Genomic DNA, 110,296 nt, shown 5'->3' on the forward strand with positions numbered 1-110,296 from the left:
CGGAGGCGAACTCCGAGACCCAGAGCGCGAACCGCCGGGCGTACTCGTCCAGCCCTTCTCCTTCCCCGTCATCCGCCACGAGCCCGAAGTTCTGCTCCAGCCAGGCCAGATACCGCTCCCGCGCGGGGGCGACACGATCACGGTCCTCGGGATCGTCCGCCTCGGCGGCGAGCACCTGGAAGAGCTCGCGCAGATTCCGGGCCTCGACCCAGAGATCGCCCTCGTCCCCGAAGCCGATGACGGGCAGATCGGCGAGGTCGGCCCGGTCGTCACAGCGCCACAGGGCGTAGTACGAGCCGGAGGCCGTCGCGTAGGCGAAGGGGATGAGCCGGTCCAGATACGCGTCGGGTGCGTCACCGCAGAACCAGTCCAGATCGTCGTTGTACTTAAACAACTCGAATCCGGGCGCGAAGAACCGCCCTCCGAGGCTGTCCTCGAACTCCTTGAGCAGGTTCAGCTCGGGGATGGGGGAGTACGCGTCGCTCATGAGCACAGACCCTAACCGCAGCCTCCGACACCGCCCCGGGTAGGGTGCGAGCGAGGGTGTCGAGGGAATAAGTGGGTCCGATGCGGTTCAGGTCATGGAGCAAAAAGGCCCGCCTCATCTCCGGGGTGTGCGTCGCGGCGGGGATCGCGGCCGCGGTCGCCTCGTATTTCCTCTTCTTTTCGAAGGAATCCGTGGAACCCGGCCCCTTTGCCGATAACCCGAAGTGCTCGGACGTCATTTCCCGCGCACCCGAAACCGTTCTGTCGAAGCACCGCGACGACGTCTCCGGCAAGGGCGTCGCCTCCTGGGGCGACGGCTCGGTGGTCCTGCGCTGCGGCGTCACACCGCTGCGGCCGACGACCAACATGTGCGTGGACGTCAACGACGTCGACTGGGTGCTCGACGAGAAGCGGGCGCAGAAGGACGGCGTGAACGCCCTGGCGACGTACGGCCGCGACCCCGCCGTCGAGGTGACCGTCAAGGGCGACGGATCCAAGGCCGGAGACGCCCTGGTCGACGTGAACCGGGCGGTCCGAAGCATCCCCCAGAAGTCCAAATGCCTCGCCTTGGGCGACACGCTCTGAGCAGATTCAGCGACTGACGAGAAGGCCGTCCACCAAGGCGCGGAGCCCGTCCAGGTAGGTGTCTTCGGCGGTCAAAGCCGCCCAGTCGTCCGCGACCTGCGCCAGGCGGGGAAGCCCGTCCGGATCGAGGTCGGCGAAGACCCGCTCCCGGTAGGTCGCGCGGTCGGCGTCGTCGGCGCCGGCACGCCGCCGGGCCGCTGTCGCGCGGACCACGATCTCTCCGGCGGTGTAGTACCAGATCGCGCGGTAGCCGTGCACGGCCCGCTCGGGGGTCAGGCCGCATTCGGCCAGGCCGTCGACGATCTGCTCCACGAACCACAGCGCGGACGCGGACATCAGGTCGTCGGCGGTCAGCACCTCCACGATCCAGGGGCAGGCGGCGAGCGCCTCGTGGATCGCGGTGGCGGCGACGATGACCCGTTCGCGCGGTTGGGCGGGGGGTTGGTGGCGGCTCAGCGTCCGCGCGGCGTGGTCGTCGAGCAGCAGGAGGAGCAGTTCTTCCTTGTTGCGGACATGGTGGTAGAGCGCCATCGGCGTGCTGCCGATCTCCGTGGCGAGCCGCCGCATGGTCAGCCGGTCCACGCCGTCCTCGTCCACGATCCTGCGGGCTGTCGCGACGACCTCCTCGCGTGAGATACGGGGTGGTCGGCCACGGGTCTTGCGCGGTGCGGACGGCTGCGGCATGGCCCCATCATCCCCCAGGTGTCGACAACGGCGATCCGCTCCCGCTATTTTTCTTACACGTACGAAAATTCATCCCGATCGGAAGGACACCGTCATGACGACGGCCACCACCCCCATCGACCTGTTCGCCTCAGCGCTGCGGTTCCACCCCGACGGCGGTGTCCGGGCCGCCGAGCGGCAGATGACGGGCAGCGACTCCGACGGCGCGTGGCAGGTCGCCACCTTCCACGTCGAGACCGACGCCGACGTCCACGCCGACCACTGGGAGATGCACCCGGAGGCCGACGAGGCGGTGTGCTGCCTGACGGGCGGGGTCCGCCTCGCCTTCCGCCCCACCGCGCCCGGCGGCCCCGAGGACGTGGTCCGGTTGGCGGCGGGCACCGCCGTGGTCGTGCCCCGCGGGCGCTGGCACCGCCTGGAACTCGACGCCCCGAGTGACCTGATGTCGATCACCCTGCGCCAGGGCACCCGCCTGGAGAAGCGCGCCTGATCCTGCCGGTCACACCGCGGAGTCCAGGCGTTCGCGCTGCTCCGCGGTCAGCTCCAGTGACGACCCCGCGACCGCCTCGTCCAGCTGCTCGGCCGTGCTGACGCCGACGATCGGCGTGGCGGCCGGGGTGCCTCCGGTCAGCCACGCCAGCACCACCCGGTTGCGGTTGGTGCCGGTCTCCGCGGCGATCTCGTCGAGCGCGGCGAGGCGGCGGGCGGTGCCGGGGTGGTCGTACTCCGCCGGAAGCGGCCGGTCCGGGCGGGTGTAGCGGCCGTTCAGCAGCGGGGTGTACGCCCACAGGGCGATGTCCGGGTGGTGCTCCAGGTAGTGCAGCACCTCGTCGCTCACCACGCCGAACCGGTGCCGTACGAGGGGCTCGGCCACGGGGCGCGGCTGGAGATACGTGTGGTGCTGCTGCACCGCCGTGAAGCCCGCGACGTCGTGCGCCCGCGCGATCTGCCGGGCCCGTTCCAGCTGCCAGACGGGGTAGTTGGAGCAGCCGAGGCGGCCGACTGTCCCCGCGGAGACCAGTTCGCCGAAGGCGCCGACCGTCTCCTCCAGCGGGGTGGCCGCGTCCGGCTTGTGCGCCCAGTACAGCTCGACGTGGTCCGTACCGAGGCGCCGGAGACTGCCCTCGATCCCGTGCTTGATCACCCCGGCCGAGAGGCCCTCGGCCGTCTCCGGGAAGCGCCCGGCCTCGGTCGGCTCGCAGCCCACCTTGGTGCTGATCTTCACGCGGTCGCGGACCCCCGGGCGGCTCGCCAGCCAGCGCCCGAGCAGCGTCTCGCTCTGCCCGCCGAAGCCGGTCGGGTCCGACCAGAACGCGTAGCAGTTGGCGGTGTCGATCCAGACGCCTCCGGCGTCCACGAAACGGTCCAGGATCTCGAACGACCGGCGCTCGTCCTGAACCGTGCCGAACAGCATGGCGCCCAGCGCCAGATTGGTCATCATGCCGATCACGCTAGGCGGATTCGGATCGGCGCTACGCTCCAATCTTGTGGCGGATTCCCAGACCAATTTCGCGTGGGCGACGCTGCTGGAGCTCGCCGCTCCGGACCCCGGCCGACGCCTGCACGACCGCCTCGCCCGCGCGCTGCGCACCGCGATACGGGACGGCAGGCTGACGGAGGGCGCCGCCGTGCCGCCGAGCCGGGCGCTCGCCGAGGAACTGGGCTGCTCCCGCTGGGTGGTGACGGAGGCGTACGGGCAGCTCATCGCGGAGGGCTACCTCGCCGCCCGGGTGGGTTCCGCCACCCGCGTCTCCTGGTCGCCGGACACCGCGCCGCCGCGGCCCCGCGCGCGGTCCGTACCGGCGGCGCCACCGGTCCGGTACGACCTCGCGCCCGGCCTGCCCGACCTGCGGGCGTTCCCGCGCCGCCGCTGGGCGGAGGCCGTCCGGGCGGTCACCGGCTCGGCCGTCCACTACGACCTCGGGCTGCCCGACCCCGCCGGGCACCCGGTGCTGCGGACGACCGTCGCGCAGTACCTGCGGCGCTCGCGCGGCGCGGACGCGCACGCCGCGGCCGTATCCGTATGCGCGGGGGTCACCGACGGCCTGGTCCGCACCTGCCGGGCGCTGCGCGCCGAGGGGATCGCCGACCTGGCCGTGGAACACCCGGGCTGGGGGCGGCTGCGCGCCGCCGCGACCAGCGCCGGTCTGCGCGTACACCCGGTGCCCGTGGACCACGACGGCCTCCGCGTCGACGCCCTCGCCCGTACGCCCGCCCGGGCCGTCGTCGTCGGCCCGGCACACCAGTTCCCCACCGGCGCGGTGCTGTCCCCGGCCCGCCGGGCACGCCTGGTGCGCTGGGCCCGCGAGGTGGGTGGCTTCGTCATCGAGGACGACTACGACGCCGAGTTCCGCTACGACCACCACCCGGTCGCCGTCATGCAGGGGATGGACCCGAGCCGGGTCTTCCTCCTCGGCTCGGTCAGCAAGACGCTCTCCCCGGCCCTCGGCCTGGGCTGGCTGGTCGCGCCCGCCGCGATGACCCCGGCGCTCCGGGCGGCGAACCCCGTCGCCGCCGCGCCCCCGGTGCTGGACCAGCTCGCCCTCGCCGCCTTCATCGACCGCGGCTGGTACGACGCCCACCTCCGCGCGGCCCGCCGCCGGTTCCGTACCCGCCGCGACCTGCTGATCCGCATGCTGGGCACCCAGATGCCCCAGGCCCGCGTCACCGGCACCGCCGCCGGTCTGCACATCCTGCTCCACCTGCCGGACGACACCGACACCCCCGGCACGGTCCGCGCCGCGGCCACCGCCGGGCTGCGCTTGGCGGACCTGGCCGACTACCGCGTACACGATGCGGCCGACCGCGCGCTCGTCCTCGGCTACGGCAACATCAGCGATACGGAGATCCCCCCGGCCGTCGCGCTCCTGCGCGAAGCGCTGGCGGCGCGTACGCCTGGGGCCTGAGGCGGCGGCATGCGGATACGCCCGGCGGCGGCGCGGTGACCGAGCTGTGCTGGTGGCGATCACGTTCTGTGGCAGGTGGCTATGGTGGGCGACGCCAGGGAACCGTGTGATGCCAGGGCAGCGTCTGCCGGGGAGCGAGCTGCAAGGTGGCGACAGAGTTTTGGGGGCGGAGTGCAGCCGGACGCTGGACCAGGTGTCGGTCCCAGCCCGAGGGAGGCAGCCGCCTTCCTGCTGGACAAGATTCGTCAGGGCAACGGCTACGCCCGCGGCAAGAAAAGGCGGTTCGGTCGAAGTGCCTCCGTCACCAAGGTGGCGACGCTCGTACTGTCCGCTGCCTCCACCGTCATCCTGGGCTTGCAGAATCTCAACGCGTGGGCCGGTCTGGCCTTGGCGTGTGTGGCGCTGGTGACGTTGCTAGGAGCCGTCGAGCCGTTCTTCAATTGGCGCTCCCGGTGGGTTCTGATGGAGGAAGCGCAGTATCGGTTCCAGCGGCTTGCCGATGACCTCGAATACCTCATGGCGTCGACTGCCGCCGACGAACTCACCTTCGATCAGCTCGGCGAGATCTTCGGCCAGTATCAGACGATCTGGGATGACCTGAGCCGCACTTGGCTGGAGCATCGACGGGAACCCGCGCCGTCGACCCATGCCTAGAGTAGGTCTTGGCGACGCTGCACGCTGTTGACCGGAGCGGGGCCGGTGAACAGTGCCCTGCGCGATTGCGGTGCCCGCCTCGATGTAGGCCCGATCGACTCGAAGCCCCCCCGGGGACCGTCCACGACGAGCGATGCCCCCTGCCCACGGTGACTCCTCGAACGTCCGGTGATACCCCGACCTCAGTACCGCTCCCGCCCGCCGGGATAGCGAACCGGCCTCCGGCACTCGGGCGCGTCCGCTCGCGAGGGTTCCGGACCGAGGGCGAAGCAGAGGCCCGCGTGGAGCTGTTCCGACTCGTCCAGCGTCAGCATCAGCGGGGCGAGGGCTACGGGCTTACCCAGCCGGACGACCCGAAGCGTCAGCGCGAGCTGATTCCCCTCACGCCGTACGCGCAGCCCCACCGGAGCGGCCTCGACGCGCCACTCGGACTGAACACGACGCTCCGGGCTCATCCGCATGTCCCTTCCGCTTGAGCCGGTCGAGCGTCCTCATCGGCGAGGGGGAGCCGCTTGCCCCGGCTCTCCGCGACCCGGAGCGCGTCGTACAGCGCCTCGACCAGACGATTCGCGAGAAAGCGAAGTTCCCCGGCCTCCGCCCTGGGGTTGCCGAGCAGCGCGCGGGCATGGCCCAGGAGTTCAGCCCCCATGCGGAGTTGCACCGCTTCCATCTCGTCGGCGAGCCGCGACAGGTACCCCTTGCCGTCCTCACTGGGCACCAGGTAGCACGGCTTGCCGGACTCCCCACTCCACGGCAGCAGACGCGGTTGCGCGCTCACCGGACCACCACCATCCCGTGCGGAGCGCACACCAGCACCACCCGAGGGCGATTCTCTGGCAATGACCGCAGCAGCAACCACCCGGTGTGGTGGATATGGTTTGGCACGTTGACGCTCCTTCGCAGCGTTGACCACGCCCCCGGGCCGTTCGCGCGGTCGCGGGGGTCTTGCGTTTGCCAACTGTGCTGTGGAGTAACGGCACTGCCTTCCCGCCCCGGGCTATCCCCATCATGGGTAGGCTGACCGTCAGGAATGCGTGACAGACTGTCACCAGTAGGCGTAACGGGGCACACGATGACCGCTTACCAACCGCCGACGGCACTACCGCGCGAGGTTCTGAACCACCCGGAGATGCGTACCGCGATCGTGGCTCATGACTTCGGCGCGGTCTTCTCTCTTTCCCGAGACTTAGCCAAGATCAGCTATTCGAGGATCGCCGCCGAGTGTGACCTGAAGCCCGAACGGGTCGGCACCTTGGCACGCGGCCAGGGCCGTATCACTTCGTTCGACAAGATCGCGACGATTGCCGATGCCCTGCGCATCCCCGGACATCTGCTCGGCCTCGCTCCCCGTGACTGGGAAACGGCCGCCTCGGCACGCACGACATCCACGACCCGAGAGGGGAGCGAAACAGTGCGGCGCAGGGAATTCTTCCGAGCCTCAGCAGGGGCAGGGCTGGTCCTCGGCCTGCCCGAGTTGGCCCAGCTCAAAGCAGGCCGTCAGATTGGCCGCGATGTGCCGGACCAATTGCGACAGCGCACGGCGCGACTGCGGCGACTCGATGATGTCCTCGGGGGAGGCGACACCTACCGCGTCTACCTCGGCGAGTATCAGGCGACCAAGACGGCGCTCCGGGAGGGCAGCTACACCGAGGAGACCGGCCGCGCGCTTCTTTCGGTCCTCTCCGAGCAGGCGCAACAAGCCGGTTGGGCAGCATTCGACGCGGGCAAGCACGACGACGCCGCCAGCCTTTACGAGGACAGCCACCAAGCCGCCACCGAAGCCGGAGACACAGCCCTCGCCGGAAACGCGCTCGCCTTTCTCGCCTATCAGAGAGTCAGCCACGATCGCACCGTCGGCATAGATATCGCCGTCCAGTCATGCGGCACCGCGGGCCCCGACGCTCCACCCGGCGTACGCGCGCTGCTTTATGGGCGCCTCGCCTGGGCGTACGCAGCAGCCGGGGAGGCGGACGAGACCGAACGTGCTCTCAGCGCCGCTGAATCCGCGCTCAGCGAGGACGACGGAGCGCCACAGCCCGACTGGGCGGCGTGGGATGGCAATGGTCTGCAGATCATGGCGGGCCGATGCTGGACCGAACTGCGCCGCCCCCTCCGTGCCGTTCCCGTGCTGGAGGACTTTCTCTCCCGCTACGGCGACACCCACGCCCGCGACAAAAGCCTCTACCTGTCGTGGCTGGCGGATTCCTATCTGGCCGCCGGAGAAATCGAGGAGGCCGCATCCGTCACCAGTCGCGCACTGGAACTCTCGGCCGGAGTGGCCTCCGTGCGCCCACGCCAACGCCTCACGCCGATCGTCCAACAGCTCAGGTCCCACCAAGAGCTTCCGGCGGTGGCCGAAGTCCTGGAGAAGGCCAGGGCGTAGCTTTGCGCGGCCGGATGATCTGATGGAGGCACCGCCCTATGACTACCGGCCTCCAGCCAGGCAGTGCCGACCTCAATACCGCTCTCAGCCGTCGGGATAGCGAGCGCCGTCACCTTCCAGCTGGACTTGTCGGCATGCAGTGACCATCACTCGAGTAGCGCCCGCCGACGTGAACTCCGTCCCCCGCGCACCGGCAGACGCCATGCCCGCACCCACTCCCTCTGCTCGCGACGAACCGCGCACCGCTCAGACACGCGGCAGCGCGCAGCAGACATCGTCTGGACGGTACCCACGGCCAGACCACTGGCACGAGATGCCTCCGCTCTGATCTAAGTCGCACGCTGACATCACGATCGGCACCGCAAAGGGGCCGAGATCAGGGGAGAGCCAGGCCCCATGTCTGCAGGGCGTAGGGCCGCCCCTTCTCCTCCCCCTTGATCAGCGGCACATCGAGCAGGCTGAAGCCAGCCTTGGCGGCCACGGCGACGCTGGCGGCGTTCTCGGCCTCCAGCTCCAGAATCACGTGTTCCAGGCCGAGCTGCTCGAAGGCATACGCGGCCATCACCCGCACCGCCCGCGCGGCCAGCCCCTGGCCGCGGTGCGCCGGGCCGACCGCGTAGCCCAGCTCCGAGCCCTCGGGGGCACGCCGCAGCATCACCTCGCCCAGCGGTACGCGGCCGTCAACGGTGATGGCGAGCAGGATGGCCGTGCCCTCCGCCCGCAACTGCCGGGCCCGGTCCAGCCGTGCGCGGGCGGCCGCTTGGTCGAAGGGGGAGACGAGCGGCGTCCAGTACGCGATGTCGGGGTGGTCGAACAAGTCCGGCATCGCGGCGAGGTCCGCTTCCGTCCAGTCACGCAGGACGAGACCTTCCCCCGTGAGCTCGATCCGTTCGGGAAAGGCTGACGTGGCGCTGCTCATGGTGAGGGCCTCCCTGGTGCCTGGGCTCAGGCGTCCAGGCCGTGATACATGACGTGCAGCCCGACGGGCCCCAGCGCGGGATGCCGAAACGCACCTGGCACGGTGCCGATGGTGGCGAATCCGAGGCGCTCGTACAGCTTGAGAGCTGGCGTGTTCGAGTCCGCGACCGCGTTGAACTGCACACCGGCGAAGCCAGCGGTCGAGGCCCACTTGAGCAGATACTCGCCCAGCGCTCGACCGACCCCCTGGCCGCGCGCCTCGGACGCCACCATGAAGTTGCCACTGGCGATGTGAGAACCGGGACCGGGTCGGTTGGCGTACATGTTCGACGTGCCGAGCACGCGCCGGTCCTCTACGGCGACCACGACATGCCCCGGGGGCGGTACCACCCACATGTCGTGCGCCTGTGCCTCCGTCTGGAGGGGGTCGTAGCAGAAGGTGTCTCCCTTACGGACAATCTGCTCGACGATCGGCCAGACGTGCGGCCAGTCACGCTCTTCGAACGCCCGGATTTCCATCCGCCAGACGATAGCGACGACGTTCAGCCCTTTCGACCGATTTTCCTCGTGGCGCACTATTGGACCCGTCCGGTGCGACGCCCGGCTCAAGGCACGCCGGATCGGCTCGACGCTCCTCGTCCGGCGAAACCCCGAGCCGACCTCAGTCCCGCTCCCGCCCGCCGGGATGGCGAACCGGCCTCCGGCACTCGGGCGCGTCTGCTCGTGCGGGCTCCGGGCCGAGCGCGAAGCACAGGCCCGCGTGGAGCTGTTCCGACTCGTCCAGTGTCAGAAGCAGCGGGGCGAGGGCTAAGGGCTTCCCCGACCGGACGACCCGAAGCGTCAGCGCGATCTGGTTTCCCTGGCGGTGTACGCGCAGCCCCGCCGGAGCAGCCTCGATGCGCCACTCGGACTGAGCGCGATGGTCCGGATTCATCCGCATGCTCCCTTCGCCTGAGCCTGTCGGGCGTCCTCGTCCTCATCGAGGAGGGGCAGCCGACTGCCGCGGCTCTCCGCGACCCGGAGCGCGTCGTACAGCGCCTCGACCAGACGATTCGCGAGAAAGCGAAGTTCTCCGTCCTCCGCCCTGGGGTCGCCGAGCAGCGCACGGGCATGGCCCAGGAGTTCAGCACCCATGCGGAGCTGCACCGCTTCCATCTCGTCGGCGAGCCGCGACAGATACCCCTTGCCGTCCTCACTGGGCACCAGGTAACACGGCTTGCCGGACTCTCCGTTCCACGGCAGCAGACGCGGTTGCGTGCTCACCGGACCACCACCATCCCGTGCGGAGCGCACAGCAGCTCCACGCGAGGAAGCCGCGGCGTCGGGGCATCCACGATGCTCACTGGGGGATTTGTCCGGACCACGCGTCGGCGCCCCCCGACTTGGGAGCACTGACCGAAGCAGCCACCACACGGTGTGGTGGATATGGTTTCGCACGTTGACGCTCCTCGGCAGCGTTGACCACGCCCCCCGGGCCGTTCGCTTGGTCGCGGGGCTCTTGCGTTTGCCAACTGTGCTGCGGGTTAGCCGTGCTGCCTTCCCACCGCTGGCTATACCCCTCATAGGGAGACCGGTAGTGCCAGCACTAGCTCGGCTCGGGCCGGTTTCCGGCCGTTGCCGAAATCCGAGGTGGACACCAGCAGGTGAGGGTCAGTCGAACGTCAGCCAGGGCCGAGATTGGAGCCATCCGCCGTTCTCACTTCTTGACGATGCCGACGGAGCGTGCAGACGTCAGCCACAGCGGGAACTCCTGGAGCAATCGATCGTAGAGCTTGGCGTCGGAGAGGGCCTTCGGTGACGGCCCAGCGGCAAAGAAACCGGCGTTGTCGACAACACGCCGATTCGGCACCGGCAGATCGTCGAGCTTGTGCAGGAACCGGAATTCGTCGTTGCCGAACCCGATAAACTGCCAGAATATCGGCAGCTTCGCTGCCGTACACAGCACGTGCTCGGCAGCGGCCTTGGACGTGGGGGAACCGTCGGTCTGGAAGACGACGAATGCCGGTTCTTCGGCTCCGCATGACTGGTAGTGGTCAATGACGGCCTGCATGGCCACGTGGTAATTGGTGCGTCCCATGTGCCCCATGGAGTCGTGCAAGGGATTGATCCGGTCGCGGTACGCATCGAGACGTATCTCGGCGGTTCCGTCGATCTCCGTAGAGAAGAAGACGACCGGCACGACCCCGTCGTCGTCCAGATTGGCCGCGAGGGCGAGAGTCTGCTCTGCCAAGTGCTGTACGGAGCCGTCGCGGTAGTACGGGCGCATACTCCCGGATCGGTCCAGGACGAGGTACACGGCGGCGCGCTGCCCGCCGACCTGGTGCTTGGCCAAGGAGACCGCAGCCGTCTTGTAGAGGCTGACCAACCCCGGAGCCTGGGCAGTGACCTTCTCCAGGCTTATCCCCGGACTGGGGGTCTTGGGGCGCTTGCGGTAGTCGACTTTGGGATGTTTGCGATAATCGATGGTCATACCAGTTGATTGTCCATCAACCGGCTTGTTCGCGTCACCACTTCGGTCCTCGCTGTTCAGTGCCCAGTGGCGAGCGGCGGTCGCGGGCATCCCGCCTGGGTACACTCGGTGCGATCTGGTCAACGCTCAGTAAGATCATGGTGCACTGGGGGTGCTCCCTTGGCCGAGTCCGTCGCGCCCCATGCTCTGCCGGAACGACTGCTCGCCCGCGAGGATGTGCGCGCGGCGCTGCTGCGTCATGACTTCGGCGCGTTCTTCGCCCTCGCCCGAAAATGGTCGGGCATCAGCTACATGAGGATCGCCGACGCATGCGATATGAAGCCGGAGCGCGTTGGGAAGCTCGCGCGTGGCGAAGGCCGCGTGACGAGCGTGGAGAAGATGGAGCAGATCTCTGACGGGCTGCGTGTCCCGGGCGGGTTGATGCGCCTGGCTTCCCGCCCCTGGGAAGGCCGTGAGGCGCGACGAGTGCTCGACGCGACTCGGGTTGAGCATGCCCAGGCCGTACCGTGCTCGGAAGCATCTCCGGACCTGGCCGCGGTGAGGTCGTTTCGGGCCGCGGACCGGCAGCTGGGCGGCGGCCATCTGTACGCCTCAGTTCTCCACTACCTCCATCACAAGGTGGGCCCGCGAATCTTCGGTGGCGAGACCGGCCGTGACTCCGCTCGGACATTCCAAGCGGCCGCCGCGCTTACGGAGATGGCCGGATGGATGGCTCATGACACGGGGCATGACCAGCGGGCAAGCGACCATTTCACCAAGGCCCTCTCGCTGGCGAAGGCAGGAGAGGACTGGGCCTTGAACGCGAACATCATGGCCAGCATGAGTCATCTCGCCTTACAGACAGGGCATCCGGATAAGGCCGTTTCCATGGCGAGAGCGGGACGAGACCATGTAACCGGTGGGTCCTGCGTTCCCGCGCTGATCGCAAGACTTCATGCCATGGAGGCACGAGCGCTCGCTCAGCTAGGGGAAGGCGAGCGGGCCCGCCGCGCACTGGCTGTGGCACAGAAGGAGATCGCCAAGATGCCGGACACCCACCCCTCGTCTTGGCTCAGTTCGTTCGACGCGCCCGCATTGGCGAGTGAGACAGCGCTGTCCCTGCACGACGCTGGCCACTTGCCCGCCGCCGTGGAGGCGGCCGAAGAGGCGATCGCTCTCCGCTCCGGCGACCGCGCGAGAAGCCGCGTATTCAGTCAGATCACCTTGGCGCTGATCCGTACCAGGCAGGGCGAGCTGGAGGCCGCATGTGCGGTCGGCCGTGCGCTACTTGGCGATTGCGGAACGCTGGGATCGTTGCGGGTCACTCAGCAACTCAACCTCTTGGCGGGAGCCTTGGCCCGCCACCACGCGGAACCGATCGTGAAGGACTTCCTGGACTGTCTGGTAGCGACGAAGCGGCAACGGGCGCTCATCCTGGCCGGGCTCGGCGCCCCTCCCACTGAGGGAGGCAGTGCCACATGACTACCGACCCCCGGTCAGGCCCCGCAGAATGGGACGCCTACTTGGCGGAGGGGAATGCCAAGCAGGCACGCAAGCGCGTATCAGCCGACGTTCTCCTCCGCGACGCCGCCGGGCGCCTGTTGGTGGTCAAGCCGACGTACAAGGAAGCGTGGGATCTGCCCGGCGGGATGGCCGAGGCGAACGAGGCACCCTCCGACGCGGCGCGGCGCGAGCTGTCCGAGGAGTTGGGCCTCGCCGTCGAGCTGCGAGGACTTCTGTGTGTCGACTGGGTCCCGCCCCACGGCCCTTGGGACGACCAACTCGCGTTCGTGTTCGACGGGGGTACGCTCACGTCCGGCCAGGCCAGCGGGCTGTACCCGCACGATCACGAACTCTCGGCCTGTGAGTTCTTCCCGCCGGACGACGCCTTTCCCCTGCTCCCGCCCCGCACCCGCCGCCGGGCCGCCCAAGCCCTCCGGGCCCTGACCGAGCAGCGCCCCGCGTATCTGGAGAACGGTGAACGCTCCATTCCGTGATGGCGTTTGGCCTTGGGCGCGGCGTCGTCGTCCGCCGGGCCAGTCGGCGCTCACCGGGACGGGAGGCCGAGCGCGGCGTGTGCGTCGTCCAGGATCTTGCCGATCGCGGACGCGGCGCGTCGGACCTGCTTCGCGTCGCCGGTCTCGGCAGTGTCCTCCCAGTGACAGAACTCTTTCGCAACCTTCGGCTGCCGCTGAATGTGGACATAGACGGCCCACTGGGCGATGAACCGCTGGAGCGGGGAAAGGTCGGAAGCCTGGCGGGACTGGTCGGCGGCCTGATCCAGCTCCCGGGTAAAGGCGGGCAAGGCGGCGGGTGCGATCTGCGCGACGGCCTGGCGGAGGGCCGTGACGGTGGCGGGCGGCTGAGGGATGAGTGGTTGCCCGGTGGCGGAGGTGGTCATTGCTGCTCCCATGGGCGAGATTCTGATCCCTGGAAGCAGCGTATCGAGTGCGAGCCCGATCGCACCGCCCGAACGAGTGACGGCGCGCCCCAGCTCAGGCCATGCACCACGTGCTCGGGGCCGTGATGCTGGGGTTCACCCTCTAAGCGGGAGGCCGTCTCAAGCGGCGCGGTTTGGCAGGTGCTCGATGAGAGTCGGGAGCGGTCAGGGGCACCGGTTCGAGGTGTACGTCTCCCTGAGCGAGATAGTGGTCGAGTTCGGGCGGTCGGTAGGACGCGTCCTCGTCGTGGCGCGTGTGAGCGGTTTCCGAGAGGTATTCGCAACCGTCGGCACGGCCCGACTCGTCCGCAGCCTGTCCGATGGGCCGGTGCCACGGTCGGGCCATGAGGTAGGGGCCGGTGCGTGAGTTGTGGACCGGGCCCATGATGTCGGGCCGCACGGGGAAGCGCATGCCGGTGTTCGGGGTCATGGCGCGCGGCCCGGTCTCGCTGAGGACCTCGGGGTCGAACTCCAGCCCGTGACGGCGAGCCTGGTGGACCATCCACAGCAGGGTGATGTCGGAGAGGGCCGTCTCACCGTAGCCACCGCCGACGTCACTGTGTACTCCGGCGAACCACACCTGCTTCAGTTCCTGGCCCTTGTCGTCGGCGCCGGGTTGCTGGTGCCATAGCGTCGGGATGAACGGTGTGCGCTGCTCGTCGATGGCCAGTGCGTGGAAGGCTCCCTCCACCCAGCTGCTCAGGTCGGTGTCGTGGAACGCCCACCGGCGGTTGACGGAGGCCACGACCGGCTTGAGCCACCGGGGCCCCGGAACCGGGATGCCGAGAGTACCGACCGTGTCCCACACTCCGATGAAGCGGATCCCCGTCTCGTGCGCGTACGTCTGGCGGAACAGGGTGGCGGCCGTGCCGGTCGGCTTCTCGATCCGGTCGCGGTACAGGGCCCACGCCTCCTTGATCCGGTGGGCGTGCTCCCGGCGCAGGATGCCGGAGTTGCGCACCAGGCCGACGAGGCTGCGGGCGGTGAAAGCCCCCCGGCTGAATCCGAACAGGTACAGATGGTCACCGGGCTCGTAGGCGTCGACGAGGAAGCGGTAGGCGTCCAGGACGTTGCTGGACAGCCCCTTGCCGAACGCGCCGCCGCGCAGGCGCTCCCAGCGGCGCGTGCCGACACCGCGGCCGTAGTACACGCGCTGCTCCACGCCGTCCGCCCGCGGGCGGACGGCCAGGGCGACCTTGGTGACGTTCGTCTTGTTGGGCTGGTCGGCGAGGTCCCACGTGCCGTCACAGCAGAGGACCAGATTCTTGGCCATGGCAGGCTCCCTCCGGGGAGGAACAGCGACCGCACATCATCGATGCCAGCGCCCCGGCCCGTCCCGCGCCGCGCGGCGGGACTACCGGCCGACAGGACGCGATTCGATGGTCGCACTACTCCGCGGGCCTCGCCATTTCTCGTTCAGCCGTCCGCCGGGGCCACTCCGATGGGGCAGGAGACGCCCGTGCCGCCGATGCCGCAGTAGCCTGCGGGGTTTTTGTCCAGGTACTGCTGGTGGTACGGCTCGGCCGGGTAGAAGGGGCCCGCGGGGAGGACTTCGGTGGCGATCTCGCCGTAGCCGGAGCCGGTCAGGACGGACTGGTAGGCCGTGCGGGAGGACTCGGCTTCGGACTGCTGCTCGGGGGAGTGGGTGTAGATCGCGGAGCGGTACTGGGTGCCGACGTCGTTGCCCTGGCGGAAGTGCTGGGTGGGGTCGTGGGACTCCCAGAAGAGCTTCAGGAGGGCGCCGTACGAGGTGACCGCGGGGTCGAAGACGACGCGGACGGCCTCGGTGTGGGCGGTGAGGCCGCTGCAGACCTCTTCGTAGGTGGGGTTCTCGGTGTGGCCGCCCTGGTAGCCGACGAGGGTGGTCCAGACGCCGGGGGCCTGCCAGAACACGCGCTCCGCGCCCCAGAAGCAGCCGAGGCCGAAGTCGGCGACGACCAGGCCCTGCGGATACGGGCCGGTGAGCGGGTTGCCGAGGACGGTGTGGCGGCCGGGGACGGTGAAGCCCGGTTCGGGGCGGCCCTTCAGCGCCTCCTCGGGGGTCGGGAGGTGGTTCTCGCGGCGGCTGAACAGCATCGGGAGGGCTCCTCGGAGGGCGGAAGAACGGGGTGGCTATCCCTTACAACGGGTGGGGGCGCGCTCGAATTCCGGGGCGCCGTTCACCTGGGCAGGGGCGCCGGGTAGCCGCGGGGCCGCTCACTTGGGCAGGGTCGCCGGGGAGCCGCGGTGACGCTCACTTGGGCAGGGTCGCCGGGGAGCCGCCGCGGCCCTCCCAGCCCGCCACCGCGAGCGCCCGGTAGACGGCGTACTCGGCGGCCGGGTCGGCCCCGTACGACCAGGGCACCGCGCCCACGTGGCCGTCCACGTGGCGCAGCTGCTCCATGGCGTCCGCGTACCGCTCGGAGCGGACCAGGAACCAGACCAGCAGATGGCGGACGTGGGGGAGGACCGGGTGGTCGGAGGGGGCCTGGCGGACGGCGTACAGGGCGCCCTCGACGGCCTTGGTGACCACGTCGCTCTGGTACAGGCTGCGGACGAGGTTGACCTCGGGCAGGTGCTCGAAGACGCCGAACAGCGGCAGGGCGGGGAGGAGGCTCTTGTCGGGGGCCGACGCGGCGGCGGCGTGGGTGAAGCGGTCGGCGCGGTCCTGGGAGCCGTGCCACTTCTCGCACCAGTAGTGGAGGGCGGCGAGGTGGGCGCCCATGTGGTGCGGGGCGCGGTCGGTGACCTTGGTCCACAGCTCCTCGAAGTCGGCCTGCCGGTAGGGGAGACCGCGGGCGACGCCGAGCTCGATGATGTGCGGGACGGGGTCCTCGGGGGCCAGCCGCGCCGCCTCGTGGCAGACGTCCCGGGCCTCCTCGAGGATCATCCGGAAGTCCTGCGAGGACGGGTCGAGCAGCGCCTGCCGGACCAGGAACTCCGCCTGCACGGCGGCCGCGCCCGGGTCCTCGGGGGCCGCGACGCGCCAGGTGCGCAGCCACATCCCGCCCTTGCCCGGGGCCTGGGCGAGCTCGAAGGCGGCGGCTCCGGCGAGGGTCTGGACGCGCTGCCAGCGCAGTTCGGAGGTCGCGTCGGTGAGCGCGAGCAGCCGGGAGGCGGGCTGCCAGTCCTGGCGGGCCTGAACTTCCTCCAGCGCCTCGATGAGCTGGAGGTCCGGGCCGGGCAGCCGCACGTCCAGCTGTTCGCGCGGGACGAAACCGTACTCACCCGGGTCCGTGGCGCGCATCGCGCCCCGCAGGGTCTCGCGGCCGCCGCGCCTCCGCCGCAGCGCGGGCAGCACGATCAGCCCGCCGATCATGACGACGGCGATGAGGAAGATCAGAAGCTCCATGAGGTGTCCCCGTGTGAAGTCCCGTGACGGCTTGTGGTCCAGCCTATGCGCCAGGGCGGACAATGACCGCCGCCGTTGAATCCTGGACGGTTCGCAGCCGAATCCTGGACGGTTCGCAGGGGAACCCCGGACGGGCCCGCCGCCGGATCCTGGAGGTCCTGGACGCGCCCGCCGCGCGTTACGCTCGGGCTCATGACCGACCAGCACCCCCACAGCTTCGAGACGCTCGCCATCCACGCGGGCCAGGAGGCGGACCCGCTCACCGGCGCCGTCGTTCCGCCGATCTACCAGGTCTCCACCTACAAGCAGGACGGCGTGGGTGGCTTGCGCGGCGGCTATGAGTACAGCCGCTCCGCCAACCCCACCCGGACCGCCCTTGAGGAGAACCTGGCGGCTCTGGAGGGAGGCCGCCGCGGGCTCGCCTTCGCCTCCGGCCTCGCCGCCGAGGACTGCCTGCTGCGCACGCTGCTGGTGCCGGGCGACCACGTGGTCATCCCGAACGACGCGTACGGCGGCACGTTCCGCCTCTTCGCCAAGGTCGTCGAGCGCTGGGGCGTGGAGTGGTCGGTCGCCGACACCTCCGACCCGGCGGCGGTACAGGCCGCGCTGCGCCCCCGTACGAAGGTGATCTGGGTCGAGACGCCGAGCAACCCGCTGCTCGGCATCACCGACATCGCGGCCGTCGCCGACATCGCCCGCACCGCGGGCGCCCGGCTGGTGGTGGACAACACCTTCGCCAGCCCCTATCTGCAGCAGCCGCTGGCGCTCGGCGCGGACGTCGTCGTGCACTCCACCACCAAGTACATGGGCGGCCACTCGGACGTCGTCGGCGGCGCGCTGATCGTCTCCGACCCGGGCCTCGGCGACGAACTCGCCTTCCACCAGAACGCGATGGGCGCCGTCGCCGCCCCCTTCGACTCCTGGCTGGTGCTGCGCGGCATCAAGACACTCGGGGTACGGATGGACCGGCACAGCGCGAACGCCACGCGCGTCGCGGAACTGCTCACCGCCCACCCCAAGGTGACCGAGGTCTTCTACCCGGGGCTGCCCGAGCATGCGGGCCACGAGATCGCCGCCAAGCAGATGCGGGCCTTCGGCGGCATGGTGTCGTTCCGGGTCACCGGCGGCGAGGAGGCGGCGGTCGAGGTCTGCAACCGGGCCCGGCTGTTCACGCTCGGCGAGTCGCTGGGCGGCGTCGAATCGCTGATCGAGCACCCGGGGCGGATGACGCACGCCTCGGCGGCCGGTTCGGCGCTGGAGGTACCGGCGGATCTCGTACGGCTGTCGGTGGGCATCGAGTCCATCGACGACCTGCTGGTGGATCTGACCCAGGCGCTGTCCTGACGGTCCCGTCCCGCTGAGGTCACCACCCCTCCAGCGGAGGGGTGGTGTCGGTGGGCGGCCCCGCCCACGGGTGGACGACGGCCGCCCAGACGGTGAACGCGAGGACCGCGCCGAGCAGCACCGCCCAGGCGATGCTCCGCGCCGCCCGGCGGCGGCGCAGCAGCCGCTCCCCGCGCCCGGCCGCCCGCCCGGCCAGATCCGGCGGCAGCACCGGGTGCGGCCCCTCCAGCATCCGCCGGACCTGGTCCTCCTTGCGGTCCGGGAAGCTCCCCGCGCGGTCCGGGAGGCTCATCGCGCCGCTCCCGCCGGGTGACCGGCGACCGGGGGCGGCCCGGGGGCGCCGGCGGGAGGCGGGGCGGCGCGCATCAACGTCACGGCGCGCGCGCAGATGGCCCGTACGCGCTCGACCGGCAGGCCGAGCGTGGCCGCCGTCTGCTCCTCCGCGGCCCCCTCGTACAGCCGCAGCACCAGCACCAGCCGCTCGCGCGGGGTGAGCCGGTCCAGCACGCCGCCGTGCGGGCGGCGGTAGCGGCGGGCGCGGTGGGCGAAGAGGGCGGCCAGCTCCTGGCGGGTGCGGTCGTACGGATCCTCGCCGCGCAGCCGGTCCCAGCGAGCGTAGGTGCGCGCGAGCGCGGCGGTCAGCAGGTGTTGCGCGGCTTCGGTTTCCCCCGTCGGTTCCCCCGTGAGCAGTGTGGCCGCGTGCAACAACCTGCCACCGGCGCCCGCGACGAATGCCTCGAATTCCCGGGCCCGGCGGCTCTCCCGTGCTGCCCGCCGCTCTCGCACCGCGCCCTCCGCCGTTCGTTCCTCAAGGACACGGCAGGCATGGGCGCCCGGTCAAGAGTCCGGTCAAGGGTCCCGTCGGGAGCGCCGGTGGTTCAGGACGCCGGGGCCGCCGCCTGCGGCACCGTGCCGTGCGCGGCGGACAGGGCGACGTTGAAGCGGGTGAGCAGATCGCAGAACATATCGCGCTCCTCCACCGTCCAGCCGTCCGTCACCTGTGCCATCAGCTCGCGCCGCGAGGAGCGCACCTCCTCCAGGCGGGCCTTGCCGCGCGGGGAGAGCTGGAGGACGACGGCACGGCCGTCCTCGGGGTGCGAGGTGCGCTTGACCAGGCCGGAGTCGACGAGCGGGGCGACCTGCCGGGTCACGGTGGAGGAGTCGATGCCCATGCCTCCGGCGAGTGCCTTGACCCCCATGGGGCCTTCCTGGTCGAGTCGGTTGAGCAGCAGGTAGGCGGCGCGGTCCATCGAGTTGCGGGCCTGTCCGACGCCGCCGAGCCGGGTCTGCTCCGCGCGGCGGGCGAAGACCGCGACCTGGTGCTGGAGTGATTCGAGTACGCCGGTGTCGAGTTGAGTCGTCATGTCCGATTGGGTGGGCATGGCCTAGGGCTCACTTCATGCGGTGGTCTGTGGGATGTGGCACAGAGTACGCGGCCGGGGCCCTGCCCGTACGGGGGCTGCAGAAACCTGCCGACAACCGGCCAACCGTTCCTAGTGACTGAGCGGGGGCGAGTCCTGGTTCCAGGGCTCGTGCTCAGCCGGGTGCTCCGAACGGTTGTGGGCTCCCCCAGCTACCGCTGGGAGGTACCCCCTCTGGTCGCCCGCTTTCGCTCCGCGCCCGGCGCCAGCGGATCGTGTCCGTGGTCCGGGGATGCGGGGGCGGGTTTCCTCACGCCCCGGGGTACCCGATGTGGCCTGGACGGTCCGATGCCCCGCACGATCGCTCTGGTCGTGCGGGGGCGGTGCCGTCCGTCGCCGGATCGGGTGCCCCAGGGCGCGCCTGCCGATCGCCACCGCTGCCGCGTGGTGGCGTGTGGTTTTCCTGTTCTTGCTGGTGAGGGGTTTTTGCCAGTGCTGGGCGCCCCAGCGGCTGGTGTAGGCCGGGTCGACGGCGACGACGGTGATGCCGAGCTCGGCGGCCATCGATACCAGCCGTGCCCGTAGCTTGGCGGTGGGCATGCCGGAGATCAGTTTGCGGAAGCGCTTCCTGCGGCCGTGCTTCTCGCGAGTCTTCTCCGCTGCGAAGTCCAGGTCCTCGATCGCGATCGCCAGCCCGTGGCGTTGGGTCCAGTGCAGGAGGCGGATGAGGGCGTGCCGCACCTGCGCGTCCCGGTGCGGTGCACGTCCGGACAGGTCGTAGTCGAACCTGCGCGGTTCACCGAGCGGGTTGCCGTGGGTGTCCAGGCGCCAGGCCGCCAGGTGATCGGCGTTGGTGTCCACTCCGATCAGCCCTCCGGACCGGGCAGCCTCCAAAGGCACCGTCGTGGCCGGTGGGAGCTGCCATGAGGCGGTCAGGTGCCAGCGGTTCCGGTCCACGTCGTAGTGGATGCGGTACGCCACGGCGCGGTTGGCCGCGATGCGGTCCGCCCACTGCTGACCTCGGTGCCGGAAGCCGACCCGGCACGCCAGCACGTACCGGCCGTGAGGCGCGTTCGCCAGCTCGGCCAGCGGCGCCGGAAGCTTGATGCTCACTTCACCGCCGGGACTGACCCGGATCGTCTCGTTCCCCTGCCGCTTGCCAGACTCGCCGTCGGCCCGGAGGAACCAGCGCCCGGCCTCCCACCGCACCCGCCACCCCGCCTCGGTCAGCCGGGCAGCCTGAATATCGTGCCGGTTACGCAGCAGCTTCGCACCGCCCCGAACCACCCGCACGCGTCCGGCCTCACGATCAGCCCGCTCCCGCTCCAGCCGATCTTGAAGCACGTGCAGGCGCCGGGACTTGGCGAACCACTCCTGCTTCGAGCGGTAACCACCCGGCACGCCCCGGGTCCCCTTGGCTCCGACCGGCAGTGACAGTCGGCGAGCGATCGTACGGACAGCGGCCTCAAGGGACTGGATATGCGCGAGTTGACCGCGCCGGGCCAGTGCCCACTGATCATGCGTGGCCTTGGTGATGCTGCCTGCCCAGCGCGAGGAGCACTGGCCGGTCAACTCCCGCTTACGCTGCGCCCACTGGTCACTGTCATGATCCAGCCCGGCCGCGCAGCGGGCCTTCAGGTCCCGGGAGGCCAGGGAGCCCAGCAGGTCGCCGACCAGGCGCAGAACCTTCTCGTCCTGTCCGGTCAGACCCTTGAGGCCGGCCCGGATGGCCACCCCGGACGGGCCGGGCGCCACGAGCGGCGCCGCCACATCACGCAGCCGCCCATTCCCACCCCTTACGCGGCCTGAAGATCTCCCATCACTGCACCCAACGAGCATCCCTCGCAAAGGTCACACATTCGATACAAGAACTCCCGTTCCCTCCCGAGGCCCGCTGTGCGGTCGCCGATACTCACTCGCGCACACCACTATGCGCCCACGTGCTTTGAAGCGACAGCAGCCCCGAACCCCTGGTCGCCCCGGGCCCGCCGTGCTGGGTGGGAGCTGCGAGACTGGGGCCATGGCTCCACGACCCGGCGGAGCGGACGGGTCCGGCCCGGCCGAGCACCCCGCACGCTCCGTACCGTCCGCCCCGCTCGCGATCACTCTGGACGATGTGCGCGAGGCGCAGAAGACGCTCTCGGGGGTCTCCCGGGTGACCGCGCTGGAGGGCAGCCGCTACCTGACCGGTCTGGTCGGCGCCCCGGTGCAGATGAAGTGCGAGAACCTGCAGCGTACGGGCTCTTTCAAGCTGCGCGGCGCCTATGTGCGGATCGCGCGTCTGACGGCCGAGGAGCGGGCCGCGGGGGTGGTCGCGGCGAGCGCCGGGAACCATGCGCAGGGCGTCGCGCTCGCCGCCTCGCTGCTGGGGGTGCGGTCGACCGTCTTCATGCCCGAGGGCGCTCCGCTGCCGAAGATCGCGGCGACGCGGGACTACGGCGCTGAGGTCCGGCTCGAGGGCCAGATCGTGGACGAGACGATGCGGGCGGCGCAGCGGTACGCGGAGCGGACGGGCGCGGTCTTCATTCATCCGTTCGACCACCCGGACATCATCGCGGGGCAGGGCACGGTGGGGCTGGAGATTCTGGAGCAGTGCCCCGAGGTGCGCACGATCGTGGTGGGCATCGGCGGCGGCGGGCTCGCGGCCGGGCTCGCGGTGGCGGTGAAGGCGCTGCGGCCGGACGTACGGGTGGTGGGGGTGCAGGCGGCGGGCGCCGCGGCGTATCCGCCTTCACTCGCGGCCGGTCGGCCGGTGTCGGTCGAGGCGCCGGTGACGATGGCGGACGGCATCAAGGTGGGGCGGCCGGGCGACGTTCCGTTCGGGATCATCAGCGCGCTCGTCGACGAGGTCCGTACGGTCAGTGAGGACGAGCTGTCCAGCGCGCTGCTGCTGTGCCTGGAGCGGGCGAAGCTGGTGGTGGAACCGGCGGGGGCGAGCCCGGTGGCGGCGGTGCTGTCCGATCCGGAGTCCTTCGAGGGGCCGGTGGTGTCGGTGCTCTCGGGCGGCAACGTGGATCCGCTGCTGATGCAGCGCATCCTGCGGCACGGCATGGCCGCCGCGGGCCGCTATCTGTCGCTGCGGCTGCGGCTCACCGACCGGCCGGGGGCGCTGGCGACGCTGCTGGCGGAGCTGTCGGCGGTGGACGCCAATGTGCTCGACATCAGCCATGTGCGCATCAATCCGCGGCTGGGGCTCAGTGAGGCGGAGGTCGAGCTTCAGCTGGAGACGAAGGGGCCGGAGCACTGCGCCGAGGTCCGGGAGGCGCTGCACGGTGCCGGGTACACCGTGATGGTCTGACGGTTCGCGGCCTGGTCCGACGGCTCGCGTCGGTCCGTGCCGGCGTTGAGTCGCGTTATCGCGATTACGTATGTCGCGATGTATCGCGTCTGCGCTATGATTCTCTCCACTTGCTGTCGCGACGCTGCCCTTGTGGGCGGACATATGCCTTTATTGAGGGGACGCGTCCCCGCGTGGCGAGAAACATTCGCCGCACGTCACGTCAAACGATCTTTCGTGGACCTGACTCAACCCGGGAACACCCAACTCTGGGAGTGCCACATGCCAGGCGCGATCCATGCCGAGGGCCTGGTGAAGACCTTCGGCGAAGTAAGAGCTCTGGACGGTGTCGATCTCGACGTGCCGGAAGGAACCGTGCTCGGACTGCTCGGCCCCAACGGGGCGGGCAAGACCACCGCGGTGCGCGTACTGACCACGCTGCTGCGCCCGGACAGCGGAACGGCGGTGGTCGCCGGGGTGGATGTGCTCAAGCACCCCAACGAGGTCCGCCGGTCGATCGGCCTGTCCGGTCAGTTCGCCGCCGTGGACGAGTATCTGACGGGCCGGGAAAACCTCCGGATGGTCGGGCAGCTCTACCAGATGGGCGCGCGCGAGGCGAAGACCCGCGCGGACGAGCTGCTGGAGCGGTTCCACCTCGCGGACGCGGCCGACCGCACCGCCAAGACGTACTCCGGCGGCATGCGCCGTCGGCTCGACCTCGCCGCCGCCCTGGTCGTCAGCCCGCCCGTGATGTTCATGGACGAGCCGACCACGGGGCTCGATCCGCGCAACCGGCAGGCGCTGTGGGAGGTCATCCAGGAACTGGTGGCCGGTGGTACGACGCTGCTGCTGACCACCCAGTATCTGGAGGAGGCCGACCATCTGGCCCATGACATCTGTGTGATCGACCGCGGCAAGGTCATCGCCCGCGGCACCTCCGACCAGCTCAAGGCCCGCATCGGCGGGGAGCGGGTGGAGGTCGTGGTGCACGAGCGGGAGCACATCGCGATCACGGAGCATGTGCTGCGGGTGCTGGGCAAGGGCGAGACCACGGTGCGGGAGCACACCCGCAAGGTCACCGTGCCGGTGGTCGGCGGGGCCAAGCTGCTCGCCGAGGTCATCCGCGAACTGGACACCCGTGGAGTGGAGATCGACGACATCGGGCTGCGCCGCCCGACGCTGGACGACGTCTTCATCTCGCTCACCGGCCATGCGGCCGAGGGCGATCCCCAGGAGAACGGCGTTCACGAGGGAGGCAAGTGATGGCTGTTGTCGAGGAGTCCGGCGCCACCGTCGCCACCGCCCCCCGGCCGCGCGGCGGACTGCTCGCGGCCGTCCGGGACTCATTGGTGGTCGCCCAGCGCAACTTGATCCGGATGATGCGGATTCCGGAGGTGGTCATTTTTGGCCTTATTCAGCCCATTATGTTCGTGGTGCTGTTCAGCTATGTGTTCGGCGGCGCGATCATGGTGCCGGGGCAGGCCCATGCGAACGCGGATGTCTATCGCGAGTTCCTCATGGGCGGGATCTTCGCGCAGACCGTCACCTTCGCGACGGCGGGCGCGGGCGCCGGGATCGCCGACGACATGCACAAGGGGCTGATCGACCGGTTCCGCTCGCTGCCGATGGCGCGCGGCGCGGTGCTCACCGGCCGTACGCTCGCGGACCTGGTGCAGACGGCGCTGACGCTGGTCGTGCTGGCGATCGTCGCGCTCATCGTGGGCTGGCGGGTGCACGACGGAATCCTGAGCGCGCTGGGCGCGTTCGGCCTGCTGCTTCTGCTCGGCTACGCCTTCTCCTGGATCGGCGCGCTGATCGGGCTGACGGTACGGACCCCCGAGGCCGCGACGTCCGGCGGGCTGATCTGGCTGTTCCCGCTGACCTTCATCTCGAACGCGTTCGTGCCGTCCAGTCAGATGCCCGAGTTCCTGGGGCACATCGCGGACTGGAACCCGTTCAGTGCCACGGTGCAGGCATGCCGGGGGCTGTTCGGCAATCCGGAGGGCGTGGTCTCGGACGCCTGGCCGATGCAGCATCCGGCGCTGGCTTCGGTGCTGTGGTCGATGGTGATCATCCTGGTGTTCCGGACGCTGTCGGTCCGGAAGTACCGCTCGGCGACCGCGTGACGGGCTCCGCCCTCGTCGTACAGTGAGCCCCCGGCCGTTCTGGCCGGGGGCTCGCCGTGCGTCGTGCGGGCGTTCGGTGGGTGCTCAGCCCTGATAGGGCTTGGCGTCCAGGATGCGCACCGATGCCGTACGGCCGTTCGGCAGTTCGTATTCGGCGTCCTGGCCGACCTTCTTGCCGTTCACGCCCGTGCCCAGCGGGGACTGCGGCGAGTAGGTCTCGATGTCCGAGCTCGCGTATTCACGAGAGGCGAGAAGGAAGGTCATGGTGTCGTCCGTGTCGCCGTCGAAGGCGATGGTGACGACCATGCCGGGGGCGACCACGCCGGTGTCCGCGGGTGCCTCTCCGACCTTCGCGTGCTCCAGGAGCTGCGTCAGCTGACGCACCCGGAGCTCCTGCTTGCCCTGTTCCTCCTTGGCGGCGTGGTAACCGCCGTTCTCCCGGAGGTCACCTTCCTCCCGGGCAGCCTCGATCTTCTTCGCGATCTCGATACGTGCCGGACCCGACAGGTACTCCAGCTCGGCCTTGAGCTGGTCGTACGCCTCCTGGGTCAGCCAGGTGACGTTCTCGCTGGTCTGGGTCACAGGTGCTCCTCGTCGGTGCTGGGAATACAAATGAACGCCCTACTCAGAAGGGTGCGCCTTCAAAGCCGGGCGAAACCACGAGCCTAACAATTCCGACAGGAAACGGGGAGGAGGGAACTCGACTCCATGTGCATGAACCGGGGCAAATCGGGCCAGTTTGGATGTGTTCGACGGAAGCCTCCGGCCGCTGTCCAGCCGCTCTCCGGCCGGTGTCCGGGTGGCATCCGGCCGGTGTCCGAGCGGGGTCGGACGGGCGGCGCGGCGCCCGGCTCAGCGATCCGCGGCGGAGTCGCAGCCGACCAGCTCGGCGCTGGTGGCGCGCGAGGTGGTACGCACCGTCACCACCTTGATCATGTCGTCCTGGCGCTGCCCGAAGGTGAAGCTCTTGCGGCCCACCTCGTCGTGGTAGGTGTCCTGCGCGCGCACCGTGCACTCGGCGGTCGCGCCCTTGTCCTTGGTGATCTCCAGCCGGACCTCGACGGTGTCGTCCGCGGTCACCTTGAAACCGGTCAGCTGACCGCTGACGTCCTCGTCGATGACGTACGCGTATCCGAACCAGGCGATCAGCGCGATCAGACCGGCGCCGAGCACCGAACCGATGATCTTCAGCTTGCGGTCGGCCCGCTCATCCGCGGAGCGGCCGTAGCGCCCCTCGGGAAGGCCCTGGCGCACCGCCGACATGATCGCTTCCTCCTGCTCGGAAGACCCGGAATTATTCGGGCCCGCTGTGGGTCACTATAGAAGCCGTCTTCCGCGACGAATCACTGAGGATCGAACTTGACTGAGCAGCTGCGTTTGATGGCCGTGCACGCGCACCCGGATGACGAGTCGAGCAAGGGCGCGGCCACCATGGCCAAGTACGTGTCCGAGGGGGTGGACGTGCTGGTCGCGACCTGCACAGGCGGTGAGCGCGGGTCCATCCTCAACCCCAAGCTCCAGGGGGATCCGTATATCGAGGAGCACATTCACGAGGTACGCGCCAAGGAGATGGACGAGGCGCGCGAGATCCTCGGGGTGAAGCAGGAGTGGCTGGGCTTCGTGGACTCCGGACTGCCCGAGGGCGACCCGCTGCCCCCGCTGCCCGAGGGCTGCTTCGCGCTCCAGGACGTGGACGAGGCGGCGGGCGAGCTCGTCAAGCTGATCCGCGCCTTCAGGCCGCAGGTCATCACGACCTATGACGAGAACGGCGGCTATCCGCACCCCGACCACATCATGACCCACAAGATCACGATGGTGGCCTTCGAGGCGGCCGGGGACCCCGGGAAGTACCCCGAGGCGGGCCCGGCCTGGCAGCCGCAGAAGCTCTACTACAACCAGGGCTTCAACCGGCCGCGCACCGTCGCCCTGCACGAGGGGCTGCTCGCGCGCGGGCTGGAGTCGCCGTACGCGGAGTGGCTGGAGCGCTGGAAGACGTTCTCCCGGCGCGAGCGCACCCTGACCACCTATGTGCCCTGCGCCGACTTCTTCGAGATCCGCGACAAGGCGCTGATCGCGCACCGCACGCAGATCGACCCCGACGGCGGCTGGTTCCGGGTGCCCATGGACATCCAGAAGGAGATCTGGCCGACGGAAGAATACGAGCTCGCGAAGTCACTCGTGGACACTTCCCTCCCCGAGGACGACCTCTTCGCGGGCATCCGCAACAATTGACCCCATGATGAGCGCGACCAGCACCCTCGCCATGACGCATCTCGTCCCGCTCGCCAAGGATCTGGACGAGAACAAGGTGACCCCCGGCCTGCTCGGGTTCGTCGTCTTCGCACTGATCGGCGGCGCGGTGTGGCTCCTGATGAAGTCCATGAACAAGCACATGAACAAGGTGGACTTCGAGGAGGAGCCGCAGTCCGGGGCGGAGCAGCCCGGCGAAGCCCGGGCCACCGCCTCCCCGAAGGGCACCAAGGGGGAGCGCACGGCGTAGCGGCACCTCCTCACCCTGAGCCCGGGCCGGGCTCAGGGCTCACGCGCGGGGCCGGTCCGGCAGCACTGCCATGACCTGGCGGGAGCGGCGGCTCGGCACCATGCCGAGCTGCCAGGCCTGCCACCCCGTTTCCGGCTCCACCCCGCGCTCCAGCACCAGCGCGAACGCCTGCGCGCACTCCTCCAGCCGGGAATCCCCGCCCGCCGCGGCGCTGCCCGACTCCCGCAGCTCCCGCAGCAGCTCCGCCAGCTCCTCCTGCGCCACCGCCGTGCCGATGACCGAGCCGCCCGCCGAGGCGAACGGCAGCAGCGTGCACCGCAGGAACCGGGCCCAGGACCCGCCGCGCCGGTCCCCGTACCCCGCGAACAGCCGGGCCGCCTCGTCCACCAGCTCCAGCGCCTGCGTCGCCCGGCCGTTTCCCGCGTCGATCACCGCCAGCTCGACGCACGACCACGCCTCGCCATGGGCCACTCCCACCCGGTGGAAGTCCTGCCGGGCGTCCTGCAGCAGCTGCCGCGCGAAGCCGCTGTTGCGCAGCGAGCCGGTCTGCGCCGCCCGCAGATCACGGGTGACCCGCGCCGAGTGATGCCGGGCACACGCCAGCCCGTACACATCCCGCATCCGGCTGAACATCGTGCGGGCCCGCTCCAGCTCGCGCACCGCCGCGTCCCGGTCGCCGCGCTCCTCCAGCGCCTGGCCCAGGTAGTACAGCGTCCAGGCCTCACCGCGCGCGTCCTCGTTGTCCCGGTGCCGGGAGAGGGCCTGGCGCAGCCCGTCCACAGCCGCCGACGGCTCCCCGGCCACCAGCCGGGTACGGGCCAGCTGGGTCAGCGCCCAGGCCTCACCGCGCTGGTCGTGGGTGAGGTGGTACGCGCCCAGCGCCTCCTGCAGCTCGGCCTCCGCGCGCGGCAGATCGCCCATCCGCAGCCGCGCCTGACCGAGCTGGAAGTGCGCCCATGCCTGGCCGTGCAGGCTCTCGGACTCCCGGTGCAGCTCCAGTGCCTGCCGCAGCAGATCCAGCGCCTCGGCGAGCTGCCCGCGGTCCCGCTCCACGGCGGCCAGCGCGTGCATCGTCCACCCCCGGTCGCCGCGCAGCGCCTCGGACGTCTGCAGGGCCAGCGCCTCGCGCAGCTTCGCCGTGGCCTCCACCAGATTTCCCTGGTGGTGCAGGGTGATGCCCAGGCTGCACAGCGCCCGGGCCGCGCCCGCCTCGTGCTGGGCCTCGAAATACAGGTCGACCACCGAGGACAGCGTCGTACGGGCCTGGTCCAGCTCGCCGAGCTGGCGGGCGGCGATACCGGTGCGCCACTGCACGGACCGCACCAGCAGCCCCTGGTCGACCGCCTGGGTCAGCTCGCTGATCTCACCCAGCCGGTACAGGTCGCCGCGCAGCAGGCAGTAGTCGCACAGCGCGCCCAGCAGATGCAGCACCGCGGACTGGTCCACGCCCTCCGCATGGCGCAGCGCTGCCGTGATGAAGCTCGACTCGTCGTCCAGCCAGCCCAGCGCCGCGTCCAGCGAGGTGAAGCCGTGGCCGCCCGCCGCGCCCTTGGCGAACATGTCGGCGCGGGTGGACGTCTTGCCGTCGACCAGCCGGATCACCGAGTCGGCCAGCTCGGCATAGCTGCGGATCAGCCGCTCCTGGGCGGCGGTGCGCTGCTCGGGCTCCTCCTCGTCCGCCAGCCGGGCGGCGGCGAACGCGCGCACCACGTCGTGCAGCCGGTACCGGCTGCCGCGCACATGCTGGATCAGCCCGGCGCGGCCCAGCGCGTCCAGATGGCGGGCCGCCTCCTGCTGATCGGCGCCCAGCAGCGCCGCGGCCGCCGCCGCGCCCAGGCTCGCCCGCCCGGCCAGCGCGAGGCGCCGCAGCAGCCGCCGGGCGCCGTCCTGCTGGTCGGTGTAGCGCAGCCACAGGGTGCGCTCGACCGGCCCGACCGGCCCGTACGCCTCCAGGTCGGCGGCGAGGGCGGCGGGGGTGCGCGGGCCGAGGGAGGAGCCCGCGATCCGCAGCGCCAGCGGCAGCCGCCCGCACAGCTCGGCGATCCGCTCCACGGACTGGCCGTCGTACGGACCGGGCCCGGCCGGGTTCTCGGCGGAGACCCGCAGCAGCTCCTCGGCGCCCGACTGGTCCAGCGGGCCGACCTCCAGCCGGTGCACCCATGCGGCCAGCTCCGGCGGCAGGGCCAGCGGGGTGCGCGAGGTGACCAGGATCAGGCTGTCGGACCGCTCCGGGACCAGCGTGCACACCTGCTCGGCGTCGCTCGCGTCGTCCAGCACGATCGTGACGGGCAGCCCGGTCAGATGCTGGTGATACAGCTCGATGAGCCGCTTGCGGTGCTGGTCCTGGCTCGCCCGCTCCCGGAAGAGCAGCTGGTCGCGGGGTGCCCCGAGCCGGTTCAGCAGATGCAGCAGCGCGTCGCGCGTCGACAGCGGGGCCTGCTCGGCGCTGTCCCCGCGCAGATCCACCAGGCACGCGCCCCGGAACTGGTCGCGCAGCTCATGGGCCGCCCGCACGGCCAGCATGGTGCGGCCCGAGCCCGGCGGGCCCTCCAGCAGCACCACCGTCGGCTTGGTCTCGGTGCTGGCCCGCGCCTGGTGCACCCACTGGGCGATCTGGCTCGTCTGCGCGCGGCGCCCGGCGAACGGGCCGTCCCCCTGGGGGAGATGGCCGAAGGACTGCTCCAGCACGGTGCGCCTGCGGGCCGCCTGGCTGCGGTCCGCGCCCCGCAGCCGCGGCGCCTGCCCGCCGGAAGGGGAGGAGGAGCGCTTGGCCGGGCCGCCGCCCTGGCGGGTGGCGGCCGAGGTCATCCGGTGCTGGTCGATGAACGGCCGGATGCCCCGCACCTCGACCGCCGTCAGCCACTGCAGCCGCAACTGCTCGGGCCCGCCGGGCTGGTTGCGCAGCGCCGCCTGGCGGTGGGCGGCGGGCCAGTGCGCCGCGGTGAGCTTGAGGACGGCCGCTGCCGACCCCGCCACCGCCGCGGTCACGCCCGCGCCCAGCGCCGTGCCCGTCGACGTGCCGAAGGTGAGGTCCGCGCCGAAGGCGGCAGCCGCCGCCACCGTGGCGGCCAGCGCCGGGGTGGCCAGCCGCTCGCGCCCCAGCATCGCCGAAAGCGGTCTGCTACCGGCTTCCGCTTCCTCCAGCGCGCGCACATACGCGCCGTACTCCTCGGCCGCGGTCGCCGCCATCCCGTCCAGCGAGCCCCGCGCGCGGCCGAGCAGCACCCCGCCGTCCGTGCGGCCGCCGGAGCGCCGCACCTCCTCCTCGACGGCCCGCGTCAGCAGCCGCTCGACCTCCGTCCGGTGGCTGTCCCGCAGCACGGCCAGTGAGCCCGGCATGTGATCCCCCTCCTGCACGAGCGCCACGCGTGAATCGCGCGTTGCTCCCCAAGTCTTCCGCTTCTGCCTCATTTCCGGCAGCCCTGTGGATAACTCCCCCTGTGGACAACTCGCCCGCCGACGGCCGGACTCCAGGAAGATCGGCACCCGCCTCGGGGAAGATCGACGCCGGACTCCGGGACGATCGGCACCGGCCTCGGGGAAGATCGACAACTGGCGGCCGGGCGTGCATCCTGCTGGTCGTCGGCCTTGCGCGGGCAAATGGATAAGCCGACCCCTTTCGTCTGCGAATAGCGTCAGGTGTGGCGCTGAGTTACGGAATTCGGGGAATTGGCCCGACACATATGGAATCCCAAGTTCCGGCAAAGACGATCGCGGTGTGACGTCGATCACATGGGTAAAGTATTGATCAAGTGGATCCAATGGTTCATATACTGACGGCAGGTCCGGTGCCGCTGATGGACCGACACTTCGTCGTCGGCCCTCCGGGCGTGGCCGCCGCGCGCTCGTTCGGCGCGGCCGTGTGGTCTTGAGTCATAGGGGGAAGAGCATGCTTTTTGGGCGAGTTGATCAAGGCGTCCCGCTCGGGGGCTTCGTTGCCGAGCCCGGCCCCGCCTTCAGGCGCGGAGTGCACCGGCCATAGCCACTCCGGCTTCCGGCCGGGCTTCTGTGATCGTCGGCGCCGCGGTTGTGGGCGTATGGCCGCCCAGGGCGAGGAGAGCCACGCGTATTCCTGTCATGGTTCGCCATGGCCGCTGCGGTCCATTTGATGAAGCCCTGTCTGCTGCTCCGGGGTTTTCTGTTCATGGTGGCTCTTGCAGTCGAGGTTCAAAGAGTTTGCCTGTCGATCACACGGTGGATTCCGTGGTCGAAGCGTCCGGCAGGTCGCTCCAAAGAGTGGCGCATCGCGTCCGCTCCGCCTCCCCCCACCACCTTGTCCACGGCCTTCAGGGGCGCCCCAGGTCTCACCGTCGGACGGACATAAGGTTGACAGGTGAATTCAGGTACTTCCTTAAGAGATCCCCACGTCACACTAGGAAACGACCACTTGAGAATCCTTCAACTCGTCTCCCAGGGCTGCAGCATGGCGCAGGTGGCCCGCCGCATGGAGATGAGTGACCGCACGCTCCGGCGTAAACTCCGCTCGATATGCGACCGCGTTGACGTGGAAACGCCGATAGAAGCAGTGGTGTGGGCCGTGCGCCGAAGAATCATCTGACCGAAGTCACTCCGGTACACCGCAGCCGTGGCACCGTGCCCCGGTGCGGTGATCAGGCGGTGATCAGGTCGCGATGCGATCGGACCGCGCCGCCACGCGGTCATCCCGCACCACCCCCCAGTGCGTGCCCTGCCGCTGGTGGCCGATGCCGGTCAATTCGTTGTCCGGCGGCATCGGCCCACGATAGAAAGCGTCTGTGGCAGGCGAAAAGATAAAATACCCGCAGGTCCGGTCTTCCGCGTCGGCTGTCGACAGTCCCGTGAGCGCGTCGGTCGAACAGCTTCTGAGTCAGCTTGAGTTAGGTTCACTGAACGCCTCGGAGGTCTACTCCTATCCCGGCCGGAACGAGAACTGGTCCGGGGTCACGGACACCGGAAATTCGGTATTCGTGAAGCAGCTCAGGGGGAGCCCCAAGGAATCCCTGAAGCGCTACCGAAGGATCCTGGCGTTCGAGCACTTGGTGAAGGGCGGTATCCGGCCCGTCCCCCGCCCCGAATTCCTCGGGGGCGACGAGGAACAGCGGCTGCTGGTCTTCCGGATGCTGGACGACATCAGGTCCGGCAGCGAGCTGGCCGCGGACCAGGAGTTCACCGAGTCCATGTCGGCGGAGGCCGGTCGGACGCTGGCGGCGCTGCACCGGCTCCCCTTCCGGGCCGAGGATTTCCCCGAGACGGATCCTCATCCGTTCCCACCGGTCGACGATCTGCGGTCGCTGCCTCTGGAGAACTACGTCAACGCCACCGGCGCCTTCGTGCAGGCATGGGCGCTGCTGCAGCGTGATGCCGCGCTGCTGGACGAGCTGGAGCGGCTGCGCGCGACCGAGACCGAGGTCGCACGGGTACCTGTCCACGGTGATCTGCGGCTGGATCAGTTCCTGCTCACCGACACCGCGTTCTACGTCAACGACTGGGAAGAGTTCAGGCTCGGCGACCCGGCACGCGATGTCGGGGCGTACGTCGGCGAGTGGCTGCACCGCGCGGTGCTGCGGATTCCCGGCCAGGAGACGGACGACGCGTTCTCCCCGGTGCTCACCCACGAGGACGTCGTGGCGCGCGGCAGCGAGGAAGTGGCCCGCGTACTGCCGCTGATCTCGGCGTTCCACCGTGGCTACCGCGAGGGCGGAGCCCCCGACGACGACGGACTCGTGGTGCGGGCCACGTCCTACGCCGGATGGCATCTGATCGACCGGCTGATCGCCTCGACCAGGGAGAGCGGCCGGCTGTCGGCCATCGTCCGGGCGGCGGCGGGCATCGGCAGGACCGCGCTGCTCGACCCGCGGAGCTTCGTCTCCACGGTCGGACTCGGGGAGGCTTCATGAGCACGCACATCGAAGAGACCGCCACGCCCGGTCGCGCGCCATCCGCGCGCAGCGGGCTGCCGGAGCACCCTGCCGCGAACGGGGGTTCCGTATCGGTGCTTTCGGCCGGGCTCCGCCGGGCGCTGGAGGACGTACGGATCGCGCCGGACGGCAGGACGGCCTGGGTACGGGACGACGAGGTGACCGCCGAGTCCGCGTCCGCGATGCGCTTCGTGCTCGCCCGCACCCTGTACGAAGTGCTGCACACCGGGCGCGGGGTCAAGGACCGCGAGCCGCCCAAGACGCTGCGCGCGCCGGACTTCGAGGCACGGCTGGCGAAGGCGACACCGCATCCGGAGACGGTCGCCGCGGTGCTCCTCACCGAGCAGCGGTCGGCCGCCGGGCGCCGGGTCGTGGAGATCGACGGCCTGCGGGTGGGCGTCCCGGACTCGGCGACGCTGCGGGAAACCGGGCGGCTGGCGGGCGATCCCGGACGCCCGGTGGCGATGGCGCATCTCCCCTCCGCCCGCCCGCTCCTGTCTCCCGGCTTCTTCCTCGTGGACAGCGGCGCGGGCCGCACCGGCGGTGGCCATCTGCTGCGGCTCTATCTGCGGGTGGCCGACCCCGACGCGGCGCCGGAGCTGTGGCATGCCGTACTGAGCGCTCTGGAGAGCCGCTCCGCGACCTATCGCGCGAAGATCATCTCGAATCCGGCGAGTCTGCCGCGCAACGACGGCATGGTCGTCTACCTCGGCTCCCGCTCCTGGCACGTGGTCGACACCGTGGCCGAAACCGCGCTCGCCACCGGCCTGCCCGAGGGGCCCGCCCCCGCGTTCGCCCATGTGATCGCGCCCGGGGTGACGGCCGCGTGGGAGCCGAAGGACGACCGTACGGGCATGCGGGGACTGAGTTTCGGCGAACACCGGGCGCATGTGGTCGCGCGGGCCTTCGTGAGCGCGGCGGAGCAGCGCCGCGAGCGTCCGACGGACGCCGAGCTGGCGGCGGCGTGCGCCGCGGCGAACGTGGATCCCGCCGACCCCGCCCGGAATCTCGATTCGAGCGACTGGCCGTGGAACGCGGCCCGGCACGACGGTGACCGGAGGTGACGGCACAGCGCAGGAGGTCCCCCACCATGGCCGGAGAACCACGCCCTGACGGCACCCGCGAACTGCGCGTCTTCACACAGCTCATGGAGGGCCGGAAGGCCACCGTGGCCGCCGCGGTGGTGCTGAGTCTGCTCTCCGCCACCGCCAACCTCGTCCTCCCTCTCCAGGTCCGCGATCTGGTGATGGCTCTCGCCGAGGATGAACGGCCCGTCGGTCCGCTGCTCATGATGGCGGGCCTCGCGGTGGGCGCCGGGCTGGCGGCGGCGCTCTCCTCCTACCTGCTCGCCCGGGCCGGTGAGGGCCTGGTGTCCGAGGCCCGGTTCCGGATCGTCTCGCACATCCTGACCCTGCCGCTGCGGCGGGTGCGGCGGGAGGGAGCGGGCAATCTGGTCGCCCGCGCCAACTCCGACAGCACGCAGCTGCGCTCCGTGGTGGACGTCGGTGTGGCGCAGCTCCCGTCCTCGCTCTTCCTCGCCATCGGCACCCTGGTCGCCATGGGCACGCTGGACTGGGTCCTGCTGATCGTCGTGCTCGCCACCTTCACGATCGCCGGTGTCGGCATCTTCCTGTGCGTACGGTCGATCCGCAGCGGTGTGGAACGCCAGCAGAACGCCATCGGCACCATGTCGCAGCAGATGACGGCGGCCGTGCTGTCGCTGCCCACGGTCAAGGCGTTCCTCGCCGAACGCCAGGTGGCGTCCTCGCTGGGCCGCAGCGTCGAAGACGCGCGCGAGGCCGCCGTATCGGTCGCCCGGATGACCGCCCTGGTCGGACCCACGATGCAGCTCGGCCAACAGCTCTCGATCATCGCGGTGATGGTCACCAGCGGCGCCCGGCTCGCCTCCGGGGACCTGACCATCGGCGAGTTCGCCGCGTTCATCGTCTACCTGCTGCAACTCGTCGCGCCGCTGACTCTGCTGGTCTCGGGCGTGGCCCGGATGCAGAGCGGCCTGGCCGCCCGCGAACGGCTCAACAGTGTGCTCACCCTCGCCCCGGAAGGCTCCGGGGCCGTCGCTCCGGTCGAGCCGTCACCGGCCGCGCCCGCGGTGGACTTCGACGCGGTCACCTATACGGACGGCGGGCGCACCATCATCCACGAGGCGTCCTTCGCCGCCCCCGCACGGGGACTCACCGCCCTTGTCGGGCCGTCCGGGGCGGGAAAGACGACACTGCTCGCGCTCACCGAGCGCTTCCTCCTGCCGGACGCGGGCCGTATCTCCGTCCGCGGGGTGCCGGTCGAGCGGTGGCCCCTGCACCAGCTGCGCGGCGAGATCAGTTACGTCGACCAGAGCTTCACGCTCGTGGAGGGCACGGTGCGGCAGAACCTCCAGCTCGGGCAGGACAGGGATCTGCCGGACGCGGAGCTGTGGCAGGCGCTGGAGACGCTGGCCCTGCGCGGTGCCGTAGCAGCGCTGCCGGACGGGCTGGACACCGAGCTGGGACGGGCCGAGGACCTGTCGGGAGGCCAGCGGCAGCGGCTGGCGGCCGCCCGCGTCCTGCTGCGGGACACGAGCGTCGTCATCTTCGACGAACCGACCTCGCAGCTCGACAGCGAGAACGAGGAACGGCTGCGGGCGCTGATGCGCACGCTCGCCGCCGAGCGCGCGGTGATCGTGGTCGCGCACCGCATCTCCACGGTGCAGGACGCCGATCTGATCGTGGTCGTGGACGAGGGACACATCGTCGACCGGGGTGGGCACGAGGAGCTGCTGACGCGCTCCGCGCTCTATCAGGAGCTGGTGCACGGGCAGTCGCTGCGCGGCGGTCCGGCGAGGCGGGCGGCCGACAGCGCCCCGCTGCCGCCCGCGCCGGTGGCCGGGATGGCGGACCGGTGACCGGTACGGCGGGCGCGGTCGCACCCGTGGGGGTACGGCGCCTGCTGGTGATCGGGACGGGTTCGGTGACCGCCGCCCATCTGCCCTTCTGGGCCAGCTGGCTGAAGGTCGGGCACCCCGGTACGGAGGTGCGGTACGTACTGACCGGGGCGGCCACCAGGTTCGTCACCCGGGAGGCGCTGGTCGCCATCGGCGGCTGCGAGGTGCTGGCGGACCGATGGCCCGACGAGCCGGAGCCGCGAGCCCGGCATGTGGACCTCGCCCAGTGGCCCGACGCGGTGGTGGTGCTGCCCGCGACGCTGAACTACCTGGCCAGGCTGGCCATCGGGCTGGGCGACTCGCCCTCCCTCCTCGCGCTGCAGTGCACGCGGGCGGCGATCGCGCTGGCGCCCGCGCTGCCGCCCGGCGGCGCGGAGAGCGCGGCGTACGAGGAACACGCCGCCAAGCTCGGCGCCCGGCGCAACGTGACCGTCGTCCCGCCCCACCCCGGCCGCAGTACGACCAGCGGGAAGCGCGAGGCGTGGGCACCGGCGTCCTTCCCCGACGTGCTGGCCGCGGCCGACGGGCTGCGGGCGGAGCTGGCGGCACCGGACCCCGGCGGCCCCGCCCGGCCGGGCGGGGACACGCACCCACCTGACACCTCACGGAGGCAACCATGACCGCCGAAGCACCCCGGCAGACCGGGCACGAGGAGACGAAGCCGGGCGGGGCGAGCGCGTACGGGGAGTCGCTGGCGGACATCTACGACTCGCTCTACCCCGCCACAGGTGCCGCCATCGACTCCATGGCCGCCTTCCTCCGGGAGCTGCGCCCCGCGCCCGCCTCGCTGCTCGAACTGGGAGTCGGGACCGGTCGACTGGCGATCCCGCTGGCCGGTCACGGCTACCGGGTGCACGGCGTGGACGCGTCCCCCGCGATGCTGGCGAAGCTCCACGAGAACGACCCCACGGGCGGTGTCACCACGTCGGTGGGCGACTTCGCCGCACTGGCCGTCGAGGAGCGGTACGACCTCGTCCTCACCGCGCTGAACACCTTCTTCATGCTGCCCACTCAGGAGCAGCAGATCAGCTGCCTCCGGGGCATCCACGACGCGCTGGCGGACGGCGGGGTCGCGGTCTTCGAGACGTACAACCCGCAGATCTACCACCGGCTCACCGAGGCGACGACCCGGGTCGGCCATCTGGCGCCGGACGCGCTGCTGCTCGACACGGTCCAGGTGAACCAGTCGCTCCAGTCCGTCCTGGTCGTCCACACGGTCATGAGCCCCGGTGGGCTGCGGAAGGTGCCGGAGGTCAGCCGGTACGCCTGGCCCGCCGAGTTCGACGTGATGGCCCGTCTCGCGGGACTGCGGGTGACCGGCCGATGGGCCGACTGGGACCGCAGTCCGGTGACGGACCAGGCGGAGAAGCATGTCTATGTGGTGGAGCGGCAAAGTGTATGACTAGCTTGACGAGTTGATGTGTTAACACAATACTTCAGTTAGTTAACGCATCACATGGGGAGGTGCGCGGCATGGCCGTGTCGGCGCTGGAGGTCGACGGCGTACGGAAGAGCTACGGCAGGCGTCATGCCGTCGACGGCATGACCTTCGACATCCGCGCCGGTGAGCTGTTCGGCTTCGTGGGAAGCAACGGAGCGGGCAAGACCACCACGATGCGGATCATCCTCGGGGTCCTCACCCCCGACGCGGGAGAGGTCCGGTGGCTCGGCCGTCCGGTCGACTTCGCCGCCCGCAGGCAGTTCGGCTACATGCCCGAGGAGCGCGGTCTCTATCCGCGGATGAAGGTCGGCGAACAGCTGCGGTATCTGGGCGAGTTGCACGGCCTGTCCCCGGCCGCCGCGCGGACGGCGGCGGGCCGGTGGATCGAGCGGCTGGAGCTCTCCTCCTACGCCTCCGAGGAGGTCCAGAACCTCAGCCTCGGCAACCAGCAGCGGGTCCAGCTGGCCGCGGCCCTGGTCCACGGACCGAAAGCGCTGGTGCTCGACGAACCCTTCTCCGGTCTCGACCCGGTGGCGGTCGACGTCATGCGCGACGTGCTCGCCGAACGGGCCGCCGACGGGGTGCCCGTCATGTTCTCCAGCCATCAGCTGTCGCTCGTCGAGCGCGTCTGCGACCGGGTCGGCATCGTCGGTGGCGGGCGGCTCATCGCCTGCGGGACGGTCGAGGAGCTGAGCGAGGACGCCGATCGCCGACTGCTGGTCGACGCCCCGAAGGCGGGGGAGGACTGGGCCGCGGGGCTGGCGGGCGTGGAGGTCGTGGGCCGCGAGGGCACCCGTACCCGGCTCCGTCTGGCGAAGGGCGCGGACGACCAGCGGGTGCTCCACGCGGCGCTGGCCACCGGCCCGGTCTCCGCCTTCGTATCCGAACACCCGTCGCTGACCGAGCTGTACCGCGACCTGATCACCAGAACGGACGCGCCCGGGGAGGACACCGGGGAGGACACCGGGGAGGACGACGGAGGATCGGCGGACGCCGGAGAGCTGGCGGACGCGGGTGCGTCGGCGGGCGCCGGAGGGACAGCGGACAGCCGGACCGAGGGCGGCGAGCGATGAGCCCCGGCACCCTGTCGGCCCGCCGCGCCGTCGGCCTGGTCGCCCGGCGGGAGATCAACAGCAGGATGCGGACGAAGTCCTTCGTACTGAGCACCCTGGGGCTGTTGCTCGGACTCGGCGTCTACGCCCTGATCATCCTCCTCTCCGAGGACGGGCCGGCCAAGGTCGGCGTCGAGCGGGACGCCTCGGCGCTGCGCCCGGTGCTCGCCGCGGTGGCCGAGGGGGCGGGCGACTTCGAGTTCGTCACCGCCGACGGCGACCGTCATGACCGGCTCCTGCGCGACGGGGAGCTCTCCGCCGTGATCGGCCGCACCGACGGGCAGCTCACGCTGGCCGTGGAACGTGAGGCGGACGAGAACCTGCTCGCCGTGGTGCGCGCCGTGGCCACCGAAGAGCGCACCACCGCCGAACTGGAGCGCTCGGGTGTGGACCCCGTGGAATTCAGGGAGCGCGTGGCATCGTCCACCGTGAAGGTCGACGCACTGGATCCGTCGGAGACCAGCGCGGCCGAGCAGTTCGCGCTGATCCTCTCCTCCACCGGGCTGCTGTACTTCTTCTTCGTCTTCTACGGGATCATGCTGGCCCAGGGCGTGGTGGAGGAGAAGACCAGCCGCGTGGTGGAACTGCTCCTGTCCACCATCCGCCCCTGGCAGCTTCTCGCCGGGAAGCTGATCGGCGTGGCCGTGGCCGGGCTGACCCAGCTCGTGCTGCTCGGCGGAGCCGTGGTGGCGCTCGCCCAGGGCACCGACGCCCTCACCCTGCCGACCGCCGTGGGCGGGACGCTGGTGACGCTGGGCGTCTGGTTCCTGCTCGGCTTCTTCCTCTTCGCCGCCATGCTGGCCGCGGCGGCCGCGCGCGTCTCACGGCAGGAGGACCTCCAGGGGGTGGTGCAACCGGTGATGCTGCTCATCACCACGCCGTTCGTGCTGGGCATCGCCCTGTTGAGCAAGAACGCACACGACCCGGTGATCGAGTGGCTGTCGCTCGTACCACCGCTCAGCCCGATCCTGATGCCTGCCCGCATGCTGCTCGGCATCGCCCCGGTCTGGCAGATCGCGCTCTCCCTGGTGCTGGCGGTCGCCGCCCTGGCCGGGATGACGCGTATCGCCGGACGGATGTACGCCAACAGCGTGCTGCGCAGCGGCTCCCGCGTGCCGCTCGCCGAGGCGCTGCGGCTGCGCTAGGCGGGCCACCGCCGTCCCTTCTATGTCCCCTACCTGTGTTGTCCCTACCCGATGTATGTCCCTACCTGTGTATGTCCCTACCTGACACCTTAGGAGCACCTCATGAGCACCGCCCTCTGGATCGCCGTCGGTATCGCAGTACTCGTCGCGGTTGTCGCGGGGATCAAGAAGAGCCGGAACTGACCTGCCCGAAGCCGGTCAGAGCCCTGAAAGCCGTCAGAAGTCGAGTTCGTCGGTGGCGCCCCGGCGCAGGGGTGCCACCGACGCCTCGTCGGCGACGATCACACCCGTGAAATCGGCGGGCCGGAAGAACCGGCGGGCCGCTTCGCCGACCGCGTCGTACGGCACGCCTTCCAGCAGCGGCCCCCAGTTGTGCAGCCAGTCGGAACCGACCCCGATGTACAGCAGGTTCGCCAGACCGGATGCCAGGGCGCCCGGTGACGACATCGCTGTCGCGGTGGACCCGGCCGCGTAGCTCCTGGCGGCATCGGTCTCCCGCACCGACGGCGGCTCGGCAGCCATGCGCTCCAGCTCTTCCTTGATCACCGCGAGGGCGGGCACGGTGTGCTCGGCGGCGGTGTCGGCCTCGACCATCAGCGTCGAGGCCCCCGGTACCGACTCCATGCCCGAACCGAGCTGATAGGCGTACCCCTCCTCCTCGCGCAGCCGCGTGACCAGCCGGGAGGCGAAGGATCCGCCGAAGACCAACTGGGCCAGGTGCAGGGCCGGGTAGCCCGGATCCGTTCGGGGCAGCGCGGGGGCGGCCAGCCGGATCACGCTCTGGACGGACCCGGGCCGGTCCACCCGGAGCAGCGGTCCGCCCGCGAACCACGGCGGCACCTCGGGCAGGTCACCGTCCGGCCCCGCCTCCCACGACCCGAACGCCTTCCACGACCCGAACGTCTCCGTCACCGCGGCGACGGCTTCCTCCGGCCTCAGGTCTCCGACCAGCACGAGCACCGCGCCGCTGGCTCCCAGGTGTCGCGCGTGCAGCTCCGCCAGGCCGTCCGGTGTGCAGGCGGCGACCAGTTCGGGCGTCGGCTGCCAGCGGGCTGCGCGCTCCTTGCCGTACCGCCGTCGCAGCAGCGCGTGCTGGGCGAGGGCCGCGGGCTGGCGGGTGGCCAGCCGGATACGGCGTGCCAGCCGTTCGCGCCCGGGGATGACGACGTCCTCCGTCAGCCGCGGCTCGCGGACGGACTCGGCCAGCAGGGCGAGTACGGGCGGCAGGGCGTCGGCCATGGTGTGCCCGGTGACGGTGAGCTTGCGGGCATCCGCCGCGGAGTCCAGGGTGGCGCCGTGCGCGGCGAGCGCCGCGTCGTAGCCGTCCGCGTCCCGGTGTGCGGTGCCGTGCGGCAGGACCCCGGCCAGCAGCTGGCACGCCGCCACCTCGCCGGGGCCCGCGGCGGCGTACGGGACGGTCAGCCGGATCTCGACGAGGGGGACGACGGGGGCCGAACAGACCACCACCCGCAGTCCGTTGCCGAGGGTGAGGTCGACATCGGGCAGCGGCAGCCGTCCGGGCGCGAGGCTCGTGCCCGCGCCGCTTGTGTCCGTGTCGTCTCCGGTCATGCCGCCTGCTCTCGTGCGGCGCCCCGCGGCGCGGCTTCTCCCGGTACGAAGCGCACCACCGCCCGGTGCGAGGACATGAGCCGGGCGGCGGCCCGGCTCACCTGCTCACCGGTCACCCCGGTCCCTATCAGCTCGGGCAGCGCCTGCGTCAGCTCGGCCTCGCCGAACAGGATCTCGCGCAGCCCGAGCAGCTGTGCCCGGGTGCCAGGGTCGCCCAGCCCGCGCAGGGCCCCGGCGGCCCAGCGGGCGGTCGTGGCACGCAGCAGGCCGGGGTCGACCTCGTCCCTCGCCAGCGCCTCCAGGGTGCCGTCCAGTGCGGACAGGACGTCCTCGGCGCCGTGCTCGTGCTCGTGCACGGCGAACAGCGTCAGCAGATCGGGTCCCGCCGTGTCCAGCGGCAGCCCGAACAGACCGCAGCCCACCGAGAGGCTCGACACCTCCGCGTCGGCTGTCGTCCCTCGGCGCGGCCCTGGGGGCCGCCCTCTCTGCAGCCCTCGGCGCAGCAGGGCTTGTCTGCCCTGTCCGAGCAGCGCGGCCAGGACGAGGTGCGCGAGATAGTCGGTGCGCTCGGTGACGGGGTCCGGCATCCGGTAGCCCACCGCCACCGCGGGCGCCCCGGCGTGCGGGTCGGCGACTGATCGCCGCCGCTCCTCGTGCGGCAGCGGCTCGTGCGCGTCGGGCGCGACCACCGGCGGACGCGCCGCCAGGGTCCCGAAGTGCCTGCGTACGAGACGCTCCGCCGTCCCCGGGTCGAACGCGCCGGTCAGCGTCACCACAGCATTTCCGGGTCCGTAGTGGTCGGCGAAAAACCTCTCGCACAGCGGAATGTCGAATGATTCCAGGTCGACGGTTTCGCCGTACCCGTCCCTGGTGTTCTCGGCACGACTGTGCAGGGCGCGCGGAAGCACCCAGGGGAAAGCGCCGTACGGGCGATTGCGCACCATGAGGCGGATCTCCTCGTCGATCACCGCGGTCTGCGTGCGCAGGCTTTGCGCGGAAATGCGAGGCGAGCGCATTCGGTCCACTTCGAGCGCGAGCAGCATTTCCAATGCGGAGGCAGGGGCGGCGGCGTAGTAAACCGTCACATCCTGGCGGGTCCTGGCGTCGCCGAATCCGCCTGCGCGCTGCACCTGGGGCAGGTACCCCTCGGGCGCGGCACGGCGGCCGCCTTGGAACACAAGGTGCTCGAAGAGATGTGCGAGGCCCGTATGTCCCCTGGGTTCGGTCCGGAAACCGACGCCGTAGTGCACCGCGACGCCGATGGAGGCGCCCACGGGATTCGGTGCCATCAACACCCGCAGACCATTGTCCAATACCAGGCGGCGCAGCTGATTTCCGATCATCCCGGCGAGTATAGAACGAGTCAAGTACCCGCTCAACGGGGAACGTTGACCGATAGCGGCCAGTGTCCGCATGCGGCCAACCCCATTGCCAGCACGGCGCCGGTCAGGGAATCGTTCTGTCGCGGCCGGTGAACGCGATTGCTGAAATCGCCGATCCGGTCACCCATCAATTCCATATCACCGGGAGTCATTATGAACACCCAGTCCCTCATCAGTGGCTACTCCGCCTACGCCGACGCCGACGAGATCGTTCCGGCGACGGAGGCCCCGGGCGCCACCATCACCATCACCACCTCGTCGCAGGCCTGTATCTCCGCCGCGTCCGCCGTCTCGGCTGTGTCGGTCGACAACACCTTCGACCACTCCTGCTGAACCGCGTGACCCGCTGAGCAGCAGGGCGGGTGCCCACCGCCGCAATCGGTGGGCACCCGCCCTGTCGCACGAGAGCCGGGTCACCGGTCTCCGCCTCTCGGCTCGCTCGTCGTTCTGCGCCTCTCGGCTCACTCGTCGTGATCCGCCTCGGCGTCCTCGACGCCCGCACCGGAGAACCCCAGGATGATGGAGGGCAGCGCCGATGAAGTCAGCATCAGCGTCGTCAGTAGTGCGGGCATGCGCTCGATCATCTCGGGCTCGTTCTGGAAGACGACCATGAGCAGGACCACGGCCATACCGGCGCCGACCGCGCACTGGTATCCGATGAAGGAGACCCGGTCGCGCAGCCCGCGTTCGCGTTCGTCCAGTCCCTTCAGCGGCCGTTCGGCCACGCCCCGGGTCATCGAGCGCAGTACGCCCCACACCAGTAGCCAGACGGCGAAGGCCACGAGCCACCACGAGTCGGAGAACGCGTTGCCCTCGGAGATGAGCGACAGCACCAGCATGACCGCGCTCAGCGCGGAGAGCGAGAGCGCCACGGGGGACGCGGGGCTGCGGACCAGGCCCGTCGTCCCGTCGGAACCGTGCTGACTCACGAGCGTTCCTCCTTGTTGTACAGCTGGGCGGACAGCGGGACGAAGGGCTTGCGACTGAAGATCGCTTCGATCGGAAGCTCGAACACGTCGCTGAACCGGAACGCCAGATCGAGGCTCGGGAAGTAGTCGCCCCGTTCGATGGCACCGATGGTCTGCGGGTGCACCTCCACCGACTTGGCCAGCGCGACCCGGCTGAGGCCGCGCTCCGCACGGAGCACTCTCAGCTGGTTGTAGATCGGCATTCCCTCGCGATGGCTCACTGGGCTCATGCAAGGAATGTAGTGGAAACACAACAGTTCGTCAAGGAAAAGCAACGGCTCTGGTAGGGGTCACCGCACCAGAGACAAGGGAAGGTGTGCTAGATGCTCCCGAGCGTGCTCGTGCCGAACATGCCGGACACCCCGGACGCCCTGCGGCCCCACGCCGAGCTGGTACGCGACACCGGGGCCCGCCGCCTGTGGACGGGGCAGTCGCTCAAGGTGGAGACCCACCAGGCGTTCGCCCATCTCGCCGGTGCGGGAGTACGCGTCCCCATCGGCACCAGCGTGACCCTGATGCCGCTGCGCCATCCGTACGAGGCCGCCCTCCAGGCGCGCTCACTCGCCCTGATGACCGGCCAGCCAGTGGTGGCCGGATACGGCGTCGGCGCACCCGCGTTCGTACGCAGCCTCAACGGAAGCCCCTATCCCAGCCCGCGCACGATGGCCGCGGACTACCTGCGCACCGTCCGTTCCCTGCTCGACGGGGAGGTGGTCGACCACGCGGGTGACTACCACGCGCTGCGCGGGCGGCTGATCCCCATGGAGCACCCGGCCGTGGAGGTCGGCGTGGGCGTGCTGCGCCCCAACATGGCGCGTACCGCCGGTGGCGTCGCCGATGTCGCCATCACCTGGATGACCCCGCCCGGATACATCGCCGAGACCCTGCTGCCCGCACTGGAGGAAGGGGCCAAGGACCGGGACGCCCGCTGCCGCGTCGCGACCGTCGTCCATGTCGCGGTGGAGCGCGGCGGCCGGGACCCGTACACGCTCGCCCACACCGCCGCCGCCGGGCACCTCTCGGCCGACCACTACACGGACATGCTGCGCCGGGCCGGTGTGGCCGCCGAATCGTCCGACCCGAGGGCCGGTGCCGTCTCCCTGGTGGACAGCGGTACGTACGTGTTCGGCTCGGCGGACCACATCGCCGCCCGGCTCGACGAATACCGGGACGCCGGGGTGGACGAGGTGATTCTCAACTGCGCCGGGGTGCTCTTCACCGAGGGCCGGGAGGCAGCGTTCCAGGATGCCCGGGAGATCATCGAGGCTGTCCGGCGGCGGCACGGTGGCTGAGCCCGTCACCGTACGCGAGTACGGCACCCGCTATCTGCGGATCACCGTGCGCTACCACGGGGACGCCGGGTTCAGCTGGCTGCGCGCCCCCGGTCCGGCCCACACCCGTCCGCAGCGCCTGCCCCCGGCGGCGGTCGGCGCGGCACTGCGCCGCGTGGACACCGCCGTCAACACCGCCGTCGACACCGCCGTCGGCGGTGCCCGGCTCGCCCTGGGGGAGTGGGCCGTGGACCCGGCGGCGCCGGGTGTGCTGTACCGCGTGCCGGGCGCCGTCTCGGTGGCCCGGCTGCTGCCCTCCGGCGACGACACCGCCTTCCGGCTCTCCGTCAGCGCCCTGTCGGACGTGGGCAGGACGCTGCGGCGGCTGCACCGGGAGCCGTGGGAGCTGGCCCAGCGGCCACCGCACCACGGCATGCGACGGCTTCTCGCCTGGGTCTCCGGCGAGGAGAACACTCCTGACGCGACGCGGCTGCGCGCGCTGGCCCGCACCCGGCTCGGCCCCTCGCTGTGGGCGCGGCTGACGGACTGGTCCCAGGCCGCGAACGAACCACCCGGCGGCGCAGGCGCCGTTCTGCTGCACGGTGCGCCCAGCACCGGCTGGCTGGTCCCCTCCGCTGCCGGTGGTCACCCCGCCCTGCTCACCGGAGAGGAGGTCACCGGGGGCGATCCCGCCCTCGATCTCGGCTGGCTCCTCGGCGAATTGCACGAACTGCGCGCCGCCGCCGCGCGCGGCCTCGGCGCCGCCGGACAGGGCCCGCCGGTCGACTACGCGACCGCGGCCCACGCCCTGCTCTCCGGTTACACCGGCGGCGACGGCACCGCCGCCGTCCCGCCCGGCACCGAGCGCGCGGCCACCCTGCGACTGGCCGTCCACATGCGGGACTTCGCCTCGTTCGTCGGCTGGCACGAGGACCTGCGCCACTACTGCGACCTGCTCGCTGAAACGCTCACCGAGGACGGCGCTCCCACCCTTCAGTGGGCCACGCCCACGAGGACCCCATCACCTCGATGAGGTCCCCCGCGGTCCCTGTCCTGCCGTCAGCTGCCCGCGATGGCCGTCGTCGTCGCCGTCACCACGATGATCGCCGTCAGCGCGTCCTCCGCGGCCTTCACGACATGGCGAACCGCCGCCGCGGCCCACTGGCCGTCAGCGATCGACTCCATGGCCGCCGCGACCCGGCGCGCGTCGCCGTCCGGGAAGGCCAGCCGGTGCAGCTTCGCCCCGTGCAACACGGCCACCAGGCTCGCCGTACGGACGTCCGGCGTCGCGCCCTGAAGGACGACCGCGTCGAGGCGCTGCCGTACCGCCGCCTCCACCGAACCGTCCGCCTCCGGATAGCGGCGCACCGGGAAGAGGCCGAGCACCTTCTTCTTCTCCTCCCGGACCAACCCCTTCTCGATCAGCCCCGCGTTCGCCCGGGCCACCGCGTCCGTCTTCAAGTGGTCGATCCAGTACTTGGTCCTGGCCGGATCGTCCTTGCCTGTGATGGCGGCGAGCGCGGCATCGAGGGCGGGCTCACCCGGCGGCGTCGCGTCGACGACGGTGACCTTGTCGTCGGTGACGTCGATCCGGTCGGCCAGGGCGAGCTCCACCAGCGAGGCCGCGGCGATCGCCGGAGCCACCTTCGCCGACTCCTTCGCGGTGCCGGACTCGTCGTCCAGCGAGAGGAGCAGAAGCTGCTCGCCCAGTGTGGTGGGGGTTTCCGTGGGCGGTTCCATCGCTGTGTCCATTCCTCAGGCGTTCGGGTGGGGCCGGTCGTCGTTGAAGAGGAGTTCCGTACCGCGATTCTCCGTCACGTGCCGTGCGCCACTCCATACCGGTCAACTCGCAGTCGCCGTACCTGCTTCAGCACGCCTCCAATCCGGTGGAACGGTGGCCCTGGGGCCAGGCGCCGGGCTTCCTCCGGGACGCCGCACTGCTGGCCGAGAGCCCGAGGCGTACCGGCCGCTGTTGGCAACCTAGAGTCATTGATATGGAACTGCACGCAACCCTGCCCGCTGAGCGCCCGGACGCCGACCCTCGTGAGCTGACAGACCTTGCTCAACTGGCCGAGGAACTCGGCTACGGTGGTCTCACACTGCCCGACCACCTCTTCACTCCCCGGCCACCGGAAGAGGGCTATGGCGGCTCGTTCGACGCTTTCGTGACCCTCAGCTATCTCGCCGCAGTCACTGAACACATCGAGCTGGCTCTTTCCGTGCTCGTCCTGCCGCTGCGCAACCCGTACGTGGTGGCCAAGCAGGCCGCGACGCTTGCCCGCCTGAGCGGCGACCGCTTTGTCCTCGGCGTCGGCGTCGGCTGGGAGCGCTTCGAATTCGACGCCACCGGAGCCGACTTCACCAGCCGCGGTGCTCGCACCGACAGCGCCTTGCGTCTGATCCGTCATCTGCACACCACCGGTGGCGCCGCCTTCGACGACCCCCGCTACGGCCACCCGGACGGCTACTTCACCCCCGTGCCCCACCGCCCGGTGCCCATAATGGTCGGCGGCGTGAGCGACGCTGCCCTACGCCGTGCCGCCCGGCACGGCGACCGGTGGCAGTCCCATGGCATCGGCCCCGAGGACTTCGTCGAACGAGCCACCTACCTGCGGTCGCTTGCCGACCGCCCCGTCGCCACCGACGCCCGCATCTCGATTGCGCGAGGCACCGCAGCAGAGGCGGCAGGCACCACCGCGGCCGAACTCGACACCTGGGCGGCAACAGGTGCGGAACGGTTGACTGTCTGGTTCGGCCCAGATGTAAACACCGCGGCAGAGCGTATGCGGACCCTCGCGACACATCCGCAGGCACGCCCCTACCTGGTCCGGTAACGCCGCCCTGGCCCCGGTCGAGGTGGAGCGCATCGGGCGAGCGTGAACCAAGCCAGGGAGCCCCAGCTTCTTGTGCCCCAGAGGCAGCTTGAGGCATGGATCTATAGTTGATCGGTCACAGCTCAGCGTTGCATCGTGAGCCGTGAGCTGATCCGGTTCGACGAGGGGGGGTAGATGTTCAGCATGCCGTTCCGTCGCGGCGTGAGACGTTCCTCGGCCGTGAGGAACGACAGACGGCGAGACGCCGAGTTGAGGTCGTACGGCCGCTGGTTGATGCGCGAGCTCGCACCTCCACTGCCGCTCAGCGTTACCACGCTGTGTGAGTTGCTGGCCGAGCAACGCGGCACGCCGATCAAGCTGTTGGAGTGGCAGCTGTCGGCCGACGGCCCGTTCGGAATCCTGCTCTCGCGCCAGGATGAAGACGTCATCGTCTACCAGGCAAATACGACCAAGGCCCACCAGGAGCACATCATCCTGCATGAAGTCGGCCACATCATCGCCTACGACTTGGCTGGAGAGCGGCCCGCGCTGCCGCAGCTGCGTAGCTGTTACTCCGACCGTGATGAGCGGGACGCGGAGATCGTCGCGTCCACGCTCATGCAGCAGGCGTTGTCGGTGCAGCGGCAGGCTCAGCGCTACGGACTCGACGATCCGTGGCGCCCCTCAGTCTTCGGCAGCCTGGTCTTCGAGGACGAACCGATGTGACAGCCGCGGCTGAGCGTCAGCTCTTCCCACGGTCTGAGGTGTCATCGTCGTTGCGTGACTTCGCGGAGGTCCTCGGATCGTCCAACACGTCCATGATCGACAAGAGTTGCTCGCGCAGGTCCGGGGTGAGCTGGCCGGCGCGCAGCGCGATCGAGCGCACCTGTCGGTCGGAAAGCATCTCGGCCCACTCGTCCTTCTCTTCTCCGGCGGCGTTCGGCGGATCCGCTTCGGAGGTGAGGGCGCTCACTGACACTGGCAGTGTCATCTCTCGGGACTGGAAGTAACGAACGATCGCCGAGAGCACGCTGATCGTCGGATTGGCCTGTGACCCGTTGCGCAGCGACGTCAGATAACTGCGGGAGAGCGTGACGTCGTGGCTCGGATCCTGCGAGATGGCCTTGGCGACTTCGGAGGTTGTCGGTTCGCGCAGGCGGCCCACGGTGTCAGGGGTAGCGGCATCAGCGAACCAGGCGTTCAGGCGTTCTGCCAGCGTGGCCATGCGATCGACCTTCCCTGGGGTCCAGTGACTCAGTGGCGGTGGCGCTCAGACGTGGAGCGGCACCGCATGACAGGGCGCTGCCCATCTCGCAAGGGGGCAGCACCGCCTCCGTCAACACGAGCTTAACACCAGTGACACCTCACGGGCGGCGGTGCTGTTATAGTGAACACGACGCCGATAGAGACTCCATCGTGTCCACTATCATGGCGCCTACACTCGGAGGGGGATATGCACAGCGGTACTCAGTTCACCCAGGGTCTCCGTTTGGCCATGGACGACGGTCCGGCCTGGACGGTCGAGGCCGTTCGCCAGGCCCGCTACCACGTCATCAGCTCCGACCATCTCTTCTCGCAGGACAACCTCACGCTGCTGACCGGTTGCCCGGATGCTCCACTGCGAGCCGGGGAGCGACGACTCCTTGTCATCGACAAGAATGTGGACGCGCTCTTTGGTGCACAGATCCGTGAGTTCTTCACCTTCCACGGCGTCGAGATCACGGTGCTCTCGCTACGTGCCGATGAGGCTGTGAAGCATTGGGACGCCGTGTCCCAGGTCGTCGACGCGATGAACGACTTCGGGATCGACCGTCGCCGCGAGCCGGTCCTTGCCGTCGGCGGTGGCGTGCTCACCGACATCGTGGGGTTCGCGGCAAGCATCTACCGGCGCGGGACGCCGTACATCCGCATACCCACAACGCTGATTGGCCTGGTCGACGCTGGTGTCGGGGTCAAGACCGGAGTCAACTACGCCAGTGGCAAAAATCGTCTGGGCACGTACGCGCCCGCCACGGCCACGTTCCTCGATCGGTCGTTCTTGCGCAGCCTGGATCTGCGGCACATCAGCAACGGCCTGGCCGAGATCCTGAAGATGGCCCTCATCCGGTCCGAGGAACTGTTCACCCTCCTGGAGACGCATGGCTCTGCCGTGCGCGCTGACCGCTTCCAGGGCACGACCGGCGATCTTGCCGACGCCGCTGACAGGGTCATCGCCGAGTCCATCCATCTCATGCTGGAGGAACTGCAGCCCAACCTGTGGGAGTCGTCCCTGGAGCGCTGTGTGGACTATGGGCACACCTTCAGCCCGACTATCGAGATGCACGCCCTGCCCGAGCTGTTGCACGGCGAGGCCGTCGTGATCGACATGGCCCTCACGACTGCACTGGCGACCCTGCGCGGCGACGTCAGCGAGGAGCAGGCCGACCGAGTCTTCGCTGTGATCCAGGCGCTCGGTCTCCCGCTGTGGAACGACGCGCTGGACGACACATCCCTGCTCGAGCACGCGTTGCGGGACACCGTGCGCCACCGTGACGGTCTGCAGCGGCTGCCGCTGCCTCTCGGCATCGGGCGGCACCGCTTCGTCAACGATGTTGCCCCATCGGAGCTGCGCAAGGCGGCGTGGCTGCTGCGCAGCTGCGCCCAAGAGCTGCCGCGCGCCAACTCGGCCGAGTCGCTGGTGAGCGCATGAGCGCGTCGGACCGCAAGCCGGCCACCGCCGTCGTGATCGGTGGATCGACCGGGATCGGGCGGGCTGTCGCCGATGCCTGGGCCGCGTATGGGATCGAGACCCATGTCTTCAGCCGAAGCAGCCCGACCGGGCCTGGCAGCGACCAGCTGGTTTGGCACCAGCTCGACCTCCGCGACGCCGAGCAGGCCAAAGATGCTCTGGACGCCGGCATGCCGGCACAAATCGACCTGGTGTGTTACTCGGCCGTCTACTTCACCTCCCGGCGCGAGTCGTTCACGCAGACGAGCGAGTCCGACTGGCTCGACCAGTTTTCCGTCAACGTTCACGGCCTGTCGTGGGTCCTGCGGGCCGCGCTGCCGGTATTGCGCGCGGCAGACCCCGGACTGTTCCTGCACGTTTCCTCCGAGGTCGTCTACAACGCAGGCCCGCACCGTTCCGGCTACGCGGCCACCAAGGCCGCTGCCGACTCGCTGATCCGGTCGGTCTCGCAGGAGATTGATCCGTCCGATGTGACGTTCGTGCAGACGCTGCCGGCAGGCATGGTCGACACCCCCGGCATTCGCGCACGGCGGCCGGCGGACTTCGACTGGAGCGGTTACATGGCACCGGCTGCCTTCGCGCCTCTGGCTGTGGAGCTCGCCCGTACACGGGGCGGCCCGTACGGCGGTGACACGCTCGTCGTGCACGAGGACACCACATGGTCGTCCGTCACGGAGGGCCTGCCTGTATCCCAGTCGCGTCCGCTCACGAGTGCCCGCGCGTAGCTGCCTTTCCCTGGAGCGACTCTTGCCTCAACTGCACGCGAAATCACTGCTGTTCGACATGGACGGCACCCTCGTGGACTCGACCGCACTCGTCGAGTCCACCTGGGCCGGCTTCTGCGAACGGCACCAGATCGATCTCGGGGAGGTACTGGCCTTCGCCCATGGGCGTCCCACCCGGGAGACCGTGCGCCATTTCCTTCCCGATCCCCGCCTGGCGGCGGAGGAAACCCGGCGTCTCGTCGCGTACGAGGAGTCGGAGACCACCGGTATCACGGAGGTCCCCGGCGCTCTGGCGCTGCTCACCGCGCTGCCTGGGTACACCTGGGCTGTGGTCACCTCTGCCAGCCGACGGCTGGCAGAGGTGCGGATGGCTGCGGCAGGACTTCCGCTGCCCGGGACTCTGGTGAGTGCGGATGACGTGATAAATGGCAAGCCGGATCCCGAGGGCTATCTGCGGGCAGCCAGCGCGCTCGGTTGCTCTCCTGAGGACTCCGTCGTTTTCGAGGACTCCAGCGCCGGAGTGCAGGCCGGACTCGCCGGCTGCGGACGCACCGTAGTGATCGGCGACTCCGACGCGTACGACGACGTGGCTTCCCGCTGGATCGACTTCCGCGGATTCCGGGTCGCTGAGTCCCGGCCGGGTCGGTCCGGTGTGACCTTGGAGGTGCCTGAGCCGGTCTCCGCAGGGCTGGTGACTCGGTTGTGACGCGTTCTGTGACCCCTCTTCAGGACACTCCGGAAGCCCCTCAGGGCGCTCCGGAAGCGCTCCGGGGCGCCTCTGGGGCGCTCTTCACGGCGGATATCGGCGGTACTTGGGTACGGATGCGCACGGGTACGCAGGACGAGCCGGTGGAACGGTTGCCCTCACCCAGCCGTCTCCGGTACCCGGACCGCTCCACCGCTCGGCTACGTGAGGACATGGTCGAGTTGCTGTGCGACCGGGCCCCGGCCGGCGCTTGCGCCTCGCTTTCCTTCGGCGCGGCCATCGATCACCTGACCGGCACCGTCTACGGATCGGCTCCGCTCTGGGGGGACGAGTCTGCCCCTTACGACCTGGGTGCCGACCTGCGACGGCGGAGGCCCGATGTCAACTGGTGCCTCGTCAATGACGTCACCGCGGCACTGCTGGACTTCGCCACCATGCATGCCCGGCCCGGTACACGGCGGGTTGCCTATCTGACTGTCAGCAGCGGCATCGCGTTGCGCATCGCGGACCTGGAACAGGCCAGAATCCCGGTCGATGACCGGGGGCTGCAGGGTGAGGTCGGCCATCTGCCGGTCACACTTACCAATCCCGGGGCCGACGTACTCGCAGGCTTGCCCTGCGAGTGCGGAGCAACGGACCACCTTGCTTCTGTCGCCTCCGGACCGGGCCTCAACCGTACGGCTGAGCGGCTCAGGCTCTCCGGGGCTCCGCAGGTTGCCAGCTGGCTTCCCGACGCACTCGCCACGGGCGAGCCAGGTGCACGGCGCCTGCTGGAACTGTGCGTCGCTCCCATCGCACAGCTGCTGCGCACCCTGTGGTGCGTTGACCCGCACCTCGACCTGATCGGGATCGGCGGCGGAGTGGCCGAGGGGCTCGGTAGCCACTACGCGGCCGAGGTGCGCGGCCAGCTCGCCGCCGCCACCTCCTATGCCGACCGGGGGCGCGACGACGCCTGGCTCGACGACCGGCTCGTGTTCTGCGTGCCGGGGCAGGTGGATGCGCTGCGCGGGGCGCAGCGCGTGGGCGACTGGCTTCCGAGGATCACCCGATGAGCGCCACGACCCACCGTGCCCTGGTACGTCGGAGGGCCGACAGCTCCGGCCGCACACTGGTCAAGGTGGCCGAGGTGCCCACGCCAAGGCTCGATCCGGGCGACGCCCTGCTCGCGCCGGCGGTGGCGGGCATCTGCGGCACCGATTGGCAGATCTTGGGCGGCATGCGCGACGACCCCAGCCCCGTCCTCGGGCACGAGGGGGTCGCGACCGTGGTCGAGCCCGGGAAGTCCGGCCTGCCTGTCGGCACCGCGGTCACCGTGAACCCGACGCACCCGCATGACCCGTCCTTTTTGCTTGGCCACAACCTCCCCGGACTGTGGGCGGAACGCATCCGCATCCCTGCCACAGCCGTTCAGGCCGGCTTGGTCATCCCGGTGCCGGCCGATGCTGGGCGGCCACGGGTGGCCGCGCTCGCAGAACCACTCGCATCGGCACTGTACGGCCTGCGGATCGCGCGCCACACGCTGCGACCGGCGGCCTTGGTCGTGTGGGGCGACGGCATCGTGGGGCGTCTTGCCCGTGACCTTTGGCACGCTGAACTGCCCGGGCTGCACTCCGTTCTGGTGGGGCACGGCCCTGACGCTATTGACCCGCACGCGGCGGAGCTTCCTCGGCTGCTCGTCGGTCTGCCTTCGCCGGTCGTAGCCGTGATCGCCACACCGCGCACCGGTACGCGGGAGGCATTGACGTCCTTGGACCGGCATGTACCAGGCACGCTCTTGGTCGATGTCCACGCCGGTGTGCCCTCCGGGCCGATCCGGTTGACCGCCGGCGACATCGACGTCGCCACGATCCGCGCGGCCAACTGCGGAGGTGGTCCCTGGCCCCCGCGGATAGAGGAGTTCACGCGCTCGCACGGCAGACTCCTGCTCTGCGGTCACCGCGGCGTCTCCGAAGGGCATTTGAGGGAGGCGATCGACCTTCTGCACACCGATCCGGACATCGGCAAGCGTGTGTTGACTCACCGGGTCGGGCTGGAAGAGGCGGCTGACCTCATCAACACCGTGCTGACTTCGTCCATGCGTAGCGTCGACGGACGCCGGGTGCTCAAGGCTGCGATCCGCATCGGGAGCCGGCCATGACCACAGTCATCAGCACGGCCACGCCCGCATCCGCAGTCGCGGCGCCGCAGTGGCGGATAGACACTGACTGCCGGGCCGCGGCTCGCGCCGCTCTCGCGGCGGGCGCCGATCAGCTGCACTTGGACTACGGCGGAGCCCACCGCGGTCCGCCGCTGAGCGACCCCGTCGTGCTGCGGGCTGCCGAGGCGGTCACCGGGGAAATCCCGGTGCCTGTGCTTACCGTCAATCACCTCAACGACATCGGCCTGGCGCTCGGGCAGGGCACCCCGAACCCGGCAGCCATGGATCTCCTGATGCGGGCCCTGGAGTGTGCCCGGCGGCTTGGAGTCGCCGTGCTCCATGTGCCCGGATTCCGGAGGAGCCTGCCAACCACCGCGGACATGTGTGCCGGAACGGTCGAGGTGCTGCGCAGCGTGTGCGCGCACCTGGAGGGGGTGGACCTGCTGGTCGCTTACGAGTCGCCGCTCGGCCCGCATGACTCCCTCGCGCTGGCTCATGCGGTGGACCATCCGGCACTCCGCCTGGTCCTGGACACTGGCAATCTGCTCGACGCGGGTCTGCAGCCACTCGCCTTTGCCGAGGTAGTCGGGAGGGCCGGGCTTCTGCTGCCAGACGTGCACGTCAAGGACGGTGCCGGAACGACGGCACCCTCCGCCGATGGTCTCCCAACCCTGCTGCGGGCGTCCCGTGCCCGCTCAGTACTCGTGGAGAACGACTACCGGGAGCGCCCGGACCGTCTGCGCGAGGACATCGCGCTCTGCCGCCACGCGGCCGAAACCTGCCACCTCAAGGACGCACCGTGAAAGCCATCCAACTCACCGCCCCCCGTACATTGTCAGTAACCGATATCGCTCCGCCCGAACCGGGCCCTGGCGAAGTCCTTGTCCGAGTGGACCTGCTCGGTCTGTGCGGTACCGACCTTGGCTTCTTCGACGGCAGCAGCAACTATCTGCGGGACGGCCTGAAGAGCTACCCCTTCGTCCTCGGCCACGAATGGGTCGGCACCGTCGTCGAGACCGGGCCCGGAGTCGGCTCGGAGATGCTCGGCCGACGGGTGTCGGGCCACAACTTCCGCGTCTGCGGTCGGTGCGTGCACTGCCGTGCTGGACGCATCCGCTCTTGCCCGAACCGCAGCGAGATCGGAGTGCTGGGCCCTCAACCGGGTGCGGGCGCGCAGTTGATCACCGCACCGGCGGATACCCTCACCCACATTCCCGACGCGCTCTCCGACGTAGCTGGTGCACTGTTGGAGCCGACCGCTGCCGCGGTGCACGCCGTGGATCGGCTCACAGTGACAGCGTCCGACCGCGTCGCGGTGCTGGGCGCCGGCACGCTCGGACTTGCGGCGGCGCAGACCGTCCGTGCGCTGGGCGCTGACGTCGTAGTTCTCGACCCGAACCCCAGCGCTCGGAAGCTGGCCGCCGAGCTAGGTCTGCGCGTCCAGGCCGCCCCTGTCGCGGCCGATGAGGAAGCGTACGACGCCGTGATCGAGGCCTCCGGCAGCGAGGCGGCCGTACGCTCTGCTGTCTGCCTGGTCGCAGCGGGCGGGCGCATTGCCCAACTGGGCACTCCTCACCACGCCGTGGATGGCTTCGACGCGGCGGCTCTGGTGATCCGGGACGTGACGCTGCACGGTGTGCTGTCCGGCATTGGCTACTGGGGCCGGCTCGTCGACCTTGTCGAGTCGGGCGCGGTGAATCTTGACGCCCTCGTCGACCGGGTCTTCCCACTGGACGAGCTGGACGCCGCCTTCGTCCACCTCGCTGAGGGAAACAGGAACCGCCCCAAGGTCCTCGTCCGTATCGCCCCGGCGCTCGCCACCTCCGACCCGGCATGAGGAGCACGGCAATGGCACGCGAACGAATCGATGCACAGGCTGCCGCCCGGCTGGCCATCTTGGCGAGCGCCACGTTCGTCTACGTCACCTTCGAAGTCTTCCCGGTCGGGCTCATTCAGGACATCGCCCACAGCCTCGACGTCTCGGCCGGCAGAGTGGGTCTTCTGATCAGCGGGTACGCCGTTGTCGCCGCTGTAGTCACCATGCCGACGGTGGCGTTGGCCTCGCGCGTCTCCCGCGGCACGGCCCTGGTGATCTCTCTGCTTGTCCTGGTCGCTGCCGAGGTGCTCGCCGCGGCAGCGACAAGTTTCCCGATGATGGTGGTCAGCCGGGTCGCCGCGGCCCTGACGCACGGAGTGCTCTGGTCGCTGATCGCACCGGCCGCGTCAACGCTGGTACCGCGGGAGCGTGTGGGCACCGCCACCGCGGCGGTGTTCGGCGGATCCACGCTGGCCGCGATCGTGGGCAGTCCGGGAACGACACTCATCGGCGAGCTGATCGGCTGGCGCGCCACGGCCCTGGTTCTCGCGGCCGTCACCGTGGCTGTAACCCTCGGACTGGTATGGGCCCTGGATCTGCGCACTCGCGCTCCGCGGGCGGCGGCTGGAGAACCTGAGAGGCCGACCGTGGCCGAAGCCGCGCAGCGGGGGGCGGACTGGCCGCGAGTGCTGTTCTTGTGTGCCGTAGCGGTGGTACTCATCACCGCGCACTTCCTGAGCTACACATACTTTGCCGTTCTCGTCACCGACATCACCGGCTTCCCTGGCGCGGTGGTGGTGCTGCTGGCGGTCTTCGGGCTCGCCGGCGCTGTGGGGACCTGGCAAGTAGGCCGGTACAACGACACGACTCCGCAGCGGGCTGTGGTGGTGACCATCGTGGTGTTCGCCGCGGGAATCGGACTGCTGGCGCTCGCACCGGCTTTGGGCGGTTCCGCGGCGCGCAGCACTGTTGCCGGAGTCGCAGTCGCCCTGTGGGGCTGTGCGTTCGCCGCGGCAGGACCCGTCTTCCAGACGGGCGTGATGCGCCTGGCTGGTAAGGACGCTGACCGCGCCTCCTCGATCTACGTCACTGGCTTCCAGATCGGGATCGCGGGCGGCTCAGCACTGGGGGCCGCCCTGCTCGCCCACTCGCCGCTGTGGCTACCGGCCACCTCGACCTCGCTCGTGGCGGTGGTGTTGCTAGCCGCCCTGGTGCGACGCCCGGTGCCCGCGGCCGAGGAGGAGCCGGACGAGCAGCGCGTCGAGCTGTGTCAGCAGCTCTGACGCTCCTTTAAAGTCTGCTTGCTTATATAGTGGCATCTATGCTTTTATGAGAGCCATCTACTTCTATGGCGGTTGGCCTGTTGGTGCACCTGCGGTGTTGCACCGCCCGTATCCCGTGCCCAGGGCTGGCCGGCCCGATCGCTCCATTCATGAAAGGCAGTGAGATGCCCCATACATCCGTCGACAGTGCGACCGTGCACTACTACATCGAGGGTCAGGGTCCCGGTCTGCTCTTGGTGCACGGCACGGGTGCGACCGGTGACGTCAACTACGGTCACCTGCTGAAGGAGTTCACCGACCAGCACACCGTGATCCTGCCCGACTACGCAGGCAGCGGCGACACCGTCGATGATGGCCAGCCACTGGCGCTGGAGCAGCTCGCTGACCAAGTGCTCGGCGCCGCCGACGAAGCGACTGATGAGCCCGTCGACGTCGTGGGGTTCTCACTCGGCGCACTCATCGCCGTGATGGCCGCGGCCCGGCGCCCCGAGCGGGTTCGCCGACTGGTGTTGGTGGCCGGATGGGCGCGCAACGACGACCTGCGTAAGCGTCTGGGATTCAACCTCTGGCGCCGGTTGGCCGATGTCAGCCCGGAGCTGTATTCGCACTACATCAGTCTGCTGCTCTTTACCCCGGGCTTCCTGGCGAACCTGGACGCGGAGGCGTTCGACGAGGCCGTGGGCGGCGCGGCGGTCAATGAGGGCACGCTGCGGCAAATCGAGCTCGGCCTCGAGGCCGACATCCGGCACCTTCTGCCGCGCATCGATGTCCCCACGCTGGTCGTTGGCTGCCGCCACGACCAACTCGTGCCTGTCGAACACTCGCGGGAACTGCATGAGGGTATCCCTGGCAGCGCCTACCTGGAGATCGAGAGCGGCCACCTGGTTCCGGCTGAGGCGCCGGACGAGCTGGTGGCCGCCATCCGGAACTTCTTGGACTGAATCCGCCGACGTAGGTCTCGGGGCGGACGGCTGTCTTCCAGCCGGTCGCCCGTCCGCCCCGTCGTCCACCGCTTCCTGCTGGCTCGGTGCGGCTTGTGCGCCCAGGCCGGTCCGACCCCATCATGCTCGACCTCTTCCGTCGAGCCCGTCGAGTGAGAGGGATGAAGCCTGCTCATGACCGCGCAACAGAGCATACCGATCCAGCTCATACCACCATCAGATACGCCGTCCGGCTCCGCGTCCGTCGGCGCTGCCGCGGACGCCACTGGCACACCACGTGTCGGAGGTGTGGCTGCCCGGCTGCCCTCCCTCACCGGGATGCGGTTTCCGGCAGCGCTGATGGTCTTCCTGTTCCATCTCTCACTGCCTGCCCACTGGCTCATGGCCGGTAACGCGAACACCACCCTCTTCGCCCGTCTGGTCGAGCAGGCCGGCGGTGTGGGCGTCACCTTCTTCTTCGTTCTCAGTGGCTTCGTTCTCACCTGGTCTGCCCGTGAAGGGGACCCGAAGAAGTCATTCTGGCGCCGGCGGTACGTCAAGATCGTTCCGAACTATCTCGTCGCCTGGGCGCTCGCAATGCTGCTGATCGCGGCTGGCACGGCTCCGTGGAGATCGGTTGTCACCTTCTTCATGCTCCAATCGTGGGTGCCGGACTACGACACCAACTTCAGCGTGAACTCGCCAGGGTGGTCGCTCTCCACTGAAGTCTTCTTCTATTTGTGCTTTCCGATGTTGCTCGCCGGGGTTCGGCGGATCGCCCCGCGGCAGCTGAAGTTCTGGATCACGGGTGTGATCGGGGCGGTGTGCGTTACGCCTTGGCTGGCAACCACCTTTATCCCCGCGGGCGATGTGTATATGTCGAACGAACCGGGGATCTCCGGACTCCACCTGTGGTTCGCCTATGTCTTCCCGCCCGCCCGGCTACTCGACTTCTTGCTCGGCATTCTGGTCGCCCGGGCCGTCATGTTGGGCCGCTGGCGCGATATCGGCCTCATCTGGTCGGGCTCGTCGTTGGCAGCGAGCTATGTGATCGCCGAACTCCCGGGCATGCCATACCTGTTCGCTCAACGAGCAGTGTGTCTCGTGCCGTGCGCCTTGATGATCGCGGCCGGAGCGCAGGCGGACGCGTCGAGTCGTCCGACGCTCTTCCGGCGTCGAGCGATGGTCTGGCTGGGCGAAGTCTCCTTCGCGTTCTACCTGCTGCACTTCATCGTGCTCTCCGAGGCGCGCAACCTCTTCGGTATTCGCCTGGAGTCCGGTTGGGCGACGGTCGCATTCACCATCGCCGAGTGCGCGGTGTCGGTCCTGATCTCTTGGGCGATGTATGCCTGGGTCGAGAAGCCGCTGGTACGCCTCTTGTCCCGTAAGCGGGCCAAGGCCCCCGCTATCGCTACCACGGCCTGATGCGTCGAGGGTCCGGCAGCAGTTCCCCCCTACCAGGCGGTTACCCCGTCGGGCAGCACTCAGGAGTGGACGACGTGAGATGCGTCCACCGTGTCGGACCGCAGTTTCCTCAGTCCATGAGAGAGCTCGATCAGACTGCTGAGGTCGCTTTCGTAGTCGGCGTCGTAGTGACCCCCCGGAGCCACGAAAACGGATGGCGCCGGCCCTGCGGCACCGGTGAGATCCGCCTCGCCGCGCAGGCGGAGAGCCCGGTCGACCAGATTGACGAGATCCGGCCCGATCGGCACGCCGGACGTCGGCAGGTGCCCTTCCGACACGCGCTGTAGATAGGGGCTGAGCCGGGTAAGCCCGTCCCGGCACTCTACGTATCTGCGGTACACGGCCGAGGCGTAGTCCAGGGGTGGCCACCGGCGACTGGGGGGCTGGTGCAGGACCAGCTCCGGATAGAAGTCCACGAGCCGTTGCCACAGCTCTTCCAGTCCTCGGAGCCGGGCCCGGTGGATGGCGCGCTCGCGTACGAATTGAGCTGCACTTGCAAAGAACGGCAGACTCAACCCGGCGCAGATCAGGATATTGGCCATCTGACCGAGGAGGAAGGCGTTCTTGTAGGTGATGTGATGACCGAATTCGCGGAACGTGTCGCTGCTGACCCACAGGATCCGGAAAGCGCAGCTGAAGGAAAGCCCGAGGAGCCCGACGGAGACGGCGCTCAAGGAAGCCCGGCGCAATATCTGGCCGTGCCGACCATGGCGAGCGGCGAGAACGGCGCACTCGGCGTATCCGAGTACCAAATAGGAATCGCCGACGATGTAGAAATCGCGCACACGCCAGTCATTTAGATATGGCAGTACAAAGTCGTGGTTGCGCAGGTGCGGTGGCAGTAAGACAGTCAAGGCAGTCATCACTGTCAGGCAGCCCAGGCAGAGAAGCACATCCCACCTGTTGCCCAGCGTCCGGCGCTGCAGCGGGCGCTCACGCAGGAAACTGACCATCAGGCACAGGCCGGTCAATATCGCAAAATTGTATACAAGTTTAGTGAATCCGGTGAAGGTGAGGTCGTCCAGCGGTGCTCGATTGCACAGCTGGCCCAGTAAGTTCCCCGCGCCCAGCAGAAATAGCGACAGGCATAGGTGCAGTCGCAGAGGGGCGCGGAAACGCTGTCGAATGAGCAGGCCGAGCATCCACGCCGCGCCGCAGAGCAATGTGATGATCGTGACCAGATTTACACCGAACACGACAGTCCGCCCCTCAATGCCTGATCACGGCACAAGCGAGGCCATTCGCGCTCCATTGCGGTGACTCCGGCGCCGGGGTCTCGCGTGAAGCGATGCGCGCGAGAAGCCCGAGCAGCATCCCCTGCGCGCCGTATCCCAAGGCTGAGCACACGTCCCCCTAACCGTTAGCTCACGCTCACCACGGCAACCTATGGTGCTTGAGCAAATGCTGCAAGTAACCAAGGCTGGGCTCACCGGCGACGGACGGTACCGAATTCCTGCAGCGGATCCGGGGCTTCTGTCGCTTGGTTGGCGGGGGCCCCGGGGCGTTCCTGGTCCTCGTCGTTGTGACGGTATTGGTCCGCCACGCCCTTGCCGGCCGCCCACGGGGATGGATCGCGTCTGCGACGATGTGGATATGAACCGCCTGGCCAACTCGCAGTCGCCGTACCTGCTTCAGCACGCCTCCAATCCGGTCGACTGGTGGCCCTGGGGGGCGGAGGCTTTCGAGGAGGCGCGGCGGCGCGATGTGCCCGTGCTGCTGTCGGTCGGCTACTCCGCGTGTCACTGGTGCCACGTCATGGCGCACGAGTCCTTCGAGGATGTCGAGACGGCCGGGTATCTGAACGCCCACTTCGTCTCCGTCAAGGTCGACCGCGAGGAGCGGCCCGATGTGGACGCCGTGTACATGGAGGCGGTGCAGGCGGCGACCGGGCAGGGTGGGTGGCCCATGACGGTGTTTCTGACGCCTGACGCGCAGCCCTTTTACTTCGGCACCTACTTCCCGCCCGCGCCCCGGCACGGCATGCCGTCCTTCCGGCAGGTGCTGGAGGGGGTTCGCGCCGCGTGGGCCGATCGGCGGGACGAGGTGCGGGATGTGGCCGGGAAGATCGTGCGGGATCTGGCCGAGCGCACCGGCATCGCGCTGGGGTCCGGTGCGCCGCAGCCGCCCGGGGCCGAGGAGATGGCGGCCGCGCTGATGGGGCTGACCCGTGAATTCGACGCGGTGCGGGGCGGGTTCGGCGGGGCGCCGAAGTTTCCGCCGTCCATGGCGCTGGAGTTCCTGCTGCGCCACCACGCCCGGACCGGCGCCGAGGGCGCGTTGCAGATGGTGCAGGCCACGTGTGAGGCGATGGCCCGTGGCGGCATCTACGACCAGCTCGGCGGCGGGTTCGCGCGCTACTCCGTCGATGCGGAATGGGTCGTTCCGCACTTCGAGAAGATGCTGTACGACAATGCGCTGCTGTGCCGCGTGTACGCCCACCTCTGGCGGGCCACCGGCTCGGATCTCGCGCGCCGTGTGGCCCTGGAGACCGCCGACTTCCTGGTCCGTGAGCTGCGCACCGAGCAGGGCGGATTCGCCTCCGCGCTGGATGCCGACAGCGACGACGGGACCGGACGGCACGTCGAGGGCGCGTACTACGTGTGGACGCCGGAGCAGCTGCGCGAGGTGCTGGGCGAGGCGGATGCCGAGCAGGCCGCGGAGTACTTCGGGGTGACCGAGGAGGGCACCTTCGAGGCGGGCGCGTCCGTCCTCCAGCTGCCCGACGGGGCGCGCCCGGCCGACGCCGCGCGGCTCGCCTCCGTACGGGAGCGGCTGCTGACCGCGCGGGAGCGGCGGGAGCGGCCCGGGCGCGACGACAAGATCGTGGCCGCCTGGAACGGGCTGGCCATCGCCGCGCTCGCCGAGACCGGCGCCTACTTCGACCGCCCCGACCTGGTCGAGGCCGCGACCGAGGCCGCCGACCTGCTCGTACGCCTCCACATGGACACCGAAGGACGGCTCGCCCGCACCTCGCTGGGCGGCACCGTGGGCGGTCACGCGGGCGTGCTGGAGGACTACGCGGATGTGGCCGAGGGCTTCCTCGCGCTGGCCGCGGTCTCCGGTGAGGGCGTATGGGTCGACTTCGCGGGGCTGCTGCTGGACACCGTGCTGCACCACTTCGCCGCCGAGGACGGCACGCTGTACGACACGGCCGACGACGCCGAGGCGCTCATCCGCCGTCCCCAGGACCCGACCGACAACGCCGCCCCCTCGGGGTGGACGGCGGCCGCCGGGGCGCTGCTGTCCTACGCCGCCGTCTCGGGGAGCAGCCGTCACCGGGAGGCGGCCGAGCGGGCGCTTGCCGTGGTGCGGGCGCTGGGCGCGCGGGTGCCGCGGTTCATCGGCTGGGGGCTGGCCGTCGCCGAGGCGCTGTTGGACGGGCCGCGCGAGGTGGCCGTCGTCGGGCCGGACGGCGACTCCGCGACCCGCGCCCTGCACCGGGCCGCGCTGCTGGGCACCGCGCCGGGCGCGGTCGTGGCGGTGGGCGCGCCGGGCTCCGACGAGGTGCCGCTGCTGGAGGGGCGGGTGTTGCTGGAGGGGCGCCCGGCGGCGTATGTCTGCCGCCACTTCACCTGTGACGCCCCGACAGCGGATGTGGCGGCGCTGACGGCCAGGCTCGGGGGCTGACAGCCAGGCTCGGGTGACGGCCAGGCTCGGGGGCTGACGGAAGGCGCGTTACAGCGGCAGGCCGCGGGCGAGCATGCCCAGCGCGCGGTCGACGCTGTCCTCCATGGCCTCCACCCCGTGGTGGTCGAAGCAGTGGAAGACCGCTTCCTGGAGGGCGCCGAGGACGGCTCCGACGAGCACCCGCACCTCGAAGTCCTCCGCCGACCGGCCGCTGCGCTCGGCCAGGACCTGTCCCAGCATGGTCCCGGTTTCGGCCATGCCCTCGCCCATGCGGGCGCGCAGCGCGGGGACCTGGCGGATCAGGGTGAGCCGGGTCAGCATCTCCGCGCGCTCGTCGGCGGTGAGCCGGCTCGCCATGTCGATCAGGACGCGGCGGAGGGAGGAGATCGGCGGCTCGTCCAGCGGCCGGTCCCGGATCCCGGCGGCCATGGCCTCGTCGTACTCGTCCGTGAGGACGATGTCCTCCTTGGCGGGGAAGTAGCGGAAGACGGTGCTGGGGGAGACGTCGGCGGCCGCCGCGATCCGGTCCACCGGGGTGGCGTCGTAGCCCTGCTCCGCGAACAGCCGGTAGGCGGCCCGCCGGATCGCCTGCCGGGTCTGGATCTTCTTGCGTTCGCGCAGTCCGGGCCGGGGCCCGGTGGAAGTCGTGTGTGCGGAGGCCATGCCGATCATTGTCGGGCACCGGCACGCTCAGGAGTGCTGATAGGCGACCAGGGAGATCCCGACGTAGTGCACGACGAAGGCGGCGAGCGTGAAGGAGTGGAACACCTCGTGGAAGCCGAACCAGCGGGGTGAGGGGTTGGGGCGCTTGGTCCCGTAGATCACCGCGCCCGCGCTGTAGAGCAGGCCGCCGACGACGATCAGCGTCATGACGGCGATGCCGCCGGTGCGCAGGAAGTCCGGCAGGAAGAACACCGCGGCCCAGCCCAGGGCGATGTAGCACGGGGTGTAGAGCCAGCGCGGGGCGCCGACCCAGAACACCCGGAAGGCGATCCCGGCGAGCGCTCCGACCCACACCAGCCAGAGCATCAGCTGCTGTTTGCCCTGGGGGAGCAGCAGCAGCGTGAAGGGCGTGTAGGTGCCCGCGATGATCAGGAAGATGTTGGCGTGATCCAGGCGGCGCAGCACCGCCGTGGCGCGCGGGCCCCAATTGCCCCGGTGGTACAGGGCGCTCGTGCCGAAGAGTGCGCAGGCGGTGAGCGTGAAGATGGCGCACGCGATGCGTCCGCGTGGGCTGTCGGCGAGCGCGGTGAGCACCACTCCGGCGATGAGCGCGGCCGGGAACATGCCGGCGTGCAGCCAGCCGCGCAGCATGGGTTTGAGAGGAAGCGGAGCTGCCTCGGGCCCTGGAGGTTGGTCAACGGCGGCATCGGGCGCGGCTGCAGTCATGGTGCTCATGCTACCCAGCCACCGTCAGTTACCGGTCGTATCGAGTGGTGATGGTCACCAAGGTGCCCACTGGACAGATCGCCCGTACCGTCGGATGATCAAATGAGCGCGGTCGGCACCGGATGAGCTGAGCATCCGGGTCGCAGCCCCCAAGGGGTAGCTGTCTCCATATGCGGATATGCGTGCACATATCCGCCCAAACCCTCAAACCAAGACGCCGGAGCAGTGCGGTTCCGGCGGGATGGAGCGATCGTGGCGCCCAGCAATGTGGCTTCCTCCCTCATCACGGCCCCGACCAGTCACCAGGAACTGATCTCCTGGGTCGGCGAGATCGCCGAGCTCACCCAGCCCGATGAAGTGGTGTGGTGTGACGGTTCGGAGTCGGAGTACGACCGTCTGTGTGCGCAGCTCGTCGAGAAGGGCACGTTCAAACGCCTCGACCCGATCAAGCGCCCCAACTCGTACTACGCGGCCTCCGATCCCAGCGATGTGGCGCGCGTCGAGGACCGCACCTTCATCTGCTCCGAGAAGGAGGCGGACGCGGGTCCGACGAACCACTGGAAAGACCCGTCCGAGATGCGCGAGATGTTCTCGGGCGACCAGGGCATATTCCGGGGCTCGATGCGCGGCCGCACCATGTACGTCGTCCCGTTCTGCATGGGCCCGCTCGGCTCGCCGCTGTCCGCGATCGGCGTCGAGATCACCGACTCCGCGTACGTGGCCGTCGCGATGCGCACCATGACCCGCATGGGACAGGACGTCCTCGACGTCCTGGGTGACGAGGGCTTCTTCGTCAAGGCCGTCCACACCCTGGGCGCCCCGCTGGAGCCGGGCCAGGCCGACGTGCCGTGGCCGTGCAACAGCACCAAGTACATCTCGCACTTCCCCGAGGCGCGGGAGATCTGGTCGTACGGCTCCGGCTACGGCGGCAACGCGCTGCTCGGCAAGAAGTGCTACGCCCTGCGCATCGCCTCCGTCATGGCCCGGGACGAGGGCTGGCTCGCCGAGCACATGCTGATCCTCAAGCTCACGCCGCCGCGCGGGGAGTCGAAGTACGTCGCCGCGGCCTTCCCGAGCGCGTGCGGCAAGACCAACCTCGCGATGCTGGAGCCGACCGTCCCCGGCTGGACGGTCGAGACGATCGGCGACGACATCGCCTGGATGCGGTTCGGCGAGGACGGGCGGCTGTACGCGATCAACCCCGAGGCGGGCTTCTTCGGCGTCGCGCCCGGCACCGGTGAGCACACCAACGCCAACGCGATGAAGACCCTGTGGGGCAATTCCGTCTTCACCAACGTCGCGCTCACCGACGACGGCGACGTGTGGTGGGAGGGCATGACCGAGGAGTCGCCCGCCCACCTCACGGACTGGAAGGGCAACGACTGGACCCCGGCGAGCGAGACGCCCGCGGCCCACCCCAACGCCCGCTTCACCGTGCCCGCCGGACAGTGCCCGATCATCGCGCCCGAGTGGGAGGACCCCAAGGGCGTGCCGATCTCGGCGATCCTCTTCGGCGGCCGCCGCGCCAGCGCGGTCCCGCTCGTCACCGAGTCCTTCGACTGGCAGCACGGCGTCTTCCTCGGCGCCAACGTGGCGAGCGAGAAGACCGCGGCCGCCGAGGGCAAGGTCGGTGAGCTGCGCCGCGACCCGTTCGCGATGCTGCCCTTCTGCGGCTACAACATGGGCGACTACATGGGCCACTGGGTCGACGTCGCCAAGGGCAAGGACCAGGCGAAGCTCCCGAAGATCTACTACGTCAACTGGTTCCGCAAGAACGACGCGGGCAAGTTCGTGTGGCCCGGCTTCGGCGAGAACAGCCGCGTCCTGAAGTGGATCGTGGACCGCCTCGACGGCCGCGCCGAGGGCGTCGAGACCCCCATCGGCATCCTGCCGACCAAGGAGTCCCTGGACACCGACGGCCTCGGACTGGGCGACGAGGAGCTGGACTTCCTCCTCACCGTCGACAAGGAGGTGTGGCGCGAGGAGGCCGCCCTGGTCCCCGAGCACCTCAACACCTTCGGTGACCACACGCCCAAGGAGCTGTGGGACGAGTACCGGGCGCTGGTGCAGCGCCTGGGCTGAACACCACGTGTATGAACAGGCCGGGGCCCGCACCGCACGGTGCGGGCCCCGGCCTGTTCATGGATGTGATCAAGGGGAGTTCCTACACCTCGGGTCTGGACGGTTTTCGGTGCGGCGACGGATGGTAGGGCTTCGGCCCCAGCACGATGTCGAGGAGAGCACTTCATGAGTGTCGCGCCCAGTGATTCCGTCGCCTTCAAACCCTTTGCCTCCGCGCCCGGCGAGGCGAGCACCGACCGGGTCTCGGCGATCCGGCTCTCCCTGGTGTACCTGCCGCTGCACGCGCCCATCAGCGACGCCAAGGTGCTGACCGGCAGGCAGAAGCCGCTCACCGAAGTGGCTTTCCTCTTCGCCGAGATCAGCACGGAGGGCGGCCACCAGGGCCTGGGCTTCAGCTACTCCAAGCGGGCCGGTGGGCCCGCGCTGTACGCCCACGCCCAGGAGATCGCGCCCGAGCTGATCGGCGAGGACCCCAGCGACATCGCCCGGCTGTGGAACAAGCTGGTGTGGGCGGGCGCGTCCATGGGCCGCAGCGGAGCCGCCGTGCAGGCGGTCGCCGCGTTCGACATCGCGCTGTGGGATCTCAAGGCCCGGCGTGCGCGGCTGCCGCTGGCCAAGCTGCTGGGCGCGCACCGCGACGCGGTCAGCGTCTACAACACCTCCGGCGGCTTTCTCTCCACGCCCATCGAACAGGTGCTGGAGAACATCGACCTGGCCCGCTCCCGGGGCGTCGCCGGGATCAAGCTCAAGGTGGGCTCGCCGGACTGGCGCGTGGATCTCGCCCGGGTGGAGACCGTACGGGAACATCTGGGCGACGGCGTTCCGCTGATGGTGGACGCCAACCAGCAGTGGGACCGGATCACCGCCACCCGGGTCGGCCGGGTGCTGGAGAAGTTCGACCTGACCTGGATCGAGGAGCCGCTCGACGCGTACGACGCCGAGGGCCACGCGGCCCTCGCCGCCACCCTGGACACCCCCATAGCCACCGGCGAGATGCTGACCAGTTCGCATGAGCACGCGGCGCTGATCGAGGCGGGCTCCGCCGACTTCGTCCAGCCCGACGCCCCACGGGTCGGCGGCATCACCCCGTTCCTCCAGATCATGACGCTCGCCGACTACAAGGGCCTGAGCCTCGCCCCGCACTTCGCGATGGAGATCCACGTCCATCTCTCGGCGGCCTACCCGCGCACCGCGTGGGTCGAGCACTTCGAGTGGCTGGAGCCGCTGTTCAACGAGCGGCTGGAGCTGCGCGACGGCCGCATGGTCATCCCCGACCGCGCAGGTCTCGGCCTCTCGCTCAGCGACCAGGCGGCGGCCTGGACGAAGGAGGCGGCCCGCTTCGGCGAAGGCGCCTGAGACCCGGCGGGCGTCGAGCCGTCCCGGCAGCGTCAGGCGGTGACGCTCAGCCCCGCCGCCTGATCCGCCGCCGCCTGATCCGCCGCCGTAACCGCCGCATGTGCCGCATGCGCCTCCAGGCGCTCGGCGCTGAGCGCCGTGGCCGCCGCGTCCTCGCGCGAGGTGGCGATGACCAGGGCCCAGCCCGCCAGGGTGTGGGCGCGCTGGTGGAGGGCGGCGACGTGAGCCGGGTCGGCGGCGACCGTCGTGGGGGCGGCGCGCAGTGGGGCGCGGCCGTCGCGCAGCCGTATGACCTGGTCGGCCAGGCGCTCGGCGGCCTCGTCCAGAGCCGGGTCCGGGGTGAGGGCGCGCAGCTCGTCGGTCACGGTCAGCAGTGCGGTCAGATGTCCGGCGAGCCGAATGTCCAGCTCCTCCTCGCGGGAGCGGTGCGGGAAGTCAGGCTCGGGCGCGGCCATGGTGTGGACCGACTTGGTGCGGATCGGCTCGTACATGGATGGCCTCCAAACGTTCAGGAGGCCATCCTAACTTAGACACGATCTAAAGTTGAGCCTTCTACAGAGATTCGGTCACAATCTGCCGCTCAGGGCTGGCCGTAGCCGTCGAGGAAGTTCCCGATCCGGGTCACCGCGTCGGCCAGGTCCTTCTTGGCCGGGAGCGTGACGAGGCGGAAGTGGTCCGGCTCCGGCCAGTTGAAGCCCGTGCCGTGCACGATCATGATCTTCTCGGCCCGCAGCAGGTCGAGGACCATCTGCCGGTCGTCCTTGATCTTGTAGACCTTGGGGTCCAGCTTCGGGAACGCGTACAGCGCGCCCTTCGGCTTGACGCAGCTCACTCCCGGGATCTGGGTCAGCAGCTCGTACGCCGTGTCGCGCTGCTCCAGCAGCCGTCCGCCTGGCAGGACCAGGTCGTTGATCGACTGACGGCCGCCGAGGGCGGTGGCCACCGCGTGCTGTGCGGGCATGTTGGCGCACAGCCGCATGTTGGCGAGGATCGTCAGCCCCTCCAGATAGCTGGCGGCGTGGGCCTTGGGGCCGGAGACCGCGAGCCAGCCGCTGCGGTAGCCCGCGACGCGGTACGCCTTGGAGAGCCCGTTGAACGTCAGCGTCAGCAGGTCCGGGGCGATGACGGCGGTCGGGGTGTGGGTGACGCCGTCGTAGAGGATCTTGTCGTAGATCTCGTCGGAGCAGACGATCAGCCGGTGGCGGCGGGCGATGTCGGTGATGCCGCGCAGCACCTCTTCGCTGTAGACGGCGCCCGTCGGGTTGTTCGGGTTGATGATGACGATCGCCTTGGTGCGGTCGGTCACCTTGCGCTCGATGTCGGCGAGGTCCGGCAGCCAGTCCGACTGCTCGTCGCAGCGGTAGTGGACGGCGGTGCCCCCGGCGAGCGAGACCGAGGCGGTCCACAGCGGATAGTCGGGGGAGGGGACGAGGACCTCGTCGCCGTCGTCCAGCAGTCCCTGCATCGACATCTGGATCAGCTCGGAGACGCCGTTGCCGAGGAAGATGTCCTCGACGTCGAGGTGGATGCCCTGGGTCTGGTAGTGCTGCATCACCGCGCGCCGGGCGGACAGCAGTCCCTTGGCGTCGCCGTAGCCGTGTGCGTCGCCGAGGTTGCGCAGCATGTCCTCGAGGATCTCCGGCGGGCAGTCGAACCCGAAGATCGCCGGGTTGCCGGTGTTGAGCTTGAGGATGCGGTGACCCGCTGCCTCCAGCCGCATCGCCTCCTCAAGAACCGGGCCACGGATTTCGTAGCAGACGTTGGCGAGCTTCGTGGACTGGATCACCTGCATGTCGGCCACCTTACGGCGGAGTATCCGGCCACGCTCGGTGTTTTTCGCCACGTGGACGGTGTACGGGAGCGCTCCCGGGTGGCACCGAGCGCATCGCGCCCCCTCCGCGCCGGTCGGTAACAAGTGGGTTAACCCCGTTAATTTCCGCGAACGAAGGGTTGGCCGGGGCGGAACCGGTGGCTATCGTTCACGCACCTCACCCAATCGTTCAGCTGAACGAAACGAGCGAAGGGCCGCCCCGTCCATGTCCGAGACCTCCCTCCGAACAGAGCCCGGGGTGGCCGGGATACCGCGGCGGTCGATGCTCGCCGCGGCGGCCGCGGGCGGCGGCGCACTCGCCGGGTCCGCCCTGCTGACCGGCTGCTCGGGCGCCGCGTCCGCCTCCCCCTCCGAGGCCGTGCCCACCAGCGGCCCGGCCGGACGCCCCGACCGCGGCGGCACCCTGCGCATGGCCCGGCCGCCCGCCTCCGACGCCGAGACCCTGGACCCGGCGAGCGCGCTGTCCGCGTACGAATACCTCGGCGCCCTCTACAACCGGCTCGTCCGCGTCGACAGGGACGGCAAGACCGTCCCCGACCTCGCCGAGTCCTGGGAGCCCGACGCCAAGGCCAGCACGTGGACCTTCCGGCTGCGCCGCGGCGTCACCTTCCACGACGGCTCCGCCTTCACCTCCGCCGACGCCGCCTACACCCTGCGGCACATCCTCGACACCGCGACCGCCTCGCCGCAGGGGCCGGTGCTGGCCCCGCTGGTCGACCCCAAGCGGCTGCGCACCCCCGATCCGCACACCCTCGTGATCCCGCTGAAGAGCCCGCACGCCGAGTTCCCCAGCCTGCTCACGCACTACAACTGCTACGTCGTCCCCGACGGCAGCGCCAAGTCCATCGGCCGCACCGGCATCGGCACCGGCCCGTTCAAACTGGTCTCCTTCACCTCCGCCGGGCCCGGCCGGGTCGTGGCGTACGAGGACCACTGGGCCGGGCGCCCGGTGCTGGACGCCATCGACTTCTTCTCCGTCGCCGACATGCAGGCCCGGGCCAACGCGCTGCTCGCCGGGCAGGTCGACCTGCTGTCCCAGACCAACCTCGATTTCGCCACCGCCCGCGTCATCGCCGCCTCCAGCCGCGCCACCATCGCCCGGTCGAAGAACGCCCAGTGGTACGTGCTGCCGATGCTCACCACCGAGAAGCCCTTCACCGACGTGCGGGTCCGGCAGGCCATGAAGCTCGCGTACGACCCCGAGCACATCCGGAAGGTCGCCCTCCAGGGCGCGGGCACGCTCGGCTGGGACAACCCCGTACCGCCGAACGACCCCGCCCACATCGCCGCCCACCCCGCCCACGACCCCGAGCGGGCGCGCCAGCTGCTGAAGCGGGCCGGGCACGAGCGGCTCGCGGTGGACCTCTACACGTCCTCGTACGACCCGATCTTCACGCCCATGGCCCTCGCCTACCAGGAGTCCGCGGCCCGCGCCGGGATCCGGATCCGGGTCAAGACCGCGGCCGCCGACTCGTACTACACCCAGATCTGGATGAAGAAGCCGCTCATGGCCACCTACTGGTACACCGGGCGCCCCATCGACCAGCTCCTCAACCAGGTCTTCCGCAGCGGCTCCTCCTACAACGAGACCGCCTGGTCGGACAAGGAGTTCGACGCGCTGCTCGACCGGGCTCGCCGGGAGACCGACGGAGGCCGCCGCCGCGAGCTGTACGGGCAGGCGCAGACCCTGATCGTCGAGCGGGGCGGGGCGATCACCCCGATGTTCGCCGACCGGCTCACCGGCATCTCCCGGAAGGTGCGCGGCTACGCCGAGCACGGCTTCGAGTTCGACTACCTCGGCATCGGCCTGAAGGGGGCGTGAGCAGCGTGTTCACCTTCATCGTCCGCCGCGTCGCCGCCGCCCTCGGCACCCTGCTGCTCTCCTCCGTCATGGTCTTCCTGGCCGTGCAGGCGCTGCCCGGCGACGTCGCCACCCAGGTGCTCGGCAAGGACGCCACCCCCGACGCGGTCTCCGCGCTGCGCAAGCAGATGGGGCTCGACCAGCCCGCCTGGGAGCGCTACTTCGACTGGATCAAGGGCGCGCTGCACGGCGACTTCGGCACCTCGCTGGTCACCACCAAGCCGGTCGGGAGCGAGGTCGCCCAGTACCTCGGCAACTCCGCCCTGATCGCGATCGTCACCGTCCTCTTCGCGGTCACCGGCTCGCTCGTCCTCGGCATCCTCGCCGGGCTCTACCGCGACCGCTGGCCCGACCATGTGATCTCCACGGTCAGCCTGGTCGGGATGTCCATCCCCGAGTTCGTCGTGGCCACCCTGCTGGTGCTCGCCTTCTCCGTCACCGTCCCCGTGCTGCCCGCCGTGGTGCTGTACGGGCCAGGGGCCTCCACGGGTGAACTGCTCCCCGCCGTCTGGCTGCCCGCCGCGTCGCTCGCGATCGTGATGGCCGCGTACATCGTGCGGATGGCCCGTACGTCGGTCATCGACGTCATGGCGAGTGAATACGTCACCACCGCGCGGCTGAAGGGCCTGTCCACCTGGCGCGTGGTCACCCGGCACGCGCTGCCCGGCGCCCTGCTGCCCACGCTGCACGTGATCGCGCTCAACGTGGCCTGGCTGATCGGCGGCGTCGCCGTCGTCGAGAACGTCTTCAACTACCCCGGCATCGGCAAGCTGCTGCTCACCTCCGTGCAGAACCGCGATCTGCCCGTCATCCAGGCCATCGCCCTCATCAGCGCGGTCGTCTACGTGGTCTGCAACCTCGCCGCCGACCTCGGCTCCATGGCCCTCAATCCCAAGCTCCGCACCCGAGGAGGGAGGATCCGATGAGCGCGCTGAAGACGCCTGCCGCGGCCCCCGTTCCCCCGCCGTCCGCCCGGTCAGGGGCCTCCGGCTCCGCCGCCGCGCGTGTCTGGCGCACCGTACGCACCTCCCGTCCCGCCGCCATCGGGCTCGCGATCGTCGCCTTCCACGTCGTGATCGCGCTGCTCGCCCCGCTGCTCACCCCGTACCACCCCACCGTCGGCGACGCCTCGCACGCGCTGCTCGGGCCCAGCGCCGACCACTGGGCGGGCACCGACCAGTACGGGCGCGACGTGCTCACGCGGGTGCTGTACGGCGGGCGGTACGCGCTCGGCGTCTCCGTCACCGCGACCGTCCTCACCCTCGCGCTGGGCACCGTCCTCGGCTGCGCGGCCGCGCTGCGCGGCGGCTGGCTGGACGATGTGCTGATGCGGATCCTGGACGCGGTGCTGTCCATCCCGGCGATCCTCGTCCTGCTGGTCATCGTCACCGCGCTGGGCACCGGCTCCGGGGTCATCGTGCTGGCCATCGGCGTCATCTGCGTCCCCCAGGTGGTACGCGTCGTACGCGGCGCCGCGCTCGCCGTCGTCCCCCAGGACTACGTCACCGCGGCGCACGCCCGGGGGGAGGGGACCTGGGCGATCCTGCGGCGCGAAGTGCTGCCCAACATCATCGACGTGGTGTGCGTCGAATTCGCCATGCGCGCCTCGTGGGTCGTGCTGCTGATCTCGTCGCTGTCCTTCCTCGGCTTCGGCGCCGACCCGCCCACCCCCGACTGGGGGCTCATGGTCTCCGAGAACCGCACCGCCATCACCGTCGTCCCCATGGCCAGCCTCGCGCCCATCATCGCCCTGGCCACCCTCGTCGTCGGGCTCAACCTCGCCGCCGACGGGCTGTCCAAGGCGTGGGGCGTCGACCGCATCCGGGAGGGCTCCTGATGAGCGCGATTGTCTCTGTGGCGGGGCTGGGTGTCGCCTACCGGTCGGGCAGTGGGGAGATCCCCGTCGTCCACGATGTCTCGTTCGACCTCGCGCCCGGCGAAACCCTCGCCCTCGTCGGCGAGTCCGGCAGCGGCAAGTCGACCGTCGCCGCGACGCTGCTGGGCCATCTGCGGTACGGCTCGCGGCTCACGGGGGGCACGGTGCGGGTCGACGGGCGCGATGTCTTCGCGCTCTCCGCGCGGGAGTTGCGGCGGCTGCGCGGCGGTACGGTCGCGATGATCGCCCAGAACGCGGGCCAGGCCCTCACTCCGTCCATGCGCATCGGGCGGCAGATCGCCGAGGCGGGCGGCGACGTGCCCGTCACCGACCTCCTCGAACAGGTCCGGCTGCCGCGCCCCGCCGAACTCGCCCGCCGCTACCCGCACGAACTCTCCGGCGGGCAGCAGCAGCGTGTGGCCATCGCGATGGCCATCGCCACCCGGCCCAAGGTGCTGGTGTTGGACGAGCCCACGACCGGGCTCGACGTCCTCACCCAGCGCTCCGTCCTGGACCTGGTCGGCTCCCTGCGCGACGAACTCGGCCTCGCGGCGGTTCTTGTCAGCCACGACCTGGGCGTCGTGGCGCGGATGGCCGACGAGGTGTGCGTGCTGCGCGCGGGCCGGGTCGTCGAGGCCGCCCCGACGCGGCGGCTGTTCGCCGCCCCCGCCGATCCGTATACGCGTCGTCTGCTCGCCAGCGTGCCTCGGCTCACCGACACCGGGCTCGCCCTCGTCGGCGAGGACGGCACCCGAGAGGTGCGGCCCAAGCGGGTGGTGCCGTCCGGTGCGGGTCAGGCCGTCGACGTACGGGACGTGACCATCGACTACGGCTCGTCCAGGGCCGTCGATGGCGTCTCCTTCCACGTGCGGCGGGGTGAGGTGCTGGCCCTGGTCGGCGAGTCCGGCAGCGGCAAGTCCACGCTGGCGTGGGCGCTGGCCGGGCTGCGGGCCCCGTCGGGCGGGACCATGACCCACGAGGCCGGTGACCTGGGCGCCTCCGCGCGGCGGCGGCCGCTCGCGCTCCGGCGCAAGATTCAGCTCGTCTTCCAGAACGCCGATACGTCGCTGAATCCTCGGCGGTCGGTGGGCGACGCGATACGGCGTCCCCTGCGCTTCTTCGGCGCGGCGGGTTCGCGGGACGATGCGGCCGCGCGGGCCCGCGGCCTCATCACCGACGTCCGCCTCGACCCGTCCTTCGCCGACCGGCTCCCCGCGCAGCTCTCCGGCGGCCAGCGGCAGCGGATCGGCATCGCGCGGGCGCTGGCCGGTGAGCCGGATGTGCTGATCGCGGATGAGATCACCACGGCGCTGGATGTGTCGGTGCAGGCCGATGTGCTGCGCCTGCTCGATGATCTGCGTCGGGAGCGGGACTTGGCCTGCCTCTTCATCAGCCATGACCTGGCGGTGGTGCGGGGTATCGCCGACCGGGTGGTGGTGCTGCGGCACGGGGTGGTGGTGGAGGAGGGCCCGACGGACGCGGTTTTCGCGGCCCCGGGCCATCCGTACACCCGCCAGCTGATGGCTGCGGCCCTCGAACCCGACCCGGATGCGGAGGCCCCTGCCGGGGTGGCCGACGACTGGGCGGACGCCGCGGAGCCGGACGCGGTCTGGGACGCCGTGGGCGAAGCCCACCGGGTGCGGCGCTGGCGGCACGTGGGTGCGCCTTGAGGTTTCGCCGCCGGGTGCGGGCCGGTGGCCGGGTTGTGCCCACCCGTCCCTCCCCCAGCTACCGCTGGGAGGTGCCCCCTCCGCGGAACGATTGCCCACAACCGGGTCACATTCCAGCCCCTCCGGCGATTGAGGAGCGGGGTCCGGTGCGGAGCCCCGGGTTCGGGAAGGGGCGGGGTGGGGTGAGCCCCGGCTCGTCGCCGCAACCATCAATTGAGGAACCCCGACGGTGAGAACCCGGTCCGCGAGAGCGGCGCCGGTTTAGGCGCAAAAAGGGAGCAGCGTGAGGTACAGGGAAACGTTCGAGCGTGAGGTGCGGGTCGAGGATGTGTGGATTCCGACCCGCGACGGCACGCGGCTGCACGCCCGCGTCTGGCGGCCGACGGACGCGGACGCCGCCCCCGTACCGGCGCTGCTGGAATACCTCCCGTACCGCAAGAGCGACTGGACCGCCCCGCGCGACGCGCAGCGTCACCCCTGGTACGCCGGGCACGGCTACGCCTCCGTACGGGTCGATGTGCGCGGCAGCGGCGACTCCGAGGGCGTGATGCGCGACGAGTACGACGAGACCGAGCTGGCGGACGGCGTGGACGTCGTCAACTGGCTGGCCGCGCAGCCCTGGTGCACCGGCAAGGTGGGGATGTTCGGGATCTCGTGGGGCGGGTTCAACTCGCTGCAGATCGCGGCCCTGCGCCCCGAGCCGCTGAAGGCGATCGTCACGGTGTGCTCGGCCGACGACCGTTACGACAACGACGTCCACTACATCGGCGGCGCCGTCCTCGGCATCGACATGCTCGCCTGGGCTGGCACCATGCTGGCGTTCACGGCCCGCCCCCCGCACCCCACCTCCGTCGGCGAGGACCGCTGGCTGCCGATGTGGCGGGAGCGGCTGGACGCGCTGGAGCCGTATCTGCACACCTGGCTCGCCCACCAGGAGCGGGACGCGTACTGGCGGCACGGCAGCGTGTGCGAGGACTACGCGGCGGTCGACGCCGCCGTGCTCGCGGTCGGCGGCTGGGCCGATCCGTACCGGGACACCGTGCTGCGCCTGGTGGAGCACCTCGACGCGCCGGTACGCGGGCTGATCGGCCCCTGGTCGCACCAGTACCCGGACCGGGGGCTGCCGCCGGGCCCGGCGATCGGGTTCCTGCAGGAGACGCTGCGCTGGTGGGACCACTGGCTCAAGGACGCCGACACGGGCGTCATGGACGAGCCGCTGCTCCGGGCGTGGATCAACGATCCGGTGCCGCCCGCCACCTCGTACGAGACGATGCCCGGCCGCTGGGTCGGCGACGACGCCTGGCCCGCCCCATCCGTGACCTGGGACGAACGCCCGCTGGGCAGCGGCGGAGAACCGGTGATCGTACGGTCGCCGCTGCACACCGGGCTCGACGCGGGCCGCTACTTCCCCTTCGGCAACGCCACCGATCTGCCGCCGGACCAGCGCGAGGAGGACGGCCGCTCGGTCTGCTTCGACTCGGCGCCGCTCACCGAGCGGGTCGAGATCCTGGGCCGCCCCCGCGTACGGCTGCGGCTGGACAGCGCGACCCGGCGCGCCCATGTCATCGCGCGCGTCTGCGACGTGGCGCCTGACGGCTCGTCCACGCTGGTCACCCGCGGTGTGCTCAACCTGATGTCCCGGCACGGCCGGGACCGGGCCGTGGAGTGGGAGCCGGGGACCTACGAGGACGTCGAGTTCGAGCTGAACGGGACCGGCTACGCCTTCCCGCCCGGGCACCGCGTCCGGGTCGCGGTCTCCGACGCGTACTGGCCGTGGGTCTGGCCGCACGGCGAGCGGGGACAGCTCACGGTACGGCCCGCCGAGAGCGCGCTGCTGCTTCCCGTACGGGACCCCGGCGCGGACGCCGCGCGGGAACCGATCACCTTCGAGGAGCCCGAGCAGGCCCCGCCGCTCGCGATCACCGTCGACCCGCCCGCCGAGGCCCGCCCCGAACGCACCGTCACCCATGACGTCGCCACGGGGGAGTGGGTGCTCGACGTGGACCCCAACTACGGCGGTTCGCGCACGTATCCGGACGGGCTCCGCTACGAGGAGAGCGCCCGCGAGACGTACCGGATCCGCTCCGGCGATCCGCTGTCGGCCGTGGCAAGCTCGCAGTGGACCATCCGGCTGCGGCGCGATGGCTGGGACGCGGAGATCCGTACCGCGACCGAACTGCGTGCCACGGCGGAGGAATTCATCATGGACAGCAGCGTCGAGGCACGGGCGAACGGAGAGACAGTGGCCAACCGCGCATGGCAGCACACCATCCCGAGGACGTCCGCGTGACCTCCTCGGCCGAGCGCCCGCCCGAACGCCGCCCCCCGCGGCGCGCCGTCGCCGCCTCGGCCCGCACCCGGCAGCCGACCGAGGTGCGGCGCCGACTGATCGTGGAGGCCGCCGTTCCGCTCATCGCGGAGCGGGGCACCGCGGGGGTCGGGGTGCGCGAGGTCGCGGCCGCCGCGGAGGTCTCGGTCGGCACCGTCACGTACCACTTCGAGAGCGTGCAGGAAGTCCTCTCCGAGGCGATGGTCCTGCACATAGAGCGCTATTACGCCGCCCTCACCGAGGCCGCCGACCACGCCACCAGCGGCGCCGAGGGGCTGTGGCTGCTCATCGACGCGCTCTTCACGGACGACACCGACCAGCACTGGCGGATGTGGTTCGACTACTGGAACGCGGGCGAGCGCGACCAGGCGTTCGCCCGCGGGCAGGCCGAGCGGTACGAGAGCTGGCACGGCGAGATCCGTTCGCTGGTGGAGCGGGGCTGCGCCGAGGGCGACTTCCGCTGCGAGGACCCGGCGGACTTCACCTTGCGCTTCTCCGCGCTGGCGGATGGCCTCGCCCTGCGGCGGCTGCGGCAGGTCCCGGCCCTGAGCGTCGAGGACGCGCGGCGGCATCTGCGGCGCTTCGCGGAGGCTGAGCTGGAGGGCTGAGAGTGGGGTGCTGTCGCCGGGGGCGTCGCCCCCGCCCCTCCCGGCACCGGTACCGGGAGGAACGGGGAGGGCCGTGTCAGCTCAGGAGGCGGGCTCCAGCGTGATGTCCTGCCGCAGGTCCCGCCTGGGCGGATCCTCCACCACCAGGAATCGCGCGCCGGGGGCGTGCGCCGGGCCGGAGGCGATCAAGGTGTAGCCGCCGGGTGTCAGACCGGGGATCCGGTAGCCGCCGTCGACCGCCCTGACCAGGGCCTGGCGCTTGCCGCGGTCGGTCACCACGGTGATCCACGCCTCGCAGCCGTCCGGGTGGACCGGGCAGCGCAGCGTGCCGCTCACGGTCGCCGTGGCGGCGTTGTCCGCCGCCGTGTTGGCGTGCAGGACCGTGCCCCGCGGTGCTGGCGCGGCCTTCGGGGCGTCGGCCCTGGTGGGCGCGGGGCCTCCGCCGCCCCCATGCGTCGTGTGCGTCGTGGCGCCGCGGCGCGTGGTGGCGGCCCAGGCGCTGAGGGCGAGGTGTGTACGGCGGTCCTCGCGGCTGGCCGGGGTGGCCTGGGAGGCGGGGGCAGCCGGGGGCGCGTCCACCGAGGACGTGGCGGGGAGCGTGGTGGCGGTGAGACCGCGGCGTTCCGCGAGGGTGGCCAGGACCTCGTCCAGGGCGGCCAGTTCGCGCAGCGCGGTGTGCAGCCGCTCCGCACGGGGACCGGCGGGGGCACGCAGTACGGACTCCAGTTCGCGGATCATCGGGCTGACCCGGACCCAGGTGCCGCCCCGCTCGCCCGTCTCGACCTGGCGCCCGAGGGCGCGCAGGGAGGTGGCGAGGACCTCGGTGACGCGCTCCACGCGGGCGCGCAGCGGCGGGGCGAGATCGATGTCGATGTCCGCGGCCACGGCCAGCGCGTGGGCGTGCCGGGTGGCGGTGCCGAGCAGCGCGAGCCTGTTCTCGCCGTAGCGGTCCCCGGCGCCGAGCGGCATCCGGACCAGCGGCCGGTCCACGTTCTGCACCTGGAGCAGGGCGGCGTCCAGGCCGCGTGCGGCACCCCGGAGCCGGACCGGGGCCTCGGGGTCCTTCCAGCGCTCCGCGACCTGGGCGACCAGGTGTTCCAGTGCGGCGAGGTAGCCCCGCTGGGTCTCGCGCGCGACCTTGCGGGTCGACACCGGGAAGATCACCGCCGCGCAGGCCGTGGCCACGACGATGCCCAGCGCGTTGTCCAGCAGACGTTCCGTCAGCAGCCATTCCATGTCGCCGTACGGGGTGGTCAGACCGTAGAGCTGGACGAGCGCGGCGACGAGACCGGTGACCCAGTAGGCGTACTGGCGCTGCATGCCCCAGGAGCCGAAGGTGAGCCCGGCCAGGATGACCAGCAGGGTCCAATGGATGTGGCCGGGTCCGATGAGGCCGAGCAGGGCGAGCCCGATCACCGCGCCGAGGACCGTGCCCACCACGCGGTGCCCGAGCTTGCGCAGCCGCTCATGGGTGGTGTTGGTCCCGAACAGGGTGATCATCACGCCGATGAGGCCCCAGTAGAAGCGCTGGCCGTCCAGGGCATCCGCTACGGGGACGACGATGGCGGCGGCGATCCCGGCCTGCAGCGGGGCGCGTACGTACGGGACGGCGCGCCGCCAGCCCCGGTCCGCCTGGGCGGCGGACACCCGCTGGGCGGCGGGCCCTGCCCCGCTCGGACGGTTGCGCTCCAGCGCCACGGTGGGCTGGAACGGCACCTTGGCGCGTACGGCGGACGCGTCGCGGCCCAGGTTCAGCCAGCAGGCGAGGGCGTCGGCGAGCGCGTCCAGCAGGTCGGCGGTGCGCCGGGCCAGGGCGCGGACCTCGGCCTCCTCGGCGCTCTCCGTCTCCTGTGCGTCTTCCTGCGCGCTGGCGGCCTGCTGCCGGATCAGCTCGGCGGCCGGGCGCAGCGCGTCGGCGCGGCCCAGATGCGTGTCCCGGGCGATGACCAGTCCGATGACCATCGCCTCGCGCAGCCGGGCCGGGAGCTGGCGGGAGGTCATCTGCTGGACCGACTGGCCGATTCCCTGGAGGGCGAGTTCGGCGTCGAAGAGGTACTGGTGGAGCAGCTCGGCCGCGTCCGGGTCGGCGGCGACCTCGGGCCGGGCGAGGCATCCGTCGATGATGACCGTGGTGACGTTCAGCCTGCGCAGCGCGCGGCGCATCCGCTTGACGGCGGTGGCCTGGTCGGCGTCCGGGTCCAGGGCGGTCGCGGCGGCGTCCGCGACCCGGCGCGCCTCGACCAGGAAGGCCCGCTGGGTCCGCAGCAGGTCCTCGCGCGGCATGGGGTAGCACAGCAGCAGCCGGGCGGCGAGCACGGCAACCGAGGTCACGACGGCGACGGCGAAGAGCTTGCCGCACTCGCCCAGCGGGATGCTGACGATGGAGCCGACCACGAAGGCGTTGAACATCATCATGCCGGTCAGCAGCCCGAGCGGCCCGAACCGGACCAGGAAGAACGCGAACGCCAGGGCCACCACCATGACGCACAGTTCGAGCATGCGGTGCGGGGCGAGCCAGGCGGCGACCGGCAGGGCGGCGGAGTACGGGAACGCCATCCACAGGCTGGCCCGGGCGAGCCGCAGCGGAGTGTTCTCGGCGATCACGAACGAGCTCATCAGCCCCATCATGCCGCCGACCATCATGCCCAGCATGGCCGGAATGTCCAAGGCCCGCGCCATCCCGTAGCCCACCGCGAGGGCGGTGGTCATGGCCACCAGTGCGCGCCAGCCCGCCTGGAGCTGGCCGAGCCCGGGATCGGCCGCGAGCACCCAGTCCCACCAGCGTCTCGGCCCGCCGACGCGGTGGGGTGCGTACCCGGTGGAGGGGGCTGAGGTGGTGGTCAAGTGACCTCCGGTTCGCATGCGTTCAGAAGTGTCCGGACCGCATCGCGGGCGACCGTCACGGCGTGTTCCGCATCGTCGGCGTTCTCCCGGAGCGCGGCGAGCAGTGCCGATGCCACCGAGCAGACCTCGGGTGGCCGCCTCGACCCGCTGTTCGTCAGGCGTACGCGGTCGATGCATCACGCAACTATATAACCGGCCTCTGGAGCCCCGGAGGGGCGGGTCCGCGTTCGCCCCGCCGTTCGTCCGGGTTCTCCCGCCAGGGGCGCGCTGCGGCCTGCACCCCGAAAGCAACCGGGACTTCGCCGCCCTCGCCCGCCGGGACGGGATCCTCATCGGCTTCCAGCGGGTCGACGACTACCAGCCCCCGAGGCGGCCGTCGACCAGGACGTGCGCGTCGCACGGATTGAACGGGGCGAACGGGCGCCTGCGCGGCGTGGGCTCACTTCTTCTGGACGGGCGGGCAGGTGCCGGTGTCGGAGCCGATGCTGTTGATGGTGGCGTTGTCGCGGGAGTCCTGGCCGTAGTTGATCTGGTCGGTGCACTTGACGCCGTCGATGTTGGGCGTGCCCTCGGTCTGGTCGCCCTGGACGGGCGGGCAGGTGCCGGTGTCGGAGCCGATGCTGTTGATCGTGGCGTTGTCGCGGGAGTCACCGCCGTAGTTGATCTGGTCGGTGCACTTCACGCCCTCCAGGTTGGGCGTGCCCTCGGAATCGTCACTCTGCACGGGCGGGCAGGTGCCGGTGTCGGAGCCGATGCTGTTGATCGTGGCGTTGTCCCGGGGGTCGCCCGCGTAGTTGATCTGGTCGGTGCACTTCACGTCGGGCTTGTTCGGGACCCCCTTCGAGGTCTTGGCGCCATCGGCCTGGTCCGACTTGTCCGAGGAACCGGGGGACTGGGTGGCGCTCGCCGAGGTGCGGTCCTGCGAGGACGAGGCGTCCTTCTCATTGCCCTGGCAGGCCGTGAGTCCCAGCGCGGCAATGGTGATCGCCACGGCGGCTGCGGCCTTGCGGGCACGGAGGGTGGAAAAGTGCGACATGGTTTCCCCGTCTTGTCGAAGCGGTGGTTCGGGCTCGTGACAACAAGACTGTCGGCCGCCGCTGTTGAACCACCGCCGTCCCGCTAACGTCCGGCTAACGCGCCCGGACGCATGGCATGAGTGCCTGCCCGGGAGAGTCGGCCCGCACCTCCCCGGCCGAGGGGTGGGCGGCGCAACGGATGTCCGTTCGGGCGAGGCGGGGGCTATGAGTCACGGAGTGGACAACGGATTTTGTGGGGCAGCGGACACCCGCTTGGTGTCTTCGCCCGTCCGGTCGGCATCGCTATCGTCATCGTCATCGTGTGTGGGCAAGCGTTCGCCCCGGCTCTCCGCGTCGCGCAGTGCGTCGCGCAGCGCTTCGCACAGTCGTTCTGCGAGGAAGCGGACTTCCCGGACGTCGGCCTTCCGTTCATTGAGCAGCGCGTGGGCGTGGCCGAGGAGTTCAGCGCCCATGGACAGGTGAAGGTCCTCGACCTCATCCGCCCTGCGGCTCAAGCCGCTACTGCCGCTGTCCGTTGACAGGAAGCACGGCTTGCCTTCGGGGCTGGACCACGGCAGTAGCCGTAGACCGTTCGTCTCGGTCACCGTGTCGCCTCCCCGAGCGCGTTGGACCACACACCTTGATCACCAAGGCGGAAGTGGGGGATGTACGGAGGCGCCGGGTCCGTATCCCAGAGGATCGGCACACGCTCTTCGACCGGGATGCGGGGGAGGTGAAGAGTGGGCGTATCGCCGCACCGGAAAGGATGCGGTCGGCGGCCCGGGGCCACGAGGGCGGGACGAGTGGCGAGAAACGCCGCGCTATGTCGGCCCGGACGAGGGGTGATCAGTGCGCGCAGTCTCCGCAGCACCGATCGGGCGGTAGTCTTCCGCACGTTGACGCTCCTCTTCAGCGTTGGCCATGCCCCGGGCCGTGTGCAGCGGAATGCCGCCTCAAGAGCTTCGAGCGTGGGGGCATGCTCTCAACCACAAATGGGGAACCCCGCTGGCTGATTTGGGGAACCCCGCTCCCGGGTGGGGGCTACTCTGAGAAGAGATCACTGCCGTCCCTGCTAGGTGGCCCATGGACGAACGCGAGACACGTCGCAGCGGTTATCCACTGACGATTCCTGACGTGCTGTTACAGAGCGAGGCCATGCAGCGAGCATGCGCCGTCCGGGACTTCCGGGAGATCTTCCGACTCGTGAACCGGCGTACCGGTACAAGCCATGCCGCCATGGCAGCGGCCATCGGGAAGATGACCAGCGCTCGGGTCAGCGACATCATGCGAGGCGTTCGCGGCATCCGAGGGCAAGAGGTCATCGAACGCGTGGCCGATGGATTCGGCATCCCGGGTGAAATGCTGGGCCTCCCGAGGCGGGTGCGGGAGGGTTCCCCAGAGAATATTTACGCCTCTGATAATCCCGATCTTAGCCTTGAGTCTGTGGCAGATTCTGAGCCCAGAGTGCGATCGCAATCTGCGAACGGTAATTAAAAGGGTCTTGACCTAGTGGCCGTGGCCGGGCTCCGGCAGCAGGTGCAAGACCTGGATGCGCGATATGTGAGCGAGCCGTCCACGGCCCTTATTGCTGAAACAGGGCAATGTTTGGGCCAGTTGGCTCACTGGCAGAGCTGCACCACCACGTACAATTGGGAAAGGGGCGGGCTACTCGGACATTGAGGTAGCCCTACTTCAAGAGGCAGGTCTCTTGGGTCCGCATACTCTCATTGCAACCACAGTCCACTCCCTGCAAGTTCTCGATGAGGACATACCAGAGACCGAGCACGATTTTCGGGTAGATCTTGTTATAACCCCAGATGAGATCTTTGAATGTGCGGCCGGTGGGCGTCGCCCGGGAATTATCTGGGATCACCTTGATCCGGAATTGATTGCCGCGATCCCTGTACTGGCGAGCCGCAAGAAAGCTGCCGGGTAGTCCTCATCTGACGGTACGAGGACCCGGCTGGTCCGGGGCAGGGGCTGATCACGGACCGTCGTGGGCGCCGGTGTCGATGACGCAGAAGCGGTTGCCGTCCGGGTCCGCGAGCACGACGAAGTCGGCGTCGTCCGGATAGAGGTCCCAGTCGACGCGCTGGGCGCCCAGGGATACCAGGCGCTCGACCTCCGCGGCCTGGTCGGCGGCGTCACCGGCGTACAGGTCCAGATGGATCCGGGGATGGTCCTGGACCGGGGTCTCGCTGCGGCCGAGCGACAGCTGGACCCCGGCGCCCGCCGCCGGGATCAGCACGACCCAGTCGGGTTCCATCTCCTCGCGGGGGACGTATCCCAGGGCCTCCCTCCAGAAGGCGGCCGCGCGCGGCACGTCCGCGACGCCCAGGACAACGGATCCGATGCTCAGCATGCGTCAATCCTTCCCGGAAGCGACGCGGCGTACGGCGCGGCCCGCCAGGGTGTCCGTGCGGCGGCCGTCCTCGATGACGAAGCGGCCGTCGATGAGGACGTGCGGGATGCCGGTGGGGAGGGTGCGCGGGTTCTCGAAGGTGGAGCCCGCCGCGACCGTGTCCGGGTCGAAGAGGACGAGGTCGGCGCGGTAGCCCTCGCGGATCAGGCCCCGGTCGGGGAGGCGGAGCCGGGCCGCCGGGCGGCCGGTGAGGTGGGCCACGCACTCCTCCAGGGACAGGATGCCCAGTTCGCGGACGTAGCGGCCCAGGTACTGGGGGAACGTGCCGTACGCCCGGGGGTGGGGCTTCGCGCCGTGCAGGATGCCGTCGCTGCCGCCCGTGTGGACGGGGTGCCGCATGATCGCCTGGACGTTCTCCTCGTGGCCCACGTGCTGGAGGATCGTGGGCCCGAGCCGGTCGTCGAGGAGCAGACGGCGGGCGGTGGTCCACGGCTCCTCGCCGCGTTCGCGGGCGCTCGCGGCGACCGTCTTGCCGACGTATGCGGAGAGGGACGGGTCGTTCACGCCGGAGATCTCGATCCGGTCCCATTCGATGGGCACGCCGTGGCAGCCGTCCGCCCCCTCGACCTCCACGACGTGGCGGATGCGCTCGGCCGTCGCGTCGTCGCGCAGCCGCGTGAGGATCGCCTCGGGGCCGCCCTCGGCTGCCCAGCTGGGCAGCATCGCGGCGAGGGTGGTGCAGCCGGGGAGGTAGGGGTAGGTGTCGAGGGTGATGTCGGCGCCGTCGGCGAGCGCGGTGTCGAGCAGGGTGAGGAGTTCGGGGGCGCGGCCCTTGTTGACGCCGAAGTTCATGGTGGCGTGGGCGAGGTGGAGGGCGCAGCCCGCCTCGCGGGAGAGGGTGACCATCTCCTCGTACGCGCGCAGGGCGCCCGCGCCGTAGGAGCGGTGGTGCGGGCAGTAGTAGCCGCCGTACGCCGCCACGACCCGGCACAGCTCGGTGAGTTCGGAGTCGGTGGCGTACATGCCGGGGGTGTAGGTGAGGCCGGAGGACAGGCCGACGGCGCCTTCCGCCAGGCCCTCCGCCACCAGCTGCTTCATGCGGGCGACCTCGGCGGGCGTCGCGTCGCGGTCCTCCCAGCCGAGGGCGAGCATGCGGACGGTGCCCTGCGGGATGAGGTACGCGGCGTTGACGGCGATGCCCTGGCCGTCGAAGCCGTGGTCGAGCCGGTCCAGGTATTCGCCGACGGTGCGCCAGGTGAAGTCGATGTCGGAGCCGTCGCCGTTCCAGCCGGTGATGGCCGTACGGATCTGGGCGAGCGTGCGGTCGTCGACGGGGGCGTACGACAGGCCGTCCTGGCCGATGACTTCGAGGGTGACGCCCTGGGCGGCCTTCGCGGAGTGGTCGGGGTCGCGGAGCAGCGCGAGGTCGCTGTGCGCGTGCATGTCGATGAAGCCGGGGGAGAGGGCGAGGCCGTCGGCGTCCACGACCCGCCGAGCGCTGGGCCGGTCCCCGCCGCCCTCACGCACGACGGCGGCGATCCGTCCCCCGTCCACGGCCACGTCGGCCCGGCAGGCGGCACCGCCGGTGCCGTCGATGACCCGCGCGTCGCGGATGACGAGGTCCATCGTCCCCCTGCCTCTCTTTCGTCGTCGCCGGTGGGTCAGAAGAAGGTGCGGATGTAGTCCGTGACCGTGCCGTCCGCCTCTGCCAGGGGGATCATCTGCCACTTGTCGAAGCTGGTGCAGGGGTGGGAGAGGCCGAGGGCTACCCAGTCGCCGACCTCCAGCTGGGCGCCCTCCGCGACCGTGACCCAGGCGTGCTGGTCGGAGAGGCCGGTGACGACGAGGCCGTGGGCGGGGCGGAGGGATCCGTCGCGGGCGGAGCGGACGAGCTGGGGTTCGGGCAGGTGGAGGTCGTACGCGGCGTCCCGCTTGCCCGCGTTGAGGAACGCCTGGCCGGGTTCGGGGGCGGAGACGACCTGGGCCCAGAGGCGGAAGGCGGGCTGGAGGTCGCCCTCCTCCGGGATGCGGTTGAAGGGGGTGATGTGCCGGTAGTGGCCGTCGTCGTGGGAGACGTACGCGCCGGAGCGCAGCAGCTTCAGGACGGGCCGGGAGAGCGCGGGCAGCTCGGCGAAGACATCGGCGACCGCGTCGAACCAGGCGCTGCCGCCCGCGCTGACGACGACCTCCTCCACGCCCTCGAAGCGGCCCGCCGCGTCGAACGCGGAGGCCAGGGCGGTGAGGCGGCGCAGCCAGGCCCGTACCCGGTCGCCGTCGGCCTTGGGCACCTCGCCCTCGTAGCCCGCGACGCCGACCAGCCGCAGCGTCCCGGCGGCGGCCACCGCGTCGGCGACCGTGGCGCACTCGGCCTCGTCACGGACCCCGGTGCGCGCGCCCTCACCCGCGCCCAGCTCGACCACGACGTCGACGGGGCGCCCGGCCCCGGCCTCGCGGAGGGCGGCGTCCATCAGCTCGACGCCGCGTACGGAGTCGACGTAACAGACGAAGCGGAAGTCGGGGTCGGCGTCGAGTTCGGCGGCGAGCCAGCGCAGGCCGGCGGGGTCGACGGCCTCGTTGGCGAGGAAGATCCGCTGGATGCCGAAGGCCCGGTAGATCCGCACATGGGAGGGGACGGCGGCGGTGATGCCCCAGGCGCCGTGGGCGAGCTGGCGCTCGAAGAGCTGCGGGGCCATGGAGGTCTTGCCGTGCGGGGCGAAGGCCAGGCCGTGGGCGGCGGAGTAGCGCTCCATGGCGAGCAGGTTGTGCTCCAGGGCCTCGGCCGACAGCGCGAGTACGGGAGTGGTGAAGCCGCCGGTGAACAGGTTGCGGCGCTCGGCGGCCAGCTCGCCCACGGTGCGGCCGTCGGCGTCCGGCGGAAGCCCCTTGAAGCGGTGGTCGACACGCTCCTGTGCGAGCTGGGCGACGGCGGGGTGCGCGGCGGCGCGCTCGCGTCGGTCGGTGGCCATGGAGGAGCCTCCCGTACATTTCTGGTTGCATTCTCTGCAACGTCCATTGCGTATAACGCTTAGCGCTGTTTAACATCCCGCCAAGCACCGGGTCAACGGTGTGTGCCATACCCCCACGCGCAAGGAGCGAGACCGATCGTGCGTCCAGCCCCGAGTGTCGACGTCGTGTGCCTCGGCGAGTCGATGGTGACCTTCGTGCCGTCCCGGCCGGGCCGCCTCGCGGAGGTGCCCGCCTTCGCGCGGGGCATCGGCGGCGCCGAGTCCAACGTGGCGTGCGGGCTGGCGGGCGCCGGGCACAGCGTGCGCTGGATCAGCCGGGTCGGCACGGACGGCTTCGGGGACCATCTGCTGACGGAGATCGCGGCGACCGGCGTGGACGTCGGCCGCGTCCAGCGCGATCCGCGCCGCCCCACCGGCATCTACTTCCGTACGGCGGGCGAACGGGCCGTGGAGTCGGACCAGAGCAGCACGGAGCCGCTCGCCGAGGTCGTCTACTACCGCGCCGGATCCGCCGCCGCGGCCATGTCCCCCGCGCTCATGCCGCGGACACAGACCTGGTCCGGCCGGGTCCTCCACCTCACCGGCATCACCCCGGCCCTCTCGCCCGACTGCCTCGCCCTGATGCGCGAGCTGACCACCCGGGCCCCCGGCCGTCCGCTGGTCTCGTTCGACCTCAACTACCGCGTCTCGCTGTGGGAGGACCCCGATCGCGCCCCGGACGAGGGTCCTGGCGTGCTGCTCGGCCTCGCCCGCGGCTGCGACCTGGTCTTCGTCGGCGAGGACGAGGCGGAGGCCGCCTGGGGCATCCGCGGCGGCGCGGACGCGATCCGCGAGGCCCTGCCCGAACCGGACGTGCTGGTGGTCAAGCAGGGCGCCGCCGGGGCCACCGCGTACGCCCGCGGGGCGGACGGAGCCGACACCGTCACCTTCGCGCCCGCCCTGCGCGTGGACGTTGTGGCGCCGGTCGGCGCGGGCGACGCCTTCGCCGCGGGCTTCCTGTCCGGCACCCTGCGCGGGCTGCCCGTCGCGCAGCGGCTGCGGCACGGCCATCTGATGGCGGCCGCCGTCCTCACCGTCCCCGGCGACCTCGGCACCCCGCCGTCCCGCGCGTACGCCGACCGGCTGGTGACACTGGACGCCGCCGAGTGGGGCACACTGCGATTCGGCCCCGGCTGGGCAAACCCGGAGCGATCGGGGTCCGATACCGCGGTGGTGGAGGTTACCGACCTATGAGCCAGACCGTCGACCGAGCGCTGAGCATCCTGCCCCTGCTGGCGGAGGGACCCGCCAACCTGGAGCAGGTCGCCTCCCGGCTCGGCGTGCACAAGTCGACCGCGCTGCGGCTGCTGCGCACGCTGCACGAGCACGGCATGGTCTACCGCCAGCAGGACCAGCGCTACCGGCTCGGTGCCCGCCTCTTCGCGCTCGCGCAGGAGGCGGTGGAGAACCTGGACGTACGGGAGATCGCCCACCCCCATCTGGTCGCGCTCAACGAGCGGTGCGGACACACCGTGCACCTCGCGGTGTACGAGGAGAACGAGGTCCTCTACATCGACAAGGTGGAGAGCCGCTACCCGGTCCGGATGTACTCGCGGATCGGCAAGCCCGTCGCGATCACGGTCGCCGCGGTCGCCAAGCTGCTGCTCGCGGACCTGCCGGAGGCCGAGCGGCGGGCGCTGGCCGAACGGCTCCCGTACCCGGCGTACACGGCCCGCTCCACCCCGAACGCCACCGCGTTCCTGAGGGAGCTGGAGACCGTACGGGAACAGGGCTGGGCCACCGACCTCGGCGGCCACGAGGAGTCGATCAACTGCGTCGGGGCGCCCATCCGGGGCGCGGACGGCCGGGTCGTCGCCGCGTGCTCGGTGTCGGCGCCGAACGTCGTCGTCACCGCGGAAGAACTCCTCACCCTGCTGCCCATGGTGCGCCGCACCGCCGACGACATCAGCCGGGAGTACTCGGGCGGCGCCCCCGCCCGGCCGTCCGACGGACCAGGAACCCCCGGAGCACCGCCTGAAGTTACCCCCGAAGCACCACCCGCAGTAACACCCTCCGTAACACCCGAGAAGAGAGCCGAGGATTCCTCCTCATGACCGAGAAGCCGCAGAAGACCGCGATCACTCCGGCCACCCACACCGCCCCGCCCGCCAAGTTCTCGCACGGCGTCAAGAAGGGGAACATCCTCCAGGTCGCCGGTCAGGTCGGCTTCGGCCCCGCGGTCCCCGGCCAGGCCCCCGCCCCGGTCGGGCCGACCCTGCGCGAGCAGACCCTGCAGACGCTGCGCAACGTGCAGTCCGTGCTGGAAGAGGGCGGGGCGAGCTACGAGGACGTGGTGATGATCCGCGTGTACCTCACCGACACCGCCCACTTCGCCGAGTTCAACGAGATCTACAACGAGTTCTTCGCGGACCTCAAGGAGGCCCCGTCGGCCCGTACGACGATCTACGTCGGCCTCCCCGCCGGGCTGCTCGTCGAGATCGACGCGCTCGCCGTCCTCGGCTGAAGCACGCCTGAAGAACTTCCGGGCGCGGGGGGGGGGGGGGGGGGGACCCCCCCCCCCCCCCCCCCCCCCCCGGAACCCCCCCACACCCACCGTCGTCGTCGCCGGGACCAGACCCCTGATCACCTGCACCAAGACCGCATCCCCAGCGCGCGGCCCCCCGCCGTGCGGCGATACCGCCTACCCAGTTTCCGGAGTCCTCCATGCTGCTCGCGGCCGCTCCCGCTGCCGAGACCCCACCCCATACCGGTGGTCTGCTCGCGATCATTCCCGGCACCGCCGGTCTGCTGACCGTCGCCGTCCTCGGCATCGCCCTTCTGCTCTACCTGATCATCAAGGTCCGGCTGCAGCCCTTCATCGCGCTGCTCGGCGTCTCCATAGCCGTCGGCCTGGCCGCCGGGCTCTCGGTCACCGAACTCTTCGGCACCGTCCAGAAGTCCGACGCCGTCTCGCTCATCGAAACCGGCATGGGCGGCATCCTCGGCCACGTCGCCATCATCATGGGCCTGGGCACCATGCTCGGCGCGATCCTGGAGGTCTCCGGCGGCGCCGAGGCGCTCAGCTCGCGCCTGCTCGGCCTCTTCGGGGAGAAGCGCGCCCCGCTCGCCATGGGCCTCACCGGCCTCATATTCGGCATACCCGTCTTCTTCGACGTCGGCATCTTCGTTCTCGCGCCGATCGTCTACGCGGCCACCAAGCGCAGCGGCAAGTCGATCGTCCTCTACGCGATGCCGCTGCTGGCCGGTCTCTCCATGACCCACGCCTTCCTGCCGCCGCACCCCGGCCCGGTCGCCGCCGCCGGACTGCTCCATGTCGACCTGGGCTGGGTCATCCTGATGGGCATCCTCGTCGGCATCCCGTCCGTCCTCGCCGCCTGGGCGTACGCCGCCTGGATCGGCAACCGCATATTCGTGCCCGTACCGCAGGACATGCTGGAGGCGGCGGAGGAGGCCCGGGAGGCGGTCGCGGCCGAGCAGCGCGCCGCCGGCAGGCAGCCCACGGAGCAGCCGGTGTCGGTGGGCACGGTCCTCGCCATCATCGGCACGCCGCTGATCCTCATCCTCTTCGCGACCTTCTCCTCCATCGCGCTGGACCCGAGCACCGGCCGCTCGGTCATCGAGTTCTTCGGCCACCCCTTCGTGGCGCTGACCATCGCCCTGCTGCTGGCGTACTACCTGCTGGGCATCCGGCGCGGCTGGTCCCGCAAGTCGCTGGAGACCGTCTCCACCACCTCCCTCAAGCCCGTCGGCAACCTCCTGCTGATCGTCGGCGCGGGCGGCGTCTTCGGCGCCGTCCTCAAGGGCAGCGGTGTCGCCCAGGCCCTCGCGGACGCCTTCGACAGCGCGGGCCTGCCGGTCATCCTGCTGTCCTACCTGATCTCCGTGGTGCTGCGGGTCGCCCAGGGCTCGGCGACCGTCGCCATCGTCACCACCACGGGGATCGTCTCCCCGATGCTCGCGTCGGGCGACTACTCGCAGGCCCATCTGGCGCTGGTCATCATGGCGATCTCGGCGGGCTCGATCTTCGCCTCGCACCTCAACGACGGCGGCTTCTGGATGGTCGCGAAGTACTTCGGGATCTCCGAGCGGGACACGCTGAAGTCGTGGACGGTGCTGGAGTCGGTGCTGTCGGTGGCGGGCTTCGCGGTGGCGGGGCTGCTGAGCCTGGTGATCTAGCCGTACGTGCGCCCCGGGGCCCGCCATGGACCCCGGGGCGCACGCGGGTCAGGTCGTCGCGCAGTACTGCGCTTCCTTGCCGATCGACCGGTACATGCAGTCCGCGTTCTCCAGCAGCTGGAGCACCGCGTCCTTGTTACGGCTCGTCTCGCGGTCGATCACCTCGTCGGGCGGGTAGAAGCCGCCCGCCCCGCTCGACGACGGATACATCTCGAACGTGTAGGCGAACACCTTCTGGCTGCCCCACAGCCAGTCGTCGATCGTGCCGTCCGTGATGTAGAGGTCGCTCGACTGCTCGGGGGTGTAGCCGTTGCTCGTGGCCATCTTTTTGCCGATCGCGGCGAACGCGTCCCGGTCGTCCTGCGTCATCCCGGTGGCGGTGTCGCTGTACGTCCAGCCGAACGGCCACAGCACCAGCTCGCTGTAGGTGTGGAAGTCGATGGCGGCCTTGAGCTGCTGCTTGCCGCCGACGACCCGGCTGCGCGCGAAGTCCGCGACGACCTTTACCTCGGGTGCCGACTCGGCCTTGGCGCCGCGGTAGGTCTCGGATCCGGCGGAGCCGGAGGAGCCGCCGCAGCAGCCCCACTTGTAGTCCCAGTTGCGGTTGAGGTCGGTGCCGACGGAGGAGGAGCCGGAGTTGGGCTGCCGGTTCTTGCGCCAGCTGCGGTAGCGGCCGGTGGCGATGTCGTACTCGCCGCCGTCCGGGTTGAGGTCCGGGACGATCCAGATCTCGCGGCCGTTGACGATGTCGGTGATGCGGGAGTCGGTGCCGTATCCGTCGGTCAGCTGGTGCAGCAGATACAGCGCCATCTCCACGGTGAGGTGCTCGCGCGCGTGCTGGTGGTGGGTGAACAGCACCTCGGGCTCGGCCTCGTCCGTGGCCACGTTGTCGCTGATCTTCAGCGCGACGATGTTCCGACCCTCGTACGACTTTCCGATGACGCGCTTGCTGAGAATGGCGGGGTACTTGGCTACGGCCGCGTCGATCTCGGCACTCATCTCGGCGTAGTTGTGGTACTTCGCGTCCGCCGAGGGGAAGTCGAACGGCTCGGCGGCCCGGCCCGCGTCGCGGTCGGCCGGACCGGGCAGCCCGGTGACCCGGTAGCCGAGCGCGCGCAACCGCCTGACCTGGGCGGAGTCGGCGGTGACGACGACGGAGCGGGCGTCCGTCTCGTCGATGGAGACGCCGGTGGCGGCGACGGCGGAGCGCTCGGCCGGGGAGGCGGGGCCCGCGACTTCGTACTGGCGCACGTGCTCATCGGCGGCCCGGTGAGGCGCCGCGTCGGCCGCCGCATCGGCCGAGGTGGCACGCCCTGGGGCCGGATCGTCGGCCTGGGCCGCGATCGGGGCGGCGAGGGCGAGGGACAACAGGGCGGCGAGGGCGGTGACCCGTCTGCCGCGAGTGCGAAGTCGCATACATGCTCCTGTGGGGTGAGAGGCGAGCGACTGCTGCGCCAGTGTTCGGCCATGCGCATGACACGGTCAAGGGAGGGAAATGGTCGAAGCCGAAGGAACTTCTCATCGAGGGAAGGAACCCCCCTGTGAACAGACCTCTCGTCGGCGCGCTCTCGGCCCTCTTATTGGGCGGCGCGACCCTCGCGGGCGTCGGCGCCGCCCCGGCGGCCGCCTCCTCCTCCCACCCGCAGGCCGCGCAGGCGGTCGACTTCGCCGGAACGGTCGCGCTCAGCAACTGCTCCGGCTCGGTCGTACGGACCGCGAAGTCCGCCGACACCGATCCCGCGCTCGTCCTCTCCAACGGGCACTGCCTGGAGAGCGGCTTTCCGAGCGCGGGCGAGGTGATCGTCGACAAGGCGTCGAGCCGCAGCTTCACCCTGCTGAACAGCTCCGGCGGGAGCGCGGGCACGGTACGGGCGAGCAAGGTCGCGTACGCGACCATGACCGACACCGACGTCTCGCTGTACCAGCTGACCTCGACGTACGCGCAAATACAGCAGCGGTACGGCATCAAGGCCCTGCAACTGTCCGACAGCCGCCCGGCCCAGGGCACCAGCATCAAGGTGGTCTCCGGCTACTGGAAGAAGATCTACTCCTGCAATATCGACGGATTCGCATATCGTCTTAAGGAAGGCGACTGGACCTGGAAGGACTCGGTCCGCTACACCTCCGCCTGTAACACGATTGGCGGAACGTCCGGTTCGCCCGTGGTCGACGCCTCGACCGGCACGGTCCTGGCCGTGAACAACACGGGCAACGAGGACGGGGCGCAGTGCACGCTCAACAACCCGTGCGAGGTCGACGAGAGCGGGAAGGTGACGGTCCGCAAGGGCATCAACTACGCCCAGCAGACGTACGGGATCACCAAGTGCGTGACCACCGGGAACAAGATCGACCTCACCCTCTCCGGGTGCGCGCTGCCCAAGCCGTGACCTGAGCCCTCCGCACGCGGCGGCGCCCCGGCCGCTCATGGCCGGGGCGCGCTGGTGTGCGTCGAACAACTGTCCCCTATCGGGGGTCCGGTTACGACAGGCCGTGGACGTGCGGGCCGACCGCCTTGGACCAGGCGTTGCCGCTCGCCGCGTCCCAGTTGGTGGACCAGGTCATCGCGCCGCGCAGGCCCGGGTAGGTCTTGCCGGGCTTGAAGCTGCCGCAGCCGGTGCCCTTGGTGAGGCAGTCGAGGGCCGCGTTGACCACGGCCGGTTCGACATAGCCGGAGCCCGCGCCCTTGGCCGAGGCGGGGACGCCGAGGCCGACCTGGGACGGGTCGAGGCCGTTCTCCAGCTGGACGCAGGCCAGCGAGGTGAGGAAGTCGACCGAGCCCTGGGCGTACGTCTTGCCGTCGCAGCCGTTCATGGAGCCGCTGTTGTAGTACTGCATGTTGACGACGGTCAGGAAGTCCTTGATGCCCAGGGCGGTCTTGAAGTACTCGGTGGACGGCGACTGCATGTCGATCGTCTGCGGCGCCATCGTCACCACGACATCGCTCTTCTTGTCGTGGACGGCCTTCAGCGCCTTGGTCATATAGGTCGCGTTGAGACCGTTTTCGAGGTCGATGTCGACGCCGTTGAAGCCGTATTCGTCCATCAGACCGGTGATGGAGCTGGCGAAGGCGTTCGCCGAGGCGTCGTCGCTGACCGAGACCGTGCCGTTCTGGCCGCCGACGGAGACGATGACGGACTTGCCCGCGGCCTGCTTGGCCTTGATGTCGTCCTTGAACTGCTGCTCGCTGCCGTAGCCGAGGGCCGGGTCGAGGCGGAAGTCGACGGCGCCCGGGGTTCCGGCCGCGTCCGCGAAGGCGACCGCGATGATGTCGTAGTCGTCCGGAACGTCACGCAGCTTCTGGACGGTCGCGCCGTTGTCGAAGTTCTGCCAGTAGCCGGTGACGGCGTGCGCCGGGACCGCGGCGGCGGTCCCGTGGGCGGGCTCCTCGGCCGCGTATCCGGTGCCGGTGGATATCAGCCCACCGGCGGCGAGCGCGGCGACCGCCGCGGCTCCGAGCAGCTTCATCCTCATCTGTGCGCGTATCACGACAGCCTCCGTGTGTGGGGGGAAGGGGAGGTGGTGCCTGTGCGCGTCCAGGGGCCCCTGAGGCGTGCGACCAAGGTGGTCCAGACCAATGCGGTTGTCAAGTGCATGGCGCAGATGGCCGCGTAGATCACCGCGCGGATCACCGCCCGGATGGCCGCGCCGACAGTCGCCCAGATGGCCGAGCGGGGGCCGCGCCGTTACCAGGAGGGTGTAACTCAGAGGAACTGTTCTCTCACGCGGCTTTCGTGGATAAAGTGACGATGCACCAGCCAGGGGCAGTTCACGACCCAAGGGCCGCCGCCGCTCGGCGACGACGTGAGACGGGGTAGCCGACGTGCCCACCGCGATAGCAGTCACCAGCCGCGAGCTGGTGCTTCCACCGCCCGACGGGCAGACCCCGTCGGCCGTAGTGCTCCGGCCACCGGAGGAGCAGTCGCTCGACGACGCGCTCGCCGAGGCCGGGGCGCTCCTCGACGCGCAGGGCTATCTGGTGGCGCTCTATCCGGCCGCCACCCCGCCGCCCTTCGTCCGCAGACTGCACACCGTGCGCTCCGTCCTGGAGAGCGACCGGATGGCGCTGTGCCCGCTCGAACTGCCGCCCCTGGCCGTCGCCGTCATCGCCCGTCAGCTGCGCCAGCTGTCCGTATCCGACTTCAGCCCGGGCGTGCTGGCCTGTTCCGCCCGGCTGCTGGCGCACTACGTGCACGCGGGCGCGCTGCTCGGCAGCGTCGCCCGGCTCGACCGGGTGCCGGTCAGCCTCACCTCGCACGTCAAGTCCTGGATGCCGGGCGCCCAGTTCGGGGTGCTCGCCCACCCCGAACCGCAGCTGGTGAAGGTGGGCGGGGACGGCGCGCTGCCCGGGCCCGCGTACGCCACCCACATGACCGTCGCGCGCGGCCAGCTCACCAGCCATGGCCATGGGACGGCCCCGCGCGACGACTGGGTCAGCGGGGCGCTGGCGCCCTCCTGGGGCGTCGGGGACGTCCACGAGGTGCCGCTGCCCGCCGAGTCGGCGCGCTGGTGGGGCACTCCGAAGCTGATCGAGTTCGCGGCGGCCATCCCGGACCTCTCCGTGCTCTACCAGCTCGTGGCGTCCGTACGGAGGGAGGAGTGCCACTGGTGCGGCTTCGAACTCATCGGCGACCGCTGCGCCTTCTGCTCCTGTCCGGTACCGCGCGGCGATGAGATTCCCGCCCTGACCCAGTCCGCCGAGCGTCCCGCCCTGACCAGCCGGTAAACGTCCCACTTACGAGGTTGTCCGTCCATGAATTCTCGCCAGCGCCGCGGAGTCATCCTGCTGGTCCTGTCGGTCCTGTGCGCCGGTGGCGCGTTCGCCGGGGTGCTCTCCGTCGTCAACGACGTGGAATCGAAGGTCGGTCCCGAGACGACCGCGTACAAGCTGAAGGGGAACATCGACGCGTACGAGGCCCTGGACGCCGGGGACTTCGAGAAGGTGTCGATGCCCGAGCGCTGGGTGCCCTCCACCGCCGTCACCGATCTCTCCGAGGTGCGCGGCAGAATAGCCGCGACCAAGCTCAGCCAGGGATCGCTGCTCCAGACGGACATGGTCGCCAACCGGCCCGCGCTGAAGGCCGGGCAGCAGGAGATCGCCATCATGATCGACGCCGCGACCGGCGTCGCGGGCAAGATCACCCCCGGTGCGAAGGTCAACATCTACGCCACCTTCGAGGGCAAGGCGCAGGGCGAGGCGTCGGTCTCCAAGCTGATCGTCGACGACGCGGAGGTCATCGACGTCGGCAAGCTGTCCGCGCTGAAGCCGGACGAGGACGACGAACGGCGCGTCGACCAGGCCGTGCCGATCACCTTCGCGCTCGACACCAAGGACGCGCAGCGCGTCGCGTACGCCGAGTCCTTCGCCTCGCACGTACGGCTCGCGCTGATCGGCCCCGGCGGCGACCCTGCCGTGTCGCAGCGCGACCGCACCTACACCCTCGACGGCGACAAATGACCGCCGTGACCCCCGTGATCCCTGTGATCCCTGTGATCCCCGTGAGTGAGGAGGTGCCGCGGTGACGATCAGAATCCTCCCGGCCGTCGGCGACCCCGACGCGGCCCGCGCCATCGGCGGGCTGCTCGGCCAGCTGCCCGGCGTCGAACCGTCGGCGCCGGTGGGCGACTCGACCCGGCTGCTGGACACCCTCGCCGCGCTGGCCGCCGCCTCGCTGGAGGAGCTGCCGGAGGTCGTCCTGGTCCATGAGCGGATCGGCCCGTCCCCCGCCCTGGAGCTGATCCGCGAGGTCGCGCTGCGCTTCCCGGCGGTGGGCGTGGTGCTGATCACCGGCGACGCGGGACCGGCCCTGTTCTCGGCCGCCATGGACGCGGGCGCGCGCGGCATCGCCGGGATACCGCTGGGGTACGACGAGCTGGCGGCCCGCGTCCAGGCCGCCGCCCAGTGGGCCACCGGCGTACGGCGCCACCTCGGGGGCGGCGGCGACGTGGCCGCCACCGGGCCGGGCGGCACGCTGGTCGCCGTCGCGGGCGCCAAGGGCGGGGTCGGTACGACCGTCACCGCCGTGCAGCTCGCGCTGGCGGCGCGCGCGGCGGGCCGTACGGTCGCCCTGGTCGACCTCGATCTCCAGTCCGGCGACGTGGCCTCCTACCTCGACGTCCAGTTCCGGCGCTCCATCGCCGACCTGGCCCAGATCACCGACATCTCGCCGCGGGTCCTGCAGGACGCGGTCTTCACCCACCACACCGGGCTCGGGCTGCTGCTCGCGCCGGGGGAGGGCGAACGCGGCGAGGAGGTCACCGACCGGGCGGCCCGGCAGGTCGTCGGCGCCCTGCGGACCCGGTTCGAGCTGGTCGTCGTCGACTGCGGTACGCAGATGACCTCGGCGGGCGCGGCCATCGTCGAACAGGCCGACACCGCGCTGCTGGTGACCACCCCGGACGTGGTCGCGGTGCGGGCCGCCAAGCGGATGGTGCGGCTGTGGGACCGGCTCCAGGTCCGCAAGGCGGAGGAGACCGTGACCGTCGTCAACCGGCACACCCGCAGCGCCGAGATCCAGCCGCAGCTGGTCGCGCGCGCCACGGGTACGACGGTGGCGCGGACGGCGATCCCGGCCGGGTTCAAGGAGCTCCAGCCCGCCGTCGACTCGGGGCGGATGCAGGATCTGGACGCCAAGTCGGCCGTCAAGCAGGCGCTGTGGGGGCTCGCCGGGGAACTGGGCCTGGCGGGCGGCACCCCCGGCACGCCCCCGCCCGGCCGCCGCACCCCCCACCGGAGCGGCGGCGGCCACGCCCAGGGCGTCGACCGCTCGCTGCCCGGGACGCGGCGGCGCCGTGCCATAGGGGCGGGGCCGTACGACGACGGTGACGGCGGGGGCGACACGGGCCCGGGGACGGACGCGCTCAACGAGATCCCCCCGTCCGCCACCGGCCGCTTCCTGCGCAAGCGGGGCGGCGACCGCGGCCAGGTCACGGTCGAGTTCATCGGCGTCCTGCCGCTGGCGCTCATCGTGCTCGCGGTCGTCTGGCAGGTCGTGCTCGTCGGCTACACGTACTCGCTCGCGGGCAACGCGGCCGACAAGGGAGCCCGGGCGGGCGCGGCCGGGGGCCCGGCCGCCTGCCAGTCCGCCGCGCAGGACGACATCCCCGGCTCGTGGAGCGCCGACATCGACTGCCCCGGCGCGGGCGACGGCACGGTGTACCGGTCGACGGTGAAGCTGACCGTCCCGATCCTGTTCCCGGGCGCCGCCGACTTCCCCTGGACGGTGACCGGTTCGGCGGGCGCCGCCGACGAGGGCGACTTGGCGGGCGCGGGGCAGTGAGGGGACGTACAGCGATGACGCACCGGACCGGCCCCGCCGCGGATGCCATGCGCACGCCGGGCCCCCCGGTCGGACCGGCGGCTCCGCGCGACCGGGGCTCGGCGTCGATCGAGTTCCTCGGCTTTCTGCCGATCCTGATCCTCGTCGCGCTGGCCGCCGTCCAGCTGGGGATCGCCGCGTACGCCGTCCAGCAGGCGGGCACGGCGGCGCGGGCGGCGGCGCGTACGGGCTCGCTGGATGAACCGGGCACCCCGGACGCCGCCGGGAAGGCGGCGATCAGCGGCTGGCTGGCGGACGGGACGAACATCAGCGACGGCAGCTGTGGCGGCGGCGAGGCGCGGGCGACCGCGACCGTGGAGATCCCCTCGGTCATCCCCGGCTTCGACTTCGGCAGCGCGGAGAGGAGCGCCACCATGCCGTGCGACGACGGAGACCTTCAGGCGGGAGGGCAGCCATGAGCCTGCGGGCCCGTATCAACGCGCCCGAGGTGCCCGCGGAGGGCCGCCAGGACGGGCATCTCGTCGCCGTCTACCGCGCCAAGCTGCTGGAGGAGATCGACCTCGCCGAGATGTCCTCGCTGGCCGCCGCCGAGCGCCGGACCCGGCTGGAGCGCGTCCTCGGCCACATCATCAGCCGCGAGGGCCCGGTGCTGTCCACCGGGGAGCGGTCCCAGCTCATCCGTCGGGTGGTGGACGAGGCGCTGGGCCTCGGCGTGCTCGAACCGCTGCTGGAGGACGCCTCCATCACCGAGATCATGGTCAACGGACCGGACCAGATCTTCGTGGAGCGGGCGGGCCGGGTCGAGCTGGTGCCCGTCCGGTTCGCGTCCGAGGAGCAGCTGATGCAGACCATCGAGCGCATCGTCTCCACCGTCAACCGGCGGGTGGACGAGTCGAATCCGATGGTCGACGCCCGCCTGCCGTCCGGTGAGCGGGTCAACGTGATCATCCCGCCGCTGGCGCTGACCGGCGCCACCCTCACCATCCGCCGCTTCCCGCGCGCCTACACGCTCAGCGAGCTGATCGGCATGGGCACGCTGGACGAGCAGATGCTGCTGCTCCTGGCGGCGCTGGTGCGGGGCAAGTTCAACGTCGTCGTCTCCGGACCCACCGGCTCCGGAAAGACCACGCTGCTCAACGCCCTCTCCGGGCTGATCCCGGACGGCGAGCGGATCATCACCGTCGAGGACGCCGCCGAACTCCAGCTCCAGCAGACCCATGTGATCCGGCTGGAGTCCCGGCCGCCCAACGTCGAGGGCAAGGGCCGGATCACCATCCGCGACCTGGTCCGCAACTCGCTGCGGATGCGCCCCGACCGCATCATCGTCGGCGAGGTGCGCGGCGGCGAGACCCTCGACATGCTGCAGGCCATGTCCACCGGCCACGACGGTTCGCTCGCCACCGTCCACGCCAACAGCGCCGAGGACGCGCTGATGCGGCTCCAGACGCTCGCCTCGATGTCCGACGTGGCGATCCCGTACGAGGCGCTGCGCGACCAGATCAACAGCGCCGTGGACTGCATCGTCCAGCTCGTCCGGCACGCCGACGGATCCCGCCGGATCAACGAGATCGCGCTCCTCGACAGCCACGGCCACGAGGAGTACCGCATCGCCACCGTCTGCCGTTTCGACGCCCAGCCCATGGGCGCGGACCGGATCGTGCACGGGCGGTTCTCGTACTTCCCGCTCCCGGAGCGGGTCGCGGAGCGGCTGCGGATGGCCGGTGAGGCGGTGCCGCCCGCGTTCGGGGTGGCCGCCTTCCCGGCGCAGCTGACCACGCGGGGCGCCGCGTACGGCAGGGACGACAAGGGCGACATGGGCGCGTACGGCGCGCGGGACGGGAGGTAAGCGCCATGGACCGGCTCGCGATGCTGACGCTCGGCACGACGCTGGTGTGCGGCGCGCTGGGCGTCGCCGGGGTGCACGCCTACGCCCGGGGCACGGACCGGCAGCGCGCGCTGATCGACCGGCTGTCGGAGTCGGGGGCGGCGGAGGCGTCCGGGCGCTCCCGCCGCTTCGCCCGCGTGGACCGGCGGCTGCGCACCACCTCGCTGGGGCACCGGCTGGAGCTGCGGCTGGCGGCGACGGGCCTGGACGTGACCCCCGGCGAGTTCTTCGTCTACACGGCCGCCGCGGCGGCCGGGCTGTGGCTGGTGGCGGCGTCGCTGCTGGCGTCGTTCTTCGGCCCGATCGCGGCCGTCATCGCCGTCTGGTCGGCGTTCGGGTACCTGGGCTGGCAGCGGCAGAAGCGGATCGAACGGTTCATCAACCAGCTGCCCGAGCTGTCCCGGATCCTGGCCAACGCCACCCAGGCCGGGCTGGCGCTGCGTACCGCGCTGAGCATGGCGGCGGACGAGATGGAGGCACCGGCGGGCGAGGAGCTGTCCAAGGTCTCCGCCAAGCTGGCGGTGGGCCACTCGGTCGACGACGCGCTCGGTGAGCTGGCGGAGCGGCTGCCGTCCCGGGAGCTGGTGGTGCTGGTCACCACGCTGGTGCTGTCGAACCGCGCGGGCGGGACCGTGGTCAGCTCGCTGCGCAACCTCACCCACACGCTGGAGGAGCGGAAGGAGACCCGCCGCGAGGTCCGCACCCAGCTCTCCCAGGTGACCGTCACCGCGTATGTGGTGCCACTGATGGGCATCGGAACGCTGCTGCTGATGAACCGGATCGCGCCGGGCTCGCTGGACCGCATGACCGCGTCCATCTGGGGGCAGGCCGCGGTGATCGGGGCGTTCGCCCTGTACGGGATCGGTTTCTTCCTCATCCGCCGCATGTCGAAGATCGACGTCTAGGGGTACCTCGCATGGGTTTCGGACTGCTGCTGGCGCTGGCGGCCGGGCTCGCGGTGGCGGGCATCGCGTACGGCATCGCGCTGTACCGCAGCGAGGCCAGGCTGCCGAGCGACCTCGCGGTCGCGCTGGAGGTCGGGGCGACCCGTACGAACGCGGTCGGCTCGGCCGTCGACCGGCTCGGCATGCGCTACGCCCCGCTGGTGCTGCGGCTGATGGGCGACAAGCGGGTGGCCCGGGTGCGCCGCCGGATCGATCTGGCGGGCCATCCGGGCGGGCTGACGGTCGACCGGTACGCGGCCCGCCGGGCGGTGTACGGGGCGCTCGGCTTCGGCGGCGCGCTGGTGATGCTTCTGAAGGGTCAGCTGCTGCTGGCCCTGCTGCTCGTCGCCTTCGGCCTGTTCTGGATCGAGGTCGGCATCTGGGCGGCGGTACGGGAGCGGAAGGACGCGATCGACCGGACCCTGCCCGACTTCCTGGACGTGCTGGCGGTCGTGGTGAGCGCGGGACTGGGCTTCCGGCAGGCGCTGGACCGGGTGTCGGAGAAGTACGAGGGTCCGTGGGCGGATGAACTTCGCATCACACTTCGGCAAATGGACATGGGGGTCAGCCGACGGCAGGCGTTCGAAGAACTGCGGAAGCGGAACGACTCGGAACAGGTCGCCCAGTTCGTCACGGCGCTTCAGCAGGGCGAGGAACTGGGCGCTCCGATCGTCGAGACGCTGATCGCCATCGCGAACGACATGCGCCGCACGGACGCTCAGAACGCCCGCCGCCGCGCCGCCCGCGCCGTCCCCAAGGCGACCATGGTCATCACGACCTTCATGGTGCCGGGGACGATGGTGCTGCTCATCGCGGGCTTCTTCATCGGCTCCGGCACGGACTTCGGTTCGATCACGGGAGATTGACGGTCATTTGGGCGAATATGCTTCGCGATCGCAATCGGGTGTGGGACAGTCGTCGACGGTGAACTCCTCGGCGGCGGGAGGGGGTGAGACGGATGAGCCGCGGCGGCGGACGTCCGCGCACAGGGTTCGAACACCGTGTATCGGGAAGGCAATGCCCCCTGGGACACTGTTCCGTGGCGGCTGTTTCGGCGTACTTTGCTCGTGTCGCGAGCGACACCACGGGGGTTGAGTCGCCGGACCAGAGTGGGACGGCCACCCATGGAGGGGAACACGATGGGGAAGCGCGTTATGGGGAACGACCGGGGGCAGACCTCGATCGAGTACCTGGGGATCATTGCCGTGGTGGTCGCCATCGTCCTGGTGCTGTCGACGACGGACTTCGGAAGCATGATCGCAAATGCGATCTCCGACAAGATCTCTCAGGTCGTCGGCATCTGACCGACCCCGTGACGGTCCGCAGAGACCTGAGAAGTGACACCGGGCAGGCCTTCCCGATCTACATCACCGCGGTAGCGGCCCTGCTTTTCCTCGCCCTCGTCTTCTTCGCGGTGGGCCAGGCCGGGGCCACCCGCAACGGCGGACAGACCGCCGCCGACGCGGCCGCCCTCGCCGCCGCCCAGGACTACCGCGACCAGTTGGGCACGGCGCTGCTGGAGGCCCTGACGGACGGCAGCGCGCTGGAGGACCTGCTGAACGGGCGGGGGATCGGTGGTACGGGCGCGTGTGACGAGGCGCAGTGGTTCGCGGGCGAGAACGGGGCCGATGTGACGGACTGCCAGGGTCCGGACTATCTGCCCACCTCCTTCACCGTGCGGGTCAAGACGCAGAAGCCGGTGGGCAAGACCGTCATCCCCGGTACGGAGAGCAAGTACGCCACGGCGGAGGCCAAGGCGGTCATAGGTCCGCGCTGTACGCTCCAGCCGCCCGCCGAGCCGACGCCCACCCCGAGGCCGACGCCGACGGGCGATGACGACGGCGACGACGGCGGCGAGGAAGGCGGAGACGGCAAGGACGAGAAGCCCGCCATCGACCTGATGTGCGACGGCAGGGCCGTGACCATCGACCCGGCCCACCCGGAGCTCTTCCCGGACGTCAAGGACCTGTTCTCCGTGCACCTTGCCGACTGAGCGACCTGAGCGACCGACGAGTAGACGAGCAAAGGACAGCGAGCGATGAGCATTCGGCACACGACGAAGGCCCGGAGGGGGGCTGCCGCAGCGGCGCTCGGAGCGGCCCTGGCCCTCGCCGTGGCCGGGTGCGGCAGCGGCGACGACGGCGGGAAGGAGGACGGCTCCCCGCAGAAGTCCACCGCGGCCAAGACCGACGACGAGCAAGGCGAGACGGAGTCCGCGGCGGACTCCAAGAAGGTCATCGGCGAGATGAAGGGGCCGAAGAACATCGTCGTCACCCTCCACTCCGCGGAGCGTGACAGCGGCGGATTCGTCACCGTCAACGGGACGGTGACCAACCGCGGCAGCATGCTGTTCAACCCGGTCGACTGGCGCTCCACGGAGGTGGAGCTGGCCAAGTCCCGTTCGTCCGTGTCGGGTGCGTCCCTCGTCGACGGGAAGGGCAAGAAGCGGTATCTCGTGCTCCGGGACACCGATGGCCAGTGTCTGTGCACCACGGGGCTCTCCGGGATCAAGCAGAACGAGAGCCGCCCGTTCTTCGCGCAGTTCCCGGCCCCGCCCAAGAGCGTCACAGAGGTCGACTTCCAGCTCCCGACGATGCCGTCCGTCAGCATCAAGCTCTCCGGGTGAGCCCCGCCATGACGACACGTGTGACAGCCCGCCGCGGCGTACGGTACGGCCCGGTCCTGGCCGCCCTCGCGCTCGTTCTCACCACTCCGGCGCACGCGGACAGCGGTCCCGGCGCCCCTGCCGACACCAGGCCGCCCCTCAAGATCGACGCGAAAGACCCCGATCTGCGGATGCCCGAAGGCGCAAAGCTCGCGGCCGGGCGGGTCCTGGACATCAAGTCGGTCGTCGAGACGGACGACGGCGACGAGCGGCGCGAGGACACCAACACCAAGGTGAGCTTCGCCCTGCAGGCCGAGGTGCTGTTCGGCAAGGACAGCGCGAAGCTCGGCAGCGACGCGAACGCCCGCATCCAGCAGATCGCGGACGAGGCGGAGCGGCAGGACGCGAAGAGCGTCCGGGTCTTCGGCTTCACCGACAACCTGGGCTCCGCCGCCCACGGCCTCACCTTGTCCCGCGAGCGGGCCAATGCCGTGCAGCAGCGTCTCGCCGAGCACCTGGACCCGTCCGTCTCGTACCAGATCCGCGGCTACGGCGAGCAGTACCCGATCGCGGACAACGGCACGGAGGACGGCCGCAAGAAGAACCGCCGAGTGGAAGTCAGCTTCCCCCGTGGCGGCTAGCGGCTCTTCCCCCACCCCGCCCCTTCCCGAACCAGGGGCTCCGCCCCCGGACCCCGCCCAAGGGGCGGCCCCGCCGCGCCCCGTCCACCGCTGGGCCTGCGCTCCCGGACCAAACCGGGCTGTGCCCCGGACCCAATCGGGTTGCGCCCCAGCCCCCGCCGGGGCTGTCGCGCCCGTGCGCTGAGGCGCGCCCCAGCCCTCGTTGCTGCGCCCGCTCCTAGGCCCCCTCCCATGAGCCGATGCCCGACCCCCAGCCCCTCTGGGCGGTACCACTCAGCCCCTCCGGCGTTTGAGGAGCGGGGGTGTGGGGCGGAGCCCCCACCGGGGTGCGGGGCGGAGACCCGGGTCGGGGAGGGGCGGGGTGGGGGAAAGGCCTCGGCGGAGCCGTGCCGCATCATGGAGCACGTTGCCCCACCCCGCGCGGGAGTTCCCCTGAATACCACCGTCGCCGAGATCCTCGCCGTCACCCTCCTCCTCGCCGTGCTGGCGTTCGCCGTCGCGCGGCCCCGCGGCTGGCCCGAGGCCGTCGCGGCGGTGCCCGCGGCCGCGGTCGTGGTGGGGGCCGGGGCCGTGACACCGGCGGCGGCGTGGGCGGAGACGCGGAGCCTGCTGCCCGTCGTCGGGTTTCTGGCGGCCGTGCTGCTGCTGGCGCAGATGTGCGCGGACGAGGGGGTGTTCGAGGCCGCGGGGCAGGCCGTGGCCCGGGCCTGCCGGGGGCGTACGGACCGGCTGCTGGGCGGGGTGTTCGCGGTGGCGGCGCTGGTCACCGCCGTACTGAGCCTGGACGCGACGGTCGTCCTGCTGACCCCCGTGGTGTTCGCGACCGCGACCCGCCTCGGCGCCCGCTCCCGGCCGCATGTCTACGCCTGCACCCATCTGGCGAATTCCGCGTCGCTGCTGCTGCCGGTCTCCAACCTCACCAACCTCCTCGCGCTGGAGGCGAGCGGGCTCTCGTTCACCCGGTTCGCCCTGGTCATGGCCCCGGCCTGGCTGGTGTCCATCGCCATCGAATTCCTGGTCTTCCGCCGCTTCTTCGCCGCGGACCTGGCCGCCGGGACGACGAAGCCGCCGCCCGCCGAGTGGCCGCGGGTGCCGGTGTTCGCGCTGGCCGTGCTGGGGCTGACCCTGGCCGGGTTCGTCGTGACGTCGCTGCTCGGGCTGGAGCCCGCGTGGGCCGCGGGGGCGGGGGCGCTGGTGCTCGCGGTGCGGGCGGTGCGGCGGCGGACGACGACCGTACGGGGCGTGATCGGCGCGGCGGGCCCGCTGTTCTGCCTGTTCGTGCTCGCCCTGGGCGTCGTGGTGCAGGCGGTCCTGGACAACGGCCTGGAGGCGGCGCTGTCCCAGGTGCTGCCCGTCGGCACCGGACTGCCCACCCTGCTCGCCATCGCGGCCGTCGCGGCGGTGCTGGCGAACCTCGTCAACAACCTGCCCGCCACGCTGGCGCTGCTGCCGATCGCCGCCGAGGGCGGCCCGGGACCGGTCCTGGCCGTGCTGATCGGGGTCAACCTGGGCCCGAATCTGACCTACGTCGGCTCCTTGGCCACGCTGCTGTGGCGGCGTATCGTCCGCCACCACGGGGCGGACGCCGACTCCGGGCTGGGCGAGTTCACCCGCCTCGGGCTGCTCACCGTGCCGACCACGCTGGTGGCGGCGACGGTGGCGCTATGGGCCATGCTGGCGACGCTATGAGGAACTCATGATCGTGCTCATCTGGATCGCCGAGGGCACCTGGCAGTCCGCCGTGGACGCCGCCCGCGACCATCTGTTCGCCGACGCCGACGCCGAGATCCGCCTGCTGTACGTCACCGACGACCACGTGGCGGGCGCCGCGCACGGCGCGTTCGCCGGGCTGCTGGGCCGGGGCCGCCCCGGACGGGACCCGGGGGATCAGCTGGAGGAGCTGGCCGAGACCGCCGCGTCCGAGCTGCTGGACGCCGCCGCCGAGCGGCTGCACCGGCCCGTGACGCGGCTGCACCGGCACGGCCGGGTCGAACACGAGGTGGTGCGCGAGGCGGACGGGGTGGACCTGCTCGTCTGCGCCCGCGACGGGGACCGCGACCGGCTGGGGCCGCACAGCCTGGGGCCCGCCGCGCGGTTCGTCGTGGATCACGCGCCCTGCGCGGTCCTGCTGGTGTGGCCCGCGGCCGCGCCCGGCATCGAGTCGCTGCCGCCACCGCCGCCTTGAGCGGACGGGTGGCTCAGGACTCGATCCAGTTGTGCGCCTGGGCCAGCTCGATGACGCGCCGCCGCACCTGCTTGATCTGGTCGGCGGTCAGACTGCCGCCCATGTCGACCAGCGTCTCGGTCAGCTCCTGCCGGAACTCGGCCACCGAGAGCACGTCGCACATCGTGTCGTCGCCCGAGTCGGGCGCGGGGGAGGACCGGACGATCGGGGCCGCGGAGCGCTCCAGGATGCGGACCTCGGACGCCTTGGGGCCCTTGTCGCCGTACTCGGGGACGAACCGCACCTTCGAACCGGGCTGGAACAGGTGCTTCTCGTCCAGAAGGTCGTTCGCGTGCATGAACACGTCCTCGCCACCGTCGTCCGGGGCGATGAAGCCGTAACCGCGAAACTCGTCGAACCGCAGAATCTTGCCCGTCGTCGTCAACGTGCCACCCCTACCCCTGTACCTCTACCTCATGTACACCATCGAAAGCCGAGCTCAGCGTACATAAGGCGGTTGAGCCGAAGAAGGGCCGGGGTCAACCGCGACCCGGGCGCCCCGCCGCAGGCCCCAGCGCTCCATCGCCCCCGCCTCGGCCTCCAGAACGTGGCGCGCACGCGGCCGCGGCAGCCCGAGCCGCCCGGGGCGCAGGGTGGTGACGGCCAGCACGGTCAGGCGGCGGTCGAGATAGGCGACATCGATGGCGAAGCGCATCCGGAAGGTGTGCACCCCGCTCGCGGGGGTCAGCAGGATCGCGCCGGTCAGCCCGTCCCGGCCGAGCAGCCCGCGGGCCCGGGCGCGGTAGGAGGCGGCGATCTCCAAGGGCACGTCGACACCGTCCGGTCCGCGGAGCGTTCCGGTGCCGTCCCGCCAGCGGCCCATGCCCGTCCCCTTCCCCACCCGTCGTCCACCCTTGGGATGAGTGTTCCACCGAGGGGTTCTCCGAGGCCGCCACTTCCGTAGGCTCGGGCCGTGCAACCGCTGCTGATCGCCCTCGCCGCCGCCTACGGCGCCGCCGCCGGGCTGCTGGTGCCGCGTCCGCTGTACCGGCTGGCCGTCGACACCGGGCAGCCGTGGCGCGCGGACTGCCCGGGCGGGCACGCGCTCACCGGCCCGGCCCGCGGCTGGCTGGGCCGCGCCCGCTGTCCGCGCTGCGGCGGGGGAGAAGGCGGGTTCGGGAGAGAAGGCGGGTACGGAGGAGAAGGCGGGTACGGGGGAGAAGGCTCGTACGGGCCCGGCCCGCTGCTCCCCGCCCTGCTCACCGCGCTGGTGTGCGCGGCCCTGGCGGCGGCCGCCGGGGCACGTCCCGAGCTGGCGGTGTGGCTGCTGCTCGCCCCGCCCGCGGTGCTGCTGGCCGGGGTGGACCGGGCGGTGAACCGGCTGCCGGACGTGCTGACCCTGCCGATGGCGGGCGCCACAGCGGTGCTGCTCGGCGGCGCCGCGCTGCTGCCGCACAGCGCCGGGTCCTGGCCGCGGGCGCTGCTGGGCGGGGTGGTCCTGGGCGGGGCGTATCTGCTGCTGTTCCTGATCAGCCCGCGCGGCATGGGCTTCGGCGACGTCAAGCTGGCGCTGACGCTGGGCGTGGCCCTCGGCTGGTACGGCTGGGCGGTGCTCTTCTGGGGCGGATTCGCCGGGGTGCTGCTGGGGTCGCTGTACGCGATGGCCCTGGTCCTGGCGCGGCGCGCGGGCCGCGGGACACCACTCGCGTTCGGCCCGTTCATGATCCTCGGGGCGGGCGCGGGGCTGGTACTGGGGGCGCTCGGCACCGGGTGACGCCCCACGATGTCCGCGCCGCGCACATCCTCACCCCGCCGATGCATGGACAACCGCTCACGAAGGGTTATGGTGGAAACCCCCCCTCGGGCCGGTCCGTACTCCCCCCCACGGACCGGCCCGCTCTATTACGGGGTCATCGCGTCGCCGCGGCGGAACCCAGCCCGCACAGGCCGTCACGCACCGTGACAGCGCAGGGGGTCGCATGAGTCGTACGGACGTCTGTGCGATGCTCCGATACCCCGTCCGACCGGCTCGGTTAGCCACCCCCGCCGCCCCGCAGTAGGGTGCTGCCCTTGGGGCGGACAGCCATGGCGAGCCATGCAAAGCACTGAGGGGCTGGAAGACGTGAAACTGCGCGACCTGGTGTACGGGCTCTACGCACGCCGGGTGGAGGGCCGCCTCGACCACGACCAGGTGCCCAAGCACATCGGGGTCATCCTCGACGGCAACCGCCGCTGGGCCCGCGCCTCGGGCGGCACCACCGAGCAGGGTCACAAGGCGGGCGCCAGCAAGATCCGGGAGATGCTGGGCTGGTGCAGTGAGACCGACGTCGAGGTCGTCACGCTGTGGATGCTCTCCACCGACAACCTGGACCGCCCCGAGGAGGAGCTGAAGCCGCTCCTGAACATCATCGAGGGCGCCGTGCGCGACCTGGCCTCCGACGGCCGCTGGCGCGTGCACCACGTCGGGAACCGGGATCTGCTGCCCTCCCACACCCAGTCGGTCCTCAAGGAGGCCGAGCGGGACACGGAGCACATCGACGGAATACTGGTCAACGTCGCCGTCGGCTACGGCGGCCGCCAGGAGATCGCCGACGCGGTGCGCTCGCTGCTCCTGGACCACGCCACCAAGGGCACGTCCTTCGAGGAGCTGGCCGAGGTCGTCGACATCGACCTCATCGCCGAGCACCTGTACACCCGCGGCCAGCCCGATCCGGACCTGGTGATCCGCACCAGTGGCGAGCAGCGGCTGTCGGGCTTCATGCTCTGGCAGAGTGCCCATTCGGAGTACTACTTCTGCGAAGTTTTCTGGCCGGCCTTCCGCAAGGTCGACTTCCTCCGCGCCCTGCGTGACTACGCGGCGCGGGGCCGCCGCTACGGCAGCTAATCGCCTTATCGCATAAGACAGTTCACCGGCCGGGGGGGGGGGGGGGAAACACGCCGCGCGCCGACACCCGTGAGAACGAACCGCCTCCCAACCGCCTGCCTGGTCGGGTCCACATCGCGTTCTCGGCGGCTCTCTCCCCAGGAG

Annotated in this window: 106 protein-coding genes (1 of these 106 only partly in view); 64 read left to right on the forward strand and 42 right to left on the reverse strand. The window is 70.6% G+C overall.

Going from position 1 to position 110,296, the window contains the following annotated elements; all coding sequences use genetic code 11:
• Positions 1-487, reverse strand: the 5' portion of a protein-coding gene (locus ACZ59A_RS10190; RefSeq protein ID WP_470956044.1) for a hypothetical protein. Its footprint begins 65 nt before the window's first position; the window shows 487 of its 552 coding nt (coding positions 1-487); its start codon is at positions 485-487; its stop codon lies beyond the left edge, outside the window.
• 80 nt (positions 488-567) lie between these two features.
• Here ACZ59A_RS10190 and ACZ59A_RS10195 point away from each other — a divergent pair, with 80 nt between their 5' ends.
• Entirely contained in the window at positions 568-1,071 is a 504-nt protein-coding gene (locus tag ACZ59A_RS10195) for a DUF3515 family protein (protein ID WP_470956047.1), read from the forward strand.
• 6 nt (positions 1,072-1,077) lie between these two features.
• On the opposite strand, the gene ACZ59A_RS10200 is transcribed toward ACZ59A_RS10195, so the two are convergent.
• Positions 1,078-1,755, reverse strand: coding sequence for a TetR/AcrR family transcriptional regulator (locus ACZ59A_RS10200; protein WP_470956049.1), 678 nt, complete (start codon positions 1,753-1,755; stop codon positions 1,078-1,080).
• Positions 1,756-1,849: 94 nt separating this feature from the next.
• Here ACZ59A_RS10200 and ACZ59A_RS10205 point away from each other — a divergent pair, with 94 nt between their 5' ends.
• Positions 1,850-2,245, forward strand: coding sequence for a cupin domain-containing protein (locus tag ACZ59A_RS10205; RefSeq protein WP_470956052.1), 396 nt, complete (start codon positions 1,850-1,852; stop codon positions 2,243-2,245).
• 9 nt (positions 2,246-2,254) lie between these two features.
• On the opposite strand, the gene ACZ59A_RS10210 is transcribed toward ACZ59A_RS10205, so the two are convergent.
• Positions 2,255-3,196: an aldo/keto reductase gene (locus tag ACZ59A_RS10210; protein ID WP_470956055.1), complete on the reverse strand. Its 942-nt coding sequence runs from the start codon at positions 3,194-3,196 to the stop codon at positions 2,255-2,257.
• Between the two features lie 46 nt (positions 3,197-3,242).
• Here ACZ59A_RS10210 and pdxR point away from each other — a divergent pair, with 46 nt between their 5' ends.
• Both pdxR and ACZ59A_RS10220 read left to right on the forward strand, forming a co-directional pair.
• Positions 3,243-4,661 (forward strand): MocR-like pyridoxine biosynthesis transcription factor PdxR, encoded by a 1,419-nt coding sequence (gene pdxR / locus ACZ59A_RS10215; protein ID WP_470956058.1) that lies wholly within the window; start codon positions 3,243-3,245, stop codon positions 4,659-4,661.
• 171 nt (positions 4,662-4,832) lie between these two features.
• Positions 4,833-5,315, forward strand: coding sequence for a DUF4231 domain-containing protein (locus tag ACZ59A_RS10220; protein WP_470956061.1), 483 nt, complete (start codon positions 4,833-4,835; stop codon positions 5,313-5,315).
• Between the two features lie 182 nt (positions 5,316-5,497).
• Here the strand turns inward: ACZ59A_RS10220 and ACZ59A_RS10225 are convergent, their stop codons facing one another.
• Both ACZ59A_RS10225 and ACZ59A_RS10230 read right to left on the reverse strand, forming a co-directional pair.
• On the reverse strand, positions 5,498-5,770 hold the full coding sequence (locus tag ACZ59A_RS10225) for a hypothetical protein (RefSeq protein WP_470956064.1): 273 nt from the start codon (positions 5,768-5,770) through the stop codon (positions 5,498-5,500).
• Positions 5,767-6,093 carry a hypothetical protein gene (locus ACZ59A_RS10230; protein WP_470956067.1) on the reverse strand — a complete coding sequence of 109 codons (327 nt, stop codon included), beginning with the start codon at positions 6,091-6,093 and terminating at the stop codon, positions 5,767-5,769. The genes ACZ59A_RS10225 and ACZ59A_RS10230 overlap by 4 nt, the downstream gene beginning before the upstream one ends.
• 294 nt (positions 6,094-6,387) lie before the next feature.
• Between ACZ59A_RS10230 and ACZ59A_RS10235 the strand changes: the two genes are divergently transcribed.
• Positions 6,388-7,698 carry an XRE family transcriptional regulator gene (locus ACZ59A_RS10235; RefSeq protein WP_470956069.1) on the forward strand — a complete coding sequence of 437 codons (1,311 nt, stop codon included), beginning with the start codon at positions 6,388-6,390 and terminating at the stop codon, positions 7,696-7,698.
• Positions 7,699-8,074: 376 nt separating this feature from the next.
• Here ACZ59A_RS10235 and ACZ59A_RS10240 read toward each other — a convergent pair whose 3' ends face one another.
• The 5 genes from ACZ59A_RS10240 to ACZ59A_RS10260 form a co-directional block, all read right to left on the reverse strand.
• Positions 8,075-8,617 (reverse strand): GNAT family N-acetyltransferase, encoded by a 543-nt coding sequence (locus tag ACZ59A_RS10240; protein ID WP_470956072.1) that lies wholly within the window; start codon positions 8,615-8,617, stop codon positions 8,075-8,077.
• Positions 8,618-8,643: 26 nt separating this feature from the next.
• Positions 8,644-9,135 (reverse strand): GNAT family N-acetyltransferase, encoded by a 492-nt coding sequence (locus tag ACZ59A_RS10245; RefSeq protein ID WP_470957853.1) that lies wholly within the window; start codon positions 9,133-9,135, stop codon positions 8,644-8,646.
• A 142-nt stretch (positions 9,136-9,277) separates the two neighbouring features.
• On the reverse strand, positions 9,278-9,550 hold the full coding sequence (locus ACZ59A_RS10250) for a hypothetical protein (protein WP_470956075.1): 273 nt from the start codon (positions 9,548-9,550) through the stop codon (positions 9,278-9,280).
• Complete coding sequence (locus ACZ59A_RS10255; RefSeq protein ID WP_470956078.1) at positions 9,547-9,879, reverse strand: hypothetical protein; 333 nt, start codon at positions 9,877-9,879, stop codon at positions 9,547-9,549. The genes ACZ59A_RS10250 and ACZ59A_RS10255 overlap by 4 nt, the downstream gene beginning before the upstream one ends.
• A gap of 433 nt (positions 9,880-10,312) precedes the next feature.
• Positions 10,313-11,086 (reverse strand): vWA domain-containing protein, encoded by a 774-nt coding sequence (locus ACZ59A_RS10260; protein WP_470956080.1) that lies wholly within the window; start codon positions 11,084-11,086, stop codon positions 10,313-10,315.
• 159 nt (positions 11,087-11,245) lie between these two features.
• On the opposite strand from ACZ59A_RS10260, the gene ACZ59A_RS10265 reads away from it, so the two are divergent.
• Positions 11,246-12,547 carry an XRE family transcriptional regulator gene (locus ACZ59A_RS10265; protein WP_470956083.1) on the forward strand — a complete coding sequence of 434 codons (1,302 nt, stop codon included), beginning with the start codon at positions 11,246-11,248 and terminating at the stop codon, positions 12,545-12,547.
• On the forward strand, positions 12,544-13,062 hold the full coding sequence (locus tag ACZ59A_RS10270; RefSeq protein ID WP_470956086.1) for an NUDIX domain-containing protein: 519 nt from the start codon (positions 12,544-12,546) through the stop codon (positions 13,060-13,062). Before ACZ59A_RS10265 ends, ACZ59A_RS10270 begins: the two co-directional genes overlap by 4 nt.
• Positions 13,063-13,112: 50 nt before the next feature.
• Here the strand turns inward: ACZ59A_RS10270 and ACZ59A_RS10275 are convergent, their stop codons facing one another.
• The 4 genes from ACZ59A_RS10275 to ACZ59A_RS10290 form a co-directional block, all read right to left on the reverse strand.
• Positions 13,113-13,466 (reverse strand): DUF6247 family protein, encoded by a 354-nt coding sequence (locus ACZ59A_RS10275; protein WP_470957856.1) that lies wholly within the window; start codon positions 13,464-13,466, stop codon positions 13,113-13,115.
• A gap of 142 nt (positions 13,467-13,608) precedes the next feature.
• On the reverse strand, positions 13,609-14,778 hold the full coding sequence (locus ACZ59A_RS10280) for a DUF2235 domain-containing protein (protein ID WP_470956088.1): 1,170 nt from the start codon (positions 14,776-14,778) through the stop codon (positions 13,609-13,611).
• Positions 14,779-14,921: 143 nt separating this feature from the next.
• Positions 14,922-15,581: a peptide-methionine (S)-S-oxide reductase MsrA gene (gene msrA / locus ACZ59A_RS10285; RefSeq protein WP_470956090.1), complete on the reverse strand. Its 660-nt coding sequence runs from the start codon at positions 15,579-15,581 to the stop codon at positions 14,922-14,924.
• 157 nt (positions 15,582-15,738) lie between these two features.
• The gene (locus tag ACZ59A_RS10290) at positions 15,739-16,836 is read right to left on the reverse strand and encodes a hypothetical protein (RefSeq protein ID WP_470956093.1); all 1,098 of its coding nucleotides are present in this window, start codon (positions 16,834-16,836) and stop codon (positions 15,739-15,741) included.
• 192 nt (positions 16,837-17,028) lie between these two features.
• On the opposite strand from ACZ59A_RS10290, the gene ACZ59A_RS10295 reads away from it, so the two are divergent.
• A complete protein-coding gene (locus tag ACZ59A_RS10295; RefSeq protein ID WP_468056059.1) occupies positions 17,029-18,180 on the forward strand; it encodes a cystathionine gamma-synthase in 1,152 nt (383 codons plus the stop codon).
• 19 nt (positions 18,181-18,199) lie between these two features.
• On the opposite strand, the gene ACZ59A_RS10300 is transcribed toward ACZ59A_RS10295, so the two are convergent.
• The 4 genes from ACZ59A_RS10300 to ACZ59A_RS10315 all read right to left on the reverse strand — a co-directional run bounded on the left by ACZ59A_RS10300 (position 18,200) and on the right by ACZ59A_RS10315 (position 21,380).
• Positions 18,200-18,472 carry a hypothetical protein gene (locus ACZ59A_RS10300; protein WP_470956096.1) on the reverse strand — a complete coding sequence of 91 codons (273 nt, stop codon included), beginning with the start codon at positions 18,470-18,472 and terminating at the stop codon, positions 18,200-18,202.
• The gene (locus ACZ59A_RS10305; RefSeq protein ID WP_470956099.1) at positions 18,469-18,966 is read right to left on the reverse strand and encodes a sigma factor-like helix-turn-helix DNA-binding protein; all 498 of its coding nucleotides are present in this window, start codon (positions 18,964-18,966) and stop codon (positions 18,469-18,471) included. Before ACZ59A_RS10305 ends, ACZ59A_RS10300 begins: the two co-directional genes overlap by 4 nt.
• Positions 18,967-19,058: 92 nt before the next feature.
• The gene (locus ACZ59A_RS10310) at positions 19,059-19,562 is read right to left on the reverse strand and encodes a MarR family winged helix-turn-helix transcriptional regulator (protein WP_470956102.1); all 504 of its coding nucleotides are present in this window, start codon (positions 19,560-19,562) and stop codon (positions 19,059-19,061) included.
• Positions 19,563-19,673: 111 nt separating this feature from the next.
• Complete coding sequence (locus ACZ59A_RS10315) at positions 19,674-21,380, reverse strand: IS200/IS605 family accessory protein TnpB-related protein (RefSeq protein ID WP_470956105.1); 1,707 nt, start codon at positions 21,378-21,380, stop codon at positions 19,674-19,676.
• 181 nt (positions 21,381-21,561) lie between these two features.
• Here ACZ59A_RS10315 and ilvA point away from each other — a divergent pair, with 181 nt between their 5' ends.
• From ilvA to ACZ59A_RS10330, 3 genes are all read left to right on the forward strand, one after another.
• Positions 21,562-22,839, forward strand: coding sequence for a threonine ammonia-lyase (gene ilvA / locus ACZ59A_RS10320; protein ID WP_470956108.1), 1,278 nt, complete (start codon positions 21,562-21,564; stop codon positions 22,837-22,839).
• A gap of 261 nt (positions 22,840-23,100) precedes the next feature.
• Positions 23,101-24,081 carry an ATP-binding cassette domain-containing protein gene (locus tag ACZ59A_RS10325; protein ID WP_470956111.1) on the forward strand — a complete coding sequence of 327 codons (981 nt, stop codon included), beginning with the start codon at positions 23,101-23,103 and terminating at the stop codon, positions 24,079-24,081.
• Positions 24,081-24,944 carry an ABC transporter permease gene (locus ACZ59A_RS10330; RefSeq protein WP_470956114.1) on the forward strand — a complete coding sequence of 288 codons (864 nt, stop codon included), beginning with the start codon at positions 24,081-24,083 and terminating at the stop codon, positions 24,942-24,944. Before ACZ59A_RS10325 ends, ACZ59A_RS10330 begins: the two co-directional genes overlap by 1 nt.
• Positions 24,945-25,028: 84 nt before the next feature.
• Here the strand turns inward: ACZ59A_RS10330 and greA are convergent, their stop codons facing one another.
• Both greA and ACZ59A_RS10340 read right to left on the reverse strand, forming a co-directional pair.
• Positions 25,029-25,526, reverse strand: a complete 498-nt coding sequence (gene greA, locus ACZ59A_RS10335) for a transcription elongation factor GreA (RefSeq protein WP_468056070.1) — start codon at positions 25,524-25,526, stop codon at positions 25,029-25,031.
• Between the two features lie 270 nt (positions 25,527-25,796).
• Positions 25,797-26,207, reverse strand: a complete 411-nt coding sequence (locus ACZ59A_RS10340) for a DUF4307 domain-containing protein (RefSeq protein WP_470956117.1) — start codon at positions 26,205-26,207, stop codon at positions 25,797-25,799.
• Positions 26,208-26,303: 96 nt separating this feature from the next.
• On the opposite strand from ACZ59A_RS10340, the gene mca reads away from it, so the two are divergent.
• On the forward strand, positions 26,304-27,176 hold the full coding sequence (mca, locus tag ACZ59A_RS10345; protein ID WP_470956120.1) for a mycothiol conjugate amidase Mca: 873 nt from the start codon (positions 26,304-26,306) through the stop codon (positions 27,174-27,176).
• A 7-nt stretch (positions 27,177-27,183) separates the two neighbouring features.
• Positions 27,184-27,444 (forward strand): hypothetical protein, encoded by a 261-nt coding sequence (locus ACZ59A_RS10350; protein ID WP_470957859.1) that lies wholly within the window; start codon positions 27,184-27,186, stop codon positions 27,442-27,444.
• A gap of 39 nt (positions 27,445-27,483) precedes the next feature.
• On the opposite strand, the gene ACZ59A_RS10355 is transcribed toward ACZ59A_RS10350, so the two are convergent.
• Positions 27,484-30,783, reverse strand: a complete 3,300-nt coding sequence (locus tag ACZ59A_RS10355) for a tetratricopeptide repeat protein (RefSeq protein WP_470956123.1) — start codon at positions 30,781-30,783, stop codon at positions 27,484-27,486.
• A gap of 1,478 nt (positions 30,784-32,261) precedes the next feature.
• Between ACZ59A_RS10355 and lxmK the strand changes: the two genes are divergently transcribed.
• The 7 genes from lxmK to ACZ59A_RS10390 all read left to right on the forward strand — a co-directional run bounded on the left by lxmK (position 32,262) and on the right by ACZ59A_RS10390 (position 39,977).
• Entirely contained in the window at positions 32,262-33,320 is a 1,059-nt protein-coding gene (lxmK, locus tag ACZ59A_RS10360; protein WP_470956126.1) for a class V lanthionine synthetase subunit LxmK, read from the forward strand.
• Positions 33,317-34,405, forward strand: a complete 1,089-nt coding sequence (locus ACZ59A_RS10365; RefSeq protein WP_470956129.1) for a T3SS effector HopA1 family protein — start codon at positions 33,317-33,319, stop codon at positions 34,403-34,405. The genes lxmK and ACZ59A_RS10365 overlap by 4 nt, the downstream gene beginning before the upstream one ends.
• 26 nt (positions 34,406-34,431) lie before the next feature.
• Positions 34,432-36,240, forward strand: a complete 1,809-nt coding sequence (locus ACZ59A_RS10370) for an ABC transporter ATP-binding protein (RefSeq protein ID WP_470956132.1) — start codon at positions 34,432-34,434, stop codon at positions 36,238-36,240.
• Entirely contained in the window at positions 36,237-36,899 is a 663-nt protein-coding gene (locus ACZ59A_RS10375) for a flavoprotein (protein ID WP_470956135.1), read from the forward strand. Before ACZ59A_RS10370 ends, ACZ59A_RS10375 begins: the two co-directional genes overlap by 4 nt.
• The gene (locus ACZ59A_RS10380) at positions 36,896-37,681 is read left to right on the forward strand and encodes a class I SAM-dependent methyltransferase (RefSeq protein ID WP_470956138.1); all 786 of its coding nucleotides are present in this window, start codon (positions 36,896-36,898) and stop codon (positions 37,679-37,681) included. Before ACZ59A_RS10375 ends, ACZ59A_RS10380 begins: the two co-directional genes overlap by 4 nt.
• A gap of 71 nt (positions 37,682-37,752) precedes the next feature.
• Entirely contained in the window at positions 37,753-38,793 is a 1,041-nt protein-coding gene (locus tag ACZ59A_RS10385; RefSeq protein WP_470956140.1) for an ABC transporter ATP-binding protein, read from the forward strand.
• Positions 38,790-39,977, forward strand: coding sequence for an ABC transporter permease (locus tag ACZ59A_RS10390; RefSeq protein ID WP_470956143.1), 1,188 nt, complete (start codon positions 38,790-38,792; stop codon positions 39,975-39,977). The genes ACZ59A_RS10385 and ACZ59A_RS10390 overlap by 4 nt, the downstream gene beginning before the upstream one ends.
• Positions 39,978-40,193: 216 nt before the next feature.
• Here ACZ59A_RS10390 and ACZ59A_RS10395 read toward each other — a convergent pair whose 3' ends face one another.
• Complete coding sequence (locus ACZ59A_RS10395; protein ID WP_470956146.1) at positions 40,194-41,546, reverse strand: M16 family metallopeptidase; 1,353 nt, start codon at positions 41,544-41,546, stop codon at positions 40,194-40,196.
• Positions 41,543-42,889, reverse strand: coding sequence for a M16 family metallopeptidase (locus ACZ59A_RS10400; protein ID WP_470956149.1), 1,347 nt, complete (start codon positions 42,887-42,889; stop codon positions 41,543-41,545). The genes ACZ59A_RS10395 and ACZ59A_RS10400 overlap by 4 nt, the downstream gene beginning before the upstream one ends.
• Positions 42,890-43,081: 192 nt before the next feature.
• On the opposite strand from ACZ59A_RS10400, the gene ACZ59A_RS10405 reads away from it, so the two are divergent.
• Positions 43,082-43,261, forward strand: a complete 180-nt coding sequence (locus tag ACZ59A_RS10405) for an LxmA leader domain family RiPP (protein WP_468056093.1) — start codon at positions 43,082-43,084, stop codon at positions 43,259-43,261.
• A gap of 128 nt (positions 43,262-43,389) precedes the next feature.
• Here the strand turns inward: ACZ59A_RS10405 and ACZ59A_RS10410 are convergent, their stop codons facing one another.
• A complete protein-coding gene (locus ACZ59A_RS10410; protein WP_470956153.1) occupies positions 43,390-43,857 on the reverse strand; it encodes a hypothetical protein in 468 nt (155 codons plus the stop codon).
• Positions 43,854-44,126, reverse strand: coding sequence for a helix-turn-helix transcriptional regulator (locus ACZ59A_RS10415; protein ID WP_468056097.1), 273 nt, complete (start codon positions 44,124-44,126; stop codon positions 43,854-43,856). Before ACZ59A_RS10415 ends, ACZ59A_RS10410 begins: the two co-directional genes overlap by 4 nt.
• 93 nt (positions 44,127-44,219) lie before the next feature.
• Between ACZ59A_RS10415 and ACZ59A_RS10420 the strand changes: the two genes are divergently transcribed.
• Both ACZ59A_RS10420 and ACZ59A_RS10425 read left to right on the forward strand, forming a co-directional pair.
• Positions 44,220-45,188 carry an LLM class flavin-dependent oxidoreductase gene (locus ACZ59A_RS10420; RefSeq protein ID WP_470956156.1) on the forward strand — a complete coding sequence of 323 codons (969 nt, stop codon included), beginning with the start codon at positions 44,220-44,222 and terminating at the stop codon, positions 45,186-45,188.
• Positions 45,181-46,200 carry a phosphotransferase family protein gene (locus ACZ59A_RS10425; protein ID WP_470956159.1) on the forward strand — a complete coding sequence of 340 codons (1,020 nt, stop codon included), beginning with the start codon at positions 45,181-45,183 and terminating at the stop codon, positions 46,198-46,200. The genes ACZ59A_RS10420 and ACZ59A_RS10425 overlap by 8 nt, the downstream gene beginning before the upstream one ends.
• Positions 46,201-46,226: 26 nt before the next feature.
• Here the strand turns inward: ACZ59A_RS10425 and ACZ59A_RS10430 are convergent, their stop codons facing one another.
• Positions 46,227-46,907, reverse strand: coding sequence for a GOLPH3/VPS74 family protein (locus ACZ59A_RS10430; protein WP_470956162.1), 681 nt, complete (start codon positions 46,905-46,907; stop codon positions 46,227-46,229).
• 254 nt (positions 46,908-47,161) lie between these two features.
• Here ACZ59A_RS10430 and ACZ59A_RS10435 point away from each other — a divergent pair, with 254 nt between their 5' ends.
• A complete protein-coding gene (locus tag ACZ59A_RS10435; protein ID WP_470956165.1) occupies positions 47,162-48,001 on the forward strand; it encodes a TIGR03619 family F420-dependent LLM class oxidoreductase in 840 nt (279 codons plus the stop codon).
• Positions 48,002-48,175: 174 nt separating this feature from the next.
• On the forward strand, positions 48,176-48,706 hold the full coding sequence (locus ACZ59A_RS10440; RefSeq protein WP_470956168.1) for a hypothetical protein: 531 nt from the start codon (positions 48,176-48,178) through the stop codon (positions 48,704-48,706).
• A 16-nt stretch (positions 48,707-48,722) separates the two neighbouring features.
• Here the strand turns inward: ACZ59A_RS10440 and ACZ59A_RS10445 are convergent, their stop codons facing one another.
• Positions 48,723-49,205 (reverse strand): hypothetical protein, encoded by a 483-nt coding sequence (locus ACZ59A_RS10445; RefSeq protein WP_470956171.1) that lies wholly within the window; start codon positions 49,203-49,205, stop codon positions 48,723-48,725.
• Positions 49,206-49,475: 270 nt separating this feature from the next.
• Between ACZ59A_RS10445 and ACZ59A_RS10450 the strand changes: the two genes are divergently transcribed.
• The 10 genes from ACZ59A_RS10450 to ACZ59A_RS10495 all read left to right on the forward strand — a co-directional run bounded on the left by ACZ59A_RS10450 (position 49,476) and on the right by ACZ59A_RS10495 (position 59,720).
• On the forward strand, positions 49,476-50,669 hold the full coding sequence (locus tag ACZ59A_RS10450) for a sedoheptulose 7-phosphate cyclase (RefSeq protein ID WP_470957861.1): 1,194 nt from the start codon (positions 49,476-49,478) through the stop codon (positions 50,667-50,669).
• The gene (locus ACZ59A_RS10455; protein ID WP_470956174.1) at positions 50,666-51,433 is read left to right on the forward strand and encodes an SDR family NAD(P)-dependent oxidoreductase; all 768 of its coding nucleotides are present in this window, start codon (positions 50,666-50,668) and stop codon (positions 51,431-51,433) included. The genes ACZ59A_RS10450 and ACZ59A_RS10455 overlap by 4 nt, the downstream gene beginning before the upstream one ends.
• Positions 51,420-52,139: an HAD-IA family hydrolase gene (locus tag ACZ59A_RS10460; protein WP_470956177.1), complete on the forward strand. Its 720-nt coding sequence runs from the start codon at positions 51,420-51,422 to the stop codon at positions 52,137-52,139. Before ACZ59A_RS10455 ends, ACZ59A_RS10460 begins: the two co-directional genes overlap by 14 nt.
• 212 nt (positions 52,140-52,351) lie before the next feature.
• The gene (locus ACZ59A_RS10465) at positions 52,352-53,191 is read left to right on the forward strand and encodes an ROK family protein (protein ID WP_470956180.1); all 840 of its coding nucleotides are present in this window, start codon (positions 52,352-52,354) and stop codon (positions 53,189-53,191) included.
• Entirely contained in the window at positions 53,188-54,276 is a 1,089-nt protein-coding gene (locus ACZ59A_RS10470; protein WP_470956183.1) for an alcohol dehydrogenase catalytic domain-containing protein, read from the forward strand. Before ACZ59A_RS10465 ends, ACZ59A_RS10470 begins: the two co-directional genes overlap by 4 nt.
• Entirely contained in the window at positions 54,273-55,079 is an 807-nt protein-coding gene (locus ACZ59A_RS10475) for a sugar phosphate isomerase/epimerase family protein (protein WP_470956186.1), read from the forward strand. Before ACZ59A_RS10470 ends, ACZ59A_RS10475 begins: the two co-directional genes overlap by 4 nt.
• Entirely contained in the window at positions 55,076-56,113 is a 1,038-nt protein-coding gene (locus ACZ59A_RS10480; protein WP_470956189.1) for a zinc-dependent alcohol dehydrogenase, read from the forward strand. Before ACZ59A_RS10475 ends, ACZ59A_RS10480 begins: the two co-directional genes overlap by 4 nt.
• A gap of 11 nt (positions 56,114-56,124) precedes the next feature.
• On the forward strand, positions 56,125-57,375 hold the full coding sequence (locus tag ACZ59A_RS10485; RefSeq protein WP_470956192.1) for an MFS transporter: 1,251 nt from the start codon (positions 56,125-56,127) through the stop codon (positions 57,373-57,375).
• Between the two features lie 194 nt (positions 57,376-57,569).
• On the forward strand, positions 57,570-58,316 hold the full coding sequence (locus tag ACZ59A_RS10490) for an alpha/beta fold hydrolase (protein ID WP_470956194.1): 747 nt from the start codon (positions 57,570-57,572) through the stop codon (positions 58,314-58,316).
• A 174-nt stretch (positions 58,317-58,490) separates the two neighbouring features.
• Positions 58,491-59,720, forward strand: coding sequence for an acyltransferase family protein (locus ACZ59A_RS10495; RefSeq protein ID WP_470956197.1), 1,230 nt, complete (start codon positions 58,491-58,493; stop codon positions 59,718-59,720).
• A 59-nt stretch (positions 59,721-59,779) separates the two neighbouring features.
• Here ACZ59A_RS10495 and ACZ59A_RS10500 read toward each other — a convergent pair whose 3' ends face one another.
• Positions 59,780-60,955: an MAB_1171c family putative transporter gene (locus tag ACZ59A_RS10500; RefSeq protein WP_470956200.1), complete on the reverse strand. Its 1,176-nt coding sequence runs from the start codon at positions 60,953-60,955 to the stop codon at positions 59,780-59,782.
• A 397-nt stretch (positions 60,956-61,352) separates the two neighbouring features.
• Between ACZ59A_RS10500 and ACZ59A_RS10505 the strand changes: the two genes are divergently transcribed.
• The gene (locus ACZ59A_RS10505) at positions 61,353-63,386 is read left to right on the forward strand and encodes a thioredoxin domain-containing protein (RefSeq protein WP_470956203.1); all 2,034 of its coding nucleotides are present in this window, start codon (positions 61,353-61,355) and stop codon (positions 63,384-63,386) included.
• Between the two features lie 48 nt (positions 63,387-63,434).
• Here the strand turns inward: ACZ59A_RS10505 and ACZ59A_RS10510 are convergent, their stop codons facing one another.
• Both ACZ59A_RS10510 and trhA read right to left on the reverse strand, forming a co-directional pair.
• On the reverse strand, positions 63,435-64,058 hold the full coding sequence (locus tag ACZ59A_RS10510; RefSeq protein WP_470956206.1) for a TetR/AcrR family transcriptional regulator: 624 nt from the start codon (positions 64,056-64,058) through the stop codon (positions 63,435-63,437).
• Between the two features lie 18 nt (positions 64,059-64,076).
• Positions 64,077-64,784, reverse strand: a complete 708-nt coding sequence (gene trhA / locus ACZ59A_RS10515) for a PAQR family membrane homeostasis protein TrhA (protein WP_470956209.1) — start codon at positions 64,782-64,784, stop codon at positions 64,077-64,079.
• Between the two features lie 243 nt (positions 64,785-65,027).
• Here trhA and ACZ59A_RS10520 point away from each other — a divergent pair, with 243 nt between their 5' ends.
• Entirely contained in the window at positions 65,028-66,857 is a 1,830-nt protein-coding gene (locus ACZ59A_RS10520) for a phosphoenolpyruvate carboxykinase (GTP) (RefSeq protein WP_470956211.1), read from the forward strand.
• A gap of 165 nt (positions 66,858-67,022) precedes the next feature.
• Positions 67,023-68,213, forward strand: coding sequence for an L-talarate/galactarate dehydratase (locus ACZ59A_RS10525; RefSeq protein WP_470956213.1), 1,191 nt, complete (start codon positions 67,023-67,025; stop codon positions 68,211-68,213).
• Between the two features lie 32 nt (positions 68,214-68,245).
• On the opposite strand, the gene ACZ59A_RS10530 is transcribed toward ACZ59A_RS10525, so the two are convergent.
• Positions 68,246-68,704: an SCO4983 family protein gene (locus ACZ59A_RS10530; RefSeq protein WP_470956216.1), complete on the reverse strand. Its 459-nt coding sequence runs from the start codon at positions 68,702-68,704 to the stop codon at positions 68,246-68,248.
• 89 nt (positions 68,705-68,793) lie between these two features.
• Positions 68,794-70,005, reverse strand: a complete 1,212-nt coding sequence (locus ACZ59A_RS10535; RefSeq protein WP_468051622.1) for a pyridoxal phosphate-dependent aminotransferase — start codon at positions 70,003-70,005, stop codon at positions 68,794-68,796.
• A 244-nt stretch (positions 70,006-70,249) separates the two neighbouring features.
• On the opposite strand from ACZ59A_RS10535, the gene ACZ59A_RS10540 reads away from it, so the two are divergent.
• The 6 genes from ACZ59A_RS10540 to ACZ59A_RS10565 all read left to right on the forward strand — a co-directional run bounded on the left by ACZ59A_RS10540 (position 70,250) and on the right by ACZ59A_RS10565 (position 78,388).
• Positions 70,250-71,866: an ABC transporter substrate-binding protein gene (locus ACZ59A_RS10540; RefSeq protein ID WP_470956219.1), complete on the forward strand. Its 1,617-nt coding sequence runs from the start codon at positions 70,250-70,252 to the stop codon at positions 71,864-71,866.
• A gap of 5 nt (positions 71,867-71,871) precedes the next feature.
• On the forward strand, positions 71,872-72,831 hold the full coding sequence (locus ACZ59A_RS10545) for an ABC transporter permease (RefSeq protein WP_470957865.1): 960 nt from the start codon (positions 71,872-71,874) through the stop codon (positions 72,829-72,831).
• Positions 72,828-73,742 carry an ABC transporter permease gene (locus ACZ59A_RS10550; RefSeq protein ID WP_470956222.1) on the forward strand — a complete coding sequence of 305 codons (915 nt, stop codon included), beginning with the start codon at positions 72,828-72,830 and terminating at the stop codon, positions 73,740-73,742. Before ACZ59A_RS10545 ends, ACZ59A_RS10550 begins: the two co-directional genes overlap by 4 nt.
• Complete coding sequence (locus ACZ59A_RS10555) at positions 73,742-75,451, forward strand: dipeptide ABC transporter ATP-binding protein (RefSeq protein ID WP_470956224.1); 1,710 nt, start codon at positions 73,742-73,744, stop codon at positions 75,449-75,451. The genes ACZ59A_RS10550 and ACZ59A_RS10555 overlap by 1 nt, the downstream gene beginning before the upstream one ends.
• Positions 75,452-75,734: 283 nt before the next feature.
• Positions 75,735-77,741: a CocE/NonD family hydrolase gene (locus tag ACZ59A_RS10560; RefSeq protein WP_470956227.1), complete on the forward strand. Its 2,007-nt coding sequence runs from the start codon at positions 75,735-75,737 to the stop codon at positions 77,739-77,741.
• Positions 77,708-78,388 (forward strand): TetR/AcrR family transcriptional regulator, encoded by a 681-nt coding sequence (locus tag ACZ59A_RS10565; RefSeq protein WP_470956230.1) that lies wholly within the window; start codon positions 77,708-77,710, stop codon positions 78,386-78,388. Before ACZ59A_RS10560 ends, ACZ59A_RS10565 begins: the two co-directional genes overlap by 34 nt.
• 81 nt (positions 78,389-78,469) lie before the next feature.
• Here ACZ59A_RS10565 and ACZ59A_RS10570 read toward each other — a convergent pair whose 3' ends face one another.
• From ACZ59A_RS10570 to ACZ59A_RS10595, 6 genes are all read right to left on the reverse strand, one after another.
• A complete protein-coding gene (locus ACZ59A_RS10570) occupies positions 78,470-81,232 on the reverse strand; it encodes an FUSC family protein (protein ID WP_470956233.1) in 2,763 nt (920 codons plus the stop codon).
• Between the two features lie 439 nt (positions 81,233-81,671).
• Positions 81,672-82,268, reverse strand: a complete 597-nt coding sequence (locus tag ACZ59A_RS10575) for a hypothetical protein (RefSeq protein ID WP_470956236.1) — start codon at positions 82,266-82,268, stop codon at positions 81,672-81,674.
• A 210-nt stretch (positions 82,269-82,478) separates the two neighbouring features.
• Positions 82,479-82,853, reverse strand: coding sequence for a hypothetical protein (locus tag ACZ59A_RS10580; RefSeq protein WP_470956239.1), 375 nt, complete (start codon positions 82,851-82,853; stop codon positions 82,479-82,481).
• 1,379 nt (positions 82,854-84,232) lie between these two features.
• Positions 84,233-84,610, reverse strand: coding sequence for a VOC family protein (locus tag ACZ59A_RS10585; protein WP_470956242.1), 378 nt, complete (start codon positions 84,608-84,610; stop codon positions 84,233-84,235).
• Between the two features lie 3 nt (positions 84,611-84,613).
• Positions 84,614-86,236, reverse strand: a complete 1,623-nt coding sequence (locus tag ACZ59A_RS10590; RefSeq protein ID WP_470956245.1) for an N-acyl-D-amino-acid deacylase family protein — start codon at positions 86,234-86,236, stop codon at positions 84,614-84,616.
• 35 nt (positions 86,237-86,271) lie between these two features.
• A complete protein-coding gene (locus ACZ59A_RS10595; RefSeq protein WP_470956247.1) occupies positions 86,272-87,576 on the reverse strand; it encodes an amino acid deaminase in 1,305 nt (434 codons plus the stop codon).
• A gap of 138 nt (positions 87,577-87,714) precedes the next feature.
• Here ACZ59A_RS10595 and ACZ59A_RS10600 point away from each other — a divergent pair, with 138 nt between their 5' ends.
• From ACZ59A_RS10600 to ACZ59A_RS10615, 4 genes are all read left to right on the forward strand, one after another.
• Positions 87,715-88,809, forward strand: coding sequence for a sugar kinase (locus tag ACZ59A_RS10600; protein WP_470956250.1), 1,095 nt, complete (start codon positions 87,715-87,717; stop codon positions 88,807-88,809).
• Positions 88,806-89,669, forward strand: a complete 864-nt coding sequence (locus tag ACZ59A_RS10605; protein WP_470956253.1) for an IclR family transcriptional regulator — start codon at positions 88,806-88,808, stop codon at positions 89,667-89,669. The genes ACZ59A_RS10600 and ACZ59A_RS10605 overlap by 4 nt, the downstream gene beginning before the upstream one ends.
• A complete protein-coding gene (locus tag ACZ59A_RS10610; RefSeq protein ID WP_468051155.1) occupies positions 89,666-90,079 on the forward strand; it encodes a RidA family protein in 414 nt (137 codons plus the stop codon). Before ACZ59A_RS10605 ends, ACZ59A_RS10610 begins: the two co-directional genes overlap by 4 nt.
• A gap of 200 nt (positions 90,080-90,279) precedes the next feature.
• The gene (locus ACZ59A_RS10615; protein WP_468051159.1) at positions 90,280-91,752 is read left to right on the forward strand and encodes a GntP family permease; all 1,473 of its coding nucleotides are present in this window, start codon (positions 90,280-90,282) and stop codon (positions 91,750-91,752) included.
• A gap of 48 nt (positions 91,753-91,800) precedes the next feature.
• Here ACZ59A_RS10615 and ACZ59A_RS10620 read toward each other — a convergent pair whose 3' ends face one another.
• Positions 91,801-93,168 (reverse strand): M14 family metallopeptidase, encoded by a 1,368-nt coding sequence (locus ACZ59A_RS10620; RefSeq protein WP_470956257.1) that lies wholly within the window; start codon positions 93,166-93,168, stop codon positions 91,801-91,803.
• Between the two features lie 125 nt (positions 93,169-93,293).
• Here ACZ59A_RS10620 and ACZ59A_RS10625 point away from each other — a divergent pair, with 125 nt between their 5' ends.
• Positions 93,294-94,139: a S1 family peptidase gene (locus ACZ59A_RS10625; protein ID WP_470956260.1), complete on the forward strand. Its 846-nt coding sequence runs from the start codon at positions 93,294-93,296 to the stop codon at positions 94,137-94,139.
• Between the two features lie 91 nt (positions 94,140-94,230).
• Here the strand turns inward: ACZ59A_RS10625 and ACZ59A_RS10630 are convergent, their stop codons facing one another.
• On the reverse strand, positions 94,231-95,223 hold the full coding sequence (locus tag ACZ59A_RS10630) for a chitinase (protein ID WP_470957868.1): 993 nt from the start codon (positions 95,221-95,223) through the stop codon (positions 94,231-94,233).
• A gap of 349 nt (positions 95,224-95,572) precedes the next feature.
• On the opposite strand from ACZ59A_RS10630, the gene ACZ59A_RS10635 reads away from it, so the two are divergent.
• From ACZ59A_RS10635 to ACZ59A_RS10695, 13 genes are all read left to right on the forward strand, one after another.
• Positions 95,573-96,475, forward strand: coding sequence for a hypothetical protein (locus tag ACZ59A_RS10635; RefSeq protein WP_470956263.1), 903 nt, complete (start codon positions 95,573-95,575; stop codon positions 96,473-96,475).
• A gap of 27 nt (positions 96,476-96,502) precedes the next feature.
• The gene (gene cpaB, locus ACZ59A_RS10640) at positions 96,503-97,207 is read left to right on the forward strand and encodes a Flp pilus assembly protein CpaB (RefSeq protein ID WP_468051170.1); all 705 of its coding nucleotides are present in this window, start codon (positions 96,503-96,505) and stop codon (positions 97,205-97,207) included.
• Between the two features lie 61 nt (positions 97,208-97,268).
• Complete coding sequence (locus tag ACZ59A_RS10645) at positions 97,269-99,029, forward strand: AAA family ATPase (protein WP_470956267.1); 1,761 nt, start codon at positions 97,269-97,271, stop codon at positions 99,027-99,029.
• A 14-nt stretch (positions 99,030-99,043) separates the two neighbouring features.
• Complete coding sequence (locus ACZ59A_RS10650; protein ID WP_470956270.1) at positions 99,044-99,487, forward strand: TadE/TadG family type IV pilus assembly protein; 444 nt, start codon at positions 99,044-99,046, stop codon at positions 99,485-99,487.
• On the forward strand, positions 99,484-100,875 hold the full coding sequence (locus ACZ59A_RS10655; RefSeq protein WP_470956272.1) for a CpaF family protein: 1,392 nt from the start codon (positions 99,484-99,486) through the stop codon (positions 100,873-100,875). The genes ACZ59A_RS10650 and ACZ59A_RS10655 overlap by 4 nt, the downstream gene beginning before the upstream one ends.
• A gap of 5 nt (positions 100,876-100,880) precedes the next feature.
• Positions 100,881-101,819, forward strand: a complete 939-nt coding sequence (locus tag ACZ59A_RS10660; RefSeq protein WP_470956275.1) for a type II secretion system F family protein — start codon at positions 100,881-100,883, stop codon at positions 101,817-101,819.
• A gap of 11 nt (positions 101,820-101,830) precedes the next feature.
• A complete protein-coding gene (locus ACZ59A_RS10665) occupies positions 101,831-102,724 on the forward strand; it encodes a DUF5936 domain-containing protein (RefSeq protein WP_470956278.1) in 894 nt (297 codons plus the stop codon).
• 273 nt (positions 102,725-102,997) lie between these two features.
• On the forward strand, positions 102,998-103,162 hold the full coding sequence (locus tag ACZ59A_RS10670) for a hypothetical protein (protein WP_199830888.1): 165 nt from the start codon (positions 102,998-103,000) through the stop codon (positions 103,160-103,162).
• A gap of 8 nt (positions 103,163-103,170) precedes the next feature.
• Positions 103,171-103,851, forward strand: a complete 681-nt coding sequence (locus tag ACZ59A_RS10675; RefSeq protein WP_470956281.1) for a pilus assembly protein TadG-related protein — start codon at positions 103,171-103,173, stop codon at positions 103,849-103,851.
• Positions 103,852-103,896: 45 nt separating this feature from the next.
• Positions 103,897-104,484 (forward strand): hypothetical protein, encoded by a 588-nt coding sequence (locus tag ACZ59A_RS10680; RefSeq protein WP_470956282.1) that lies wholly within the window; start codon positions 103,897-103,899, stop codon positions 104,482-104,484.
• 8 nt (positions 104,485-104,492) lie between these two features.
• Positions 104,493-105,104: an OmpA family protein gene (locus ACZ59A_RS10685; protein ID WP_470956285.1), complete on the forward strand. Its 612-nt coding sequence runs from the start codon at positions 104,493-104,495 to the stop codon at positions 105,102-105,104.
• A gap of 396 nt (positions 105,105-105,500) precedes the next feature.
• Positions 105,501-106,793, forward strand: a complete 1,293-nt coding sequence (locus ACZ59A_RS10690; RefSeq protein ID WP_470956288.1) for an SLC13 family permease — start codon at positions 105,501-105,503, stop codon at positions 106,791-106,793.
• Between the two features lie 7 nt (positions 106,794-106,800).
• Complete coding sequence (locus ACZ59A_RS10695; RefSeq protein ID WP_470956291.1) at positions 106,801-107,289, forward strand: universal stress protein; 489 nt, start codon at positions 106,801-106,803, stop codon at positions 107,287-107,289.
• Between the two features lie 13 nt (positions 107,290-107,302).
• Here ACZ59A_RS10695 and ACZ59A_RS10700 read toward each other — a convergent pair whose 3' ends face one another.
• Together ACZ59A_RS10700 and ACZ59A_RS10705 are read right to left on the reverse strand one after the other, a co-directional pair.
• Positions 107,303-107,713, reverse strand: a complete 411-nt coding sequence (locus ACZ59A_RS10700; RefSeq protein ID WP_470956294.1) for a cold shock domain-containing protein — start codon at positions 107,711-107,713, stop codon at positions 107,303-107,305.
• Positions 107,714-107,767: 54 nt separating this feature from the next.
• Complete coding sequence (locus tag ACZ59A_RS10705) at positions 107,768-108,151, reverse strand: DUF192 domain-containing protein (protein ID WP_470956297.1); 384 nt, start codon at positions 108,149-108,151, stop codon at positions 107,768-107,770.
• A gap of 90 nt (positions 108,152-108,241) precedes the next feature.
• On the opposite strand from ACZ59A_RS10705, the gene ACZ59A_RS10710 reads away from it, so the two are divergent.
• Complete coding sequence (locus ACZ59A_RS10710; protein WP_470956300.1) at positions 108,242-109,042, forward strand: prepilin peptidase; 801 nt, start codon at positions 108,242-108,244, stop codon at positions 109,040-109,042.
• A 348-nt stretch (positions 109,043-109,390) separates the two neighbouring features.
• Entirely contained in the window at positions 109,391-110,152 is a 762-nt protein-coding gene (locus tag ACZ59A_RS10715; RefSeq protein ID WP_468051626.1) for an isoprenyl transferase, read from the forward strand.
• Positions 110,153-110,296: the final 144 nt, after the last annotated feature.

Source organism: Streptomyces sp. NPDC040405 (assembly GCF_055595765.1).

Bases quoted from the DNA above. Each gene is read 5' to 3' on its own strand.
- ACZ59A_RS10595 (WP_470956247.1), bottom strand. From the start codon at position 87,576: ATGGCCACCGACCGACGCGAGCGCGCCGCCGCGCACCCCGCCGTCGCC.
- ACZ59A_RS10530 (WP_470956216.1), bottom strand. From the start codon at position 68,704: ATGTACGAGCCGATCCGCACCAAGTCGGTCCACACCATGGCCGCGCCC.
- ACZ59A_RS10315 (WP_470956105.1), bottom strand. From the start codon at position 21,380: ATGCTCGTTGGGTGCAGTGATGGGAGATCTTCAGGCCGCGTAAGGGGT.
- ACZ59A_RS10550 (WP_470956222.1), top strand. From the start codon at position 72,828: ATGAGCGCGCTGAAGACGCCTGCCGCGGCCCCCGTTCCCCCGCCGTCC.
- ACZ59A_RS10610 (WP_468051155.1), top strand. From the start codon at position 89,666: ATGACCGAGAAGCCGCAGAAGACCGCGATCACTCCGGCCACCCACACC.
- ACZ59A_RS10235 (WP_470956069.1), top strand. From the start codon at position 6,388: ATGACCGCTTACCAACCGCCGACGGCACTACCGCGCGAGGTTCTGAAC.
- ACZ59A_RS10420 (WP_470956156.1), top strand. From the start codon at position 44,220: ATGCTCCCGAGCGTGCTCGTGCCGAACATGCCGGACACCCCGGACGCC.
- ACZ59A_RS10630 (WP_470957868.1), bottom strand. From the start codon at position 95,223: ATGAGGATGAAGCTGCTCGGAGCCGCGGCGGTCGCCGCGCTCGCCGCC.
- ACZ59A_RS10200 (WP_470956049.1), bottom strand. From the start codon at position 1,755: ATGCCGCAGCCGTCCGCACCGCGCAAGACCCGTGGCCGACCACCCCGT.
- ACZ59A_RS10450 (WP_470957861.1), top strand. From the start codon at position 49,476: ATGGACGACGGTCCGGCCTGGACGGTCGAGGCCGTTCGCCAGGCCCGC.
- ACZ59A_RS10400 (WP_470956149.1), bottom strand. From the start codon at position 42,889: ATGATCGGAAATCAGCTGCGCCGCCTGGTATTGGACAATGGTCTGCGG.
- ACZ59A_RS10485 (WP_470956192.1), top strand. From the start codon at position 56,125: ATGGCACGCGAACGAATCGATGCACAGGCTGCCGCCCGGCTGGCCATC.
- ACZ59A_RS10330 (WP_470956114.1), top strand. From the start codon at position 24,081: ATGGCTGTTGTCGAGGAGTCCGGCGCCACCGTCGCCACCGCCCCCCGG.
- ACZ59A_RS10585 (WP_470956242.1), bottom strand. From the start codon at position 84,610: ATGCTGAGCATCGGATCCGTTGTCCTGGGCGTCGCGGACGTGCCGCGC.
- ACZ59A_RS10575 (WP_470956236.1), bottom strand. From the start codon at position 82,268: ATGTCGCACTTTTCCACCCTCCGTGCCCGCAAGGCCGCAGCCGCCGTG.
- ACZ59A_RS10250 (WP_470956075.1), bottom strand. From the start codon at position 9,550: ATGAATCCGGACCATCGCGCTCAGTCCGAGTGGCGCATCGAGGCTGCT.
- ACZ59A_RS10430 (WP_470956162.1), bottom strand. From the start codon at position 46,907: ATGGAACCGCCCACGGAAACCCCCACCACACTGGGCGAGCAGCTTCTG.
- ACZ59A_RS10295 (WP_468056059.1), top strand. From the start codon at position 17,029: ATGACCGACCAGCACCCCCACAGCTTCGAGACGCTCGCCATCCACGCG.
- ACZ59A_RS10290 (WP_470956093.1), bottom strand. From the start codon at position 16,836: ATGGAGCTTCTGATCTTCCTCATCGCCGTCGTCATGATCGGCGGGCTG.
- ACZ59A_RS10525 (WP_470956213.1), top strand. From the start codon at position 67,023: ATGAGTGTCGCGCCCAGTGATTCCGTCGCCTTCAAACCCTTTGCCTCC.
- ACZ59A_RS10615 (WP_468051159.1), top strand. From the start codon at position 90,280: ATGCTGCTCGCGGCCGCTCCCGCTGCCGAGACCCCACCCCATACCGGT.
- ACZ59A_RS10590 (WP_470956245.1), bottom strand. From the start codon at position 86,236: ATGGACCTCGTCATCCGCGACGCGCGGGTCATCGACGGCACCGGCGGT.
- ACZ59A_RS10495 (WP_470956197.1), top strand. From the start codon at position 58,491: ATGACCGCGCAACAGAGCATACCGATCCAGCTCATACCACCATCAGAT.
- ACZ59A_RS10620 (WP_470956257.1), bottom strand. From the start codon at position 93,168: ATGCGACTTCGCACTCGCGGCAGACGGGTCACCGCCCTCGCCGCCCTG.
- ACZ59A_RS10390 (WP_470956143.1), top strand. From the start codon at position 38,790: ATGAGCCCCGGCACCCTGTCGGCCCGCCGCGCCGTCGGCCTGGTCGCC.
- ACZ59A_RS10555 (WP_470956224.1), top strand. From the start codon at position 73,742: ATGAGCGCGATTGTCTCTGTGGCGGGGCTGGGTGTCGCCTACCGGTCG.
- ACZ59A_RS10240 (WP_470956072.1), bottom strand. From the start codon at position 8,617: ATGAGCAGCGCCACGTCAGCCTTTCCCGAACGGATCGAGCTCACGGGG.
- ACZ59A_RS10260 (WP_470956080.1), bottom strand. From the start codon at position 11,086: ATGACCATCGATTATCGCAAACATCCCAAAGTCGACTACCGCAAGCGC.
- ACZ59A_RS10280 (WP_470956088.1), bottom strand. From the start codon at position 14,778: ATGGCCAAGAATCTGGTCCTCTGCTGTGACGGCACGTGGGACCTCGCC.
- ACZ59A_RS10690 (WP_470956288.1), top strand. From the start codon at position 105,501: ATGGAGCACGTTGCCCCACCCCGCGCGGGAGTTCCCCTGAATACCACC.
- cpaB (WP_468051170.1), top strand. From the start codon at position 96,503: ATGAATTCTCGCCAGCGCCGCGGAGTCATCCTGCTGGTCCTGTCGGTC.
- ACZ59A_RS10205 (WP_470956052.1), top strand. From the start codon at position 1,850: ATGACGACGGCCACCACCCCCATCGACCTGTTCGCCTCAGCGCTGCGG.
- ACZ59A_RS10605 (WP_470956253.1), top strand. From the start codon at position 88,806: ATGAGCCAGACCGTCGACCGAGCGCTGAGCATCCTGCCCCTGCTGGCG.
- trhA (WP_470956209.1), bottom strand. From the start codon at position 64,784: ATGAGCACCATGACTGCAGCCGCGCCCGATGCCGCCGTTGACCAACCT.
- ACZ59A_RS10650 (WP_470956270.1), top strand. From the start codon at position 99,044: ATGACGCACCGGACCGGCCCCGCCGCGGATGCCATGCGCACGCCGGGC.
- ACZ59A_RS10455 (WP_470956174.1), top strand. From the start codon at position 50,666: ATGAGCGCGTCGGACCGCAAGCCGGCCACCGCCGTCGTGATCGGTGGA.
- ACZ59A_RS10310 (WP_470956102.1), bottom strand. From the start codon at position 19,562: ATGCCCACCCAATCGGACATGACGACTCAACTCGACACCGGCGTACTC.
- ACZ59A_RS10665 (WP_470956278.1), top strand. From the start codon at position 101,831: ATGGGTTTCGGACTGCTGCTGGCGCTGGCGGCCGGGCTCGCGGTGGCG.
- ACZ59A_RS10685 (WP_470956285.1), top strand. From the start codon at position 104,493: ATGACGACACGTGTGACAGCCCGCCGCGGCGTACGGTACGGCCCGGTC.
- ACZ59A_RS10705 (WP_470956297.1), bottom strand. From the start codon at position 108,151: ATGGGCCGCTGGCGGGACGGCACCGGAACGCTCCGCGGACCGGACGGT.
- ACZ59A_RS10350 (WP_470957859.1), top strand. From the start codon at position 27,184: ATGAGCGCGACCAGCACCCTCGCCATGACGCATCTCGTCCCGCTCGCC.
- ACZ59A_RS10370 (WP_470956132.1), top strand. From the start codon at position 34,432: ATGGCCGGAGAACCACGCCCTGACGGCACCCGCGAACTGCGCGTCTTC.
- ACZ59A_RS10655 (WP_470956272.1), top strand. From the start codon at position 99,484: ATGAGCCTGCGGGCCCGTATCAACGCGCCCGAGGTGCCCGCGGAGGGC.
- ACZ59A_RS10470 (WP_470956183.1), top strand. From the start codon at position 53,188: ATGAGCGCCACGACCCACCGTGCCCTGGTACGTCGGAGGGCCGACAGC.
- ACZ59A_RS10340 (WP_470956117.1), bottom strand. From the start codon at position 26,207: ATGTCGGCGGTGCGCCAGGGCCTTCCCGAGGGGCGCTACGGCCGCTCC.
- ACZ59A_RS10385 (WP_470956140.1), top strand. From the start codon at position 37,753: ATGGCCGTGTCGGCGCTGGAGGTCGACGGCGTACGGAAGAGCTACGGC.
- ACZ59A_RS10380 (WP_470956138.1), top strand. From the start codon at position 36,896: ATGACCGCCGAAGCACCCCGGCAGACCGGGCACGAGGAGACGAAGCCG.
- ACZ59A_RS10565 (WP_470956230.1), top strand. From the start codon at position 77,708: ATGGCAGCACACCATCCCGAGGACGTCCGCGTGACCTCCTCGGCCGAG.
- ACZ59A_RS10660 (WP_470956275.1), top strand. From the start codon at position 100,881: ATGGACCGGCTCGCGATGCTGACGCTCGGCACGACGCTGGTGTGCGGC.
- ACZ59A_RS10270 (WP_470956086.1), top strand. From the start codon at position 12,544: ATGACTACCGACCCCCGGTCAGGCCCCGCAGAATGGGACGCCTACTTG.
- ACZ59A_RS10680 (WP_470956282.1), top strand. From the start codon at position 103,897: ATGAGCATTCGGCACACGACGAAGGCCCGGAGGGGGGCTGCCGCAGCG.
- ACZ59A_RS10505 (WP_470956203.1), top strand. From the start codon at position 61,353: ATGAACCGCCTGGCCAACTCGCAGTCGCCGTACCTGCTTCAGCACGCC.
- ACZ59A_RS10365 (WP_470956129.1), top strand. From the start codon at position 33,317: ATGAGCACGCACATCGAAGAGACCGCCACGCCCGGTCGCGCGCCATCC.
- ACZ59A_RS10440 (WP_470956168.1), top strand. From the start codon at position 48,176: ATGTTCAGCATGCCGTTCCGTCGCGGCGTGAGACGTTCCTCGGCCGTG.
- ACZ59A_RS10535 (WP_468051622.1), bottom strand. From the start codon at position 70,005: ATGCAGGTGATCCAGTCCACGAAGCTCGCCAACGTCTGCTACGAAATC.
- msrA (WP_470956090.1), bottom strand. From the start codon at position 15,581: ATGCTGTTCAGCCGCCGCGAGAACCACCTCCCGACCCCCGAGGAGGCG.
- ACZ59A_RS10475 (WP_470956186.1), top strand. From the start codon at position 54,273: ATGACCACAGTCATCAGCACGGCCACGCCCGCATCCGCAGTCGCGGCG.
- ACZ59A_RS10300 (WP_470956096.1), bottom strand. From the start codon at position 18,472: ATGAGCCTCCCGGACCGCGCGGGGAGCTTCCCGGACCGCAAGGAGGAC.
- ACZ59A_RS10325 (WP_470956111.1), top strand. From the start codon at position 23,101: ATGCCAGGCGCGATCCATGCCGAGGGCCTGGTGAAGACCTTCGGCGAA.
- ACZ59A_RS10210 (WP_470956055.1), bottom strand. From the start codon at position 3,196: ATGATGACCAATCTGGCGCTGGGCGCCATGCTGTTCGGCACGGTTCAG.
- ACZ59A_RS10405 (WP_468056093.1), top strand. From the start codon at position 43,082: ATGAACACCCAGTCCCTCATCAGTGGCTACTCCGCCTACGCCGACGCC.
- ACZ59A_RS10355 (WP_470956123.1), bottom strand. From the start codon at position 30,783: ATGCCGGGCTCACTGGCCGTGCTGCGGGACAGCCACCGGACGGAGGTC.
- ACZ59A_RS10670 (WP_199830888.1), top strand. From the start codon at position 102,998: ATGGGGAAGCGCGTTATGGGGAACGACCGGGGGCAGACCTCGATCGAG.
- ACZ59A_RS10245 (WP_470957853.1), bottom strand. From the start codon at position 9,135: ATGGAAATCCGGGCGTTCGAAGAGCGTGACTGGCCGCACGTCTGGCCG.
- ACZ59A_RS10435 (WP_470956165.1), top strand. From the start codon at position 47,162: ATGGAACTGCACGCAACCCTGCCCGCTGAGCGCCCGGACGCCGACCCT.
- ACZ59A_RS10540 (WP_470956219.1), top strand. From the start codon at position 70,250: ATGTCCGAGACCTCCCTCCGAACAGAGCCCGGGGTGGCCGGGATACCG.
- ACZ59A_RS10510 (WP_470956206.1), bottom strand. From the start codon at position 64,058: ATGATCGGCATGGCCTCCGCACACACGACTTCCACCGGGCCCCGGCCC.
- ACZ59A_RS10395 (WP_470956146.1), bottom strand. From the start codon at position 41,546: ATGACCGGAGACGACACGGACACAAGCGGCGCGGGCACGAGCCTCGCG.
- ilvA (WP_470956108.1), top strand. From the start codon at position 21,562: ATGGCTCCACGACCCGGCGGAGCGGACGGGTCCGGCCCGGCCGAGCAC.
- ACZ59A_RS10415 (WP_468056097.1), bottom strand. From the start codon at position 44,126: ATGAGCCCAGTGAGCCATCGCGAGGGAATGCCGATCTACAACCAGCTG.
- ACZ59A_RS10275 (WP_470957856.1), bottom strand. From the start codon at position 13,466: ATGACCACCTCCGCCACCGGGCAACCACTCATCCCTCAGCCGCCCGCC.
- ACZ59A_RS10695 (WP_470956291.1), top strand. From the start codon at position 106,801: ATGATCGTGCTCATCTGGATCGCCGAGGGCACCTGGCAGTCCGCCGTG.
- ACZ59A_RS10225 (WP_470956064.1), bottom strand. From the start codon at position 5,770: ATGAGCCCGGAGCGTCGTGTTCAGTCCGAGTGGCGCGTCGAGGCCGCT.
- ACZ59A_RS10465 (WP_470956180.1), top strand. From the start codon at position 52,352: ATGGTCGAGTTGCTGTGCGACCGGGCCCCGGCCGGCGCTTGCGCCTCG.
- ACZ59A_RS10445 (WP_470956171.1), bottom strand. From the start codon at position 49,205: ATGGCCACGCTGGCAGAACGCCTGAACGCCTGGTTCGCTGATGCCGCT.
- ACZ59A_RS10195 (WP_470956047.1), top strand. From the start codon at position 568: ATGCGGTTCAGGTCATGGAGCAAAAAGGCCCGCCTCATCTCCGGGGTG.